Origin of the sequence: Staphylococcus sp. 11511212 (genome assembly GCF_011394755.1) — a bacterium.
In the GTDB taxonomy this organism is placed as follows: Bacteria; Bacillota; Bacilli; order Staphylococcales; family Staphylococcaceae; genus Staphylococcus; species Staphylococcus chromogenes.
Genome location: NZ_JAANBQ010000003.1, coordinates 1095332 through 1210674 on the forward strand (window position 1 = coordinate 1095332; position 115343 = coordinate 1210674).

The following is a 115343-nucleotide window of genomic DNA, read 5'->3' on the forward strand; positions in this document are numbered from 1 at the left end:
AGAGAGATTTTTGCTCGTAGGTTGATATTTTGCTCGAGTATCAACCCAATTATTCATTTCCCGTCAAGGCAGTTCGGCAACAGCTGAGCTGCCTTCTTTATATGAAAAAACAGCCCTCAAAGCTTTTAACTTTGGGGCTGTTAACACAACCGAAGTTGGCATCATCTCTATTTTTTACCAAGCAAACAAGCCTACAAAACCTGCTGTCAGTAACGATACCAAAATACCTGCCAATAACATCATTGGAACATATTTCGACACAAAATCCGAAGTCGATTCTTTAACAATCCCTTTTAATGTACCGATAATCATCCCTACTGTCGAGAAGTTAGCAAATGAAATTAAGAACGTCGAAATAATAGCACGTCGGTGTGGATCATAATTTTGCACCTCGCCCATAATTTCTCCCATGACGACAAATTCATTTGTCACAATTTTTTTAGCCATTTGTTGTGCCACAATCCATGCCTCATCAAATGGTAGACCGAGTAACAATGCGAAAGGATACATAAATACACCAAGAATTTGGTCTAAACCGATACTGCCTTTAATATGGAATAAAGAAGCAATACCACCAGAGATTAAATTAATGAGTCGATCAGCTAATTCTGCTAAGGCTACAAAACTAATGACGAATGCAATAATAATTAAAACCAGTTTTCCAGCATTTAAAACGGAATCTCCTAAAAATGAGAAGAAGGGTTGACGCTTTTCATTTGTACGTAATTCATAAATAACATCTTCATCCGCTTCGATATGTATTGGATTCAAAATAGAAGATACAATCATTGCATTAATAATATTTAATGGAATGGCCGTCAATACAAGTTCTCCTGGCAACATCGTCACGTATGCGCCTACAATAGCTCCTGACACAGAACTCATGGACATCATTGCAATTGTGAGCACCCGCGCATCATTAATGCGTTTTACTTGCTCACTAGAAACCGCGATGGCTTCAGTATTTCCTAAAAACATCATTTCAATCCCAAAAAAAGCTTCGAACTTGGGTTGACGTGTGATTTTCGCTAATACCCAACCAATACCACGCATAAAGAATGGAAGTATTCTTAAATACATAAGAACATCAAACAAAGGGACAACTAAAAGAATCGGAAATAACGCAGCGACAGCCATGTCCATTTGCTTTGTTGTCGTCCAACTTTTAAAGGCAAATCCCACTCCAGAGAATGCCGCATCAATGACCCAGGAAATACCTGCAGCAGCATATTCAACCACTTTCGTTCCTGCGGGGAAGTAAACAAAAAACCATGCGAGAAGTAAATTCAGTAAGACTAAGATGCCTATTGAACCCCATTGTATATTTTTTCGATCTCTCGAGAACAATGCGGCAACACCCATAAATACAATTAATCCAATTATGTTGATAATTAAATACATAGGTTGAAACCCTATCCTTTCTCTGTTTTTAACACTTCAAGTATACCACGTGCCCTTAACGGTGAGAATAACTTTTTACATCGCTTTCTCTCCCTACACACCAAGCCAAATATCACTATTTATCGAAAATATTAAACGTTTTCAGTCAAACGCATAAAAAACACTCTTGTCACTAAATTTCCACACTAAAACTATTGTTAAAAAGTGTCATCGCGTATATAATTTTATTGAAAATGATTATCATTAACATTTATGGAATAGGTGATTTTAATGACACATGTGGCTGACGCTCAAATCGGCATTAATTATAGAGTAACGACACTTGATATGAACAATTCAAATTTAAAGCATCGTTTACGTGCTTTAGGTTGTATTGAAGGGTGTCAATTGCAAGTTCATCAAAAAGGATTATTCAAAGGCCCTTGTACAATTAATATTAACGGCCAACATATCTCTATCCGTCATTGTGATGCATGTAAAATTTGTCTGGAGCACTGCTATGAATAACGCATACTGTATTTTAGGAAACCCAAATGTCGGTAAAACTTCCCTTTTTAATGCGTTAACAGGCTCGTACGATTATGTAGGCAACTGGAGCGGTGTTACTGTTGAAAAAAAAGTTGGACAACTGAAAGCGCACTCTGGGCGTTTGATTGATTTGCCTGGCATTTACGACCTCGTCCCCATTTCCCGTGATGAAACGGTGGTTACTGACTACCTTATTCACGAGACGTTTGATGGGATGATTAATATTATTGATGCTGCTCAAATCAAGCGAAACTTTAATTTAACTATTCAATTACTAGAGTTTGGCGCACCGTTGCTTATCGGTTTGAATATGGTGGATGTTGCGAGTCAGCGTGGCATTCAAATCGATTACCAAAAATTAATGCGCAAATTACACCTCCCTATCATTCCAGTGATTGCTAGAACTGGAAAAGGGAGTACAGAAATGCTCAACGCTTTAAAAGATCATCATTTGTCACCACAACGTCCCTTAATCATTCAGTATGGGGAACACATAGAATCACTTATTAAAGAAATCATCGCATGTATTCCAAAAGACTATCCGCTTGCAAGTAAGCATCATCGCTTTATCGCTATTCAATACATCTTAGACAATCCATCCGTTAAAGCCTCTTTTGACGCTGCAACACGAGAAGCATTTAATAACTGCATGACGGCTTTTCACCGTACACATAATATAGATATTGAGCGAGAAATTCTGGCTACTCGTCAAAATTACATCGAAGGGTTGTTGAGTGATGTCGTTACCTATCCTAAAACAACGAAACATCACCTTACTGAACGTATCGATGCTTTATTAACACATAAAGTGTTAGGAATTCTTATCTTTTTAGGATTTATGTGGCTCATTTTCCAAATTACATTTACATGGATTGGAACGCCACTCTCTGATCAACTCGACGCATTTTTCGGCGGACCGTTAACCGATTTTGCGACAAAAGTAATGACTTCATTAGGTATTTATGCGCCGATTCAAGCGCTTGTAACAGACGGCATTATTGCTGGTGTAGGGGGCGTACTCGTCTTTGTCCCGCAAATTTTAGTATTATTTTTCTTTATCTCTCTGTTAGAGGATTCTGGTTATATGGCGCGCATAGCCGTCATTATGGATCGAATTATGGAGAATTTTGGTTTAAACGGAAAATCTTTTATTCCCATGATTATCGGGTTCGGTTGTAATGTTCCCGGCATCATGGCTGCTCGGAGTATTGAAGAAGAAAAAGAGCGCCTGACCACCATCTTAATCACGCCTTTCATGTCATGTTCAGCGCGCCTTCCTGTTTATGGTTTGTTTGTGGCTGTATTTTTTGCCCAACATCAAGCGCTTATCGTCTTAAGCCTTTATGTTCTTGGCATTGTCGCTGCATTAGTCGTCAGTTATATTTTGTCTAAAACGATACTGAAAAAAGATACGTCGATTTTTGTTGTTGAGCTCCCACCTTATCGCATGCCATCTATCAAGACGTTATGGCGTAGTACGTGGGAAAAAGGAAAAGGGTTTGTTAAAAAAGCGGGTACTTTTATTTTTGCGGGTTCTGTCATTATTTGGATATTAAATTATGCAGGTCCAAATGGCTTAGACGTGCCTGTCAATGAAAGCTTTTTGCATGCTATCGGTACAACCCTTGCCCCACTCTTAACACCGTTAGGTTTTGACAGTTGGCAAGCCGCTGCAACATTAATTCCAGGTTTTCTTGCCAAAGAAGTCATTGTGAGTGCGATGGCCATTATTTATGCGGTCAATGATAACGCCTTAGTCTCTATGATTTCATCACATTTCACAGCATTATCTGCTTATAGTTTTATGGTGTTCATTTTACTTTACACACCTTGCTTAGCAACAGTCGCTGCTATTCGTAAAGAAACAACGTCATGGAAATGGACCCTACTTGCGGTAACCTATCCTGTCACGATTGCCTATGTGCTTTCATTTATTGTCTATCAAGTGGGTTCACTTATTTTTTAGGAGGTGATACGATGACACTCGTCATCAATATTTTATTTGTACTCGTCATCATCAGTTATTCTGCCTATGTCCTTACGCGTTATTTTAAGAAATCTAAAAAAGGACAATGTAGCGCATGTGATATGAACGAAGGTTGCCAAACAAATCACTTGCCAAAACATCTCCAAAATTAAAGAAAGGTGGCATTGCCTTGTTGCATCAAACAAGGGCAATGACCACCTTTTTAATGTGTGGTTAAGTTTTGTGTTTCTACAAAATGTTGATATTTTTCATGCGTTTGCATTAACTCTTCGTGTTTACCTACGCCTGTGACACGTCCTTGATCTAGGAAAATGATTTGACCTGCCTTTTTAATTGTAGATAAACGATGGGCAATCACGACTGTTGTCCGATTTTCCATTAAGATATCTAATGCTTCTTGGATTTTACGTTCACTCTCGCTATCTAAGTTGGCTGTGGCTTCATCCAATAATAAAATATCTGGATCTTTCACAAAACTTCTCGCAATATCAATACGTTGACGTTGGCCTCCTGATAATTTTAAGCCACGCTCTCCAACAATCGTATCATAACCTTGTTCGAAGCTTGAAATAAATTCATGACAATTGGCAAGTTTAGCATAATGTTCAAGTTCTTCTTGTGAGACTTCTCGCTCTATTCCGTAAAGCATATTTTCACGAATAGTGCCATTCATCATGGCATTCGATTGCATCACATAACCAATTTTACGGCGCCAGTCACTCAAACTAATATCATAAATTGATTGTTGGTTATATTTAATATCACCGGTTTCAATTTCATACATACGTTCGATTAAACTGAATAACGTACTCTTCCCAGAACCAGAGGGCCCAACGAATGCCGTTACAGCTCCTCGTTGAATATTAAACGATACGTCATTTAATACAGGCTTAACCTCATATTGGAATGACACATGTTCAAACGTCAAGTCACCGTGGGCAAGGTGATAGGCATTATTTTTCGGTTCAATGGCTTCCAGAGGTTCATGTAATATTTCATAAATTCGACTGCTCGCACCGACCGCTTTTTTATAGTCTGTAGCTAATGTCGATAAATTGATTAATGGAACTGATAAATTAAGCACATAAAAAATCATTGCCACGAGCGTCCCTGCTGATATTGCGCCAGATGAAATACGCAATCCTCCAAAACCAAGAATCATACCAATCGTAATCAGCATAATAATACCTGAGATGGGTTGAATAATTGCAGCTATTTTCGCCTGTTTAAGTCCTAATTTATAGATTTCATCTAAGTTGAAACGTGCTTTTTCTAATTCATAATGTTCCGTATTCGATACTTTTACAAGTCGCATTTCTGTTAAAACACGGCCTAATAGACCACTAAAATTAGCTATTTCATTTTGCGTATTCGTCGAAATTTTTTGCATAATCTTACCTAGTGGCGTAATGATCAGTGCAAAAATAGGAATAGTAATAAATGTGAGTAAGGTCATTTGCCAGTCTAAAATGAAAAGCATGACTAAGGAACCTATCACTGTAATGACAGATGGAAAAAAGCCTGGTAATTTTTGCGAAATAAAATCATTAATCACTTTTGTATCATCTGTTAGACGACTCATCAATTGTCCACTTTCATTTTTATCAAAAAATGGCATTTTCAAATGAATGATGTGTCGCCATAATACTGAGCGAATCGCATAAATCATTTTTTCGCCAATTTTATTTAATAAATAATATCCTAAACCGCTTAGTATCGCATTCATTAAAAAGACACCCACAAGAATTGCGATAAATGACGGATTAATTGTCGTTATCGTAAATTTATCTACTAATCGTCCAGTAAAAAGAGGGACGAGTAGACCTGTTAAACTCCCCAATGAGGCAATCATAACTGCAATAATAATCAAACCCACTGGCCATGAAATTTTTTTTAGTAAATAGATAAGTGGATTCTCTTTTTTCATAAATTCGTACCTCTTCAATCGTTTTTACTTGTGGTGACTTATCTGTGTCACGCAGTATTCTAACCCTCTTTTATAGCATCGCTCTAATCACGGTTTTTTTCTCACTCGGTGATAAGACATCCGATTAATATGTAGAAATGTCTCACTCCATTATTTTCAAACTACACCTTTAGATGCATACATCTCACAAAAAACTGTGGTAAAATAGAATTTCAGTTGTTCCAAACAAAAGTTTGAAGATGTTTGAAGGAGTGCGTATGAAAAAAGTAATTCTGAGTATTTTAGTTGTATTCTTCGCTACAACTATTATAACACCTTTTACTAAAGCGAATACAGTGACACCTGTAGATATCGCGAATCAATATGGGTATTCGGTCGGTTATGGCTTTCAACCTGAGGGACTCATTAACATTAGTGAAACAGGCCAAATCCTTTATCAATACCAAGATCAACAAAAATGGTACCCCGCTTCAATGACCAAGCTGATGACGATGTACCTCACGTTACAAGCAGTAAAATCGGGTGACTTAAGCCTTGATGACACTATCAAAATCACCGATGAACATTATAGAATGTCTACATTGCCAGAATTAAGCAATACAAAGCTCTATCCTGGAGAAACCTATACCATCGCAGAATTACTCCAAATTACCGTTTCAGCCTCCAGTAATGCCGCCTCGTTAATTCTTGCGAAAAAAGTATCTGGATCAACATCAAAATTTGTAGATGACATGAACCAAACTGCGAAAGATCTTGGCATGTCAAAAACGCATTTCGTTAATCCAACAGGTGCTGAAAACTATCGTTTACAAGAATTTGCGCCTAAGAAATATAAGAATGAGATGTCGTCAATGACCTCTCCTCACGATTATGCTATCTTGGCTTTACATACTGTCAAAGACACACCTAAGATATTAGATTTCACTAAGCAAATTGCACCGACTCAGCACGGGGTCACTTATTACACATTCAATGACCTACTTGAGGGTGGCAATATGAGTCTCCAAGGTACAGATGGTTTAAAAACTGGCTCAAGTGATCTTGCGGATTACAACAATTCTCTTACCACAAAACGTGGTAAATTCCGGATATTCCATATTATTATGGGCGCTGGAGATTATAAAAATCTCGGTGGTGAAAAGGAACGCAACATGATGAGTGCAAGTACCATTAATGCTGCTTTTGATCAATATGATTATAAAAAAGTCTTAGCCAAAGGTGAACACAAAATTAATGGAAAAGCTTATTATGTGACTGAAGACTTGTATGATGTTGTACCTAAAGGAATGACAAAACCCTACCGCTTTGTCATTGAAAAAGGTGAAGTTCATTTAGAATACGATCGACAGTTTATTTCTAAAGCGTATGGGCCACCTACAGTCACTGTAGAAAAACCAATAGTACATCAATCAAAATCATTTGTTGTGAGTTCTTGGAAAGATCATCCTATTCTCACCTCACTAGGATTGCTCTTTTTAATAGGGTTTTTATCAGTCATCATTTATTATCTACTCTTTTTAACTTTTAATCGCCGAAAATAACCGAATCTCAAAATATTAAAATAACGGATTGGGGGAGTCCCCCAATCCGTTATTTTGCGTCTTTGCCGTATAATTCTTTTTTAATTTGAGTAGTCGATATTCCTTCGGTACGTTTAAGGTAAATCACTTCACATTTGTCTTTGAGAAAGTCAAATTCGCCTTCCCAATCGTGACCCATCACAAAAGTATCAATTTCGTACTTTTCAACGTCGGTTTCTTTTTGACCCCAATCATTCTCTGGAATCACAAGGTCTACATAACGAATCGATTCTAACATCATTTTTCGTTGCTCATAATTATAATAAGACTTTTTATTTTTGATTCGATTAAACTCATCACTCGAAAGTGCAACTACGAGATAATCTCCCATTTCTCTTGCACGACGCAGTAATTCGATATGTCCATAGTGTAAAAGATCATACGTTCCATAAGTAATGACACGTTTCACGTTTACACCTCCTTAATATTTTTAATATGAGCTTAACATATGACCAAAGTATAGCACGCACGTCTAAGAGATACAATTCAAAATCTATATATTAGAGACTATACTCAAGTTTTAAAGGCTAATGGTCATCATGTTCGTTGAAATTAAATTTTTGTTAGTCGGTCTACATAAATAGCAATCTGATTTAACGTGGATTGTTTATTATACGTATGCCAATCTTCAAAAAGCGGTTGGAGGTCCTCAGATTCAAGACGACGATAGATGTCCTCTTCTCGATAGACCTTATAAGAGGTAGGGATATCATAAAAATAACGATTTAAGCCTCTCACTTTTTCATACGCTTGTTCGTCATAGACATAGAATAATGTCGGCGTTTGAATAAGGCTTGCTTCAATAGGTAAAGAACTATAATCAGAAATAATTACATCAGCAAGAACAATCAAATCAAAAATAGATAATCCATAATCCTCCGATAAGATATGTGTTGCTGGATGATAACGTGTTAACAGAAGATACTCCGGCATATTTTTTTCGAAGGCCTCTTTATTTAAGATTCGGTTGGTCATGCCTTCTTCTCGATAAGTCGGCAAATAGACGGCCACTTTTCGCTCTATCCCTAATTGCGCTCTAAGTTGGGTTTTTCGTGCGTCAGTATCTGTTTGAAAATACCTGGACATTCTCGGAACTCCAAAATTTACAAGCTGCTCATAATTTGCGTGAAAAGCGTTTTGAAAGCACGTAGCCATTTGGGCACAGCCTACAAGATATTTATCGGTTGTGGCATACACCTTTTGATATTGCTTGACACTTAAAACATTGTCCTGATTGACCGCATGGTCTTCGAAACCAAATTGTTTTAACGCCCCTGCGGCATGCCAAGTCTGTATGACGGTTTGTCCTTTTTTCTTTTTAAATCCTGCCATAAATGCATATAAATTATCTATAAAAATAACTTTAGCACCTGCCATTGCGTATAATTGATGGCATATATTCATTTGATGAAGTTCATGAATGAGGACCCCATCTATTTGTTTTAACACCTCAAGGTGTTGTCTTTTAGCAAATACAGTGACATGAAAGCCGCGCTCATTTAATTTTTGAATGACAGGTAATGTGTCTTCTTTAAAAGTCATTAAAACTACTATTTGTTTGGTATTGATATTCCTATTCTGAACAAAAAGCATTAAAAAACGAATCATTATGATGTACACTTCTTTGAACCAATAACGTAGCATTTTTAACACCGCCTTATAAGATTTGTTTATAGAAAAAAGCTGGACAACTCGTGCGCCAGCCTTTGAGAAATTATAATCCATCAATGACTGGGGGATATGCGCTTACATCGCTCATCTACCCCTAGTCATTGATGACATTAGAAGATGCTCTTACCTCTAAGTAAGATTCTTTGTCTCAATTACATAAAATCTGCAAAATGATCTCTGTAGCGCATATGCAACATCGACCCAACAACAAAGAATACTACTGCAACAAATACGTTATATAAAGCGAGTTCCCAGTGCTCAATAAAATACCATTCATGGAATAATATTGCGGCACGATAACTCTCTGCAATGAAATAAATTGGATTATACATCATAATCTTTTCTGGCAAAGACCCTGGTTTGGGTACCCAAAGAATTGGGGATGCATAGAAAAGAACCCTTAATAAAGCTTGCATTGCCATTTGCGTATCTCTCACAAGTACCCCTAACGTTGAAGTGAGCAACGCAATGGACATTGTTATAAAATAAGCAAAAGGAATATATAATAACAATTGGACAATATAAATTGAAGGGGGCACACCCGCAATCATACACAATATCACAATGGCAAATACGAGTACGAGATGTCCATACAATTTACTCGTCACGATGTACGTAGGAATGATCGACAAGGGAAAATTCATTTTTGCCACTTGACCATATTTCATCGTAATCGATTTTGTCCCTTCTAAAATACCTTGGTTGATAAAGAACCACATGCTAATCCCAACGAGTAACCAGTATATAAACGGCACACCATCAATAGGATGGTTGCTACGAATTCCAAATCCAAACACAAACCAATAAACCATGATTTGAATAATAGGGTTAATAATCTCCCATGCTAACCCTAAATAGTTATTATGATTTGTAATTTTTAGTTGGAACTGTGCTAAACGTTGAATGAGATAAAAACTCGTCACGTGCTCTTTTAGCACGGTTAAGACAGACTTCATAACTGACCACGCTTTCACATACGACAACATTTGATTGTCAAACTAAAAATAACCTCCCACTTTATTTAAAGTTTGACCCATCCGTATCTATCGCATATTCTTTAATTGAAATAACTCATAGCTTTCAGTAAAATTAATACATTGTATCCTTAAATAATTTACAATAGCTTTACAAATTTAACAACTACTTAGTAATATGATTATAATCTAAAATTATAGTAGGTTGAAGTCAAACTGACAAAGATTTATACAATGATTTGTTAAATTTCACTATTCAGACATGATAACCCTATGAAACCATACTTACCCCATTCATGTTAGAATAAGATGCATCACACTTCAAATTATCATCAAATACTCAGTCAAAGAGATATAAACTTTTAGTTAGGGATGTTGAATTATGAAACCAACGGTAAACATTGAACATGTGACAAAAGAATACCGTATCTATCGCAATAATAAAGAGCGCATCAAAGACGCTTTATGGCCAAAACATAAAAATAAAACTTTTTACGCTTTAAAAGATGTGTCTATTCAAGCCTATGCAGGCGATGTTATTGGACTCGTCGGCATTAACGGATCAGGAAAATCAACTTTAAGCAACATGATTGGTGGCTCTTTAACCCCCACACACGGTCATATTGATAAAGCCGGTGATGTCAGCGTCATTGCGATTAATGCGGGTCTTAACGGTAATCTCACTGGCCTTGAAAATATCGAATTTAAAATGTTGTGCATGGGCTTTAATAAACATCAAATCAAAGCGCTCACACCTCAAATTGTTGAATTTAGTGAACTCGGCGAATTCATTTATCAGCCCGTCAAAAAATATTCAAGCGGAATGCGCTCTAAACTCGGCTTTTCAATCAGTGTCACCATTGATCCAGAAATTCTTGTCATTGATGAAGCGCTCTCTGTAGGCGACCAAACGTTCACTCAAAAAAGTTTAAAAAAAATATACGAATTTAAAGAAGCAGACAAAACCATCTTTTTTGTGAGCCACAATCTTCGTCAAGTCCGTGATTTTTGTACTAAAATTGCATGGATTGAAGCAGGACAATTAAAAGATTTTGGTTCTGTTGATGAGATATTACCAAAGTATGAAGCATTCCTTAAAGCGTTTAAGAAAAAATCTGTTGCAGAACAAAAAGCATTTAGAAAACAGTTAGATGAACATCGCTTTGAAATAAAGTAAGACCTAGCAAGTATGTGGTATCTCCGCTTCTCTAGATTGAATCCACGCACCATGCTCGTCCTTATGTAATCAACTTTACCCTATTAAACAGTGAAACATACATCTTAACTCTTAAAAAAACGTATTTCCGAACGTTGTATTCGGAAATACGTTTTTATACTTTAAAATACTTTTGTTTAAGCACAGCAAATAAAAATTTAGGAATACGTTTAAAGCGATGAATACGTTTAATGTCTGTAATACCTCTGTACACCCATTCTAAATTGAGCGCTCGCCAAATGTACGGCGCACGTTTAACTTCACCACTAAATACGTCAATTGAGCCTCCAACCCCCATCATCATTGTGTGATCAAAGTGATGACGATTGTGTTGAATCCATTGTTCTTGTTTAGGATAACCCATGCCTACAAATATAAAATCCGGATTAAAATCACGAATTGTATCTACCACTTCAGCATCAACAATATCAATAAATCCATGATGCGTTTGAATCTCCAAATTTGGGTATTGACGCTTTATCCGACGCGCTGCTTTCTCAACAACAGGCGATGTTGCGCCAAGTAAAAATACTTTTCGGTGTTCAATATCCGCAATATCTAAACATTGCTCCATGACTTCAATACCTGGCACCCGCTCTTGTAATGGATGTCCTAAGATTTTAGCCGCCTTTACAATCCCTGTGCCATCTGGAATGATATAATCCGCTTTCGTAATAATGTTTTGGTACATCGGTTCTTCAGAAGCATAATGCACAATTTCTGGATTCGCCGTCACTACAAATAGATTATGTGGCGTAGGCGTATGCATGTAGCGTAAAATATTTTCGCGCATATCTAATAATGTGACGTTATCAAACTGAATATCTAGCACTTGAACTTGCGCTTTCACTTTTTCAAGTGGATATGACTGCTGCGTTGATTCCATTTCATGACTAGGAAAAGAGCGCTCACTTTGTATCTCTGGCAACACTTTTGCCATAGTCTCACCTTCATTCTCTTGATTTTTACATCAGATTTACATACCATTTATGTAACTTTAACACATTTTACACTTAAATCAAGTTATATCAACATTTTTAATACTAAAGTCTGAGCACCTATGACACCTTGCGGAACATTTTGTAAACATGTAAATATTATTGATGTCATCACTTTCGTATGCAGTGTATTAATCCACTGGAGTGATTAAAAGGTCAAATTTTAAAGGAGGTTATCATATGAAGGAATTCGACAAAATGATAGAGGGTCTTCCCTATCACGCAAACGATCCTGAGCTTGTAAAAGCACGTCAACAAACGGAAAGGTATTTACGACAGTTTCCCTAGACGAAGATGAAGCACGTCAAGTGTTTTTAAGGCCACTCCTTGGCTCAACAAAAACGCATTTTACATTCACGCCCCCTATTCATATGGATTATGGATTTAATATTCATATTGGTGAATCGTTTTTTGCCAATGCCCACACAACATGGTTGGACATCGCCCCTATCTATATTGGTAATCATGTTAAAATTGGTCCAAACGTACAAATCATTACCGTCAATCATCCATTGGATTCTATTGACCGACGTTCTGGCATTGAACAAGGGCAACCCATTTCTGTTAAAGATGATGTTTGGATTGGTGCGGGCGCTATTATTTTGCCTGGAGTTACAATTGGCAAAGGGCCACCATTGCCGCAGGTAGCGTGGTTACAAAAGATGTTGCCCCTAGAACCGTCGTTGGTGGAAACCCCGCAACAGTAATAAAACCCTATAGCCCCTTCCAACTACGACTGAAGTCTATAGGCGACAAAGGTCAAATTATTTTATAATACAGGTACTTACACAGAAAGGACTATCAATATGCAGGAACAATTCTGGCTTGTTTCTCCTGTTCCCATTTCACTCGTGTTATTGCTTTTTGTGACAACACTCTATTTAGTCAGTCACTATTATCAACGACAACCGCTCTTCTCCATGTTAGATATTTTCTTAAACTATATTCCGGTTTTAACGCATGAATTTGGTCATGTGCTCTTTAACCGTTTAAGTGGCGGTCGCGCTGTAGATTTTGTTGTCGTTGTTAAACGAAGCGAGCGTATGGCTACAGGGCAACAAGGCTATGCCATTACCAAATCACGAAGTCGCTTAGGTCAAATCTGGACCACTTTTGGAGGATATATTATGCCTCCCTTCATGTTGAGTGTGGGATTAATACTTCAAAGTAAGGGCTACGGCGCCTTATTTATACTGTTTTACATTCTTATCTTTTTATACTTTACCGTCGTCACATCACGAAAAATAACACCTATTTTGATTATATTTATCCTAGGGTTAGCGACTTACTTTGGAGTTCAATCTGAAAATCTAACGAATTACTCGATGATTTATATGATGATTTATCATTTTTTACTCGGGACACTTTTAGGGGAAGTGCTTCAATCGACTGTGACAATTGCGCAACTTACCTTTGCAAGACCTAAACCGTCTTGGGATGGGAGTGCTTTAAGCGCATTAACACATATCCCTACTCTATTTTATGCTTCTATTTGGATATTATTGAATTTAGCCAGTCTCTATTTTCTATTTCAGCAATTATTTGCATCATAAGGCGCTAAGCATAAAGACCTTTTTTCATAAGTTGACGTTATAAGTTCTGGCTAAATGACGTTTTTAATTTATATTAAAGGTTCTATAATAAATCGGACTGATGTATAAATAACTTCATTTATTTGATTGTTCCATAAAGCCTCGCTTTTCTAGGCGCCTCACCTCTGCATGAAGACGTTACGAATGAAATGAGTTACGTATTCAGTACACCTATGAACATGGGTGAATAGGTGATCCATAGTTTAAGATTGAGATTATCTCAATCTTAAAATGGATTTTCGGTTTCGGCTAGATGCCTTAGAAGTCTCGGCTTAGGAATCAATCAAATACGCTATATATATTCACAAGCGTTATAAAATCTATTTTACGACTCAGTTTTACTGATTTAAAGAGTATTAAAATAACAAACAAAGTTCAAGAAATCGTACTCTTACAACAAAAAAGGAGTTTACTCCTTGATTTAATGTGACCAGTACGATTTGACAGAGAACTATATTAAAATAGCCATCAACATGTACTCGAGGGTAAATGTTGATGGCTTTCTAACTTTGAGTGAGTTCCTTTTTTATGCTTGTTCAGCAAAAATGACATTAGCATTTTCGTAACTCAAGATCACCGTCTGTTCTCCATTTTTAATTTCAAGCATTTGATTGGTTGCATCTTTACTTACAACCTCAATCGTCTCGCCTATCTGAATATTTTTGCTTGAAAGATATATCAATAATTCTGATTTGTCACGGACACGTCTTAAAACAACTTTGTCTCCCGCTTCAAATTCGATGAGCGGCGTATTATATCGTTCCACATAATCCGTACCTCTTGGAATGATGCCTCCGTGCGGACAAGTTTCAGGATAATTTAACAATTCATCTAGCCTTTGTACAAATAAGTCTGAAACTCTGTGTTCTAACACTTCTGCTTCTGCATGGACTTCTTCCCAAGTATAATTCATAACCTCTATTAAAAATAATTCTATTAAACGGTGTCGTTTAATGATCTCTAATGTCGCCACAAGACCTTTTTCAGAGAGTTTGACGCCTTTATACGGTTTCGTTTCAACGTATCCTTCTTTTTCTAAACGTCCCACCATTTCACTGACAGAGGGTGGTTTAATATTAAGAAACTGAGAGAGCGTTTTATTCGAAACATAATATGTTTTACCGTCATGACTCAGTATCGCTTTCAGATAATCCTCTTTTTCCTCAGTTAACATGTTTTCACCTCTTAAAAAGATTCACTTTATTGTATCACGAAACAACTTGACTTTGACAGAATACATTTTATAATATAAATTTATTAGGGTAACCTAAATAAAACAAAAGGTTGTGTTAAAATGATTGAGATTAACCACTTAAACCTAACCCTTCAACATAAGCATGTTCTGAAAGACATCCATTTAACGCTTCCTTTAAATGGAGAAATTGTGGGGATCATGGGTCCAAACGGAAGTGGTAAATCCACTTTGGTCAAAGCATTGGTAGGCGAACTACGTTTTCAAGGCGAAATCAAGCTTAATGGCAAACCTATTAGTCAAGAGAGGCGACATATTGCCTATGTTCCTCAAAAAATGGCCTTAGATTTAGATTTTCCAATAGATGTTGAATCGTTAGTGCTCTCAGGGTGTTATGGTGAAATCGGTTGGTTTAAACGTGTTTCGCGTCAAAAGCGACAACAATGTCATCACTTATTGCAAGATTTAGAGTTATTCGATTTACGTAAACGCCCACTTCATACACTCAGTGGTGGACAATTACAACGTGTCATACTTGCACGTACATTAATGCGTACACATGAAATTTACATTTTAGATGAACCTTTTGTCGGCATTGATTTTAAAAGCGAAAAAATGATTATTCAAAAATTAAATGCGTTAAAACGTGAAGGCAAACTGATTATTATTGTTCATCATGATTTAACAACAGCAAAGGATTATTTTGATCGTGTGTTATTGCTTAACCAGAGTATCCAATATTTTGGTGCGACCGAGGAAGTATTAACTCCTTCTAATATTGAGCACACTTTCCTCTCTGCATTACATACCGACACGCTGACACAAAAATATCAATCGAAGGAGCAGACAAATAATGGCATTCCTACAACATCTCGTTGATTATCCATTTTTAACACGCGCGTTATTAACCGCTATTTTCGTTGGCGCAGTCTGTGGCATTGTTGGCTGTTTTATCCTGTTAAGGGGCCTATCTTTAATGGGAGATGCTATGAGTCATGCTGTCCTTCCAGGCGTTGCGATTTCATTCATTTTACATATTCCTATGTTTATTGGGGCTTTGGTTACAGGTGTCTTGAGTAGCTTATGTATAGGTTATATTTCCGACACGACGAAAACCAAAAAAGACGCTGCTATAGGTATTATTTTCACGACGTTTCTTGCTACCGGGATTATCTTGATTAGTACGATACAGTCAACAACAGACCTTTACCATATTTTATTTGGTAATATTCTCGCCATTACGGATGATGCCTTTCATACTACTTTTTGGATTAGTCTTTGCGTTATTATTTTAATTTTAATCCTTTATCGTCCCCTTAAAATTTCAACTTTTGATCCAATATTTAGTCGTATGAACGGACTACCAACGCGTGCGATTCACTATTTAGTCATGTTGTTGTTAGCCTTAGTCATCGTCACAAGCGTGCAAACAGTAGGTGTTATTTTAGTCGTGGCACTTTTAATTACACCCGCGTCCACAGCCTATTTGCTCGCAAACAAACTATCAACGATGCTCATGCTTTCATGTATATGCAGTGTCGTAAGTGCCACGATGGGCATTTACTTTAGTTTTCAACTCAACTTACCAAGTGGTGCCGTCATTGTACTCATTGCTGCCCTACTCTATGTTTTAAGTTTTATTTATCACAAAATCAAATCTAGATTTCATAAAGGAGCTGTCCATACATCATGATTAAACGTATTCTTACTCTCTTACTTGTTGCTGTGATGCTTACCGCTTGTGGTTTTGGTAAAAGTGAAAAACAAGATAAGTTAAAGGTTGTTACAACGAATTCTATACTTTACGATATGACAAAAAATGTTGCAGGTGACCATGCAGAAATACATAGTATCGTGCCTATTGGTCAAGATCCGCACGAATACGAAATTAAACCGAAAGACATTCAAGCCCTCGCCGATGCCGATGTTGTTATTTACAATGGATTCAACTTAGAAAGTGGGAATGGTTGGTTCGAAAAAGCACTTAAAGAAGCTAATAAATCTTTAAAAGACAAAAATGTTATCCAAGCAACAGAAAACGTCAAACCGATTTATTTAAATGGCAATGAGAAGTCAGCCACTCATATTGACCCACATGCATGGTTAAGTTTGGAAAACGGGATTAAATACGTTGAACGCATTCAAAAAGGGTTAGAAGAGGCTGATCAAAAACATCAAAAAGATTATCAAAAGCAGGGAGATAAATATTTATCTGAATTAAAAACTTTAAATGCTAAAAGTCATAACCAATTCAATGACATTCCTAAAGACAAACGTAATATGATTACGAGTGAAGGGGCCTTTAAATATTTTGCAAAACAGTACGATATTCAACCTGGTTTCATTTGGGAAATTAATACAGAAAATCAAGGCACACCGCAACAAATGAAACAAGCGATTGATTTTGTCAAATCTCATAATATGAAATACCTACTTCAAGAAACAAGTGTCAGTGATAAAGCTATGAAGCGTTTAAGTGAAGATACAGGAGCTAAAATTTACGGCACTGTCTACACAGATTCTATCGGTAAAAAAGGCAGTGATGGAGACTCTTATTACAATATGATGGCATCAAACATCAAAACCATTCACGATAGTATGAAATAACTTGAGTTACATTTGCTTAACTCAATAAAAGCGGAGAAACACGCTTTATCCTACATAAATAGCCCTCAAAATTTATCTGAGAATAAATTTTGAGGGCTATTTTGATACAAATTAGTTCATACAAATAGAATTGATAATACAAATTTTATAACTTTAGAGCGGTGAATAATTATAGCAAATTTGATTGATTCCTAAGCCGAGACTTCTGAGGCATCTAGCCGAAACCGAAAATCCATTTTAAGATTTTTCACTTACCGCAATAAAATTAGTGGCAGTAGCTGACTGGATTACGTATGCGCTTTTCAAGCTTTACGCAACTTAAAATAAGGACCACCTATTCACGCATGTTCATAGGTGTACTGAAGACGTAACTCATTACATTCCTAACGTCTTCATGCACCGGCAGGCATTACTACGAAATCAAATAGATTTCTGTAATGCTCCAAGAAAAGCGAGGCTTTTTGGAACAATCAAATACATGAAATCAATTATGTCCCAGCCTCTATTTTACTATCACTTAAACAAGCAACGTTTAAAAATCACTTTCCATTCGATTTTTTCATAAAGTATTAAAATCCGCTTCTTTAATCATCATCTAAACGAGAATATATTTTTTGACGCCGTTTTACTCTTTTTTCAACGCGTATTTTTCTTTGTTCTTCTGGATCTAAATCCGCTTTATTTAAATCAGAATCATCCTCCGTTGTCGGATGCTTTTGATACATATAAGCACCTGTCCGAAAAGCAGCCCGTGAAATCAAATGTCCTCCAACTGGAGACGTAATATTAATAAAGACGAGGGCGAGAATTGTTCTGACACTGACATATCCTTGGGCAAAAATAAAATAGATAAATACACCCACTAGCGTTAATAACACGGCTAACGTAGACGCTTTAGTTGCCGCATGGATACGTAAAAAGACATCTTGGAAACGCACCAATCCTATAGCACTAATCAGTGCAATGATACTTCCTGCAAAAACAAGAAAAGCGGCGAAGAGTTTAATGATTTCGTTTGTTGTTTCCATTAAACACGTTCCCCCCTTCCATGAAACGTGAAATTGTGACGGAACTCAAGAACGAAATAATCGCGATTAAAACAACCGAATCTAAGAATGAAAATGTTTTAAAGAGTAGACTCAAAACACCTACTGTGGACATTAAAATGGCACTCATCGCATCGAACGCGACGACACGATCGGCAGTTGTAGGCCCTTTAATGAGACGAAATAATACAATGACTAAAGAAATGGCGAAAATAATAAGCGCCCCTGATAATAAATATTCTGTAATGGTCGATATCATTTCGTCACCTCCACAATCAGTTCTTCATATTTTTTAATATTTTTTAGCAATTGTTTCTTCTCTTTTGCCGCAGTATCTATCGCATGGATTAAGAAAACGTTAGGGTCACGGTTGACTCTAATAATCGTGGAACCTGGCGTGATAATAATCAAAATTGTGAGGAAAGTAATTTCCCAATCTGTGTCTAATTGTGTTTCATACCAGACGAGTCCAGGGTCCATTTTATCTGTTTTGAAAAATACATAATTAATAATTGAGAAAGTTGAAGTAAAAAGTTGATATAAGTACGTCATTAAAAATTTAAAGGACACCCATATCTTTTTCGGATAAAACTCTTGGTCAAAAAATTTATGTACTAAATAAATAATAACTAATCCAATAATGTACCCGACAGTAAAAGTTGGAAATCTAAAGGAATCCTCATCTTGAAAGAGCACCCATAATATAGCAATCATAAAATTCAATGCAATTTGTCTCATGAATGGTCACCTCGCAATTCTGGATTAACCATTTCAATATATTGGTCGACATTCATATTCATCGCTGTCGCTTGCTCAGTCGCTTTCATAATGACAGGTGCCGCTAACCCTATTAACAGAACAACCCCCGTCATAATCATAATAATCCGCTTACGCACAGGGCGAATAGGATGGTACGTTAACTCAGCCCCTTTTTCTTCGTTACCAGCATACATATAGAAGAAAACTCTAAATAAGCTATACATGCCGATAAGACTCGTGACAATCATTAACGTCAAACCAATAAAATGTTGATGTTCTATTGCGCCAATAAAGATAAATAATTTCCCGGGAAATCCACTGAAAGGCGGAACTCCTCCGATGGCGAGTGTAACTACGATGAACGCCACTCCTAACCACGGCTCTTTTCGTGCTAATCCTTTCAAATGGCGATATTGACGATATCCTGTTGTATAGACAATGATACCAATAACAAAAAATAGTAATGCTTTCACGACAATATCATTCATTAAATAAAATATAGCTCCATTAATGCCATTAAAGGTATGTGTTCCTAATCCGAAAATAACAAAACCGATTGATAAAATAACTTGATAAGCGGCGATTTTCTTTATATCTTTATACGCCACTGTTCCTACCGCACCAATAATCATCGTCATACACGCTAAAACGACAAATAATGGTTCTGTGACAGCCCCACTTTGGTTGAAAATAAGCGTATAGAAACGAATGAGTGCATAGGCCCCTACTTTTGTCATTAACGAGGCAAATAATGCTGCGAGTTCCGTATTTAAAACGGCATAGGCTTTTGGCAACCACATAAATAGCACTAACGCCGCTTTAGAACCGAACGCTACGATAAATGACATAGAGACTAAATGAATCGCTGTCGGATCATCCAGTTCACGAATTCTCATCGCAATATGTGTGTAATTTAAAGTGCCTAACTGACGGTACAACAAACCAATTCCAATCAGAAGTATCCATGAACCAATCACATTCAGTACAACATAGATGATACTTGCCCGTAATTGTTCAACGGATTGCCCTAATGTTACGAGCACAAACGAAGCAAGTAGCATGATTTCAAACATGACATAGAGATTAAATAAATCAGCTGTTAAAAATGAACCTACAACGCCCACCGTTAAAAATAAAACAAAGGACGGTAAGTAATAGCGACTGGCACGTTTTTCCCCACGACCAAAACCAAACCCAATAATCATAAAAACGACAAAATGGGTCGTGGTCACTAGTAATAAACTTAATGCATCACCTACGTATTGAATCCCAAATGGTGCTCTCCATCCTGAAAAATCTAATTTGAGCGGCTCATTGTTCACAACGTAAATCAACATCACCAATGAAGAGACAAAAGACACAAATACGATTATTAAAGAAAGCATACGTGATAATCTGACTTGTTTATTTAAAATGACCAGTAACAACGCCCCAATCAGTGGCAACAAAAATGGAATTGCTAAAAAATTGTCATTCATCTTCTTCACCACCTGTTAAAACGTTAATCTCATCTTCTTTCGTCACTTTAAATGTACGGTAAACAAGCACAAGTAAAAATGCCGTAATCGCAAAACCAATCACGATGGCCGTCAAAACAATCGCTTGAAGTAGTGGATCAACAAAATTTTCATGTCCTGTGACGATTAAAGGTTCGGTTTTATCCGATGTATACTCTCCCATGCTCATAATAATGAGGTTTCCCGCATGGGTATAAATTGCGATGCCAATTACAATTCGTATTAAATTTTTAGAAAGAATCATATACGTTGCGATAAACACTAAAAATCCTATCGTTAGGAGTAAGATAATATTCATGATCTCCCTCCACTCAATGAAAGAATTGTCGTCACCACTACACCTACAACGCTTAATGTAATCCCTGCTTCGAATAATGTAATTGTAGATAAATGCACTTCTCCAAAATAAGGAAATTTAAAATATGCATCTGCTTGGTAAAGGATATTTTTGCCGAAAAACAAAGGCGCCAAGGCTGTGCCTAATGAGACAAACGCCCCTACTATCATTAACTTTCTAAAATCAATAGGTAACGCTTCAAGCACTTGTTTCACGTCAAATGCTAAAAACATTAAGATAAATGCCGAACTTAAAATTAATCCTGCAATAAATCCTCCACCTGGATTGTTGTGACCGGCAAAGAATAAATAGAACCCGAAAGTCAAAATGATAAATACAACAATGCGTGTGACTGTTTTAAGGACTAAATCATTCTCTTTCATCTTGACCCCTCCGATCTCTAAAGTTAAGTAATGTATAAATACCTAATCCTGCAATAATTAACACTAATCCTTCCGCCATCGTATCTAACGCTCGGAAATCACCGAGTATCGCATTAACGACATTTTTCCCGCCTGATTTTTCATATGCATCGTGATAAAACACAGAAATCGTCTCTAATGCACTCGCTTGTTGAATCATAAACACAAAACCAACAACGAGAAACGCTGTTAAGAGAGAAACAACAATTTTCACCGATTCTTTTTTCATGTTGAAGCTTCCACGTGGAATATTTGGCAAGCGTGAAAAACTTACAATGAAGAGGACGGTTGTAATTGTTTCTGTCACTAATTGTGTCAATGCTAAATCGGGTGCACGCATTAATATGAAAAATAACGCAACGGCGTAACCAATACCTCCAGTTAATATAACCATCGTTAAACGTTGACGAATAAAAATAAGTGCAAAACCGATGACGATGACAGTGACTAATAAAAGCACATGAAAAATATGATAATCTGTCACGTCAATTTTATACATCTCAGGTATCCCTACGCGTATTAGTCCATAGACATTAATAATAAAATAAATCATCAATGTCACAATCAAGTATGAATTTAAACGATTATTCATAAGAGAACGTAAACCTATTCCTGAGTATTCCTCCATAGATTTATACGATCCGTGGAAAAGATTAACACTTGACCAACTCTTTTCTTTCACTTGTGTAAAACGTGTCCAATCCACGAATAACACACCTATAATACCGAGAACAATAACGGTCACACTCATCATAAGCGGAAGCGTAATACCGTGCCATTGAGATAAATGAGGCGCATAGGAGGCTAATTCATTTGAGGCTACGATATTTTCAAAAGCCCCTTTTAATATGGTATCTCCAACCACTTTAGGCATGATAAAAATAAGAGGTAAACAAATCGCCATCACGGCTGCCGGTGCTATAAATAGCTTTGGCTCATGAAGTGATTTATTGATTTTAAATTCTCCAAAAAACGTTTGTTTTATCATGTAACCCGAATAAATAAATGTAAAAATACTTGCGACAAAACCTATAAAGCTCACAATGACAGTCATGAGAACATTGAAGCCCTGAAGTTTATGCGCATTCACTAATCCTTCAAAAAACATCTCTTTACTTATAAACCCATTCAATAGAGGCACGCCTGCCATTGCTAATGACGCTAATATCATCACTGTCATCGTGATAGGTAACGCCTTTTTCAAACCACCTAATTTGCGAATATCTCGTGTACCTGTTTCATGGTCAATCAGTCCGACCCCCATAAACAAGGCTCCTTTAAATAAGGCATGATTAAGTAAGTGAAAGATAGCCGCAAATAAAATATAAGCATTCGCTTCAATGACAGCTGAATTTGTTGCAGTGGCAATACCGCCTCCAAGTCCTACCATTGACATAATCATGCCAAGTTGACTAATTGTGGAATAGGCAAGAATTCCTTTTAAGTCGTATTGACGAATAGCTGTGATTGAACCGTAAATCATTGTAATTAAACCAATCATCGTCACCATATAAATATAAAATTGGCTCTGACCTAAAATTGGCGTAAAGCGAAGCAATAGAAAAATACCTGCTTTTACCATCGTCGCTGAGTGTAAATAAGCACTCACAGGCGTAGGAGCTGCCATCGCTCGAGGTAACCAAAAATGAAATGGCCACTGTGCAGATTTCGTAAATGCCCCGAGTAAAAACATCAAAACAATCGGAATAAACAGCGGATGTGCCGCAATTTCATGACTTTGTGCAATCTGTTTGGTGATTGTATTCGTTCCCGTGACAACATAAAGCATGATAAAGCCCACAAGCATTGCCAAACCACCAAAAACGGTCACAACAAATGAGGTCATTGCCCCGCGTTGACTGTCAGTTTTATCGTACCAATAACTGATTAATAGAAAAGAGGAAACACTCGTGAGCTCCCAAAAAATGTACAAAATAATCGTGTTATTCGCTAACACAATCCCTAACATACTGAACATAAATAATACGAGGTAAATGTAAAAGCGTGGCAAATCATCGTATTTATGGGATAAATATTGTGTGGCATAAAAGAAGACCGCTACACCAATAATTGAAATGAGAAGGCTAAAAAACAAACTCAAGCCATCAAGTCTAAAATCAAAGTTAATATCGTATGTTGGCAACCACTTTAACGTGTAACTTAAATAATGATGATTTAAGACTTTTGGAATGTGATACAAAAAAACTACTGCTGACGCTACTGGCGCCATTAATGCGAGAAATCCTGGCCATTGTTTCGTATTGCCTTTCATCATAACAGCCAGAACGAGCATGATGATAATTAAAAATGACATTAATCCTAAAATAACCATCCTCTATCCTCCTTATAAACAAATTTTATAAATTTAATGCGATTGTCGTATTAATTTCCTTTTTCGTAATTCCTATAAATTTCATCGTTTCATAGGATGTTTGATGTCCTAAATATTTTTGAATAATGGAGATAGACACCCCAGAACGATACGTATGATAGGCAAATGTTTTTCGTAATGTTGTTAAACCAATATGTTCTATCCCTACCTTCGTTGCTGCCGCGTTTATTATGCGATAAGCTTGTTGTCGACTCAAACCATTTTTTGTTCGCTTTGATTGAAATAACAAACTTGTGTCCGTCAGTCTTCCCTCACGAATGTACCCTATCAATTCACCTCTTAGTTTTTCAGGAATAATGACTCGGATATCTTGTGAAGTTGACGTTACCCATACATGGACGACTTCATGTTGTGGATTTAATACATCCTCAACCTTTAAATTTAGTAATTCATTTAATTTGACACCTGTATGAATCGCAAACTTAAATAGTAAGTAATCTCTCATGGATTGGCTTTGTAAATACACATACATTTTATGTATATCTGTTTTATCTCGAATTGGATCTACAAAGTTCACATCTGCCACCTCATTTAATGTTTCTTATACAATGATATACTTTATTTTAGTAACATGAAAGAGTTATGTTCACATTTTTCAAAAAAATTTTTGGCCTTTTTGCGTTTTAAAAACGATATATATAGTGAAAGGAGGTCAGAAATCATGAACAACTTAAATCTTACACTCATTCTGACACAAACGACTTTATCTCCGGAAGGCAAAGCAACGAAATCCACGCGTCGATTCAATCAAATTAAATCGACAGCAACTGACCAAGAGTTACTTTCTTTTGCTAAAGCGATTGAAGCACTATCTGGAGAGCATTACGACAGTATCGAATCAGTGAAAACTGAACAAATTGGTTAAAAGGAGACTACATTATGAATACAAAAACATTAGAAATTACATTTGAAAATGCATTACAAAAACCTGTAAAACTCACCATCCCTAAATTAGCATCAACAATTACACGCGAATTAGTAGAAGTGCAAGCCGATAAAATTGTAAAATTAAATATTTTAATGTACAATGGCGTGCCTGTGACAAAAGTAAAATCTGCGCAATTGATAGATCGCACGGTCACAGTATTATTCTAAAATTAATCGCTGTATAGATTCATTTTCATTCTGTTTAAAGTCCTCAAAATGACCATTCAATTTTGAGGGCTTTTCTTATATTTTAAAGACGCTTATCCCTTCATCAATTTAGCATAGAATAGCCTGAATTCCCCCTTGAATCCTTAATAAAAAGCGTCTACGAGATTGCACGACCTAACGTGAGAAAGCCATCAAAATTTACACATAGATAAATTTTGATGGCTATTTTAAATTTAAATAGATAATAATGCAAAAAGACAGATGATGTAATAATTACTAGTAAGTAATGAACGCATATTCAACTCATTCTTAGTTGAAACTTCTGAGCAAAAACTGTAACAGAAAGTCTTAATAATCTAACTGAACTTGGAGTGCGCTTTTTACGTATACACTGCTTTATCTCTGCCCCCAACAAAGACATAAAAGTGTTTATGCCCCCTTTTACCGCACGATTTATGAGTCACTGTGGTATGAGCGAACTTTTTCACCATAAAATACTTTTGATGTTTCCATTTTCATACATAAGACATACTTCTCATAAACTTCACACACTTGTGCCAAAATCGTATGTGGCGATTTGACACTCAACACTTCTACATATTCGTCTTGTTGAAAGGTACAACATTCATCAACATTCACTAAGAAAAGCCCTTCATTGATGAGCCTAACAACTTCATGATTACACAAATGGATTCACCACACTCTCACTATTTCAAGATTATCATACTAAATTTATAAGACACTATGTTTCGTTTAAATTAAACTTATTCGAAAATTTACATTGTCTTTACATGATTGTAAAATGACTGAAAATTGATATGCCCATGATCAAAAACAATGCGCTTACGTATAATCAAAGTATAGGAGGTCTTATGATATTACTATTACTTCTTTTAACGCTTTGTGCTGGTGCAGTTATTCCATTGCAAACTTCTATAAATGCACGGTTACACCATTTTACGCACAGTTCTTTTTATACATCTGCCATCTCTTTTTTAGTAGGAAGTCTCACGCTTGCCATCGTCATTCTTTGTTTTCAACCGCACTATTTTACACCACATACTTTAAGCACATTTCAGTTGGACTATCGATGGGTGATTGGAGGCTTAATGGGCGTCATTTTTCTAACGGGAAATCTACTTTTACTGCCGCGTATAGGGGCTTCCCTCACTGTAGTGACCACTTTGTCTGGTCAATTAATTATGAGCCTCCTCATTGATACGTTTGGCTGGTTTCATTTGCCGATGCGTCCGTTAACTATCGTTAAAATATTAGGCTTAATTTTACTGTTTACAGGCATCATTTTAATGAATTTAACTTCAAAGCAAGCCACAAACCAAATACACAATCGAATTTGGCTCATTGTCGGAGTTTTATTTGGAGCTGCTCCTCCCATTCAAACAGCAATCAATAGCAGTTTAGGACAACTTACACATTCGTCTCTATTTGCAGCGTTTGTTTCTTTTACGGTCGGGACAGCGACCTTATTTTTGCTTACCATAATATTCCATCGCAGATTTAAAATTTATAAACGCGACACAACTTCACGTCCTCTTCGTTGGTGGTATTTTACCGGAGGGATGTTGGGCGCTATATTTGTAACCACAAATATTATTGTCGCTCCTATCTTAGGGATTACTGTTTCTCTTATTATTGTCATGCTGGGACAAATAATCATGGGCTTATGTATCGATCACTTCGGATGGCTTAATGCACCCAAACAGGCAATACACCTTAAGCGTATTCTCGGCTTATTATGTGTTATTGTCGCGATATTCATCATTCAACTCAATTAATAATCCATGATTATCGCTTTACCGTTTTCATACCTGTTAGAATTAAAAGTCAGGACTCCTTAATTGACACCACAATCTTTAATCTATATTCTCCTATGGCAACACTATACCTCGCGTGAGGTTTGGTGTTGTCATAGCCATTTGAAATGCAAACATTCTCCTCATAAACATAACTCTTAAAATCAGTTTAGGCTCTCCCTCTTAATTAATAACATATTTACAGTTAAATCAAGATTTTTTTCATTTTTTAAACCCTCAAATTAAATAGTTTTTGTGAGTTTGTTTATATTCACTCTAAGTCGCTTGCACCAAAATATTATTACATTATAATTTTTATAAAAATTATATTGAGGTGCATACATGAAAAAATCATTGCTTATCACTATTTTAACGGGTATCCTTCTCTTTAGTATGACTACAGGAGTTGTGATTCATTTATTTATCCAACCAAATCAATCGGATATCAAAACAATCCGTGCCACTTTAACACCTCCCCCTTATTTAATAGGGATTGTGCAATCTGACTATAACTATTTATTAAAATTCAATCCCACTTTGGGCTATATTCAAGATATTCACGTCAAAAATGGCGAACGCGTCGACATAGATACCCCTTTAGTGACCTATCACAATCCCGCAAAAATCCCCGAAATCAATGCATTAAACACGTTACTCAAACTTCCTCTTGATGCTGATCAAAGTTTTGAAACAAATAAAGAAATAATGAAACTCAAAGCAAATTTGTATCACACGATTCAATCACCTACTCAGGGAATCGTGCGTTTGCATGAATCTGTTCCAGAGCAAAATAAAGAAAAAATTTTAGAAATAACTTCTGAAGAACAACATATTCTCGTTAAAGTTCCGGAGAATTTATATACAAAATTTAAACAAGGAAACACTGTTAACCTACGTTCCCGTTTTAATGGAAAAGAGGCGAAAGGTACAGTTGTATCAAGACATTGGACCCCCATCTCTTCTTCAAAATCAAAGCATCAATCTTACTATTTCACCAAAATTAAAACGCCTAAAAACTATCCTATTGGGACTCATTTTGATATTCAATACTCTAACGCATTAATCGTTTTACCTAGTGATATATTAATAGATGAAAATTCAGTATTGATTTATAAGAAGGACAAATTGATTAAACGAATAATAAGTTATGATAAAATAAATGAGCAACTTATAATTAAAAATGGAATATTTGTTGGAGAGAAAGTCGTACGATTTCCCCATGATCAAAAAATTAAAATAGAGAATATAGAGAGATAGATGGGTTTTCTTTTTCTATTAAAATTATTTTAATGTAAAAGAAGACTTTCCGTAGAAGTTGAAATGACACGGCATATTGTTATAAAACTGCTTTTTTCCAACTTTCTACAAAAATTTTGTATCATAATCGAGTGCGGTTAAGCCTTCTTAGTTTACAATCTAATTCGAATTGGTTATAATTACAATCTAATTGCACTTAAATCAATTCACAAGTAATATTATTAATTACTTTTTATAAGAAGGTACAGATATTTCGTTTGAAATTAATAAGCGTCACTTTCTTAAATATGTTTTCCAAGACATGTTTTGAAAAATTATACGAGGGCAATGAAAACGGGAGGTTATGGAAATGGCTGTTACAAGAGTCAAAGATTGTTTCGAATTATTATCAATGGTTACGTATGCGGATAGATTAAAAAGCGTAATCAAAAAAGAATTCCAAATTAGTTTTGAGGAATTTGCTGTATTAACACATTTAAGCTATCGCATTGAAGATGAATATTACCTTAAAGATATTATTAACAACTTAAACTACAAACAACCTCAAGTAGTTAAAGCGGTTAAAAACTTATCTCAAGAAGGTTACTTCAACAAGCGTCGTAACGAACAGGATGAGCGTACTGTTCTTATTTTAGTAAACGATGAGCAACGTAAAAAAATCGACGAATTGTTAAATCGTGTTAACGAAACAATCAAAAGCACTGACATTAAACCACAATAATGAAAAAACCACTTCGCTTGAAGTGGTTTTTTTATGTGGCTAGGGGTTGGTTTTAATGCCCACAACATTAATTCTCTCATTGATGTTGAGCCACTTGGAAAGTTCGCTTTATCAATCTTTTTTTACCCCTGTTTAATGTCTATCTTCCCCGTAATATAGGTAATATATTTAAAGGTTAGCTTAAATATTTTTAATAAACGTTTCAAAATCTACTAAAAACTTTTCTATCTCTTCGATATGCGGGGCATGCCCAGAGTGTTTATATTCTTTATAGTCAATGTGGCGCGCATTAACATCTGGTCTTTGCGCTGGATTATTTCTAAAAGGATCAAAAGCACCCTCAATCACCAAAGTGGGTACTGTGAACTTATTCACATATTCCTTTTTATATTCTTGATACGTGTGTAATGCCCGTGTGGCCACTGCCATATCATTTTCTGTTTCATAACTATATATCCGTTGTTGTTGATACCATTTCAATGCCGCTTTCTTATTATGATAAATATAAGGAAAGAGCACGAGTGTGGCTTCTAAACGTGTAAAACCTTTCGTCATTTCACGATGTTCATTCATAAGATGTGCCATCCCATTTACGATATTATTGTCGTATGCACCAATTAATGTCAGTGATTGAACATAATCTGAGGCTTCACACGCTAAAAGTGATGCGATAATCCCTCCCATACCATGTCCTAAAAAGTGTGCTTTTTTTATCTGAAGATGATCTAATAGTGATACCAAATCTTGTAAATGGTTGCTCATTTCATAATGGTTCGGTTTAGAGGACCTTCCATGCCCTCTCAAATCATAACAGATTAATGTGAAGTGTGGCTTTAATCTCTCGGCAAGCGCATCAAAACTCGCAATATTTCCATACAAATCATGTATCAGTACTAATGGTACACCTTGGCCCATTTTTTTCAAATGTATTCTACGTCGATCTTTGGTCGTGAAGTCTCCCAATATTCTCTCCCCTTCAAAAGTACAGGTAGTTCATCTATACCCTTATCATCATAAATATAACATTGCAAAATTATATTTCGTAAAATAATCTTATTAATTAAATATAAAAGAGAAGTGAAGATTAAATTTTCTTCACTTCTCTCAGTATATTTTTCAAATTATCCTTGCTTTTTAGAGGAGAGTTCAATCGTGTAAAAAATTATAAGTACTAAAATCATAATCCATATTGCAATCGAAATCAGTTGTGCCGCTTGTGGATCGCGAATTAAAATATCAATTGTTTTTTGCACTAATAATAGGCCAACACCCGTATATTCTAAGCGTTTGCGGTAAAGGCCCCAAAAAGTAAAAAAGAGACCGAACAAAGCAATTATCATGTGAGTGTAGGTCGTTACAATATGAATACCTAAGGTGATATCAAAAGTATTCATTGCTATCAAAATCAAGGCAATGACAGCGAGCAATACGCCAATATAACTTTCTAAACGATTTTGATATAGATAACTCTTTCTCATAATACGAGAATAAATTATCACTGAAATCGGTAATAGCACGATAATATGCAAAATCGATAAGCCCGTCGCCGCCCCGAACGGAACAAGTTGCTTATCATATAAATATGAAATCAAAATAAAGTTAATAATAAAAAAGACAACCGGATTAAACTGTAAAGTAAACAAATTCTTCTGAATCGTCAATATGATTTCAGCTGTTGATTTTTGTCGATACTCAATATAATCAACACCCTGTTTTTCAGATTTTTGGATGTCTCTTCTTAAATTTTCTTTGACATCATCAATTAACGTCGTCGTGATGCCTTTGTGCGTGAGATAATCTTCAACGTTATCAATCAATGTACGATCGTTTGGTCTCATAATGGCCTCCAAATTTTGTCAATGTGGCTATCTTATACTGAAATGTATCAAATGTAAACCATCATCTATGTATTATGGGTTTTAAAACATAAAAAAGGAGGGACAATAAAATCACAGTGATTTCTGTCCACCCCTTCATCTACCTTTATTGATTTAAAAAGGTCTATTTTTCTAAATCAATGCGATACAATTTAATGTTTTTATCTTTAGGTGATGGTGATGCAAATTGATATGAACGTTTGCCATCAATAATAAAGCCGCTATTTCCTGTCACTTTATTATAGTGCTCACGTGTTACGGCTTTAGCACTTACATTTTTCTTAACCTCTTTATAAGTGGGGCCGTCTGCTTTGTTATAGCTCATTGAAATTCGTGTCACTTTAGCATTCGGAGCTTTAGAATTCGCAGTGACAATCATCATTCCTTTATCAGTATGATACTCATAATATTGTTCTGTACCGAATCCAGCTTCAGTATGAATGCCTTCACCTTTGACACGAATCACGTCTGTCATATTTTGACCGATTTTAACGCCTTCAATAGTTTGATCTCCTTGTTGTAAGGCTTTAACAGATTGAAGTGTGTTCCCTTGCATTGCAGACGCAGATCCAGTTGCAACACCTGATAGAGTTAAACCAGTAATAAGTACAGCACTGACGAGTTTTTTCATAAAGCACACGCTCCTTTTTCGCTCTTTCGATTCTGTGCTCACTACTAGTATACCCTAAATTTCAATATAATGACAGTTATATTACGAAACGATTACACACTTGCTTTCGAAGACTTTTCTACAAAGGCTTTTACTGTTTTTAAGAAACGTTCCTTTTCTTCTACAAACGGGTATACTCCTGATTTTTTAAATAAACAAAATTCCGAAACAGGAATTAAATCCGCCACATCTTTTGCTTCCATTGGTGTCACACGCTCATTAGCATCTCCTGCAATAACTAACGTACGTTTATGAACTTCAGTTGTCAGTTCCTTGATGTCAACATTCTGAAAAGCTTGATCCACTGCGCGGTGCTCATATTCAGTCAGAAGTTCTGCAGAATTATCTACACTTTTTAAAAACTTACGTACTTTATTTTTTGAGTAATATAAGTGTTTTTCAAAGAATTTTTCTTGTTCAGAATTATCCCATGTCCGTACTTTTTCTGCATATTTTAAGAACAGACGCTCTTTCGGTAACATCTCATTACTTGCCGTTGGATTGATTAACACGAGTTCCGTTACTTTTTCAGGATAACGTACTGCAAAATCCATCGCCACTGCACTCCCTAATTCGTTTGCGATTAACAAGCTAGATTTCAAATATAAAAATTCCATCAGTTCTTTAATATCTTGTGCAAACTGTTTAAAATCAATGCGTAAAGGTTTATCAGAGAACCCGTGGCCTCTCAGATCAATAAGAATCACTTGATATTTACGTGATATACGTTTAGCAATATCTTCAAAGACAGTATGATTCATATGTATCGTATGAATCATAATTACAGGGTCTCCCTGCCCCATTGAACGGTAATAAAGCGCTGTCCCATCAGATGTACGAAATAATTTCATTATTTTTCCTCCCCTTTAGATATATCCAGTATTTCTAATAATTCCTCTAATGTTGAAATTTCAAAGTCCATTTCTGAAGCTAGCGGTTCTAATTCTACGTCCCCTTCTTTATGACGATACCAAATACTCACCATTCCCATCGCTCTTGCAGGGGCGACATCATTTAATGCATCATCGCCAACATAGATTACTTCTGAAGGTGCAACATTTAGTTTTTCAAGAATATCCTCATAGATACGTGGATGTGGCTTACGAAATCCTACCGTTTCAGAAGTTGATAAATGATTGACATAATCTTCAATGCCTAAAGCGTAAATACGATAGTGCTTGATGTTGGATTTGCCATTAGCAATGACACCTATTTTATACCCTGCTTCTGTCAATTTTTGTAAAGTATAATGCGTATCATAAAATGGAAATACGTACCGATAGAAATGCATCTCAAAGTCATGAAACAAATCTTTCCAACTTAGGCGATCAATATTAAATTGCTTAATGATTTCTTTATATAAGTCAGGTTTATCATGGTCTTCATCATCGTCAAGTTCTATAAACTTTTTTCTGTAATCGGAAGCTTGCACGCGTACAAGATAATCATGAAAACGTTCATATTGTTCTTCTATGAATTTGTCTCTTGATTTTTTTCGATCCAGGAGTGTACCTTCTAAATCAAAAATAATCGCTTTAATAGGGTTTAAATCCATTATATAACCTTCTTCAATTTAAAATTATAGGTCTCAAAAGTTTTTCACCTTTTAACCTTATCGGTGATACATTATAACGATGTCCTTTAGCACTTGTTAAACATGATGTATCTTTTTGTTTTCCATCCACATGAGATAAAACATGAATGGAATACCTAATATCGCAAGCACAATACTTGCAGGTAATTGTATCGGCGCAAACAACTGGCTTCCTAAACTATCCGCAAACACCATCACTGTACCACCAATCAACAAATTAAAAATGATTTTTGTTTCTAATCCTCCAAAAGTAATACGCTGAACCAATTGAGGAATCACGATGCCGATAAATCCAATCACGCCGACATATCCAATAATTGTTGCGGAGAGCGCCGTGGCAATGACTAATGTCACCATGGATAGCCGCTCTGTTTTTACACCCAAACCTTGACTTGATAACACATTGAGTTGCAATAATTTTAATTGAGGTAACAATCCCCCAACCAATACTAATGCTAAGATGAGGGCCGAACCGATGAGGAGGACCTCACGCATTTCCGCTGCTGCAAATCCCCCAAACATATAATTTAAAATATTTTGCAACTTACGGGGATTGAACTGAACTAATAAATATAAACATGCATTCATCATAGCACCAATCATAATTCCCGACAAAATTAACATTCTGGTCGGGTATCCTTTTGAAATGATTTGTGCGACAAAGATGACAATCATTAGTGAGACAAGTCCAAACAAAATCGCAATAGGCGCTATCCAAATAAACGAGAGCCCTAAAAAAACAGTCACTGCGGCACCTAACGTTGTCCCATTCGCTAACCCAAGGGTGAAGCTATCGGCTAGAGGATTGTTCAGTATTAATTGAAATAAACATCCTGCTAAAGTGAGTCCCATCCCAGAGAGCAAGGCCAGTAACACACGGGGAAGTCTCACCTCTAAAACAAGGGTCTGTGCATAAGGGAATGTCCAGTCCATAAACCCAAATAGACTATAAAGTACAACTAAGATTAAAAGAAATCCCCATAAACCAAACGTTATGAGGTCTCTTTTTTTATTTTTTTGCATCAATAGCATCACTCAACTTTTTCATTGCTTCATCAATGCGTGGGCCTGGTCTCGAAAGTAAATCGTCATTTAAAGCTTCAACACGTTGTTTTTTAACTGCATTGAGATCTTCAAACCCGCTTCGCTGTTGTACAAGCGATTGATATTCTTTTGTGGATATACCAGAAGTCGTTAACATGACATCAGGATTCTTTTTAATAATGTCTTCTTTACTCACTGTTGGCCACCCTTTATGATCATCAAATACATTTTTAGCTTTGAGTTTTGTGAGCATGTCATTCATAAATGTTTGTTTTCCGACGGTATAAATTTCAGGTTCTGAAGCAATTTCGATAAAGACTTTCGGTTGTGCTTTACGAGATTTGGCTTTGTTGACCACCTTTTCTACATTCGCCTTTGTTTCTTTGACGAGTGTTTGTGCTTCTTTTTCTTTATTTGTGGCTTGACCAATTTGTTCGAAACTTTGATACATTTCGTTGAGTGACTGAGCATCTTTCACATACACCACTTTTATGCCACTGTTTTCAAGACTTTTTAACACTTTTTCTTGGGATGCTTTTTGAGATTCATGGGTCAAAATAAGGTCGGGTTGTGCTTTAATGAGCGCTTCTTTATTAAGCTTCATCGCATCAAATTGTGTTTTATGACGTACCTCTTTCGGATAATCATCTACTGTTGAAACCCCTACTACATGATCTCCCAATCCAAGTTCATATAATATTTCAGTATTGCTTGGTATGAGTGAAATAATACGATTAGGGACTTTATTCGTTGTTTTGCCCGTTTCGTCAGAATGGTCATCATTAAAATTACATCCAGCTAACAGCAAAAGACTCATAATTATGACATAAAAAATAGACTTCCCTTTCATGAATTCCCTCCTCAAGTGATTATTCACAAATTATATCAAATCACGGGTCACTTACCACCCTTATTTTATGAAAAATATAAAAAAGACGAGTGCGCGTCGCCGTAGACATGTCTTGGGGCTTTCACACTCATCTTCAATAAAGTAAAGTTAAATCATCAATATTACATTTTTTCTGGTGCTGTAACGCCGACAAGTGTCAGTGCGTTACGTAGTGTGATGCGTGTTGCATCAATTAATGCAAGATGCGCTTTTGTTTTTGTCTCGTCGTCAGTAAGTACTTTTTCAGCGTTGTAAAATCTATGGAAATGTGCAGACAAATCTTGAATATAGTTTGTGACACGTTGTGTGGCACGCGCTTCTGCTGCGCCTTCAATCATTGATTCAAATTCTGCAATTTTCTTGAGTAATTCAATTGCTTTATCATTCGTGATAGTCGTATAATCCGCACCTTTTTGAACTTCAATGCCTTTATCCTTCGCTTGTCTTAAGATAGAGCAAATACGCGCATGGGCATATTGTGCATAATAAACAGGATTATCTTGAGATTGTTGCTTAGCAAGTTCCATATCAAAGTCAAAGTGCGTATCTGGACTACGCATGGATAAGAAGTAACGTGCCGCGTCAATCCCCACTTCGTCCATAATTTCTCTTAACGTAATTGCATTTCCCGTACGTTTACTCATTTTGACTTCTTCGCCATTTTGCATTAAACGCACCATTTGCATAATTTGAATTTCAAGACGCTCATGATCTACACCGAATGTTTCCATTGCAGCTTTTAAACGGTTAATATAACCGTGGTGGTCAGCGCCAAATAAATTAATCAACGTATCATTACCACGTTGAATCTTATCGAAATGATAAGCAATATCTGGTAAGAAATATGTGTACGTGCCGTCTTGTTTAATTAAAACGCGGTCTTTGTCATCATTAAAGTCCGTTGTACGTAGCCAAGTTGCGCCATCTTTTTCATAGATATAGCCCAGTTCTTTAATTTTATCTAATACAGCTTGTATGTCGCCTTTTTCATATAAAGATGTTTCACTAAACCAATTATCAAAATGAATGTTAAAATCCGCTAAATCTTTTTTCAGTTTAGCCATTTCATAGTCCACACCCAATTGTCTGAACGTTTTAATACGCGCTTCATCGTCTAAGTCTTTTAACTCGGGTTGCTTTTCAGCTAAATCTTTACCAATATTTTTAATATCTTCTCCATGATAGCCATCTTGTGGCATTTCTGCAGATTCACCTAAACTTTGGCGGAAACGTGCTTCAATGGATTTAGCCAAATTGGTAATTTGGTTCCCAGCATCGTTAATGTAATATTCACGTGTGACATCATAACCTGCCGCACTCAAAATGTTACACAACGTATCTCCAACAGCTGCATTACGTGCATGTCCAATATGCAAATCGCCTGTCGGATTGGCTGAAACATATTCTACTAAAATCTTTTCATTTTTAGGGGTATCTACGCGTCCAAAATGTGTATCTTTTTCAATGGCTTGATCAATCACTTCATACAAATAACCTGAATCAAGATAAAAGTTGATAAACCCTGGTCCTGCGATGTCGATAGATTTAACGTGTGCTGCTTCAGTATCAAGATTTTCAACAATTAATGATGCGATTTCTCGAGGGTTGCGTTTCGCAATTTTCGTTAAAACCATCGCAATGTTTGTCGCATAATCACCATTTTTTTCGTCTTTTGGAATTTCAATTTTAATCGCCGGTACTTCATCTGTGATGCCTGCTTTTTGGATACTTTTTTCAATTTCTTGTATCAATGTTTGTTTCACTTGATCAATTAAGTTCATCGTTTATCTCCTTATATTTAATTTCGTATTGGTACGTACCCATTTTTTCATCGTCCTGATACAATTCATAGTGTACTTTTAGTTTTCCACCTGTTTCACTCACAAAATGAATAATACTTAGCGTATTGACCACCAATAATATTTTCCCTTCTGGGAGATGATAAAATGTTTTCGTCGGTTGGCCTTCTTTGAAATGGAGTGTCATGTTGATATCGCCTTTGCGAATAATTTTGATTGCATCATTTGCGATTTTGACTGTTACATTTACATCGGCATTGTCAACGGCCTCATTATAGCGAATAAATGTCGCATTCTTCTCTGTGAGCGTGCCATCCACATGGTTCGTAAATTTCTCTTTGCTGTCCTCTTGTTTTACGATTTGATGTGTTTCAATTGCCACTTTTCGTTCCAATTCGCTTCACCTTATCTCTATAAATAATACACATCATTATAGCACAATGTTGAAGTGATAAAAAAGGGACTAAGACCTTCCTCTGTCTTACCCCCTTAAATATCTATCTATTAAGCTAACGCTGCTTTTAAGTCATCACTTGAATTATCCCACATTTCTTGATTGTGAGACACTAAAAACGATTTTAAAACTCGTTTGTTTTCTTCACCAATTTGATCAATAATCACTTTATGTTTCATCGATTTATCCATCATGTTTACGTGCTCTGGCATACTTTTGTATCCACGACGAATCGACTTGTTAACGAGCATATACGCTGCTGTTAATCCTGCATAGTAAGGTCCTTGTTCGCCGCGCTCTGTTGTCACCCAACATAACCAGTAGGCTTTCGCACCTTCAACATCCACTGTTTCTCTATCAGTAATCCATTTGACACCACGTTCTACATCTGCACGTGCATGCATCGCGCCAATATCTATAAAAGCTTCTTTTGCCTCAATATCAATAAATACAGGCGCTACATTATCAAGGCTAATGGAACCTATATTCGTTCCTTTATGACCATCTAAAGGGTCATTTTTAATAATATTAAATTTAAAACCTTTTTGTTCTGCCACAATAATTCCTCCTGTTTATGTTTTTATGAGTTAAGTTCATTTAACAAGTTAATAATGGCACCTTTCACTTCGGGGTTTTCGATTTTCATAATTAATTCTTTAGGATAATAAAGCTTGTAATCTTCACGTTTAATGCCAGTAATACTCGAAATAATTAACGACTGACTACTAATTTCCCGAATACCCCCTTTAGGTTGCAATAAATGGATGGGTTGTCGATTAGAACCTGGTCGGTCATAATCATAAGGTAAATCTGAAAATGAATCACTAACGAAATAATAGTCTGGATCAATATCTGCTTGTTCAAAGAGCTCACGCAATTCAGAGATAGTAATAATTGAACCATCAAACGGAAGATATTTAAATAAATCTCTATTAATAAATCGTTGTGCTAAATCACTTAAAATAGGGTCTGATTCACGCATCCAGCCTTTTAAATAATAAGTGACATCTGTTTCATCCAACTCCACATATTCCTCAACCGTTACACGTTCTTCGAAAAATGGGATAAATACCGTGGGTGCTGTGTCAAATTGATACCCTGTTTCGTACAAATATTTCGCCCGCTTAAAACAATTATTAAGTAATACTTCGCCCCCGCGACTTACCGCATGGAAATAAATTTGCCAGTACATTTGATAGCGACTCATAATAAAGTTTTCTACCGCATGCATCCCGCTTTCTTTAATCAGAACCTCATTTTCAGAAGGGCGCATTAATCTTAAAATACGTTCCATATCAAACATGCCATATGAAACACCTGTAAAGTAAGCATCCCGTTGCAAATAATCCATGCGATCTGCATCAATTTGTGATGAAATCATAGAGATAACAAGCTTATTCTCATGGGTCTTGTTAATCACTTCTGCTACAGCATTGGGAAAATCTGGACTGACACGCCGTAAAACTTCGTTAACCTCTGTCTCCCCTGTAATTATGGCTTGGGTAAACTTTTCATGATCAGTGTTAAATATCTTTTCGAAACAATGTGAAAAAGGCCCATGCCCTAAATCATGCAACAATGCTGCACACATGGCTAATGGACGATCATCGTCGGACCAAGCTTCACGCCCACTGAAAGATTCATCAATCATACGACGCACAATTTCATAAACACCTAGTGAGTGTCCAAAACGACTATGCTCTGCCGTGTGAAAGGCTAAATTGAGCGTACCGAGCTGTTTAATACGTCGTAACCTTTGGAATTCTTTTGTTTTAATCAAATCCCAAATCAACTGATCTTTCACGTGAATATAGCGGTGAATAGGGTCTTTGAACACTTTTTCTTCGGATAACTTACGGTTGACATACGGTATCTCTGTCAAGCGAGATCCCTCCTTAACTTCTTATGACGTTAATGGCTTTTTCATCAAAGCAAGGTGCATGATTTCTTTATGCATCTCTGAATCGTATGTACGAACAACGTTAAAGCCTTCTTTTTCATAGAATGCCACACCGCGTTCATTTTGCGTATCGACTTCTAAATAGACAGCGTCATATTGCCCCTCAAAATGCGCGATACCTTTTTCTAACAACAAACGACCGAACCCTTTGTGTTGAGAGTGGGGACGCACATAATGTGCAGACAAATATAACTCTGTACCACTAATGAAATTGGCAAATCCTACGACTTCCTCATCTTCTATCGCCACTAAAAAGAGTTGCTCTTTTAATCGTTTTAAAAGATGATTTTCATTATATGAAGCAGCTAATAACTCATTAACCGTTGAAGCTGCGTAAATATCTAAATACGTGTTGTACCACGCTTTTGTTGCAACATCTCGAATTCCGATGACGTCTTCAGGTGTAGCAATTCTAACTTCATACATACTCAAACCGCTCCTTAAATAAAAATCAATGCGCAGTGTATGGCATAAAAATACCCCGCATACAGTACGCATTAATCCAATTGAATACTTTATATTATAGCATAATCCCCTCGATTTGAGGCACGATTTAAACGCTATTTAAACTGTTTTAATCTTCTTTAACGCCCTTAAAATGAATACAGCTTATTCCATCGTTCTGCTTCTTTTATCGCATATTGATCGTGCAATATATCATCAGGTTTTTCCGCATAGCCAATCAGGTAATCTGCGAGATGCGCCCCTAAAAACTGTAAACTGTACTCGATTTGTTGCACGCACGGGAGTGCTTTGATTCTCGGGCTATCTCCGCCTACTAACACTAATCTAAACGTAATTTTTTGCATACGCTCTTTAAAATCTTGATATCGCGGATCTTGAAGTGTTTCAGACCAATGGTCAATAAAAGATTTTAACGTTCCGCTCACGCTATACCAATACACGGGCGACGCAAAAATGACTTCATCACTTTCGAGCACTTGATCAATCACACGTTGATAATCATCGTTGTATTCGAGAATTTGAATAGATTCATGACGTACATCTCTCACGGGATTAAACGCTAATTTCGTTAAATCAATCCATTGATAGCCATGACCCTTTAATATTTTTTTCGTCAATGTTGCAGTGTTTCCATTTTCTCGGCTTCCACCAAATAAAACTGTAATCATATGAACACCCTCAAATAGCAGTTTTTTATAGCACTAACCTTATTCCCTTTCTATTAACTTCTATTCATTGATAGCTCTTAAAATTAAGAATGAAATAGGCGCACCCAAGACTAACACTTTAATAGGGCGCTGTTCTAAGACTCATGTGCAAATATAAAAAACCCCTCACTAAAATGAATAGTGAAGGGTTAAAACATCTCATGAACGAATACCCCAATATATGAAACGATATGCTTTAACATAGACACGTTTGAAATCATATCTTCAATATCACGGCTTTCATGCTTAACATTTCTTTTATAAAAAGGAAAAAGCGCTAGAATTCTATTTTCAGTAATGTCTCACGAGACGTTCATGGCTAATATATTTCACACTGTTGATGACAATGTTATGATTCCGATTGTTGTTTGCGTTTGGCAAGTTTTTCTTTAAGTTTACGGTCTTGTTCTTCTTTACGTCGTTTACGTTCTTCATTTCGCTTACGTAAACGTTCTTCCTCTTCAGGATCTCGTGGTTTTTGAAGTTGTTTGACTACTTTTTCCATCAGTTCCTCTTCTGTGAGTGCAGCGAGAGGACGGTTATTGACAAAGGCGAAAGTTTTTCTACGACCTGGTCCACAATACGATTGGCAACCAATTTCGATTTCAGCATCAGGATCAATTTTTTTAAGTTTATTCGTGACACTTTTTAAATTAACCGCTTGGCAATCATCACAGACCATGAATTTATTTTTCAACTACGCCACACCTTTCCTTAAAATGATAACTCTACTTATTTTACTCTTTTTCATTATTTTTTCAAGGTATACGCAATATAAAAATAAGAATGATACTATCACTTGTGCCAAACGCCTTAGGTTAGTTTTTGATTGGTAAACTTTGTGTAATATCAATGCCTAAAATTGGAGGCACAAGGAAATAGACGACCAATATAATAACAACAATACTAATCATGTTCATGACGAAACCTTTTAATGCCATCTCTTTAATTTGAATTTTGCCTGTACCGAACACAATGGCATTTGGTGGTGTCCCGACAGGTAACATATACGCACAGTTAGCTGCCATCGCTGCTGGAATCATCAACAATAAGGGGTGCACATGAATCGCCACGGATAAGGTCGCAAGAATAGGTAAAATCATCGTCGCTGTTGCCGTGTTTGAAGTGATTTCTGTTAAAAATAGAATAAATACGGTAATGATAATGACGATGACAATCGGACTCACCCCATTTAATAGCGTGAGTTGTTCACCTAACCATTTAGCCAACCCGCTGTCTTGTATTCCTTTGGCAAGTGCAAGTCCGCCACCAAATAAAATTAATACGCCCCAAGGCAGGTCTTTAGCGATATCCCAATCAATAATACGGCGATGTTGATGTTTTGCCGGGATTAAAAATAAGAGGACAGAGACAAACATCGCAATTGTTCCATCGGCGACAAATTCTGTAGGCCCCCACTTGGCAAGTAAAAATTCACGAGAGACCCATAAAAAACTCGCGAGTAAAAATACTGTGAATACCACTTTTTCTTCATATTTTATTTTTCCTAAAGCCGTTAGTTTATCTTGAATGACTTTTTTTCCACCTGGTAACACTTTCATATCATGTTTAAAAGCGATAAATTTAAAATAAACCCACGCTAAAAACAACAACAAGATAACTGCTGGCACGCCGACCATCATCCAACGCGCAAAGCTTAATTCTTCACCAAAATGCGAGGCATATTGTCCTTTCAAAATGATGAGTGGCGGTGTACCAATGAGCGTTCCTAATCCCCCTATCGTTCCTGCATAACCAATGCCCAGTACGAGTGAACGTTCAAATTTTGAAATACTTTCATCATTTGCTTGATCTGTTTTTAACTCGTGCACCTCTTTTACAATCGCTAATCCAATTGGAATCATAATCATCACGGCGGCGGTGTTTGAAACAAACATTGACAAGCCGCCTGTTGCGACCATAAACCCGAGTAAAATACGGCCTGTACTTGTGCCAATGCCATTAATAATCGTCAAAGCAATTCGTGTATGTAAGTCCCAACGCTCCATCGCAATGGCTAAAATGAAACCACCCAAAAACAAATAGATAATATCATTACCATATTGTGCTGCGACGGTTGCGCTATCCATTACCTTACCTAAAGGCAATAAGATTAAAGGTAGTAAGCTGGTTGCTGGGATAGGAATGGCCTCGGTAATCCACCACACCGCAATCCATGCTGTAATGGCTAAAACATAAATGCCTTGAAAGCCTAAATCATTCGGTTTAAAAAACAGTAGCGTCAATAAAAAAAGTAATGGCCCTAATACTAAACCTATCCCCTGTGCCATTGAATAGGATGGTTTTCGATCGGGTTGCTTTTTTGAAAAATAAGTTAAAAATTGAGACTGTTGTTCCACAATACCCCTCCCCTTTATTACAATACAAATGATAGCGCTATCAAAACGCTATATTTTAATTAGAATAGCACATTTAACTGTAAAATAATATATGCCAATGACAATAAAACGTATAGCAATAGTTAGGTAAGACGTTTAAGTTGTGTTCACAAAAAAGCTGAACGGCGCTTATTTACCGTTCAGCTTTTATATTATGGTTCTCTGTCAAATCGGACTGGTCACATTAAATCAAGGAGTAAGGCAATAATAAATTGCTTTAAGAGTATAAATTCTCGAACGTTGTTGGTTATTTTAATACTAATTAAATCAGTAAAACTGAGTCGTAAAATAGGTTTTATAACGCTTGCGAATAAATATAACGCATTTGATTGGTTCCTAAGCCGAGACTTCTGAGGCATCTAGCCGAAACCGAAAATCCATTTTAAGATTTTTCACTTACTGCAATAAAATTAGTGGCAGTAGCTGACTGGATTACGTATGCGCTTTTCAAGCTTTCCTCAATGTAAAGGACCACCTATTCACGTATGTTCATAGGTGTACTGAAGACGTAACTCATTACATTCCTAACGTCTTCAAGCACCGGCAGGCATTACTACGAAATCAAATAGATTTCTGTAATGCTCCAAGAAAAGCGAGGCTTTAAGGAACAATCAAATTAATGAAGTTATTTATACATTAGTCTGATTTATTATAGAACCTATATTATTCAATACGTTTTCGTTTCGGTTTAATAATTTGGACGGGCTTTCGAATAAATGATTTGGCAATTTGATCCGAAAAAAGTAGACCGACAGCAATTGCACCTGCAATTAGCGTCGCACGTATAAAAATATCGCTTGCCTGCACAAAATCTAACGTTAATAATTTTTGTGCGGCTTTAAAGAAAATACTTCCTGGCACTAGTGGAATAATCCCTGGAATCATAAACAGGATAACAGGAGATTTCACTAGGCGCGCCATAATATGACTGAGTATCCCTAAAGTAAAACTACCGAGTAAGCTTGCATAAATGCTATCTACATTCAGTAAAACTGTCGCTATATAATAAACAATATAGCCACAGCCCCCACATAACCCAGCGGGAACAAACAATCGCTTAGGTGCATCGTAAACAAATGCAAAACAAAAGGCGGTTAAAAAACTAAATATAAACATCAATATTAATATCATTCGTTTACCCCCCTATGATGAGAAACGCAGTCGTGATGCCTGCGCCAATGCCAAACGAGGTGACAATGGCCTCTAAAAATTTTGCGGTAAACATCAACATATGTCGTTCAAATAAATCTTGGATGGCGGTTGTAATTAACACCCCTGGCACAATAGGCATGACCGCCGCTGTTATAATTGCACCTAAATGGGGACTTTGTAGCCATAGGTTGATGGATAGAGCGACGAGACCGATGACTAACGAACCCACCATATCTGGAATAAACAGTGTCAATTGCTTACTTTTCATAAATTCTGTCACGACAAATCCTAATGCCCCAGCTAGAGCTGCTGGGAACAATTCTAGCCATCCACCCCCGACAAGATAGAGGAAACTCATCGAAATCATACCGGCAAACAACATTTTATGCCATAATTTGTATCGCTTCACATGTTTATCAATGTATTTGAGTTCCTCGTACGCTTTTTCAAAAGAAATCTCATTTTTAGCGATTTGACGCGACACTTGATTGACTAAAAATATTTTGCGTAAATTGGTATCATTTTTGTTAATTTTAACCATGCGTGATTCATGGTCTGGGGACAACGAAAAATCAATAAAAATATTTAAGGCATAACCTTGTACTTCGTGAAAACCATAGCTTGCGGCAATACGTACCATTGTATCTTCAATACGTTTTGCTTCAGCACCAGACTCGAGCAAAATGCGTCCTGCCAACATAATGATATTGGCTACCTCTCTATCTGAGGGCAAAGTATTCGACACACGGTCACCTTCCTTCTCTTTTGAATTTGTATCCTAGTGTTTTCGAATCGTCATTTTGTAGAGGGGCACGCCTATAAGTAGACCCACAACTGCGATGCCTGCCCCTAAAAAATCAGAAACGAGTGTATTCACTACGATGAATAATCCACCACAAAGCGCAAGAATAGGTAAGACTGGATAAAAAGGAACCGAAAATGCACGCGGTTTCCCTTTATTTTTACGTCTCAATATGAATAATCCTATAAATGCAGCTATGTAAAACAAATAAATAATAAAAATTGTAATTTCAGATAAATAATCTGCATCAAAGATTGTTGGAAACAGCAGATTCAACGCTAAAATTAATAACGTTAATACTGTCATAACAGCATGTGCGCCAATAGGTGTGGCTAATCGACGGCTCACATATTGTACCCATTGAGATCCAGGCAATAAGCCATCTTGTGCCATTGCAAATGGAATACGTGGAAAGGTCATCACTTTTCCATTCAACGTTCCAATGATGGAAATGATAAGCCCGATATTCACAATTTTAGCACCGATTTGACCAAACAGAACGGTTGCCGCTTCTGCACTGACTTCATTCCCAAACTTTAACACTTCAGGCGCAGGCAAGATTTTAAATACGGCAACATTGATTAATACGTAGACGAATGTCACTGTTAAAATCCCAATTAACATCGCAAGCGGTAAATGCTTTTGAGGATTTTTCATTTCTCCTGACATGGTCGTCAACATAATCCAACCATCATAAGCAAATAAAGTTGCTAGTACCGCACGACCGAAATTAACTGTCCCATTCTCATTCATAATTAAACGCGTGACGTCTTGTCCAAAAACACCTGATTGCCCGAAGATTAAACCGAACACCACAATCGCAAAAATAGGGATTAACTTAGCTAACGTCGTTAAATTTTGAACTGCGTTCGCATAATATGTACCGAGGACATTCATTGTAAGTAAAAATACGAAAATCCCTACACCTATAGGCATCACCCAAAATTGGGAAAGACCAAAGAAATTCGTCGTTAGTATGCCTAAAAAGAGAATTAGCGAAACGATAATTGCCGGTCCGTAAAGTACCGTTAGCGTGTAGCCTGTTAAAAACCCCCAAAACGAGCCATAAATATCTTTAATATAGGCATAGAGTCCCCCTGTTCGTGTAATTTGTGCACCGACCTCAGCAATGGTAAGCCCAGATGCTAAAGTTAAAACACCGCCAATGACCCACGCCCATAAGGCCATGTTGCTCGTTCCAGCATATTCTAGAACTGAACTGGGTTTGACAAATACTCCAGAACCAATAATTGTTCCGACGATAATTGTCACTGCTGTAAATAAACCTATGGTCGGCTTTAATGTTTGTTTTTCCGATTGCATTTCAGTGCCTCCTTATACGAATCTTAACGATACAACTATAACATGAATCGTTCGTAGAGATAGGAAGATTTGAGCTTTTTATCGAAATCGCGACATCGATACAGGATATCTAATAGAAAAACCCTCCAAAGCGACCATGTTTTATGGCTACTTTGAAGGGGGATACCCATAGGCTTATGGAATAATCAAATCATTGAAAATGTTTGTTTCTAAAGCCTTTTTCAAGCGGCATTAAATTTTAAAGAAGGCTTGTAAATCGTTAAACGCTAGGCGATTTCCGATAAAGAAACTACCAAATTCACCATATCGCGCTGTAGTTTCGTCAAAACGCATTTCATAAACGATTTTTTTAAATTGAAGGACATCTTCTGCAAAAAGTGTGACGCCCCATTCGTAATCATCAAATCCTACTGAGCCTGTGATAAATTGTTTAATTTTGCCTGCATATTTACGACCAATCATGCCATGGTCATACATTAATTTTTTACGTTCTTCCATGGATAACATATACCAGTTGTACGTTTCATTACGACGTTTGTTCATTGGATAGAAACAAATGTACTCCGTTGTAGGCAATTCTGGATATAAACGTGCTTTAATATGCGGATTTTCATAAGGGTCTTCGTCTGATTTACCCGCAAGGTAATTGCTTAACTCTACCACTGAGACATAAGAATACGTTGGGATGAGGTGATCCGCAATCGCCAATTTATTTAATTCATTTTCAATATTTGTTAATTCTTTCATTTCAGGTCGTAAAAACCACAATAAAATATCTGCTTTTTGACCTGTCACATTATACATCACATGATCGCCTTGACCTTGATCTTTAACCGCTTTTAATTGTGATAATTTATTTTCAAATTCTGTCACCATCGCTTGACGGTCATGTTCTGGTACAAGACGCCATGAGGCCCAATCTACTGCATAAAACAAATGAAGACTGTACCAACCATCTAAAGTCTCTGCTGCATGACTCATTTAAGAACACTCCTTTGATTTAATCAGATTACTTAAATTTTATCATACCCTACTTTAAAGACCGAACTAAACGATTAAGAACATTCTATGAACGTGGCTAGCTTTAAAATTTCGTCATAGTTTTATCATAAAGTTTTTTCTTATTTTTGAAGGACAGAATATCAAAAACGCCCCCTTGGAAAAGTCGTGATAAGTATCGTATAATTACTATGGAATTTATGTTCAGAGGAAAGTGAAGGAGGACAATTATGTCTAGTTTATTAGATGTTTTAAAAGAAAAATTATCAGGTCAAAATGTTCGTATCGTATTACCAGAAGGTGAAGATGAACGCGTCTTATCTGCTGCTGTTGAATTACAACAATCAGACTATGTGACTCCAGTTGTTTTAGGCAATAAAGCGAACATCGAAACGCTTGCAAAAGACAAAGGACTTTCTATCGATGCACTTGAAATCATTCAACCAGATACAAGTGACTTAAAAGCTGATTTAGTCGCAAAATTCGTTGAACGTCGTAAAGGTAAAGCGACAGAAGAACAAGCGCAGGAATTATTAAATAACGTGAACTATTTTGGAACAATGTTAGTTTATGCAGGCAAAGCTGACGGCTTAGTGAGTGGTGCTGCCCATTCTACAGCGGACACTGTACGCCCTGCGTTACAAATCATTAAAACAAAACCAGGTGTTTCTAAAACTTCAGGTATCTTCTTCATGATTAAAGAAGATCAACAATACATTTTTGGTGATTGTGCCATCAACCCTGAATTAGGCGCACAAGACTTAGCTGAAATCGCTGTAGAAAGTGCGAAATCTGCCCAAAGTTTCGGCATGGATCCACGTGTAGCGATGTTAAGTTTCTCAACAAAAGGTTCAGCGAAATCAGATGACACTGAAAAAGTATCTGAAGCTGTGAAAATTGCGCAAGAGAAAATTGAATCTGAAGGTTTATCAAATGTTGTTGTCGATGGTGAATTCCAATTCGATGCGGCGATTGTTCCTGAAGTTGCGAAGAAAAAAGCACCGGGCGCTAAAATCCAAGGTGACGCAAATGTCTTCATTTTCCCTAGTTTAGAAGCGGGTAACATTGGTTACAAAATTGCACAACGTTTAGGCGGTTTTGATGCAGTAGGTCCTGTTTTACAAGGATTAAATTCGCCTGTTAATGACTTATCACGTGGCTGCTCTACTGAAGACGTATACAATTTATCTATTATTACAGCAGCACAAAGCTTACAATAATGGACTTAGTCTCAAAATATTTTAAGGATGTCGCATGGCGTTACGTTGATCATGCAACGGGACTTGAGCCCATGCAATCCTTTGCTTTTGATGATACGTTTTCTGAAAGCGTGGGCAAAGACGCCTCACCCAATGTTGTAAGAACATGGATACACCAACATACCGTGATTTTAGGCATTCATGATTCTCGGTTGCCCCATTTAGATGAAGGCATCCGATTTCTTACAGATACGAAAGGTTATAATGCCATTGTTCGTAACTCTGGGGGATTAGGGGTCGTGTTAGATCAAGGTATTTTGAACATTTCTCTCATGTTTAAAGGTAAAACGGAAACGAGCATTGATGAAGCATTTTCAGTAATGTACCTTCTCATTAGTAAAATGTTCGAAAACGAAAATGAAACAATAGAAACGTTCGAAATTACCCATTCCTATTGCCCGGGAAAATTTGATTTAAGCATCCGAAACAAAAAATTTGCGGGTATTTCGCAACGTCGCGTTCGTGGTGGCATTGCGGTTCAAATTTACTTATGCGTTGAAGGTTCAGGGAGTGAACGTGCACAACTCATGAAAGATTTTTATACGCATGCCTTACAAGGCAAAACGACAAAGTTTACTTATCCCGATATTTATCCGAGTCATATGGCATCACTACAAGAGTTATTTCAGTCAGACCTCACCGTACAAGAAGTCATGTTTAAACTCCTCTATGCCATTAAAGATTTAGGGGGCACATTAAATATGGACCCGATCACAAATGAGGAATGGTCACGCTACGAATACTATTACGAGCGCATGTTAGAACGTAATGCGAAAATGAATGCGCGTTTAAATTAAACAAAAAGGCCAGAGACGATAAATTCGCCTCTGGCCTTTTATACTCCCAATACTACTGCTCACATATTATTCATGTGACATGTAGTGTGATTTTCCTTTTAAGAAAAAGCTGAGAACAAATGCGAGAAAACTTAAAGCAGTCGCAATCCAAAAAGCACTGTTGACCCCATCGACTGAAGCAAGTTGGTTCACAAATTTCATAATTGCGCCCATCGCTTGTTCTTTGCCTCCCATTTGTTGCGCCATCATTTGAACTTGATCTTTAATAAATGGATTCGTTTGATCTAAGTCCTGTTGAAATGTTGCTAAATGCGATTCTGTTTGTTGTGTCATTACTGTGACTAATATTGCTGTCCCTATTGAACCGGCTAATTGACGCATCGTATTAATCAATGCATTCCCATGTGAAATAAGTCGTGAAGGGAGTGCATTCATTCCTGCTGTCATAATCGGCATCATGACAAAACTCATTCCAAATGAACGAATAATATAAATCATTAAAATTGAAGTATACGGCGTGTCCATAGTCAATCGTGTTAATTCCCATGTACCGTATGTCGTGACTGCAAGACCGAAAATGGCAAGAGGCTTAATACCAATTGTGTCGAGTAATTTCCCGGCAATAGGCCCCATGAGGCCCATAATAATCGCTCCTGGCAGTAACAACAACCCAGAATCTAACGCTGTAAAGCCGCGCAAGCTTTGAAGATATAATGGTAATAAAATCATACCGCCAAACAAACTCATTGTTACAATCATATTGATGATTGCCGTTAAGGTATAACCAGAATATTTAAGCACACCAAAGTCTAACATCGGTACTTTCATTGAAAGTTCGCGTATAACGAAAGCAATCGTAAAAATGCCTCCGATAATAAACATTGCAATGATTTCAGGCGATCCCCATCCTTTGTTACCGGCTTCACTGAAACCATATAACAAGGCGCCAAATCCAAGCGTACTGAAAATGATGCCTGGAACATCGGCACGTGGATGAGTCGTTTTTTGATAAATTCCAAACCATAAAAAGGCGATGATAAAGGAAATGAATCCTACACCAAACATGCCATAGAACATAATATGCCAATCAAAATTTTCAACGATATAACCTGACAATGTCGGTCCGATAGCAGGAGCTAAAATCATAGCTATCCCTAAAACCCCCATTGCCATTCCACGTTTTTGTGGAGGGAAAATCGTCATAAATACATTCGTTCCAAGTGGCATCAAGACACCTGCACCAATGGCTTGTAATACACGTCCTGTCATCATCACAGGGAAATTCCAAGCTATAGCGCAAACGAACGAGCCCATGGTAAAAATAATCATTGCGACTAAGAAAAGACTTCGATATGAAAACTTATTAAATAGATACGCACTGATTGGAATTAAAATCCCATTGACCAACATAAATCCAGTCATAAGCCACTGGCCTGTGGAGGCGGAAATATTAAAATCCGTGTTAATGACCGGTAAGGCTGTATTGAGGAGGGTTTGGTTTAAAATCGTAATAAACATCCCAAAGACCATTGCGACTAAAATTTTATTACGAGTAATCCCTTTTTTAAATACATAGTCTTGGGCAGCATCTCCCACTTCTTCATTGACCGGACGATGCTCAGGAGTATTATGTTGTTCCTCCTCTTCATCTAATCGAAATTGATGCGATGTTTCATCTTTAGATTCCGTTTCTGTTTTTTGATGCGTTCTTTCTAACGCATCCTTTTGCGTATTGCGTTTTTTTCGCTTCAATAAGAAGAGATTTAAAACGGCAATCACAATAAGGGCAACAATGACATATAACGTAACGAACATCTTTTGTCCTCCCTTATTTTAGTTTTTGTGAATGCTCACTTCCGCGTTCATACCAGGGACAATACCTTTTGAAGGTTGATTGTCTAATTTAATTTTAACTGGAACAACTTGTGTTACTTTTGTATAGTTACCATCACTATTAGATGAAGGCATTAATGAAAAACTTGAAGCTGTTGCATTACCGATACGATCCACACGACCTTTGATTTGTGAAGATTGACCATCAATAGAAACATCAACTTTTTCATTTTCACTTAAATCTTTGACATCTGTTTCATCGATATTCGCTGTAATGTATAAATCATTCATGTTGTAAGCGTAAGCCATAGGTTGACCGGCTTGAGCCATTCCATTTTCTTGGCCGTCCATTTTAGCAATTGTGCCATCTTTAGGCATTTTAATCTCCATTTTTTGAGGTTGACCATCTTGTCCTTTTCCTGTCACTTCCGCAACAGTATCACCCTCATTAAGTTTGTCCCCTTCTTTGGCATTTAATTTCGTAATTTGGCCAGGAATAGGACTTGATAACTTCATTTGTTCACTATCTACTTTAGCGTTATCCGTTTTAATATAATTTGCTGACTGATTGTAAAAATAAAACGCAACTGCGCCAATAATCAATATTAATAATATCGTTACAATATTAATTGTGATAATTTTCTTCATTCTCTTAACTCCTCCTTTAAAAATAACACGTTACATTATATAACCATTTGGATGAGAATTCATACAGACAATCTTTATAAATGTGTCGGATTTGAAATTATACTATAATAACAAAAGGTGATGATATGAATAAAAGCAATGCTAGAATAGCAATTCTAAAAGCGATGGTCGCGCTTTTAGAAAAAGAAAAATTTGATCAAATCACAATTAAACAAATTTGTGTAGAAAGTGGGGTCCATCGTTCAACATTTTATGCACATTTTGAAGATAAATATCAGTTAATGGAAACCATCAAATCATATCATATGAAACGTTATAGAAACTTAATGCAATATACGAAAAACATTATCGTTTCTTCTCCGATTCAAGAAGCGAAACAACGGATGATTCAAGTTTTTAGGGTGTTGTTCAAATATATTCTAAGATTTAAAACGTATTTTTCGGGATTAGTACTGACACAGAGTCAATATGATTTTATTCGGGACTATATTCAATTCACAAAAGAAGGCTATACTTCCATTCTAGAAGTTCTTCCTCCAATGAATTATTCCAATTATTTCATTGATTACACGCTTGGGGGACAATTGGCGATTATTTATTCGTGGATTACGCGGGGATGCGAAGAAGATAGCGACACAATGGCTATGATTCTATACAACAATATCATTAAGTTGAATCGTTAAGCGTCACGACGTAAAATGGATGACGCCTAAATTAAAAATCGTTATAAAATGTTAATAAGCCTGCTCATGAAAGACAGTCGCTACGCTATCTTAATGAGCAGGCCTTTATTGGAGAACTTTTTGAAAATGAAAAACACAAAATGATATGTATGACTGTGCATATCTTTTGCTTAAATCTAATGTAACATGTTTTCTAAATATTTGGGATACCAATGTTGAATATTTATTAATTTTTTATGAATATATTACGTAATTAACATAAAATGTTCACAATTTAAGTGGTTTAAAATCTCTTTTTAAAAGTTCATAATGATACATTGTGACATAGTCCCCTTGACGGTAGACTTCCTCTCGCGCTTCCCCTATGAAACGAAATCCTCCCTTTGCAGCGACACGTTGACTCGCTTTATTTTCTTTTTGCGCGCGAATTTCAAGGCGGTTCAGTAATAAATCATTAAATGCTAAGTCACATAACAGGCGCACGGCTTTAGTCATCACCCCTTGTCCTGTCACATGTTGACTCAGCCAGTAGCCGATTTCTCCTGTGTGATTCTGTGTATCTATGTTATGAATATCGACAGTACCAATCAATTGATTCTTCTCATATATAGCGTAAACTCGAACTTTATTCTCGATTTCTAATGTCATCATTTTTTTCAAAAACCGAAGTTCATCTTCAACAGAATTAATGTGCGGTACCCAATCTAAAAAAGCGTTCAAATGCGCGCGCTCCCGGTTGATGACGTCATAAACTTCACCCGCATGCATAAGTTCAAGTTTAACAAGGCTGTATGTTTCATCTATTGGCAATTTAAAATAATGCACCAGCAACATCCCTTTCACATAAAAATTATATTACATTAAATCATAAATAAACTGAAAAGTCAAAAAACTACCGATGCAATTAGAACCTGTAAACCGCACTTCCCCTCATGCTCCTAAAAAAGCATTATAAGAAAAGCCCACAAAGCCAAAACTTTGTGAGCCCTTCAATCCATTGAGTGGTCCTATTTTTACTCAAGAGATAATTATTTTTCAATCATTTTTTCGACGTCTTTATTATGCGCATCTAAAATGAGTCGTGATAAATCCTCTTTATCAATACGTCGTAATTTTGGAAAACGAATGATAAAAAAGATAAGTCCTAACACAGTCCAACCTAGAAGTGCGATGTACGACGGTCCAGATAGCGCGGCAGGTGACCATGGGAAAAGTAATAAAAATAAAAAGATAAATGAAATGACTGCGCCCACAATCGCAAATGTTTTATAAACAGGTCCGTATGAAGGACTCGTTTTGTCATAACTAAATAATTTTGCGGCTGCTAAACATGTGACAAAATAGGCGACAGACACACCTGTTGAAGACATATCGACAATCCATGTAAGGGCTGTACGTCCTAGCCAAGGTGCAATGAGTGTCAACGCCACTAAAAAGATAATTGAAACGTAAGGTGTTTTATATTTAGGATGCAACTTGCTAAACACCTTAGGCATAATACCTGAACGTCCCATTGAAAACAATAAGCGGCTCGCACTTAATAAAAAGCCATTTAAGCCGGTAAATATCCCCATAATAATCGCAATGGCGAGTACACCGAGGCCAATCGTGCCGAAAGCTTCTCGTGTCACAGAACCTGTGAGCCATAAATCCTCACTTGCGCCACTTAGCCAACCCGTATACAAAATCATCATTGTATACGTCATACCCGCAGCAATCAGACTGTACACGATTAATTTAAATGTTTTATTTGGAGAAAAATTGAATTCTTCTGCCGTTTGAGGAATATTATCAAATCCCACATAAGCCCATGGCGCAACAGCGACAATCATAATAATCGCTTGAAACCAACCATATTTTGGCCCGTTTAACGGTTTTAAGTTATCTAATGAGAAATTCGAACCAAAAAATGAGCTAATGAAAAGTAAAACAACGACCGTCACCATCGCAATACAAAAATAGTATTGTAATGATCCGGATACGCTTGCACCTTTAATCGCAATGAACATAAAAACAAGTAATAGGACAGTAGCAATAACGATTTCTGTGATGTAAACGTCCCAACCTGCAATCGTATATAATTTTCCTACTTCTAAAACATCGGGTAATAAAAATTTAATTAAGAGACTAAACGCGGTTGCATTCAAGGCAACGACACAAATATATCCAAATGTTAAAAACCATGATGAGAAAAAGCTCACATAGCGTCCAAATCCTAAATAACTGAACGCAAATCCTCCACCCGAAACTGGAAAGCGTTCAACTAATGCGCCATAACTCACGGCAATAATAATCATAAGTAATGCGCCAATTAAAATTCCAATTGATGCAGCAATTGGTCCTGATTGGGCAATCCAATCTCCTGGTAAAATAAATGACCCCCAACCAATACAAGAGCCATACGCAATGGCCCATACAAACTTCTCTGATAAATTTGCTTGTAAGTCGCCACGGTCAATTTGATCGTGCTTATTTTGCATATCTTACTCACCCCTTGTTACATTATACCGATGCCTAAAAATTTAACAATCATTTTCTTAAAGAAATCAAAAACACACATTTATTCAATGTTTGATAAATCAAAAGAATAAATGTGTGCTATATTTTTATATTTTAAAAGCAGCAATCGCAAGCATAAGCCAACTGACTACAAATAATACGCCGCCTATAGGGGTGATGGCACCAAGTACGCTCACACCTGTGAGTGACAGAATGTACAATGAGCCACTAAAGAACACAATACCTAAAAACATGAGCCAGCCTGCCCAACTCACGTTTAGGTCAAATGCACCACCAATAATCCCAATTAAAACTAAACCTAGCGCATGATACATTTGATAAGTGGTCGCTTTTTCCCAAACGGACATATAATGTTCTGAGAGCTTGCCATCTAACGCATGCGCCCCAAATGCGCCGGTACCCACAGCAAATAAAGCGTTTAACGCACCTAATATAATAAATACTTTCATCTATAATCCTCCTTCATTAAAAATCGAACAGCGATTCCCCATTGCCGATTTCATCATCTGTGACCATACGTGCATTTGACGTCGTGGTCTTACTTGGAGACACTTTTCCACCCATTAATCTAATTTCCTCATCTGTGACAGCCTGAGAGGAAGTGTCCTGTTTCGTTGAGGTATTCGTCTGTACAGCGGTATGGGTGATATCACGTGATGACGCGGACTTCTCTCGAGCATCCGTGTTCGTGTACAATGCAGTCAATGTGTGAATCGCGTAAATATGTTTATCAAAGGCGACATCATTTTGAGCTTGATCTGCCTTAACTAACTCTGCTTCAATCATTTCGATGAGTTTCTCTTTATTCACGGGTCTCTTCCTTTCTTTCACACCAATGTATTGGGGATTTTCCATGTTGGCTTAAATAAGCATTCGCCTTTGAATACGGTTTTGAACCAAAAAAACCACGATGTGCCGATAAAGGGCTTGGGTGCGGGGCTTTGATAATTTCATGCTTTGTCGTATCAATCAGACGCTCTTTTTGTTGTGCCGGTTTTCCCCATAGAATAAAGACAACCCCTTCACGATGATCAGAAACCGCCTGAATAATTTCATTCGTAAATGTTTCCCAACCTATATCTCGATGTGAATGGGCTTGACCTTGTCTAACGGTCAGTACCGTATTTAATAATAATACCCCTTCTCTTGCCCAGTCTTGAAGGTGCGGAGAAGTCCGATGACAACCAATATCGTCTTCCAATTCTTTATACATATTACGTAAGGAAGGTGGAAATTTGGCGTGTGGCTGTACTGAAAAAGCGAGGCCATGTGCTTGATTCGGTCCGTGATAGGGATCTTGACCTAAAATGACCACTTTAATCTCTTCAAAAGGCGTTAAATCAAAGGCTTGATAAATATCTTTACGTTCAGGATAAACGATTTCTGTCGCATATTCTTTCTCTAAAAAATCATGCATCGCTTTAAAATCATGTTTTGTTGTAATCTCATGAAAAATGGTCGACCATTCCATTATGTTCACCTCAGTCCACATTTTAACATAATTCACTGAAAAACTCGCCTCGGCAAAAACGAATATATTTTCACTTTGAGCCGTGCGTGATATGATATGAATAGTAACTGAAACTGAGGAGTGTATGGATTATGGCATTAAAAAAAGTATTAACAATTGCTGGCTCTGATACAAGTGCTGGGGCAGGGATGCAAGCAGACTTAAAAACATTTCAAGAGCATGATACGTATGGCATGGTGGCGCTTGCTGCCATCGTAACGATGGATAAAGCCACATGGTCACATGATGTAACACCGATTCCTTTTGATGTGTTCAACAAGCAACTTGAAACAGTCATCAGTATTGGACCTGATGCGGTCAAGACAGGGATGCTCGGTACTGAAGAAGTCATTAAACGCGCAGGAGAAGCATTTACAGAATCTGGTGCCAAACATTTTGTTGTCGACCCAGTGATGGTATGTAAAGGGGAAGATGAAGTATTAAACCCAGGTAATACGGATGCAATGATTCAATATTTATTACCAAAAGCAACCGTGGTAACACCTAACCTTTTCGAAGCGGGTCAACTTTCAGGATTAGGAACATTAAAATCTATGGATGACATGAAAAAAGCAGCAGAAATTATCCATCAACAAGGGGCACAACACGTCGTTATCAAAGGTGGCAAAGCGTTAGACCAAGATAAATCATACGACTTGTATTACGATGGTCAAACGTTCTATCAACTAACAACAGATATGTTCCAACAAAGTTACAACCACGGCGCAGGTTGTACATTTGCAGCTGCAACAACAGCCAACTTAGCTAATGGTTTAACACCAAAAGACGCAGTGATTAACGCCAAAGCGTTCGTAGCTTCAGCGATTAAAAATGGTTGGAAAATGAACGATTTTGTAGGTCCAGTCGATCATGGTGCTGCGAATCGTATTGAAAAAATTGACGTAGATGTCAAAGAAATATAATCGTTAGAAAATAACGTCCATCTATCATTCGAAAGCCATCAAAATTTATTTAAGCATAAATTTTGATGGCTATTTTAATGCTAGCAAGGGACAAAAAGTTAGATGTTGCATCGTTACTTATGAATAAACATCGCCCCTAAGCTGAGATTTCTCAATGATCAGTTCGAAAACAAACATCCATTTTATAGACAGAAACTGACAAGCTGACGTCTGCGCTTTTCAGGGTTTATAACACTTACTTTAAAACAACTAAACCAATCTATGTCTCAGTCCGCTTCAATATAATTTCTAACTTCGTGTCTCCTGCCACACTTTTAAGTACCATGTGTTGATCCTTTTGTTCAATTGTATATTGCGTGTCTACATACACGGGCTTTTTATACTTCACTTGATAATGAGAAGGCACCCTCTTTAATGTACTCCATAGACGTTCCACAACCAGTTGGCCAGGAACAATTTCAGGATGAAGTGGGTTTTCATCTCTTACTAGTGCGACATATTGTCGAACTTCTTCCCTTTTAAATTCCATTACATCACCTTTTGTATAAATGTTTGCCGTATTTTATTTTGGCCGGGTAACGAAAGTTCAAAGCGAAAACGTTTAAATCTTTTAAGGTCTTGCGCTACACTCCATGTTAATGTAGCTTGAAGCGAATCTGTGAATGGAATAGGTTCCCTTTTCACGACCTCTGTTTCAACTAACAGGATGGGGGCTTTTACAAATGGCGCAAATATATCAAACTCTCGCCAGTATCGCGACAAAAATAATAACGGAATTTCTTCAGTTTCTGAACAACCACACAACCGCTGATATTGACGCACGGCTTCTATATCAATTTTTAGCATTTTTGTTTCAGACTGACCAACGTTCGAAGAGTGCTGCATTCCCCATGCCACCTCCAATCCCCATCGTCGCAAGTGTACGATGCGCTTCTGTCATGTGAAAAAGTCGCGTCACGAGAATAGCACCACTTGCACTGTACGGATGCCCCATCGCAAGAGCGCCTCCATAACGATTCAGTTGGCGCTTTGTTATCCCGAGTTCGCGTTGTGAAGCCAAAACTTGTGAACTAAATGCTTCATTTAATTCTACCGCATCAATCTCAGAGAGCGTCAGTTGCTGTTGATGTAATAAACGCTTCACAGCAGGAATAGGTCCTATCCCTAGTATTTCAGGTGGAACGCCTTCGATTGTATAGCCTTTAAACACAAGGCCTTCTGTTAAGCCTAACTTTCGTGCTTTCGTTTCAGACATGACAACCACAAGTGCTGCACCATCGTGTTTTAAACAGCAATTGCCGACGGTCACGGTACCATTCGGAAGCAATGGTTTTAAGCGATGGAGACGTCTTAACTCAATCGTCGGACGAATCCCCTCATCTTGCGTCATCCATTCCCCTTGAACTTTTAAAGGAACGATTTCTTTGTCAAACTGCTGTTGTGCCTGCACTCCACTTGCCTTCATATGGCTCTCGTATGCAAATACGTCTTGATCTTCTCGAGAGATATGAAATTGTTCCGCAACATTCTCTGTCGCCTCAATCATTGAAGGGTCTTGCCCCTCTGGCGCGAATGCAGCACGTTCAAAAAATTGTGGCGGTTCTGAAGGATAGAGAGACGTCGGGCGTTTCATTTTCCATGGGGCTCGACTCGTGCTTTCAACGCCGCCTGCGATATAAAATTCACCTGCTCCACTTTCTACGAGACGACAGGCAAGCTGTATCGCTTCTAATCCTGAACCACACTGTCTATCTACGGTTAACCCCGAAACACTATGATGAATCCCCGCTTCAAGTAAACTTTTACGAGCGAGATTCCCACCGTTACCGACCACATTTCCTAAAATCACATCATCCAATTCCTCTAGAGGACAAGATAACGTCGTCTTAAAATGTCGAAACAACGGTTTCAACAAATCTTCAGGTTCCCATTTGTGGAGTTTGCCTCCATATAAACCAATAGGTGTCCGTTTCGCGGCTACAATGACAGCTTTATTCATTAAAATCCCCTCCTTCGTATAAATGTTGCGCTATGCGGCGTGAAACTTTACCGCTTGAGGTATAAGGTAACTTTTCAACCCGTATCCACTTAGAAGGGATTTCATAACGTGACACGACTTTTTCAAGTTGTGTTCTCATATGGCGGTACGATATGATTTGAATTCCTGTATATAAAGCCACCGCCACCTCCCCAAATTTTGTATGTGGTTGACGCACGATAATCACATCTTGAACTCCTTCGAGCTGCTTCAATTGTTGCTCAACCACGGAAGGATACACATTTTTACCCCCGATAATCAATCTATCTTGAAGTCGCCCATGTAAATAAAGATAGTCCTCTTTTAAATGGGCATAGTCGCCTGTTTTAATCCATTGAGAAGCAACATCTCCTAAATATCCCGAAAATGTCATTGGACTTTTTACAAAAAGTTGACCAATTCCTTTTTCATCTTGATGCCGAATATCTATTTGGACATTCGAAAATACTTTTCCGACCGAATTGAGGGGAGCTGTTTGATTCATATTCACACTGATAAAACTTGCTTCTGACGTTCCAAAAAACTCATAAATGGCGGCTGACGGAAGGGTTCTCTTTAACAAACGATGTCGTTGTTCAGTCAGTTTATCTCCTGAAATAAACACTTCGCTCACGTGATTATTTTGAGAGGCGTGTTGTAGCCAATCATAAACCATTGTCGGCACTAAAAAGAGACTACAATTGTCCGTGTAATCCGCAATACGAGAAGCACAACGTTCAATGTGATAGTCATTTTGTCCTAGAAAAGTGCGTCCGTAAAACAAGGCATAAATGACGACATATAGCGTTAAAGAATGAGCATAAGGTCCTAAGGCGACGAGCGTATGGTTTTTTCCTCGGCCTCTCGTCATGAGCTTTTCATTTTGTTCAAAAGAGGCGATCCACGAAGCTTCATCTCTCAATAAGGCTTTAGGTAAACCCGTCGTCCCTGAAGTAAAGCCCACATGTAACACCCCACTCGCGAGAGACTTCCGAAATTGCTTTTGTCTTTGATAAAATGTTTCATCCTCCCATAGATAAGGGATGTCATACGTTTCATATAATGCTTTTTTGCGAGCGGCCGACCAATTGGTATCCATGACCCAAGGTGTCCCTCCTTTAGAAAGCACCGCCAAATACGCCACCACAAAGTCTTGTATGCGAGAAAAAGACAAGGCGACATTAAGAGGTAGGTCGTATTCCGGGAGACGCGAAGCCGCATCTTTAACACGCTCATGCAAAGCGGCATAATTTAATTGTTCATCATCGATGTATAACGCCACACGTTATGCTTCTGTTTTGGCATAGTGTTCAATTCGTTTCAACAATTCCATTGAGATGCTCACTTCTTTTCTACATTTTGTTCATTTTATCATAGGAGCCTTTGTCTCAGCATCTCTCTCAAAACGAAAAAACTTCTATCCTATAGCCTTAATTCAAGACTATAGAGATAGAAGCTTTTACAATTTTATTCTAAATTCGCGTGGTTTTGTTGCATCTTTTCTTCTGATATCTTTAATTGTTCTTGTAAATTGAGGACCAGACTATCAAGTAAAATCAATGCACTTTGTTCAAACAAACTCCCTAAAGGTTGATCTGAACCTTCCGCATCATGTTTTGTTCCAGCTGGAAGTTCGATCGCAAGGTCTGCCAATGAACCTATCGGAGAATCGGGTTTTGTAGTGATGAGCAGTACTTCTGCCCCCACTTCTTTGGCTTTTTCAGCTAGTAACTTTAAGTGCGCAGTTGAACCAGAACCCGAAATAATGATAAAGACATCCCCTTGCTGAATCGATGGCGTTGTCGATTCACCGACAACATAAGCACGTTGCCCTAACTGATTCAAACGCATCGCAAAACTGTTTGCGACAAATCCAGAGCGTCCTTTTCCTGAAACAAAAACGGCATTAGCCTCTAAAACCTTTTGTTCAAACGTATGGGCATCCTCTGCATTAACAGCACTTAGTGTTTGTTCTAGTTCATTTAAAATCAAGGTATAATTCAGTTTTGCCATCTTATTTACCTTCCATGATGTCACGGCATTGTTTTGCTGCTTCTGCTGGGTCATCTGCATTTGCAATACCGCCACCAACAATAATTAAGTCTGGATTTTCCTCAACGACTTCTTTAATTGTATCTGGTTTAATACCACCCGCTACTGCCACTTTAGATTGACTAATCACTGATTTGACTTTGCGTAAACTTTCAAGTGGTGATTGGCCTTGTGCTTGTAAGTCATAACCTGTATGCACCGCAATATAATCTGCACCCATAGCGTCAATTTCTTTTGCACGTTTTTCTAAATCTTGAACTGCAATTAAGTCAACAAGTAATTGTTTGCCATGTTTATGTGCTTCAGCGACAGCATTTTTAATAGATTCATCTTCAGCCACACCTAAAATCGTTACGACATCCGCACCGAATTTAATCGCTTGGCTCACTTCATAGTCTGCAGCATCCATAATTTTTAAGTCCGCTAATACTTTAACGTCTTCATCTTTCACATTATCTTTTAAATGTTGTACTGCAGGGAGACCTTCATTAATCACAATCGGCGTACCGATTTCAACGATATCTACATAATCTGTCACTTTTTTAGCTAATTCTGCTGCTTCTTCTTTATTTAATAAATCAATCGCTAATTGTAATTCCATGATAAAATCATTCCTCCATTAGTATATCTTTTTCACTACAGTTTCAGGATATACCCTAAAATATGTGGGTTCAAACGTTCTGCCTATGCATCAGGCATGGCAGCATCATCTACAAACACTTCTACATTAGGATGTTGATGTAAGATGGAAGCGGGTAAATCCTCTGTGACACGTCCAGATGTTAGTTTTGTCATTGCTTCTTTTTTTGAACTCCCCAGTGCAATTAAAATAATACGTTTCGCTTTCATAATCGACTGTAAACCCATGGAAATCGCTTGTCGCGGAACGTCTTCTTTATTCTCAAAATATCGGCTATTTGCTTCAATTGTACTTTCAGTTAAATCCACACAATGGGTAATACTCTCAAAGTCTGTGCCAGGTTCATTAAATCCAATGTGCCCATTTTGACCAATACCTAGAATTTGAATATCAATTGGACCTTCTTCATCAAGTAAAGCTTCATAATGTTTTGCCTCTTGGGTAATATCTGTAGCGACACCATCTGGAATATGCAGAAAAGATGCCGTAAATTTCGGATAGCGATGAAATAAAATATCATGCATATAATAGTCATAACTCTCTGGATGTGATTTAGGCAATCCGACGTATTCATCAAGATTAAATGTATGCACTTTCGAAACATCCAGTTGATTTTTATTCAGTAATTCCACCAAATAAGCATACATATCAACCATCGTTCCTCCTGTCGCCAAGCCTAAACGACTGTTTGGATGACGTAACATTTGTTGATAGAGTTCAGTAGCAACATAAAATGAAACACGGTCTCGTGTCCCCAAATTTGTAATCTTCAAACAACTCACTCCCTATTTGATACGCACAAGCGCCTATCTTGTACCTCAATGATTTGTTTCTCTCTTTAGTATTACCATACAACGTGAACTCCTTTTACGCCAAACAAATACAGTTAAAATCTCACCGGAGAAATCTCTTTTTGGATTTTACAACATAAAGTGAGCATACATATACAAATTTGTCACATTTTTTAGTAAAATAGACAGATAATCATATCGGGGAGGCAGTGAACGTTTTGCAACTTATCACAGAAGACAAACTCCAATCTTTATTGGATCAATATGCAAACCAACCTGTCTATTTACACGTTGAAACGACTAATGGTGCGTATGCGAGCCATTTCGATCAACGTGTTTTCAATGCAGGTACTTTTTTACGTAATATTCAAGTTAATTATCAGCATGCACAATTAAAAGGTGGCGGCAAAGAACCCTACCGTATCGGTCTAAAATTAGATAATCTCGGTTGGGTCTATGTGCAAGGATTAACCCATTATGAGGTCGATGAGAACGATGCTTTGCTCATCGCAGGGTTTAATTTTGAAGGACAACTTGCGGCTGCACTTGAAATTAGTCGACAAGCTTTTGAAATATAGGAGGCATTTTTATGGCAATGGAACAACATGTATTAGTTATTTTTCCCCATCCAGATGATGAAACTTTTTCGTCAGCGGGTACATTAGCACGATTTGCAAGTGAAGGTGTTCCTGTCACGTACGCCTGCCTGACACTTGGGCAAATGGGACGTAATCTTGGGAATCCTCCTGTTGCAACACGTGAATCTTTGCCTCATATTCGTGAACGCGAATTAGAAAAAGCAGCTGAAGTTATTGGTATTACGCATTTACGTAAAATGGGTTTACGTGACAAAACGGTTGAATTTGAGCCTCACGATGAAATGGATGCCATGGTCCAACAACTCATTGACGAAACACAGCCAACAACGATTATTTCATTTTATCCTGGCTATGCTGTACATCCTGATCACGAAGCGACAGCAGAGGCTGTTGTACGTACGGTTCAACGTCTCCCTGAAGCCAAACGACCAAAATTACAACTTGTCGCATTTAGTAACGATGCCGTTGACGAGCTAGGGGAACCTGATATCGTGAACGACATTTCTGAATATAAAGAACGTAAATTAAAAGCATTTGAAGCCCATCAATCTCAAACGGGCCCATTTTTGGCACAACTTGCGAATCCACAAGGCCAAGCTTCAGGTGCGCCCGCGGATGCAGCGGCATTTTTAACACGAGAGACCTTTTGGACGTATCATTTCAACGACACGCCAAAATAAAAGAGATGAGTCAGTAAGAGAAAGTAAAACACTCCTCTCTCTTACTAGAAAGAGCAAATAAAGTGGAGGAAGAAATATGACTGAATTTGATTTATCAACACGAGAAGGTCGTTGGAAACATTTCGGTTCTGTAGACCCTATACCAGGAACAAAACCAACGACGAAAGCTGAAATGACAGACCTTCAAAGTACACATAAAAACTTTTTATTTGAAATAGAAGAAGTCGGAATTAAAAATTTAGTATACCCTGTGTGGATTGATGCCTTTCAAACGGCTGGCAACTTTAGCTTTTCAACAAGTTTGAACAAAGATGAAAAAGGCATTAATATGAGTCGTATATTAGAAGCGGTCGAAGCTGAATACGATAACGGTATTCGCTTAGATTTTGAAACATTGACTCAATTGCTTAACCGTTTAAAATCACACATGAAACAACATAGTGCTGGCGTCGATGTTTCAGGAAAATGGTTTTTCGAACGCCGAAGCCCGGTCACTGATATTAAAGCCGTCGGCCATGCGGATGTCACTTATGGATTAGCAGTTAAAGGGGATACAACGACGCGCAAAGAATTGACTATCGAAGCCGCAGTGACAACGCTATGTCCTTGTTCTAAAGAAATTAGTGAGTACTCTGCGCACAACCAACGTGGTATCATTACGGTGAAAGCGTACATCGATAAAGCAGCGTCACTTACGCAAGACTATAAAGAAATCATTCTAGATGCAATGGAAGCCAATGCAAGCTCTATGCTTTATCCCATCTTAAAACGCCCTGATGAAAAGCGTGTAACTGAACGTGCTTATGAAAACCCACGTTTTGTCGAAGATTTAATTCGTTTAATTGCCGCTGACCTTGTAGAATTAGACTGGTTAGATGGTTTTGATATTGAATGTCGTAATGAAGAATCGATTCACCAACATGATGCATTCGCAAAATTAAAATACCGTAAATAAAAAAACAGCCTGAGTTGAAGGTGCCCTTTTTGGCATCCCTTCACTCAGGCTTTTTCTCTATTTTAAGTGTTCATAAGGACTGTTATTCGCAAATGATAAAATTTGGTCGATAAACAGTTTAGCACGAAGTTGTAACTCATCGTTACTTAAATATAAAGTGCCATCTTCTAATTTGTCGTAATCTGAACTGTGCGTCGCAATTTGTGTTGGAACGGCAATGCCTAATAAAGAACGGACAATAATTCTGAGATGAGAAAGCGGTTCGGCACTCACAATGCCGCCACTGTTGTTCACAAGACCTACGGGTTTCATTTTAAAGTCATCCATTGTGAGATAGTCTAATGCGTTTTTGAGACTGCCTGAGAATGACCCATGATAGTTCGGTGTTCCTAAAATAATGAAGTCTGCTTCTCTCGCAAGCGTTTTCAATTGTTCGGCATTATTTTGATAAGCCTCTGGTACAGGATTTTGACCTGAGAAATCCAACATATGCAATGGACGTTCAGCTAAATCAAAAATTTCAACTTCATGATGTTGTTCCTCAATTTGTCCTTTTAAATATTGCGCCAGCGCACGTGTATGTGAATTGGGAGTTGCGCTCCCAACGAGAATTAAACCTTTCATAATCTTTTTCACTCCTAGTTTTTTGTTTTTTCAATGACATGATAAATGGCTTTCGCAACGCCACTTTGTTCATTCGTATCTGTGACATACGATGCAATGTCTTTTAATTCAGGTAATGCATTTTCCATGGCGATAGGATAGCCCACCACTTCTAACATTGATTTATCGTTTAAATTGTCTCCGACAGCCATGACATCTTTCATATCAATACCTAATTGGTCCGCTATTGTTCTAACGGCCAGGCCTTTTTGTGCATCGATATGTGTGATTTCAATATTGCCACGTGCAGATGAGGAGACCGCCAAGTTTCCACTTTTTTCTAAACGGGCTTTCGCACGATTTACTTTTTCAAGATCGACATCATGTGCGAGTACTTTCATAATTAACTCTCCAGGAATATCTTCTACTTGGTCATAATTATCGACCACTTTCAAAGACCCCACATCAATACGGTGTTGAATATGTTCACGAATTTTTTCAACATTCGGGGTTTGACCTGCCTGTTTCGCAATATCTAAATAAATCGCTAAATCTCGTTCAGGATCTTCTGTATAAATCCCTAAATTTGTATAGACTTGATAAAAAATATTTTCTTCAGCTAACACATCACGAATGCGTTGATAGAGCTCATGATTTAAATTGGAGGTATGCACAATATCGAAACATTCATCACGTACTTCTGCCCCATTCAAACAAATATAAGGCACTTTTAAGCCTGTGGGTTGGATGGGGTCATTCGCTTCATAAAAAGCGCGTCCTGTCGCAATAACAACAGTAATGCCTTGTTCTTGTGCATATTGAATCGCTTTTACATTTTCCTCTGAAACTTCGTGAGCAGCGTTTAATAATGTCCCATCCATGTCAGTTGCTATTAATTTTACCATCTCATTTACCTCACTCTATTTATGTCCTTGACTACGTTTTAAGTTGGCGCCGTTTTGCTTTGTTCTTATACATTTAACAGAGAATAGATTGCCTAAACGTGTCCTTATTGGAACTTTAATATCCTCTCGCACGAATCAATACGGCGCATAATATGCTTTATATTTTATCAAAATTGCGTTGAATTGTACTCCGATTTGTTTGTCCGCTTCTTTTCTTCCCTCAAGCGCTTAAAAAAGTTTTTCAACAATTGCCCACAAGAATAAGCCAGCACACCTGTGACGAGTGTGACACGATGATTCATTCGAGGATCTTGTATGAGATTCATCAAACTCCCACTACATCCCCCCTTAGGATCTTTTGCGCCATAAACGACAGTGTCAATACGACTCATAACAATGGTGCCAGAACACATGACACATGGCTCAAGTGTCACATACAACGTGCAACCTTCTAATCGCCAAGTCCCCAACTTTTGAGCCGCACGTTCAATCGCGATATGTTCTGCATGCGCCATCGGTAATTGTGCAGTTTCACGTAAATTATAAGCCGTGGCAATGATTTCATCGTCTTTCACTATCACTGCTCCAATCGGAACTTCACCTAATTTTTCGGCTTCACGTGCCGCCTCAATCGCAATCGACATATAAAATTCATGACTTCTCATACAGAAACATCCTAACTTGTGATAAAATTTGTAATACTGATGAAAATAAAAATTGGAGATAGAAACTATGGACAAACCCTTTATAGCTATAGAAGGCCCAATTGGTGTGGGCAAATCTTCGTTAGCGCATAAGTTGAGTCAATCTTATCATTTTTACGAAGCAAAAGAAATTGTAGGCGAGAACCCCTTTTTGTCCGATTTCTATGAAGATATCTCAAAATGGAGTTTTCAAACCGAAATGTTCTTCTTATGTCATCGCTACAAAGATTATCAAGACCTTGAAGTAATGGATCAAGGTATCGTAAGCGACTATCATATTTATAAAAATAAAATTTTCGCACGAAATACGTTGTCAACTTTAGAATTCGATAAATTTTCAAGAATTTTTGATATTTTAACGGAAGATTTAAAGATGCCCGATTATATTGTCTTTTTAGATGCTGACCTTTTTCGTTTGAAAGAGCGCATCAAAACAAGAAATCGAGATTTTGAAGTTCACATTGAAGATGACTATTTGCTCAAATTAAAGGCCGATTATCTTGCATATTATAAATCACTAAAAGCAAACGGACATCACGTCTTACGCATCGATACAACAAATTTAGATTTCGTCAATCATCCAAAAGATTATGACACAATTTTAAAACAAATTAACGAATTAATTGGAGGACAAACTTTTGAATAACTATGGTATCCCCTCAAATGCGGTCATCACGATTGCAGGCACTGTCGGTGTCGGTAAATCGTCGTTGACACAAGCACTTGCGGACAAATTAAACTTTAAAACATCTTTTGAAAATGTAGATCACAATCCCTATTTAGATAAATTTTACGACGATTTCACACGTTGGAGTTTCCACCTTCAAATCTACTTCTTAGCAGAGCGTTTTAAAGAACAAAAACGCATGTTTGAATATGGCGGTGGCTTCATACAGGACCGTTCAATTTACGAAGATGTCGATATCTTTGCCAAGATGCATGAAGAACAAGGCACTATGACACCGGAAGATTTTGAAACGTATTCTAATCTTTTCAACGCAATGGTTATGACACCGTATTTCCCTAAACCTGACGTTTTAATTTATTTAGAATCGGACTATAAAAGTGTGTTAAATCGCATTCATTCACGTGGGCGCGAAATGGAAATGAATACGGATCCTGAATATTGGAAAAAATTGTTTGCGCGCTATGATGCATGGATTAATCAGTTTAACGCGTGTCCCGTCGTACGCGTCAACATCAATGAGTATGATTTATACGAAGACCCAGATTCTATCGATGCCGTTCTTGAAAAAGTCGGTCACATTATTCAAACGCATCGCCAAGTCGATCAACGAAAATAATCAGCAAACCCATTGAACGTTCATGTTCAATGGGTTTTATTTTAATATAGTTGGAAGTTCTGTGACATCATTGATAATCACGTTTGCCTCTTGAAAAGTTGCTTGAGACCCTAATCCTGTTTTGACCCCTATCGTTTGTTTGGCATTGACATTTTTCCCCGTCAACATATCATTATCTGTGTCGCCAACAAAAATGAGAGACTTTCCTTGAACGCCTCTCTCCCATAACGGCTGTAAAATACGGGGATCCGGCTTTTCAAAATTATCCCCGTTGGTTGAAATCACGATATCAAACAACGGCTCAAAATGTGTTTTATCAAAAAAATGTTGCATCCCCTTACGATTATCACTCGTTAAAATACCTAAACGATAGCCTTCTGATTTTAAGGTGTGAAGCATCGATTCAACCCCTTCAATAACATTGACTTCAGGTTCTCGTGTATCAATCAATGCTTGGCTCTTTTGCGCTGTATAATGCAAAGTATCCTCATCAGTAAATTCATTAAAAACTTCGACCATATCCTCTAACGTCCCTGAAGCCATGATACTTCCCGGTTGAAAGGCCTCACCCTCGATGCCTAGCCGTTTTTTAACCTCTGCGCTCGCTTCAATTTGAAAATGATCACAGACCGCTTCGACTAATTGAATCCCTATTTTCACCCAACTTTCATCAAAATGAATTAATGTTCCGTCTTTATCAAATATAATCCAAATGTCTTCTGACATATTAGCACCTCCTATTTGATGATAAAAAATACAAAAGACAATATTCACACATGTTTCTCTTTAAATTTTAGTCTCCTTATCACTAATGTTCTATATTCGTATCAAAAAGTTAAAAATTAAGACTTCAATAGGAGAAATATTAGTATTGATTATTGTCATTTTAGATAGGGAAACCACTAAAAACGTTTCAAGTAAATATGAAGATATCAGAATAACCAGATATTGAAGTAATAATTATTACATCGAAAAATAAACTAAGAGACAATGAAAGTATTTATGGACTATTTAAAGAGAAGCACACGTCTCTTCAGAGCTATATTTCTTAGTCGTCACGAAATCAAGCATATATAGTTTAGTTACGGTAAAACAAATATGTTTAATCAATGATTAACTATATTTTGAGGTGATTGCAACAGAATCACTAATAATCCTATAAGAATATAATTTATCTATTACCTCTTTTTCATTTAATGACAGTTGTTTGATTACGTGACTACTTATATCTTTTGCCATTCTTTCAATAGGGAGGGAAACACTGGAAAGTTGAGGAGTTAAAATTTTGCATATATCATGATTGTCAGTTCCAATTAAAAACACTTCATTTCCTAGAACCCTAAAAATCCCTGCTGAAACGTAATCATTGCCAGTATATATTCCTTGTATTTCTTTATGACTTTCTCGGATTTTCATACCAATCTTTATACCATCATCAATAGTAAACGCTGATGAAAAAATGTATTCTTCTTTAAAATTTATTTTATTTTCTAAAAGAGCTTCTTTATATCCTTCTAACCGCAATTTTTGAGCGCCATTAAAAGGATTGTCAATGCATATTGCAATATTATTCATCCCCTTTTTTATTAAGTATTCAGTAGCATCTTTTCCTATATTAAACTCATCAAAATGAAAATTAGATATACTCTTAGTTTGATTAGTATCATTACTAGATATAATCAATCCATATTTAGAGTATTCTTCAATAATATCAACTTGATTTTCTACTGAACACAAAATGACTGCGTCAATTTCATTTTTCTTTAATGATATCAATACTTCTTCTTCTTTATTTGGTGAACAAAATGTCTGATGAATAAATGATTTATAACCATCTTCATAAAAATTTTTGGTTAATTCATATGAAACTTTAGAAAAAAAGGGGTGATCAATATAAGGTATTGAAATACCGATTGACTTAGTAGTTCTATTTCTAAAATATGTAGCAATGTTATTAGGAACATAATTATTTTCTTCAATGTATTGTAGGACTCTTTTTCTTTTCTCCTCATTAACATATGGATGATTATTTAATATCCTAGACACAGTAGATTTTGAAACATTGCACGCTTTAGCGACATCAAAAATATCCATTTATTCCCCTCCAGAAAAAAACTCTATTGACATGGGAATGTTCCCATAATTTAAGATAAGTTTATCATAATCAAGGCGGTGTAGCTATGACATTAAAATCTAGTAGTATTTTTAATTTTCGCAATAATATTCAAGAGTTAAAAAAACACTCTGAAATCCATGCAAACAAATTTCTTTGTAGTGAAATCAACAACACAAAACAAACCTTGTCAGTGAATAGGGATGTTCAAAACGTAGAGTTCATGCCAGTAAATCGTTTGATAAGAGAAGATGAGACAGAGAAAATCATGAATGTATTAAAAAATTTTTTACCTACTGGAAAATATACAAGTGGCAAATATATTGATGAATTTGAACAGTACCTTTCTGAGTATCTATCCATTAATCATGTAATTGCATTATCTAGTGGAACTGCAGCTTTAACAATTGGATTACTCTCTCTAGGAGTAACGGCGGGTGATGAAGTTATTCTACCTTCAAATAGTTTTGCAGCAACAGAAAATGCTGTTGTATCTATAGGAGCCACGCCTGTTTATGCTGATGTCAAAGACGACTTTACTATTTGTCCTACATCAATTAAAAACCTGATCACCTCAAAGACAAAAGCTATTTTACCTGTTCATTTATATGGTCGTTTTTGCAATATGTTAAAAATTAAAGAGATAGCTTTAGAATATGACATTAAAGTAATTGAGGATGCCTGTCAGGGAATTGGCTTAGAAGAGGTAGGAATGCATTCTGATTTAGCTGCATTGAGTTTTAATCCGTATAAAAATTTAGGTGTTTGCGGTAAAGCGGGAGCTATAATAACTAATAATGCCGAATTAGATTATAAATGTAGATTAATTAGTTATCACGGATTTGACTTAAAAGAAAAAAACAAGAAAATCATCGATTTTGGTTTTAATTCAAAAATTGATAACACACAAGCACTAATAGGAATTGTTAGAATGGAATATTTAACCTTTAATCAGTACAGAAGACTAAAAATTGCAGAAAAATATAATCAAAAATTAAGCGATATGGAAAATATTATTCTTCCTACATTTGATGATAAATCTGTGTGGCATCTATACCCTATCAGAATCAAAAATAACAAGAGAGACTTTGTAAAATCAGAACTTGAAAAAGTTGGCATTCAATCCGAGATATATTATCCATACTTAAGCCACGAACAAATAACTTACAAGAAAATAATTTCGCTTCCAAACACCGAAAAAATACACAAAGAATTATTATGTTTACCTTTATATCCTGATTTGACGAATGAAGAACAATAATATGTTATTAGCAATTTAAGAACGATACTGGAGGGATTAAGGTGACAAGAAATTTAATATTATTTGACTTTGATGAAACGTATTACAAACATAATACTAATCAAACTGATATATATTATTTAAAAGAAATGGAAGAATTATTACAGAAAATTTCTGCTAATAATAATGCTATTACGGCGATTTTAACAGGAAGTACTATAGAGAATGTACTTGAAAAAATGCTAAAAGCTGGTATGTCATATAAACCAAAACATATTTTTTCCGACTTAAGTTCTAAAATGTACACATGGAATAACTACGAATATATAGAATCGGATGAATATAAAAAAGAAGTATTAACTGAAACATTTCTATTAGAAGATATATTAGATATATTAAATTATATTTCTTTTAAACATAAAGTGGAGTTTATACAACAAAGAGATTTTCGCGAAAAAGAAACACTGTACAATTTTTATTTTTATTCTTCAGGAGATACTAATTTAGATAAAGCAATCTTAAAAGATCTTATCCATTATTCTGAAACAAGAAATTATACTGCGAGGTTTAATCGTTGTAATCCTTTAGCGGGAGACCCAGAAAACGCTTACGATATTGATTTTACTCCTAAAAATGCTGGAAAGTTATATGCAACAAAATTTTTGATGCGTAAGTATAGTATTCCTCGAAAATCAATTGTTGGTTTTGGGGATAGTGGGAACGATGAAGAGTTCTTACAATACTTAGACCATGCATTTATTATGTCTAACAGTAAAGATGAGGAAATGAAAAGCAAATTTAAAAACACAAAATATCCTTACTACAAAGGTATATTTACACATGTCAGAGAATTCATAGGTGATAAAAATGATTAATTATGGAATTATTGGTACAGGCGGTATTGCTAAAATACACGCTGAAATTATAAAAGACCTCCCTAATGCATACCTTTTTGGTGCCCATGATATAGTTGAAGATAATTTAGAAAATTTTTGCTTAAAATTTAATACGACTCCATTTGAAGATATTCATTCTATGTTAGAAAAAGTGGACATTGCTGTCATATGCTCGCCAAACTTTTGTCATGTAGATCATATTGTTAAATCTTTAAATCATAATTGTGATGTATTATGTGAAAAGCCGTTAACCAATAATCTTACTGAAACAAATATAATAAGACACTATAATAATATTCAAAACATAAAAAGTATAAACCTAAATTATAGAAACTTGACTGTTGTTAAAAAGATTATGGATCTAATAAAGGATGATAAAATAGGTGAAATTATATCTATTCATATGGCATTTCTAAAAAATAGTGCTTATAGAAGAAAAACTTTTACTTGGAGAGACGATGGAAGTTCAAAATTAAGTAGTGGTGCCTTAGGAGATTTGGGGGTTCATCTTCTCGATTTAGCGACTTATATTACTGACAGTAATGTAAAGGTAGAAACAATTAAAACTAAAATGATGACTAAAGTAAAGCAAAAAAGTGATAATAGAGTACAAGTTGATGATCATTCAGAAACATTTTTTATGACTAGTAACGGTCAATATATTCATATAGAGACTTCTAAAGCTTGTGATGAAGATTTATGTGGTTTCTACATTTCTATTTCAGGTCGTAATGGTGAAATCAAATTTTCCTCAAAAAATGGTGGAGTAGTTACTGTGAATAACGATGGTATTCAAGAGATAGTCCAATTAGATGAGAGAACATACATTGATCCAGAAAATGAATTCTACGGGTGGAAAGATAGCTTTTATCATACACATATAAAATTTTTAGAGGCTATCAAAAATAGAAAAGAAACATCAATCTCAACTTTTGAGGATGGTTTGAGAGCCCAAGAAGTTTTAGAGCACTGTATTAATAGCCACCAACAAAAACAGTATATCGAATTCAAATGAGTAAATCCCATGTTCTTTATTTTTCTTTAATGTATTTTCTCATTGGTATGATACACACTTTTGTCGGTTCATTTAACCAATTCTTAAAAATAGAGCTAAATATGAATCAATCAGATGTATCAAATTTAATCAGTATTCAATTCATAACATTTATGGCTGGAGTGTTTCACTCAATTTTCTTAGTTAATAAAGATATTAAGAAATTTTTTAAAATAACACACCTATCCATTCTATTAATCGCTTCTGTTTTCCTTATTTCTGAGTATTACTTAATTGTATATCTGGTTGTAGCTATATTAGGTTTTTGCGCTGGATTTATCGAATCTTCTATTGCATCATATATTTTTAATACTAAATTTGAATCTGCCAAAACTTTTGGTTATATAGAATCATTTTTTGCAATAGGCTCATTTCTGCTCCCTATGATTGTGAAGATATTTGAATATCATTCAGATACAAAATACGCTATTATCTTTATACTCATAATGAATATCATTTCATTTTTTATTCTCTATTCAATAGAGTTTGAATTAAGTAGTAGCGATAGATATAAGATACCAAGGCCTTCTTTTAATAAAAAGTCAATGCTAGTTATAATTATTCTTACATGGTGTTTCTTTTATATTAGTATAGAAACGAATTTTTCAAATTTACTGCCATATATCAACTTAGTTTCTGATAAATTTAGCTATATTACTGTAAGTATATTTTGGATTGGAATAATTATAGGACGGTTTTTATATACGTTAATATTGCCAATAATTAGATTCAGGCTTGAAACATTGCTATTGGCTTATACAGTAATCTCCCTTTTTCTATATATTATGTTGATATATTTGAATACCCAAGATGAAATCAGGTTAATAATTCTATTTTTACTCACTCTATTTTTAGCACCCATGTTCCCTTTAGGTGCTAGTATCATTAATCAACATAGTAACAATAAGAGTTTATTTACTAGTATTTTTATCGCTGTAGCAGGATGTGGTGGTGCAATTGGAGCAGTGATTATAAAAACAGCTTTATCCATTCATATCCCTGTATATCTATCTATTTTATTAATATTAATTACTTGCTTATTTTTAAATACTATAATTTTAAAAACAAGCAAGTGAAATCCTATTTATTAATAGAGAAATCACATCGAAGTAACCGCTTTTACTGAAGTGATTTACAAAAGTGTAACCTAATAATACACAAAATAGTAATTGAATGTTCATTTCGCTTTATCTTTTAGTGTATGAGAAGTTTTTACTTTTTGAATAAAAGAGCGGATAAAAAATAGTTATTTCGGCTCTTTGTAAACATCGATTGGTAAAGATATAATGTACTAAGTTGCAAATTTTTGTTGCTTAGTATGGTTTTAATATTCACTCATGTATAATCTTGAAATGATTGATTACATCACAAAAGAACTAGGAAGCCTATCATATTATAGCTTCCTAGCTTTTCTTTTATTACAAATTAATATTTCGGTACAACGACTCTCCAACCATATGGATCTTCGAGTTTACCGCTTTGGATACCTGTATAGTTGTCATACAACTCTTGCGTAATAGGTCCTGTTTGGTTGTCATTAATGATAATTTTTTCATCTTTGAATTGTAGTTCGCCCACTGGAGAAATTACAGCTGCTGTTCCTGTGCCAAAGACTTCTTGAAGGCGTCCTTCTTTATGGTATTGATACAGTTCATCAATAGCTACGCGGCGTTCTTCAACTTCATAACCTAAAGATTGCGCAAGTTCTAGAACAGTTTTACGTGTGATGCCTGGTAAAATACTGCCGTTTAATTCAGGCGTCACAACTTTACCGTCAATGACGAAGAAAATGTTCATACTGCCCACTTCTTCGACATATTTTTGTTCTACCCCATCTAACCATAAAACTTGGTCAAAGCCTTCTGCATTGGCATTAGATTGTGCTAATAAACTCGCGGCATAGTTTCCAGCGACTTTCGCATAACCCACACCACCACGGACTGCGCGTACGTATTCATCTTCTACGTATATCTTTGTTGGACTTAAGGAATCTCCTCCATAATAAGAACCTGATGGCGATAAAATAATGAGTAAGCGATATTCATGTGAAGGATGCACACCTAAACCTTCTTGTGTCGCATATACGAATGGACGTATGTATAACGATTGTCCTTCACCTTCTGGTACCCAGTCACGTTCGACATCAATGAGTTGCTTAAGTCCTTCTAGTAGTAAGGATTCGTCTAATTGTGGCATTTTTAAGCGATCTAACGATAAATTAATACGCTTAAAGTTTTCCTCAGGTCTAAATAATACAACTTCATCGCCGTGCTTGTATGCTTTTAACCCCTCAAATACTGATTGGCCATAGTGGATACATTGGGCTGCCGGTGCAAGTTCGATTGGACCATAAGGAATAATCTTTAAGTCGTGCCATCCTTTATCTTGGGAATACTCAAAGCTAAGCATATAATCCGTAAAAACTTTACCAAATGTAAGTGAGGACTGATCTGGCTTTTCTTTAAGTTGGTCTCGTTGTTGAAATTGAATCTTTTCTGACATGATTATTCCTCCTATTTGACTGTAATACATGCATTATATCAATGCATTTACGACAATTCAATAAGTTTTCCGAAAATTAGCATTAATCTGATTTTTAGAAAACGCTTTCATATTTTTTTGATGATGTAAATCTAACTCCACTCCCAATGATTCATTATACAAAGTTTAAAGGGGTTATGAAAATAATTCGAATATATGAAAAAGAGACATGCCCGTCACATGTCTCTTCACGCATCCTATGATATTATGAGATTTTGCTCATTCTCTTGATTAAGCTTTATGTGTTTCTTTTTCTTGAATCGCCTCTAACATACGTGCTGTCATCGCTTTAAGGTCATATTTCGGGTTGAAGCCCCATTCACCACGTGCACAGCTTGTATCGATGCTATCTGGCCAACTTTCAGCGATACCTTGGCGCACTGGATCCACATCATAATCTAATGTAAAGTTAGGCATATGTTCTTGAATTGCTTCTTTCACCATTTCAGGTTCAATGCTCATCGCACTTAAGTTATACGCATTGCGGTGAATTAATTTTCCGCTATCGGCTTCCATTAATTGGATAATGGCATCAATCGCATCATCCATAAACATCATATCCATATATGTGTCTTTGGCAATATAGCTTGTATAATGCCCTTCACGTACAGCTTTGAAGTAAATATCAACTGCATAGTCTGTTGTACCGCCACCTGGTTCTTTCACATAAGAAATCAATCCTGGAAAACGAACGCTACGTGTATCCACACCAAATTTCGTGAAATAGTAGTCACATAACAATTCGCCTGACACTTTGTTCACCCCATACATTGTGTTTGGACGTTGAATTGTCACTTGTGGCGTATTCTTTTTCGGTGTATTTGGGCCAAATGCGCCGATAGAACTTGGAGTAAAGAATTGTAAATGATGTTTACGCGCAACTTCGAGTGCATTCACTAATCCACCCATATTTAAATGCCATGCGAGTAATGGCTTTTGTTCTGCTGTTGCTGATAACAGAGCCGCCATATGCATCATTGTGTCCGGTTGGAATTGTGCTACCAATTGTTCCATTTTATCCGCATCAGTAACATCTAAAATTTCAAAAGGCCCTTCAGCCACAATAGAACCTTCTTCTGGCTCACGAATATCTGTTGCTAATACATTTTCATTCCCATAAATTTCACGACACTTCGCGACAAGCTCTGTTCCAATTTGTCCTAATGCACCTGTTATAAAAATCTTTTTCATAAATACTCATTCTCCTCATTGTCTTTTCGAGACGGACATACGTCTTTTCTAAATAGTCATTTTCTTGTTTTACAGGGTAATTATATCATTTAAGCGCTTTCTTGTACATCGTGAAAAAACAAAAAAGACGTGGTTAAGCGCAATATTTCTCATAGAGAGTAAACAAAACCCTCTAAATTTTTCTTAGGATGGTTGCTGAATAAATATTGAGAAACGTTGTTTGAGAAATAATCTACAAAAAAACTGCCTACAAAATGCATAGTTTTGTAGACAGTTTGAAGCATTGTGTTTTAACATAGCTTCAGTTTATTATTGAATTACGCCGAGTTCTTTACCTACGCGCTCATAAACTTCTAATGCTTGATCTAACATTTCTTTCGTATGCGCTGCTGTAGGCATATTTCTCACGCGCCCTGTACCACGTGGCACTGTTGGGAAGACGATTGATTTTACATAAACGCCTTCATCCATTAAACGCTTACTAAATTCTTGTGTTTTCTTTTCATCACCAATAATCACAGGTGTGATTGGTGTTTCTGAGTCACCAATATCAAATCCTAATTTTGATAAACCTTCTTTAAGGTATTTCGCGTTATCCCAAAGTTTATCGTGTAACTCTGTTGAAGCCATTAATTTATTCACAGCTTCTGTGATAGCTTTTGTATCCCCAGGAGCTAATGATGTTGAGAATAAAAATGGACGAGATTGCACTTTTAGCCAATCGATTAATTGTTGTGTTCCGGCAACGTAACCACCTACGACACCAATTGCTTTAGATAATGTTCCGATTTGGAAATCGATTTTATCTTGTAAACCAAAATGTTTTACAGTTCCTGCACCTTTACCCATTACACCTGAGCCGTGGGCATCGTCGACGTAAATCATAATACCTAAAGGTTCACAAATTTCTACAATTTCAGGTAACTTAGCAACATCGCCATCCATACTGAAGACACCATCAGTAATGTACATCACTTTATTGTATTCCCCAGATTCTACAGCTTCTTTAGCTTTTTGACGTAAATCATCCATATCTGAATGTTTTACACGAATAATTTTAGCTTTAGATAAACGGCAACCGTCAATAATAGACGCATGGTTTAATTCATCAGATAAAATTGCATCATTTTTATTCATCACTGCAGAGATAGCAGCCATGTTACAGTTAAATCCTGATTGATAGGCAATTGCTGCTTCTGTACCTTTAAATTTAGCTAATGTTTGCTCAAGTTCATCATGCAAATCTAAAGTTCCGTTAATTGTACGAACTGCGCCTGCGCCCACCCCATGAGAGTCAATTGCACTTTTCGCTGCTTTTTTAAGATCGTCGTTTGTTGCTAATCCTAAGTAGTTGTTTGATGATAAGTTGATATATTTTTTGCCTTTGATTTGAATTTCAGGACCATTGGCACCTTCGATTGAATCAATTTCATTGTATAGGCCGTTGTCTTTTAAATAGTTAATGTTTTCTTCCAAAAACGCATTTAACTTTTGAACCATGTTCATTCCCCTTTCAAATATAAATCATCTTTATCATACCCTATTTTGAACAAACTTCAAAGCATGTGTATAATATAAAGACAACTATTTAATTAAGGAGAGATCGCTTTGACGGATTGGTTCCAACTTGCGCGTGAAAAAGAAACTCAAATGATAGAAACACGTCGCTATTTACATCAATACCCTGAAGTTTCATTTTTTGAGAAGCACACGCATGCTTACATTTTACAACGTCTTGAACAACTCGATTTTGATATAAAGGCACCCGTAGGTCAAAACGGGATTATTGCGAAAATTTCTGGCGCTACGAGTGGACCGACCATTGCGTTACGTGCTGATTTTGATGCACTTCCTATTGAAGATTTAAAAGAGGTCCCTTATCGCTCTAAAGTTCCAGGTGTCATGCACGCCTGTGGTCATGATGGCCACACAGCCATTTTATTGACGGTAGCAGAACTCTTGCATGAGTATCAGTCAAAACTCAAAGGGACGGTCGTACTCATATTTCAATATGGAGAAGAAGTCACTCCCGGCGGTGCGCAAGAGATGATTGCAGATAATGCGTTAATGGGGGTCGACAAAATATATGGCAATCATTTATGGAGTGGTTATCCAACTGGCACGATCCATACGCGGTCAGGTCCGATGATGGCGCAACCTGATGAATTTAATATTCAAATTCACGGTAAAGGTGGACATGGCGCAAAGCCACATGAAACGATAGATCCTGTCGTCATATTAGCTGAATTTATTTTAAGCACGCAAAAAATTGTTTCAAGAACGATAGATCCTGTAAAACAAGCCGTCATTTCTTTTGGTAAAATCCAAGCAGGCGAAGCTGATAATGTGATTCCGGATACGGCTATATGTCGTGGTACTGTTCGTACGTTTGAACCAGAAGTTCAAAATCATATTTATCATAAGATGGATAAGTTATTGCAAGGGTTGGCACTTGCCAATGATATTACGTATGAATTTGACTATACTAAAGGCTATCTTCCTGTATATAATCATGCAGCTTCAGCTGAGGTGGTGAAACAAGCCGCTAACCAATTGAATTTTAGGTATCAAGATTCAGACTTAATGATGGTCGGTGAAGACTTTTCATTCTATCTTAAAGCACGTCCTGGTGCCTTTTTCTTCACAGGCTGTGGCAATCCAGAAAAAAATAGTGAGTGGCCACATCATAGTCCTCATTTTGATATTGATGAATCAGCGATGAAATATGCAGTGAGTACGTTTATGAAAATTTTAGAGCTTGAACATGTTATATAAATAGGGCTCTTTATAAAATAGGACTAATCACATTAAGGAGTTAGGCAATTACGGATTGCAAAACTCCTTTTTTCGTTGTAGGAACTTAAAGACTTAGCCATTGATGGCTATTTTAATAACACTTAACTCCGTTAAACAGTTTTTATAACTTAGGCATGCGATTAATATAACTCATTTGATTGGTCCCTATGCCGAGACTTTTGAGGCATCTAGCCGAAACCGAAAATCCTTTTTTTAGATTTTTCACTTACTGCAATAAAATTAGTGGCAGTAGCTGACTGGATTACGTATGCGCTTTTCAAACTTTTCTCAATGTAAAGGACCACCTGTTCACGTATGTTCATAGGTGTACTGAAGACGTAACGCATTTCATTCGTAACGACTTCATGCACCGGCAGGCATTACTACGAAATCAGATAAATTTCTGTAATGCTCCCAGAAAAGCCTCAAATCGTCACGCAAACAACGATTTGAGGCTTTAAAATGTAAAAAAAAGAGTTGGCACAAAGCCAACTCTTTTTATCTATCTCAAAGATAAATGATATTATTTTTCGATAGCTGTTACAACGCCTGATCCTACAGTACGTCCACCTTCACGGATTGAGAAACGAGTACCGTCTTCGATAGCGATTGGAGAAATTAACTCAACGTCCATTTCTACGTTATCGCCAGGCATAACCATTTCAGTACCTTCTGGTAAGTTAACAACGCCAGTTACGTCAGTAGTACGGAAATAGAATTGTGGGCGGTAGTTAGAGAAGAATGGAGTGTGACGTCCACCTTCGTCTTTTGATAAAACGTATACTTCAGCTTTAAATTTTGTGTGTGGTGTGATTGAACCAGGAGCAGCTAATACTTGACCACGTTGTACGTCTTCACGAGCAACACCACGTAATAAAGCACCAATGTTGTCACCAGCTTCAGCGTAGTCTAATAACTTACGGAACATTTCTACACCAGTAACAGTTGTTTTAGAAGATTCTTCAGATAAACCGATGATTTCAACTTCTTCACCAACTTTGATTTGACCACGTTCAACACGGCCAGTAGCAACTGTACCACGACCTGTGATTGAGAATACGTCCTCAACAGGCATCATGAATGGTTTGTCAGAATCACGTTCTGGAGTTGGAATGTAGTTATCTACAGCTTCCATTAATTCTAAGATTTTAGCTTCGTATTCAGCGTCGCCTTCTAAAGCTTTTAATGCTGAACCAGCGATTACAGGGATGTCATCGCCTGGGAAGTCGTATTCAGATAATAAGTCACGAACTTCCATTTCAACTAATTCTAATAATTCTTCGTCGTCAACCATGTCAACTTTGTTTAAGAATACAACTAATGCTGGTACACCAACGTTACGTGATAAAAGGATATGCTCACGAGTTTGTGGCATTGGACCATCAGCAGCAGATACTACTAAGATACCGCCGTCCATTTGCGCAGCACCAGTGATCATGTTTTTAACATAGTCAGCGTGTCCTGGGCAGTCAACGTGTGCATAGTGACGTTTTCCAGTTTGGTACTCGATGTGAGAAGTGTTGATTGTGATACCACGTTCTTTTTCTTCTGGAGCGTTGTCAATCATGTCGTATGATTGTGCAACTGAGTCACCGTTTTTCGCTAATACTGTAGCAATTGCAGCTGTTAAAGTAGTTTTACCATGGTCAACGTGACCGATAGTACCAATATTGGCATGTTCTTTTGAGCGATCGAATTTTTCTTTTGCCATTATGAAATCTCTCCTCTTCAAATTAAGAATTAATATTTAATATCTCTCATGAAAGTTACTCACCTTCATGAGATAGATAATCTTTATTACCTTTATAAATCATTTTACTAAAAAAATCAATTTTAAAAGAGCATAAAGTGTTGATGACATCTCACAAGATGAACATCACATAGACGGGTTGGGTAATCTATTATTCACCTTTGTTCTTTTTGATGATTTCTTCAGAAATTGATTTAGGTACTTCTGCATAGTGATCAAAGTACATTGTGTAAGTACCGCGACCTTGTGTGTTAGAACGTAATGAAGTTGCGTAACCAAACATTTCTGAAAGTGGTACAAATGCGTTAACAACTTGAGCGTTACCACGTGGTTCCATACCGTCAACACGGCCACGACGTGCAGTAACGTCACCCATGATGTCACCCATGTACTCTTCAGGCATTTCGATTGTAACTTTCATCATTGGTTCTAAGATAACTGGATCACATTTTTTAGCAGCTTCTTTAAGTGCCAAAGATGCAGCAATTTTGAAGGCCATTTCAGATGAATCGACATCGTGGTATGAACCATCAAATAATTTAGCTTTAACATCGATTAATGGATATCCAGCTAACACACCATTTTCCATAGCGTCTTTAAGACCTTGTTCAACTGATGGGATGTATTCACGAGGAACAACACCACCAACGATAGCGTTTTCGAATTCGAAACCAGCACCTGTTTCGTTAGGTGTGAATTCGATATGAACGTCACCGTATTGACCACGACCACCAGATTGACGAGAGAATTTACCTTGAACAGCAGCCGCTGATTTGAACGTTTCACGGTAAGATACCATTGGCGCACCAACGTTTGCTTCTACGTTAAATTCTTTTTTCATACGGTCAACAATGATGTCAAGGTGAAGTTCACCCATACCACCAATGATAACTTGACCTGTTTCTTCGTCTGTGTGCGCTTTGAATGTTGGGTCTTCTTCTTGAAGTTTCACAAGCGCTTGTGTCATTTTATCTTGGTCAGCTTTTGATTTAGGTTCTACTGATAAGTGGATAACTGGCTCTGGGAATTCCATTGACTCAAGGATGATGTCATTTTTCTCTCCACAAAGCGTGTCACCTGTACCTGTATCTTTAAGACCTACAGCTGCTGCGATATCACCTGAGTATACGCTGCTGATTTCTTGACGAGAGTTTGCGTGCATTTGTAGGATACGACCTACACGTTCACGTTTACCTTTCGTAGAGTTTTTAACATATGAACCAGAAGTTAATGTACCTGAGTACACACGGAAGAATGTTAATTTACCAACATAAGGGTCAGTCATAACTTTGAACGCTAATGCTGCGAATTCAGCATCGTCGTCCGCTTTCGCAATAACTTCTTCGTCAGGATTTTCTGCACGATGACCTACGATTGGCTTAACATCAAGTGGTGATGGTAAGTAATCGATAACGGCATCTAACATTAGTTGAACACCTTTGTTCTTAAATGCAGTACCACATAATACTGGGTAGAATTCTACGTCTGTTGTAGCCTGACGGATAGCGTCTTTAAGCTCGTCAACAGAGATTTCTTCTCCACCTAAGTATTTTTCCATTAAGTCATCGTTTGTCTCAGCTACAGCTTCGATTAATGCTTCACGTGCTTCTTCAGCACGATCTTGCATATCTTCAGGAATATCTGTTTCCTCGATATCTGTACCTAAGTCATTATTGTATTTGAAGCATTTCATTGTCACTAAGTCAATGATTGCATGGAAATCATCTTCAGCACCAATTGGTAATTGGATTGGAGCTGCGTTCGCTTGTAAACGGTCATGTAAAGTGCTTACTGCGTAGTCGAAGTTTGCACCCATTTTGTCCATTTTGTTTACAAATACGATACGTGGTACGCCGTAAGTTGTTGCTTGACGCCAAACTGTTTCAGTTTGAGGTTCTACACCTGATTGTGCATCAAGTACAGTAACAGCACCATCAAGTACACGTAATGAACGTTCAACTTCTACTGTGAAGTCTACGTGTCCTGGTGTATCGATGATGTTAACACGGTGATCATTCCAAGCAGCTGTTGTTGCAGCTGATGTAATTGTAATACCACGGTCTTGCTCTTGCTCCATCCAGTCCATTTGTGAAGCACCTTCATGTGTTTCACCAATTTTGTGGATACGTCCAGTGTAATAAAGAATACGTTCAGTAGTAGTCGTTTTACCCGCATCGATGTGAGCCATGATACCGATATTACGCGTGTTCTTCAAAGAAAAGTCTCTTCCCATGGGTATTCTTTCTCCTTCCAGAATATAGGATAATATAATCAGATATAGCTTTACCCTAAGCAAACGCATGACAAACGTTCAATATGCAAGAAGCATGTTGATGGCTGTCGAAGTCATTAATGCTCAGGGAATGGGCTTCTATCTTACCAACGGTAGTGAGCGAATGCTTTGTTCGCTTCAGCCATTTTGTGCGTGTCTTCACGTTTCTTAACGGCACCACCAGTGTTGTTAGCAGCGTCTAAGATTTCGTTAGCTAAACGCTCTTCCATAGTTTTTTCACCACGAAGACGCGCATAGTTTACTAACCAACGTAAACCTAAAGTAGTACGACGCTCTGGACGAACTTCTACAGGTACTTGGTAGTTAGAACCACCTACACGGCGAGCTTTAACTTCAAGTACTGGCATAATATTGTTGATAGCTTCATCGAAAACTTCCATTGCATCACGACCTGAACGTTCTTGAACTAAGTCGAATGCAGAATAAAGAATACGTTGAGCTGTCCCACGTTTACCATCTAACATGATCTTATTGATTAATTTTGTCACTAACTTAGAGTTGTGAATTGGATCTGGTAACACATCTCTTTTAGGTACTGATCCTTTACGAGGCATAATACAAGTCCTCCCTTCCTATTATAGTATATTTATAATCTATCAGTCATATTAACCGACGAAAATTTACATGAATTTAACCTTATTTTTTAGGTTTTTTAGTTCCGTATAATGAACGTCCTTGTTTACGTCCATCAACACCAGAAGTATCTAACGCACCACGTACGATATGGTAACGCACACCAGGTAAGTCTTTTACACGTCCACCACGTACAAGTACAACACTGTGTTCTTGTAAGTTGTGTCCAATACCAGGGATGTATGCGTTGATTTCAATGTTGTTTGATAAACGCACACGTGCATATTTACGTAACGCTGAGTTAGGTTTTTTAGGAGTCATAGTACCAACACGAGTACAAACACCACGTTTTTGTGGAGAATTTAACTTCGTGAATTGTTTCTTTTGACTGTTGAAACCTCTGTTTAAAGCTGGTGAGTCAGATTTCTTAGTTTTGCTTTGTCTTGGTTTACGTACTAATTGGTTAATAGTAGGCATTTATGTTTCCTCCTCTCTCATTTTTTAATCCCACACATCCAGGTGGTTCATTTTTGGGTTAAATAAAATTTAGTAAGTCCAAATCGTCCTTACTAATCTCATTTGAGCAAAGCAACCACAGTTGCCTTTACATTAATACCAACTCGTTCTCCTAGAGCCGCTTGACTCTCGCAAAAAGTGATTGGTATGTTATTTTGATTGGCAAAGCTTAACACGCGAGCTAAGAGATGCACATTAACATCTTCGCCGATAATCAATTGGGATACGTTATGATTTTTCAACGCTTTAAGCGTTTGTTTCAAACCAACAACGTAGGTCTGTTTGTTTAAGCGTGTGACTTTTTCATTAGACATTTACATATCCTCCAAAGTACTGCTTGCATCAACCTTTTCTATATTATCATCTCATGTTGTTCAAGTCAACATATTTTCAGACAATATTACAAAAAGTAAAGGCACAGCATTTGAGTGCTCACTGCGCCTTTCATTTATTAAGATTCCGTCACAATATGTTCAGGAGTTTCAATCGTTGCATTTTCTTTTTCGATATCTACTTGGCTATAACGTTTCATACCAGTACCTGCTGGGATCAGCTTACCGATAATAACGTTTTCTTTGAGTCCAAGTAAGTCATCACGTTTACCTTTAATCGCAGCGTCTGTAAGTACACGTGTTGTTTCTTGGAAGGATGCTGCAGATAAGAAACTTTCTGTTTCAAGTGATGCTTTTGTGATACCTAAAAGTACTGGTTTAGCCGTCGCTGGGCGTTTACGGTCTTTAAATGCTTCACGGTTCGCATCAGTAAAGTGGTGAATGTCCACTAATGAACCTGGTAATAATTTCGTGTCACCCGCTTCGATAATACGAACTTTACGTAACATTTGACGTACCATAACCTCAACGTGTTTGTCGTCGATTTCTACCCCTTGCATACGGTAAACTTTTTGAACTTCTTTAAGCAAGTAAGCTTCAGTAGCTGTTAAACCTGCTACTGCTAAGAAGTTTTTAGGCTCAATTGAACCTTCAGTTAAGACTTCACCACGTTCAACCGTTTGACCGATTTCAACTTTCAAGCGTGACGTACCTGCCGCAAGGTATGAACGCGTTTCGTTCGCACCTTTTACGACGATTTCCTGTTGTCTATCTTTACCGATTGTAATGTTATCAATTGTACCTTCGATTTCTGTAATGACCGCTTGACCTTTCGGATTACGTGCTTCAAAAATCTCTTGGATACGTGGTAAACCTTGTGTGATATCGCTACCGGCTACCCCACCTGTATGGAAAGTACGCATTGTTAACTGTGTACCTGGCTCACCGATAGATTGTGCTGCGATTGTACCAACCGCCTCACCAACTTCAACTTTTTCACCTGTTGCTAAGTTTTTACCGTAACATTTTTCACATACACCATGACGTGTGTTACATGTAAATGCAGAACGGATGTACATTTCCTCAATGCCAGCATCTGTAATTTCTTTTGCGATATCAGGTGTGATTAATTCGTCTGGGCGAATGATGACATTGCCTGTTTCAGGGTGACGAATCGTTTCTTTTGCGTAACGACCTTCGATACGTTCGATGAATGGTTCGATCATTTCAGTACCTTCTTTAATGTCTGAAACGAGTAAACCACGGTCTGTACCACAATCCTCTTCACGCACGATAACGTCTTGCGCCACGTCAACCAGACGACGTGTAAGGTAACCTGAGTCCGCTGTTTTAAGGGCTGTATCGGCAAGACCTTTACGCGCACCGTGAGTAGAGATAAAGTACTCTAATACCGTTAAACCTTCACGGAATGAAGACGTGATTGGAAGTTCGATAATCTTGCCAGATGGTGCGGCCATTAATCCACGCATACCTGCAAGTTGCGTAAAGTTTGAGGCGTTACCACGGGCACCAGAGTCACTCATCATAAAGATTGGGTTTGTTTTTTCAAGTGATTCCATCAATTCTGCTTGAATTTGGTCTTTCGCATTGGTCCAAATTTCGATAACCGCGTTATAACGTTCTTCTTCAGTTAATAAACCACGGTTAAATTGTTTTTGTACACGTTCAACAAGTTTTTCTGATTCATCAAGAATATCTTTCTTGTCTGGTAATACCACAATGTCAGCGACACCTACTGTAATACCGGCTTTTGAAGAATATTTGAATCCTAAGTCTTTCATTAAGTCAAGCATCATAGAAGTATCCGTAATGCTGAAGCGATTGAATACTTCTGCGATGATATTTCCTAAGAATTTTTTGTTGAATGGTGGGACAAGTTCTGTTTTTTCAAAGTACTCAGCTAAACCGCCTTCACCTAGTTCTGAAGCTGAGACAAAGTACTTATCTGGTGTGTTCTTTTCAAGGTTAGTCGCTGTCGGTTCATTGATGTATGCAAATGAATCTGGAATGATTTCATTGAAAATTACTTTACCTACTGAAGTCGTTAAGATCTTACGGTTTTGTTCTTCAGTAAATGTTGGGTTATTAAATGATGCTGCTTGTACCCCAATACGTGTATGAAGGTGAACGTAACCGTTCGCATAGGCTTTAATCACTTCGTTGGCATCGTTAAACAATAAACCTGTATTGACTGCATCTTTACGTTCTAAAGTTAAATAGTAGTTACCTAATACCATGTCCTGAGACGGTGTAACAACTGGTTTACCATCTTTAGGGTTCAAGATGTTTTGTGCTGCAAGCATTAACATACGTGCTTCTGCTTGGGCTTCTTTTGATAATGGAACGTGAACGGCCATTTGGTCACCGTCAAAGTCCGCATTATAGGCCGTCGTTACAAGTGGATGTAAACGAATCGCACGACCTTCAACTAATGTTGGTTCGAAGGCTTGGATACCAAGTCTGTGAAGCGTTGGCGCACGGTTAAGAAGTACTGGGTGTTCTGTAATAACATCTTCTAAAACGTCCCAAACTTCATCTTCTGTACGTTCGATTTTACTTTTCGCATTTTTAATGTTTGTTGCGATTTCACGTTGAACTAATTCTTTCATCACGAAAGGTTTGAATAATTCTAACGCCATTTCTTTTGGTAAACCACATTGGTACATTTTCAAGTTAGGACCTACGGCGATAACTGAACGGCCTGAATAGTCCACACGTTTACCGAGTAAGTTTTGACGGAAACGACCTTGTTTACCTTTTAACATGTGTGACAATGATTTTAATGGACGGTTACCTGGACCTGTCACTGGACGGCCACGACGACCGTTGTCGATTAATGCATCAACAGCTTCTTGTAACATACGTTTTTCGTTTTGAACAATAATGCCAGGAGCACCAAGATCTAATAAACGTTTTAAACGATTGTTACGGTTGATGACACGACGATATAAATCGTTCAAGTCACTAGTTGCAAAACGTCCCCCATCTAATTGCACCATTGGACGGATTTCTGGTGGAATGATTGGAAGCACGTCTAAAATCATCCAAGCTGGATTGTTTCCAGAGTTACGGAATGATTCTACAACTTCTAAACGTTTGATCGCACGTGTTAAACGTTGACCTGTTGCAGATTCAAGTTCGTCACGTAACATTTTTAATTCTTCGTCTAAATTGATTTCTTCGAGTAAATCTTTGATTCCTTCCGCACCCATTTTGGCTACGAATTGTCCAGGGAATTTATCATAATACTCACGGAATTCAGCTTCAGAGAGTAATGTTTTCTTTTCTAGACCCGTTGGACCTGGGTCTACCACGACGTAAGAAGCAAAGTAAATGACTTCTTCTAAGGCACGTGGAGACATGTCTAATAATAAGCCCATACGGCTTGGGATACCTTTGAAATACCAAATGTGTGATACAGGTGCCGCAAGTTCGATGTGACCCATACGTTCACGACGTACTTTTGATTTTGTAACTTCAACGCCACAACGGTCACAAATCATCCCTTTATAACGTACACGTTTGTACTTACCACAACTACATTCCCAGTCTTTTGTTGGTCCAAAAATACGTTCACAGAATAGACCGTCTTTTTCTGGTTTTAAAGTACGATAGTTAATTGTTTCTGGCTTTTTAACCTCACCGTATGACCAAGAACGGATTTTTTCAGGTGAAGCGAGTCCTATTTTCATGTAATGGAATTTATTTACATCAATCAAGGAGCCTACCTCCTTTATTTTAATTAGCTGTGCTAGTTGATTGATTCCTTAAAACAATGGCATACATGTTGTTGTGAATGGGGGATCCCCTCTTAAAAGGCCCCATTCACAATACATATTATTTATTCAGAAGATGCAAGATTTATTCTGTTAAATCTTTTTGTGATTCTGGAACGGAAGATTGTTGTAAGTTGACTTTGCGATCAGGAATATCGTCATCGTCTAAGTCACGCATTTCAATCTCGTTATCTTGTTCGTCCATCACTTTAACATCTAAACCTAAACTTTGAAGTTCTTTCATCAATACGCGGAATGATTCTGGAACACTTGGTCTAGAAATATTTTCACCTTTAACGATAGATTCGTATGTTTTCACACGACCGACTGTGTCGTCAGATTTGTATGTGAGGATTTCTTGTAATGTGTATGCTGCACCATAAGCTTCAAGTGCCCATACCTCCATCTCACCAAATCTTTGTCCACCGAATTGTGCTTTACCACCAAGTGGTTGTTGCGTAACGAGTGAGTATGGACCAGTTGAACGTGCATGGAGTTTGTCGTCTACCATGTGTGCAAGTTTCAACATGTACATAACCCCTACAGAAATACGATTATCGAATGGTTCGCCTGTACGGCCATCGTAAAGGACAGTTTTACCGTCACGTGCCATACCTGCTTCTTCAATTGTTGACCATACGTCATCATCGTTGGCACCGTCAAATACCGGAGATGCAACGTGAATACCTAAGTTTTTCGCAGCCATACCTAAGTGAAGCTCTAAAACTTGTCCGATATTCATACGTGATGGTACACCTAGTGGGTTTAACATGATATCGATTGGACGTCCATCTGGTAAGTAAGGCATGTCTTCTTCAGGAACAATCTTAGAGATGACACCTTTGTTACCATGACGACCACACATCTTATCCCCAACGTGAATTTTACGTTTTTGAACGATGTAAACACGTACGAGTTGGTTAACACCTGGAGATAACGAATCGTCGCCATCTTCACGGTTGAAGACTTTAACATCTAATACGATACCGCCTGCACCGTGTGGTACACGTAATGACGTATCACGTACTTCACGTGCTTTTTCACCAAAGATGGCATGTAAAAGACGTTCTTCAGCAGTAAGTTCAGTAACCCCTTTAGGTGTAACTTTACCGACTAAGATGTCACCATCTTTAACTTCCGCACCTACATAAACAATACCACGATCATCTAAGTTTTTAAGGGCATTTTCAGAAACGTTCGGAATATCACGTGTAATTTCTTCAGGTCCAAGTTTCGTGTCACGCGCTTCAGATTCGTATTCTTCAATGTGGATTGAAGTATAAACGTCATCTTTTACAAGGCGTTCACTCATGATTACGGCATCCTCGTAGTTATAACCGTCCCAAGTCATGAAGCCAACAACAACGTTACGACCTAACGCCATTTCACCTAATTCCATAGATGGACCATCGGCAAGAATTTCGTTTTTCTCAACAACGTCTCCTGCAGCGATGATTGGACGTTGGTTATAACATGTACCAGAGTTTGAACGTTTGAATTTAGCTAAAGGATAGCGATCTAATTCACCTTCAACCTCTTTGCCATTTTCTTCAATTAAGCGACGTACAAGAATTTCACTAGATTGAACGTGCTCTACGCGACCACGGTATTTTGCAAGTACTGCCGCACCAGAGTCACGTGCAGCTACGTGTTCCATACCTGTACCTACATATGGTGACTCAGGGTTTAACAAAGGCACCGCTTGACGTTGCATGTTCGCACCCATTAACGCACGGTTAGAGTCATCGTTTTCTAAGAACGGAATACATGCAGTTGCCGCAGAAACAACTTGCTTCGGTGATACGTCCATGTAATCCATTTTTTCTTTAGCCATTGTTGTATTGTTCCCACGGAAACGACAAACGATTTCGTCGTCGATAAAGCGTCCATTTTCATCTAAACGTGAGTTCGCTTGGGCAACAACATAACTGTCTTCTTCGTCCGCAGTTAAATAATCAATTTGATCAGTAATTGCGTTCGTTTCAAGGTCTACTTTACGATACGGCGTTTCAATAAAACCAAATTCATTAACACGCGCATAACTTGAAAGTGAGTTGATTAATCCAATATTTGGACCCTCTGGTGTTTCGATTGGACACATACGACCGTAGTGAGAATAGTGAACGTCACGCACTTCCATTTGAGCACGTTCACGTGTTAAACCACCTGGTCCTAAAGCAGATAAACGACGTTTGTGAGTTAACTCTGCTAATGGGTTCGCTTGGTCCATGAATTGTGATAATTGTGAACTACCAAAGAACTCTTTCACAGATGCAATCACTGGTCGGATGTTGATTAATTGTTGTGGTGTGATAGATTCTGTGTCTTGAATAGACATTCTTTCACGTACGACACGTTCCATACGAGATAAACCAATACGGAATTGGTTTTGTAATAATTCACCCACAGAACGTAAACGACGGTTACCTAAATGGTCGATATCGTCTGTGTAACCAATGCCATGTAATAAGTTGAAGAAATAAGACATAGAAGCAACGATATCCGCTGGTGTAATACATTTCACTTCTGAATCAGGGAAAGCATTACCGATAACAGTTGTTGTACGCTCTTCATCATCGTTAGGAACATAAACTTTGATAGATTGAACTTCTACAGGTTCATCTACAATGCTATTTGGAAGCTCATAAACTTGTGCGTTCGCATTCGATTCTAAGACATCCATAATTTCGTCCAATTTACGACGATCTAACACTGTGCCTTCTTCAACAACGATTTCGCCTGTTTCAGTGTTGACGATTGGTTCAGCTAATTTTTGATTAAATAAACGATGTTTTAAATGTAATTTTTTGTTTGCTTTATAACGTCCTACGCTAGCTAAATCGTAACGTTTTGGATCAAAGAAACGAGAGTATAATAGACTCTTCGCATTTTCTACAGTTGGTGGTTCACCTGGGCGTAAACGTTCATAAATTTCAAGTAAAGCTTGTTCTGTATTTTCAGTGTTGTCTTTTTCTAAAGTATTGCGTAAGTATTCGTTATCTCCAATTAAATCAATAATTTCTTGATCTGTAGAGTAACCTAACGCACGTAATAATACAGTTAATGGTAATTTACGTGTTCTATCGATACGGACATATACCACATCTTTAGCGTCTGTTTCATATTCCAACCAAGCACCACGGTTAGGAATCACAGTCGCATCATAGTTCACACGACCATTTTTATCTAGTTTTTCGTTGAAATAAACGGATGGTGAACGTACTAATTGTGAAACGATAACACGTTCTGCACCGTTGATGACGAAAGTCCCTGTTTCAGTCATTAATGGGAAATCACCCATGAACACTTCTTGGTCTTTCACTTCGCCCGTTTCTTTAATGATTAAACGGACTTTAACACGCAAAGGTGCCGCGTATGTTGCATCACGGTTTTTTGATTCTTCTAAGTCGTACTTAGGTTCACCTAATCTATAATCAACAAATTCTAAAGAAAGGTTACCTGTGAAGTCCTCAATTGGAGAAATGTCTCGAAGCATTTCTAAGAGCCCTTCTTTTAAAAACCAATCATATGATTTTGTTTGAATCTCAATTAAATTAGGTAATTCTAATACTTCTGAGATTCTTGCGTAGTTTCTACGTTTACGATGTCTTCCATATTGGACAAATTGACCTGCCAAACAGATTCACCCCTCAAAAATTGTGTGTCTCTCTAATAAAAGTGTTATGCAACAAGACAAAAAGAAAACGGTTGTTCACGATACAATGACACCATTTTCTATTCTAATTGCTTATTTATGAAATGTTACAATGAAACTTTAGCGGTAAAAGTACACACTTATTGAACATAATTTTTTCATCTTAATACTTTACCATACAAAAAGGATTTAATCAACCCTTTACACTTTTCAAAATATGATAACCCTTGCTATTTTTAACAGATTCTACATTGCCAAAAACAGCTTCCATTTTCTTCTTAGCAGAAGGCATGCCTTGCTTTTTCTGAATCACAACGTATAAAGCACCTTTGTCTTTTAGTCTTGAATAGGCGTCTTCTAATATTTGATGGACTACTTTTTTACCGGCACGAATAGGAGGATTCGTTAATATAAAATCCGCTTGCGCTTCTCCTATTTTAGATAAGCCATCGCTTTCTAAGACTTGAACATTATGAATATCATTGTGTTTAGCATTTTTTTCAACAAGTGAGAGCGCGCGATGATTGACATCAAGCATAGTGATGCGATCATGTGGTGCAACCTTCGCTAACATCAGACCAATGGGACCATACCCACAGCCGACATCTATAATTTGTTTGACTTCACCTGGCGGATGCGCGTTCAAAAATGTTTGAATAAGTAAATCAGAACCAAAATCGACGCGATCTTTTGAAAATACGCCTGTATCTGTTGTGAGGATCAGTTGATGATGATGGACTTGATATGTGATTGTTTGTTCATTCGTTTCACTGTCTGGATGTGAATCATAATAATGACTCATCGCATTCACACCTTTTTAAGTATAATATTGATAAAACCCGCTATTTACAGGAAATAGCGGGTTTTTCACTTATCAAAAGAATTATTTTAATTCTACTGAAGCGCCAACTTCTTCTAATTGTTCTTTAAGTTTTTCAGCTTCTTCTTTTGGTAATCCTTCTTTGATTACGCTTGGAGCGCCGTCAACTAATTCTTTAGCGTCTTTTAAGCCTAAGCCAGTTGCTTCTTTAACAGCTTTAACAACTTTGATTTTTGAAGATCCAGCTGAAGTTAACTCAACGTCAAATTCAGATTTTTCTTCTGCTGCTTCTCCACCTGCTGCACCTGCTGCTGCAACTGGTGCTGCTGCAGTTACACCAAATTCTTCTTCGATTGCTTTAACTAAATCGTTTAATTCTAAAACTGACATTTCTTTAATTGCTTCAATGATTTGCTCTTGATTAGCCATGTTTATATTCCTCCATTATTTTAAAGTTTAATTTTTTACGGCATGCAATAATAATTACTCTGCACTTTCTTCTTTGCTCTCACCAACAGCTTTAACTGCATAAGCGAAGTTGCGCATTGGTGCTTGTAATACTGATAAAAGCATAGAAACAAGACCTTCGTGTGATGGTAAAGAACCCACTGTCTTAACTTGATCAGCAGAGATAACGCTACCTTCCATAACACCTGTTTTGATTTCTAAAGCTTCGTGTTCTTTTGCAAATCCAGCGATTACTTTTGCTGGTGCAACTACATCTTCAGTAGTGAATGCTACGGCAGTAGGACCTGCTAAGTATTCATCTAAACCTTCGATGCCCGCTTTTTCAGCTGCACGACGTAACATAGTGTTTTTATATACTTTGTATTGAACACCTGCTTCACGTAATTGTTTACGTAAGTCTGTTACTTCTGCTACTGTTAAACCACGGTAGTCAACGAAAACAGTTGAAACTGAACTTTTAAGTTGCTCAGCGATTTCATCAACGTGTTGTTTTTTCGCTTCAATAATTCCAGACATTTAGACACCTCCATCAAATTTTTTGGTGCTTTGTAAATTTGTTTAACAACAAATAAAAAAGCACTTTTTACCCACAGCAAAAAGTGCTTGAATGTTTATCACGTTCAAGTCAATTTTAGCCTCGGTAGGATCATGTATTAAGTTCTCAATGAACTCCTACTGTCTTAGGTAAAATATACAACATATATAAATATAACGGCTTTCGTGTAATTAGTCAACCGTTATTTTAAATCATAACCTAAAAATTCAGGGAGTGCGATACCACTGTATCTGTACTCCCTTTTATCTATAGTTACTGATGATTAGTTTAATTTAAAGTTAGAAGTATCTACTTTAATACCAGGGCCCATAGTTGTTGTTACAGCTACAGATTTGAAGTACGTACCTTTAGCTGAAGATGGTTTCGCTTTCGCTAAAACATCTTGTAAAGTTTTGAAGTTATCAACCAATTTGTCAGTATCGAATGATACTTTACCAATTGAAGCGTGGATGATACCTGCTTTTTCAGCACGGTATTCAACTTTACCTGCTTTGATTTCTTCAACAGCTTTTTTAACGTCCATTGTTACTGTACCTGTTTTAGGGTTAGGCATTAAACCTTTAGGTCCTAATACACGACCTAATTTACCAACTTCGCCCATCATATCTGGTGTTGCTACGACTACATCGAAGTCGAACCAACCTTGTTGGATTTTGTTAACATATTCAGCATCACCAACATAGTCAGCACCTGCTGCTTCTGCTTCTGCAATTTTGTCACCTTTAGCGAACACTAATACACGTTGAGATTTACCAGTACCGTGTGGTAATACAACTGCACCACGGATTTGTTGGTCGTTTTTACGTGTATCAATACCTAAACGGAATGCTACTTCAACAGAAGCATCGAAGTTAGCAACGCTTGTTTCTTTAGCTAAGCTGATTGCTTCTTCTACTGAGTAGAAAGCTTGACGGTCAACTTTGCTTAAAGCTTCTTGATACTTTTTACCTTTTTTAGCCATTGATTTTTCCTCCTTTAGTGGTTTTAGCGGAATGTCCTCCCACGTTGGGAGCGGGACAGAAATCTCATAGTTGAGATAATTTCCGTAGCCCGCCCCTCGAGCATAGATAACGCGTTCATTTAATTATGTTATCTATGAGTGTCTATCAATTACATGTAGCGATAGACGTTTTTCATGTTTGCTTTATTGTCATTAATTACGAGAATTACTCAACATTGATACCCATGCTACGTGCAGTACCTTCAACGATACGCATAGCTGCTTCTTCGTCAGCAGCGTTTAAGTCAGGCATTTTAGTGTTAGCAATTTCACGTACTTGATCTTTAGTTACTGTAGCAACTTTAGTTTTGTTTGGTTCACCAGAACCTTTTTCAATACCCGCTGCTTTTTTAAGTAATACTGCTGCAGGTGGTGTTTTAGTGATGAATGTAAATGAACGATCTTCATATACATAAATCTCAACCGGAATAATTAAACCTGCTTGTTCTTGCGTACGTGCATTAAATTCCTTTGTGAAAGCCATAATGTTCACACCGGCTTGACCTAATGCAGGACCAACTGGTGGTGCTGGGTTTGCTTTACCTGCTGGAATTTGTAACTTAACTACTTTTTCTACTTTTTTAGCCACGATGTGCACCTCCTTGATATCGTGATGTGGTCACAGGGCTCAGTTTTGCCCTCCCACTCGTTTAACATTTCGTGACGAAATGTAGCGCTTTTTACGCGCGACTTCGTTATTATAACATTACTCATTACACTTGACAATAAAAAATTTAAGTTTTATCTCTCTAACAGAGCAAGTCCTTTTAATGATGAGTAAATCGTAATAACTCCTTAAAATTAATATTTTAATCTTTAGCGTACGCTTTAGAATATTATGTAGACACATAATCTCTCCATTATTATTCGTTGGGTCGCTCATCATCCATAGAAAGGATTGAGCTTTTTTCATTCATAAAGAAAATCGGACTAGTGGGATGAATTTTCATTCCACCAATCCGATTGATTATAGCACCTTTGAATACAACCTTTATTAGTAAAAAGAGCTATTAAAACATGGCAACGTACAATTATGAAGATACATCGCAATTTTGATTATCTCTTAAGTCGCGCCTTTATAGAACAATCAAATTAACAAAAGCACCGATGTCTTCCTCTCTCATGCCATCTTATAACTTTTCAATTTGATCAAATTCAACTTCGACAGGTGTTTCACGTCCAAACATGTCCACAAGAACTGTAAGTTTGAATTTACTCGTTTCGATTTCATCGATTTCGCCCACTTGATTTGCAAAGGGCCCAGAAGTAATTCTCACTTGTTCTCCGAGCTCTACTTCGACATCGATTGTTTTTTCTTTCATTCCCATTTGTTTTAAAATGAATCGCGCTTCTTCTGGTAATAATGGGTTGGGTTTTGAACCTGCCCCTGCTGAACCCACAAAGCCTGTGACACCTGGAGTGTTACGTACAACGTACCATGATTCATCCGTCATAATTAATTCAACTAAAACGTAGCCAGGGAACGTTTTCTTTGTTTGTGTTTTCGCTTTGCCATCTTTAACTTGTGTTTCCTCTTCTTCAGGAATCACAACTCTAAAAATTTGCTCAGTCATGTTCATTGATTCAACACGTTTTTCTAAATTCTTTTTAACTTTGTTTTCGTAACCTGAGTAGGTATGAACGGCATACCAACGTTTAGCCCCTAACTCTTCAGACATGCTGACAACTCCTCATTTCTATTTTATCATTTCAATAATTTGGCCTATGCCAATGTCTAGACTCCAGAAAAATACTAAGAAAAAGATTACTGTAAACACGACAATTGTCGTATATTTCACAAGCTCTTGCCCAGTTGGCCAGCTTGTTTTTTCCATTTCTGATTTGACGCCTTGGAAGAAGTTTTCTTTTTTAGCCATTTGGATTCCCTCCAATTCATTTATACTTAGGAGTGGGGCATGAATGAACCCCTATTCTCCATGCGAATTTGCATATGCGCACTGAACTATTTGGACTCTTTATGCAATGTGTGCGTTTGACAGGTCGCACAAAATTTTCTCAGTTCAAGTCGTGTCGTATGTTGACTTGATTTCGGTACATGATAGTTTCGATTGCCACACTTTTCACAGCTAAGTGGTACTTTTCTCACATTAACTCACCTTACTCCTATAATACCAGTTTACTATACATAAGATTGCGCCCAATTGTCAAACAACTTTTCACAATCATTACGGCTTAAATCGTTCCAATAACAAAGCACCTTTTAACTTTCTTCTCAATCTATAAATGCCGTTGTACACACGTTTAACGGAAACATTGAGTTGATGCGCTATCTCTATGGGTGTCCATTCTTCAATCAGATAATACAGAAGTTTTAACTCAAAAGTGCTCAAAATTTGTGCTTGATTTTGTACCTCTGAAAAATTTTCTTCAATGAATAAATCCCCCTGTGCTTTATGGATTTGATACGCATATTCCGCTTCATAAGTTTCAATAAATTGCGAAAGGAAGTGATGTTGATGGGCTCGCTTTCTGCGATGGTCCATTTTCTTATAGTACAATGTTTTATTAATGTAATGATGGAGGGGAATGTGCAAGTGAAATTCAGGTTGGCATATTTTTTGATAAATCCCCCAAACCGTTTCTTGTACAATATCTTCAAAGTCTTGAGGGGAAATACGCGTATCATTTAATACGATAGCAGCACGCTGTTGGACGATGGCAATCAGTTCACATAAGGCTTCATGCTGGTTGGCTCTGAGGTCTACCACAAATTGCTTAAAATCTTCTTGATGATTGGGCTTCAACGTCATTGAAATGTTCCTCGCCTTCACTCGATTTGCATCATCATATCGAGTGTGCCGCTTTCAATCAAGTTTCGATTGCGCTATTTCTTATGCTCCCCACGTCTAATTTTTTCAAATTCTGATAAGACATCTTCCGACAAAGGAATGCGTGTGCGTGGCTTACGTGATTCAAATGTAGAGATGGATTTTGTGACATCGGTTTGCGTCTCTTTTAACGCTCTCCACATTTCTCGAGAGGACATACGGTAAGCGCCCGTCCCAAAAATAGCATGTTGTTCACTCATATCGCTCGTGACAACTGTAATGTGTGTGGTGTATTTGTTGTAAATATTATGGACGTAACGCTCTATAAAACTATCGGCTGTTTCATTTTCTTTCGTAAAGACCACATGAATCCCATGGTAAACCGTTTCAGTTTGAGGTGTATCGGTCTCATAGGCATCAAATACGCAAATAATTTTACCTTTGACATGGGCATTATAGTTAGAAATCGCTATCAGTAGTTGTTCTCGTGCCTCTTCTAAACTTTCTTTGGCATATCGACTCAACTCCGGAGATTGCCCAATCATATTATAGCCATCAATAATCACATAGTAATCAATCATTGTGCAGTATCACCACCGACAGGCATCCGTTTCCGTAACACTTCATACATTAATAAACTTGCTGCTACAGAGGCATTCAAACTATTCACATGCCCCACCATAGGAATCTTAATATAAAAGTCACACTTATCTTTTACACGTTTGCTCATCCCTTGGCCTTCGCTACCGATAACAATCGCAAGAGGCATATCTACTTGCATTTGACGATAATCTGTAGCGTTATTGGCTTCTGCACCAGCAATCCAATACCCTTGATCTTTAAGCGTGTCCATCGTTTGTGATAAGTTTGTCACTCTTATCACAGGCACGTGTTGGATGGCACCTGTAGAAGCTTTTGCTACCGTTTGTGTTAATGCGACTGAGCGTCGTTTTGGAATGATAATACCGTCCACTCCTGTAGCATCTGCTGTTCTCAATATCGAACCAAGATTGTGAGGATCTTCGAGACCATCTAATATAATCACTGTCGATAACGTCTCTTTGTTCGCTTGTTTAACTAAAAAGTCATCTAACGACGCATATTCATAAGGGGCAATGTAGGCAGCTACCCCTTGATGAGGCGCATTCGCAATTTGATCTAATTTAGATTTTGGGACCGTTTGTACGACAAGTTTTTGTGATTTTGAAGATTTTAATATGTCATCAATTTGTTGCTTTTTTACTCCTTCTTGGATGAGCACTTTATTGATGGCATGCCCTGATTGAATCGCTTCTCTTACCGCATGACGTCCAACGATGATTTCCGTTTCCAAATTGGCTCAACTCCTTTCTTCTACTAATTTTACGATTTGATCTAACAATGTATGAAGACGTTCTGTTTGGCCCTCTAAATATAAAAATCCAATCACCGCTTCTAATGCCGAACTTTTACGATACGTTTGAACGTCAGTGTTCTTTGCTTTCGTATAACTTTTAGCATTGCGACCGCGTTTTAAAATATCCGTCTCCTCTTCTGTAAACCACTTTGTCTCGATTAAAGCTTCTAACGTGATGGCCTGGCTTTTCGCAGAGACAAATCGTTTTGCTTCTTGATGCAAGCGATTAGGTTTACTTTGGAGTTTTAGAATAATATACGTTCTGACGTGTTGATCTAAAACCGCATCTCCGACGTATGCCAGAGAAAGCGGATTTAAAAGTTTCGCATTTATCGATTTATCCACGTTTATATCTCACACCTTGTGGCGTATCTTCTAAAATGATATTTTGTGCTTTTAATTGGTCGCGAATTTCATCAGCACGCGCAAAGTTTTTCACTTTTCTCGCTTCATTACGTTCTTCGATTAATTTTTCAATTTCGTCATCTAGAAGTCCAGATGTTTGTTGAGAGGCTAGCGGCACTCCTAATACATCACTAAAGATTTCAAATACTTCTTTAAAGCGTGCAATAACTTTTGTAGAAGTTTGGTTTTCTAACAAATATTTATTGGCTAATTTGACAAGGTCATACCAAGCCGTAATCGCATTGGCTGTATTAAAGTCATCGTCCATCACTTTTTCAAACTGAGTTAATGTTGCCTCGATTTGTTCTAAATAGCTTTCGTCTTCTTTTAAATCAGTGGCGATGGCTTCACGTTCTGTGAGCGCTTGATAACTATTGCGTATGCGTTCTAAACCACTACGTGCCGCTTCAACCAACTCAATATTATAATTGATAGGACTACGATAATGTACGCTAATCATAAAGAAACGTAAGACGTCTGGATCCACTTCTTTAATGATGTCGTGCACTAAAATGAAGTTTCCTAAAGATTTACTCATTTTTTCATTATCAATATTAATAAAACCGTTATGCATCCAATAATTTGCAAATGGCGCATGATTGTGCGCTTCGGATTGTGCAATCTCATTTTCATGATGTGGAAATTGTAAATCGCTTCCGCCCGCATGAATATCAATGGTTGGGCCAAGCTTTTCGAAAGCCATGACTGAGCATTCGATATGCCATCCAGGACGCCCTTCTCCAAATGGGCTTTCCCAACTGATTTCACCAGGCTTTGCTTTTTTCCATAACGTAAAATCAAGTGCATCCTCTTTTTGTTCCCCTTGTTCAATACGTGCACCGACTTTTAAATCATTTAAAGATTGGTGGCTCAATTTACCGTAATCTTCAAACTTGCGTGTACGAAAATATACATCTCCACCACTTTCGTAAGCATAACCTTCGTCCACTAACTTTTTAATAAATTTAATTATGTCGTCCATATGGTCCATGACGCGTGGGTTGGACGTTGCTTTTTTAATGTTAAGCGCTTCTGTATCTTCGTAAAAGGCTTGAATATAGCGGTCTGCAATCTCTGGCACGGATTCTCCTAGTTCTTGAGAACGTTTAATGAGTTTATCATCAACATCTGTGAAGTTTGAGACATAATCCACTTCGTATCCTTTGTATTCGAAATAACGGCGTACGACATCATAATTAATCGCTGGTCTTGCATTACCGATATGAATATAGTTGTAAACGGTAGGCCCGCACACATACATTTTTACTTTTCCTGGTTCTAACGGTTTAAATGGCTCTTTTTGACGCGTTAACGTATTATATAATGTAATCATCTTTAATCTCTCCATTTCTCGTTTGTTCAAGTTGTCGTTCGAGTTGTTTTAGTTGTTCATAAATTGGGTCTGGTAAATTAAGGTGATCAAATGTTTTACCAATACGTTGGCCATCTTGACGGACAATGCGCCCAGGTATGCCGACCACAGTGGTATAACTTGGCACATTACGAAGAACGACAGAATTGGCGCCAATGTTCACGTTAGAATCCACTTTGATATTCCCTAAGACCTTTGAACCTGCTGCAATAAGAACATTGTCTCCAATATCCGGATGACGTTTTCCTTTTTCTTTACCTGTTCCACCTAAAGTTACACCTTGATAGATTGTGACATTGTCACCAATGGTACATGTTTCACCGATGACTACGCCCATCCCATGGTCAATAAATAAGCGGCGCCCAATTTTAGCACCTGGATGTATTTCAATACCTGTAAAAAAGCGGGAAATTTGAGAAATTGTTCGTGCTAACGTATAACGTTTTTTATTGTATAAACGATGGGCAATTAAATGAGACCACACGGCATGTAAACCTGCATATGTGGTAATTACTTCAAATGAAGAACGCGCAGCGGGGTCTTGTTCAAATACCATTTTCACATCATCTCTAATTCTGCTTATCGCAGCAAACACTTTTCTTATCACAGCAAATCCTCCTTTAATTAAAAAAGCACCTCTAACATCATGTCAGAGGTGCTTTGGCACGGTTCCACTCTTATTAGTATACAAAGTGCATACTCACTTATTTGTTCGTATTCTCTTTATCTCATAAAGGTGCATTCGACAAAATTCGTGGTGTACTCGCAGCTTACGTACACTCTCTGAGACACGTCATTTGTTTACTCTTCCTCTATGTTTAAAATCACTTATATCGTATGCTATTTGGACCGTGAATGCAAGCTTAAAAACTCAGTTTCTTAAGAAGTTATACTTGATGATTAATTGCTTCTATAGCAAGGGTTGGATACGTTTTAAAACTTTATCTTTGCCTAAAACTTCCATCGTATTAGGAAGCTCTGGACCATGCATTTGACCTGTAACTGCTACACGGATAGGCATAAACAATTGTTTACCTTTAATGCCTGTTTCTTTTTGTACGGTCTTAATTGTTTTTTTAATTTCTGCTGCTTCAAACGGTTCAAGGGCTTCTAATTTTCCATAAAGCGCGTTCATCAATTCTGGTACTTGTTCTCCGTTTAAAACTTCTTGAGATGCTTCGTCTAATTCTTTTTCATCTCTAAAGAATAATTCAGAAAGTGGCACGATTTCTCCAGCGTAACTCATTTGTTCTTGATATAACGCAACAAGTTTACGTCCCCATTCTAATTCTGCTTCAGATGGAGATTCAGGTAATAACCCTGCTTTAATCATGTGTGGTAACGTCATTTCAAATACCGTGTCTAAGTCTTTTTCTTTCATGTATTGGTTGTTAATCCACTCTAACTTTTGCTTATCAAAAAAGGCAGGCGACTTAGACAAACGTTTTTCAGTAAAGATATCAATAAATTCTTGTTTACTGAAGATTTCTTCTTCACCTTCTGGAGACCAACCTAATAAAGCAATGAAATTAAATAACGCTTCTGGTAGATAACCTAAATCGCGATATTGTTCGATAAATTGAAGGATTTGGCCGTCACGCTTACTTAACTTTTTACGTTGTTCATTAACGATTAATGTCATGTGACCAAAACGTGGAGGTTCCCAACCGAATGCTTCGTAAATCATTAATTGTTTTGGCGTATTTGAAATATGGTCATCACCACGAATGACATCAGAAATTTCCATGTAATGATCATCTACTGCAACCGCAAAGTTATAAGTAGGGATGCCATCTTTTTTCACAATGACCCAGTCTCCAAAATTATCAGATTCGAATGAGACTTCGCCTTTAACCATATCTTCAAATTTATACGTTTTATTTTGTGGCACACGGAAACGAATCGCTGGTTTACGGCCTTCTGCTTCAAATTGTTGACGCTCTTCTTCAGTAAGATGCGCATGTTGACCCCCGTAACGAGGCATTTCACCACGTGCAATTTGTGCTTCGCGCTCTGCTTCTAATTCTTCTTCTGTCATATAACATTTGTAAGCTTTATCTTCAGCCAACAATTGGTCAATGAGAGGTTGGTAAATGTGGCCACGTTCTGACTGGCGATAAGGGCCGTAGCCTTTATCTTGATCAACGGATTCATCCCAATCAAGACCTAACCATTTTAAGTTGTCGAATTGTGAAGATTCTCCATCTTCTAAGTTACGTTTTGTATCTGTATCTTCAATACGGATAACAAAATCGCCACCATAATGTTTGGCGAATAAATAGTTAAATAATGCTGTACGTGCATTACCAATATGCAAATAGCCTGTTGGACTCGGTGCATATCTCACTCTCACTCGGTTACTCATTTCGTTCACTCCTGTTTATATTTTCAATATGATTATTATAGCACGGGATATCACACATGCCTATCCGGTTCCATCCTTATTCACCTTGGACAAGAGAAACAATCGCCTCTGCAGCAATGCCCTCTTCTCTTCCAGTAAAACCAAGTTTTTCACTTGTTGTCGCTTTCACATTGATGCGCTGAAGTTCCACGTTAAATAGTTCTGCAATCACTTGGCGCATTGTGTCAATATGCGGTCTGAATTTTGGTTTTTCAGCAATAATTGTCGCATCCACATTATTTATCACATAGCCTTCTTTTTTGACAGCTTCATACGCTTCAGTCAGTAATTTTTTAGAATCTGCATCTTTAAAAGCAGGGTCTGTATCTGGAAATAATTTGCCGATATCGCCTAATGCACATGCACCGAGCATCGCATCTGTAATCGCATGTAAAAGAACATCTGCATCACTATGTCCTTTTAACCCTTGTGTATGAGGGACTTCAATACCTCCAATGATTAAAGGTCTTGATGCATCAAATGCATGAACGTCATAACCTAATCCCACTCTAAACATGATTGTCATTACTCCTTTTATTTAAAAATGCTTGACCCATCCATAAATCATCTTCCGTTGTTATCTTTATGTTTTCATAGTCGCCTTCCACGACGTGTACCGTTTCTCCTGCATGTTCAAGCAAGGAGGCATCATCTGTTCCCTCGAACTGTGTTTGCTCAGCTTGTTGATACGCATTAAGTAACGTTTTATAAGTCGCCCCCTGAGGCGTCTGAATTTGCCAAAGAACTGACCGATCTAGTGTTTTTGTAACCGTATGGTGTTGTACTTCTTTGATAGTATCTTTCGCTTTGACGCCCACAATGGCAGCCCCTTGTTGCTGAACCGCTTCACACAACCTATGTATAGTCTCATGAGAGACAAAAGGACGTGCGCCATCATGCACGAGGATAAGGTCATTGTCTTCAAGTGAAACAGCTTGAAGTACACGATGGATACTGTCTTGTCGGGTCGCTCCCCCTTCAATGAGCGTGCGTACTTTATTGAATTTTTGACATAGCCCTCTCATCTCCGTGTGATCTCTCGGATGCACTGCTAAATGGATGCCTTGACACTGTACATCATTTTGAAATACAGCTAAAGTGTGTGCCAGTATTGGACGGCCCGCGAGTTCGATAAACAGTTTATTATAATCTCGTTTCATGCGTGTTCCCTTACCCGCTGCCGGGATAATGACATGATAATTTTGCATTATGCTTCCTCCACCTTTTTCGCAAAAATGATACGTCCTGATGCGGTTTGAAGTAAGCTAATGACTTCAAGATGCAACGTTTCATTTATGTGTTGTTTGGCATCGTCAACCACGACCATTGTACCATCATCAAAATAACCGACACCTTGTCCAGGCTCTTTCCCCACTTTTGTAATCATTAAGTCAAAGCGATCTCCTTGATGCACTTCAGGAATGATAGCCTCAGACAAATCATTGACGTTTAACACTTTAATATCTTGAATGGCACACACGCGGTTGAGGTTGTAATCCGTCGTAATCACATGCGCACGGTAATGTTGTGCAAGTTTGACAATTAGCGCATCGATATCTTGATGGCTTTTTTGAGGATAAATAATACGTGTAGGATGTTTTGAATCATGAATCGCATTTAATATTTCTAAACCTCGTCGTCCTTTATCTCTTTTTATACTATCATTCGCATCAGCGACGACTTGCAACTCATTGATAACGCCTTGAGGAATTAGAATTTCACCATCGATAAAACCGGCTTCCATAATTTTATAAATACGCCCATCTATAATGGCACTCGTATCAATAATTTTAGGGACTGCATTGCGAGCATTAATGGCCATTGAACGCGCCATATTCTCAGGTAAAAACAACAACATTTCGTCGCGCTTTTTCAAACCAAACTGAAAACCGAGATACCCTAATAACAACGTGACAATAATCGGCACGATGCGGTTGATAAAATCCGTCCCGATAAATTCTAAAATAAATGAAATCATGACTGAAATCATCAAACCAGTAAACAAACCAATCGTCGCAAAAATGATTTCTATAGCGCTATAACTTAAGATAAACTGTTCCACATTTTTTAATGTATAGGCAATGCGAGGAATAAACCAACCAAAAATAAGAAAGAAAACAAGCATCCCTATAATTGCTGTGACATAACTATTTTCCATAATAGGAGGATGACTGACATGAAAATCAATCAGTATGCCAGGAATTAAAAATAACCCTAGTACACTTCCAATAATCATGAAAGAGATGACCACTAAAAATTTAACAAAATCCATGCTTTTCCTCCTTTCTTTATTTAGATTTCAAAGCATATTTTAATGCTTCGTTTGTTGAGGTCACACCGATAACTTCAATGTTTTCTGGGAAGGTCCATCCCCCAATATTCGTTTTCGGTATAATCACACGTTTAAACCCTAATTTTGCTGCTTCTTGAACTCTTTGCTCAATTCGAGAGACACGGCGTACCTCACCTGTCAAACCAACTTCACCAATAAAACAGTCTAACCCATCAACGGCTTGGTCTTTAAAGCTTGAGGCTGTCGCAATAATGATGCTTAAATCCACAGCAGGTTCACTTAATTTGACGCCACCTGCCACTTTGATGTAGGCATCTTGTTGTTGTAACAGATACCCCTCTTTCTTCTCTAATACGGCCATCAATAGACTTAAACGGTTGTGATCAATCCCCGTCGCCATTCGTCTAGGATTATTAAATGTGGTCGGTGTGACGAGGGCTTGGACTTCTATTAATAGCGGACGTGTCCCTTCCATAGTGGCGACAATCGTCGACCCCGGAACATTCGTTGATCGCTCTTCTAAAAACATTTCAGAAGGATTCGGGACACTTTTAAGACCTGCTTGTTTCATTTCAAAAATGCCCATTTCATTCGTTGAACCAAAGCGGTTTTTCACCGCACGTAAAATACGATAAGCATGATGCTCATCACCTTCAAAATAAAGCACGGTATCCACCATATGTTCTAATAATCTAGGACCCGCAATTTGTCCTTCTTTTGTCACGTGCCCCACGATAAACGTGGCAATATTCATCTGTTTGGCAATATGCATTAAACTTTGTGTACTTTCACGTACCTGAGACACAGAACCAGGTGCAGAACTAATTTCTGGGTGATAAATCGTTTGAATAGAGTCTACAACGATGAGCGCGGGTTGTACTTTTTTCACTGCTTCATGAATCACCTCTAAATCCGTTTCTGCAAATACATTTAAAGCACTCGCATCTTCATCTAAACGATCGGCACGTAATTTAGTTTGGTTTAATGATTCTTCCCCAGTAATATATAGCACTTTCTTTTCTTTTGATAACGCAGCGCACATTTGAAGTAACAATGTTGACTTTCCTATCCCTGGGTCTCCTCCGATTAAAACAAGAGAACCTTGGACAATACCGCCACCTAAAACACGGTTAAACTCTTGGCTATTCGTTAAAATACGTGGTGTTTTTTCATTCTTTACTTCATTGAGCGTTTGAATTTTTGATTGTGTCGTCTTTTGTGTACGTACCCCGTGTTTTGGGTGTGCTGTTTTTTGTTCTAACGATTCTTCCATGGAATTCCATGCGCCACAGTTAGGACATTTCCCCATCCACTTCGGAGATTGATAACCACATGCAGTACATTCAAATATGACTTTTTTCTTGGCCACATTGCCACCTCCTTTTTCGACTATAACAAATCTATTTTATACTTGTGTCTTCAATCTGACAAATGAAGAATTTAAAAAGCCTTTAATGCGCCACTTACGCATTAAAGGCTGAGGTGTTCAGATTATTTATGATTTCGCTTCGTCTTTATCTTGATCTTCTTCAGAAGTTATTACTTCTGTTTCAGATGCACGTTCTTGAATATCATACTTGAATGACTCACCATCATAATCCACAGTGACATCTTTGCCATCTAATTCTTTACCTTCTAAAATAAGTTCACTTAAGTTATCTTCTACTGTTTTTTGGATGGCACGAATCAATGGACGTGCACCATACTCAGGGTCATAACCCTCAGAAGCAATTTGTTCTTTTGCTGCATCTGTCACGTGAATATTAATGTTTTGTTCTGACAAACGAGAAGTCAATTTGTTCACCATCATCGTAACAATTTCTTTAAGTTCATCTTTGCTTAATTTATGGAAAACAATAATATCATCGACACGGTTTAAAAATTCAGGACGGAATGCATTTTTCAGTTCTTTCATCATTGTTTTGCGGATAGACTCGTAATCTTGTCCTTCACCTTGACCACCAAATCCTGCAAATCGTTGGTCTTGAAGTTCTTGTGCCCCTACGTTAGAAGTCATAATGATGACTGTATTTCTGAAATCGACACGACGTCCTTTGGTATCAGTAAGATGTCCGTCATCTAAAACTTGTAATAAAATATTAAATACATCTGGATGCGCTTTTTCAATTTCGTCGAATAAGATGACAGAATAAGGTTTACGACGCACTTTTTCAGTGAGTTGTCCGCCATCATCGTGACCCACATAGCCTGGAGGGGCACCAACTAAACGACTTACCGCATGTTTTTCCATAAACTCACTCATGTCAACACGAATCATCGCGTCTTCTTCGCCAAACATAGATTCTGCTAAGGCACGCGCAAGTTCCGTTTTACCGACACCTGTTGGGCCTAAGAAGATGAAACTACCAATAGGACGTTTCGGATCTTTAAGTCCAGCACGCGCACGACGTACCGCTTTAGAAATTGCTGTAACCGCATCTTTTTGACCGATGACACGTTCATGGAGGGTATCTTCAAGGTGAAGTAATCGGTCAGATTCTGTTTCATTTAGACGTGTTAACGGAATGCCTGTCCAACCTGCAATCACTTCTGCAATATCTTCAGCAGCTAATGTTGTGTGTTGGCCACCTTGATTATTTTTCCATTCATTTTTAGCTTCTTCGTATTGTGTTTCAAGTTTCGTTTGTTTATCACGAAGATTTGCGGCATTTTCAAACTCTTGCGCATGAACTGCAGCATCTTTTTCTTTTTTAACTTGTTCGATTTGTTGCTCGATTTCTTTTAAATTTGTTGGTGTTGTATGATGTCTTAAACGTACTTTTGAACTTGCTTCATCGATTAAATCGATGGCTTTGTCAGGTAAAAAGCGATCCTGAACGTAACGGTCACTTAATTTTGCTGCCGCTTCAATGGCCTCATCAGAAATATTAATACGATGATGCGCTTCATAACGGTCACGTAATCCTTTTAAGATTTTAACTGTATCTTCAACACTTGGTTCATCGACTTGTACCGGTTGGAAACGACGTTCTAATGCCGCATCTTTTTCAATGTGTTTACGATACTCATCTAATGTTGTGGCACCGATACATTGTAACTCACCGCGTGCTAAAGCCGGTTTTAAAATGTTAGAGGCATCAATCGCACCTTCAGCGCCTCCAGCACCAATCAATGTGTGCAATTCATCAATAAATAGAATCACGTTGCCAGCTTGGTGAATTTCTTCCATCACTTTTTTCAAACGTTCTTCAAATTCACCACGATATTTTGTACCCGCGACAACTGTGCCCATATCTAAAGACATCACACGTTTATCTTTTAATGTTTCAGGTACTTCATTGTTTACAATGGCTTGTGCTAAACCTTCTGCAATTGCTGTTTTACCTACCCCAGGTTCACCGATAAGTACAGGATTGTTTTTCGTACGTCGACTTAATACTTCAATAACACGTGTAATTTCTTTGTTACGACCTACTACTGGATCTAACGTACCGTCTTTAGCGATGACTGTTAAATCTCTCGCAAGTCCATCAAGGGTAGGGGTATTGTTTGATTTTGACGTTTGTGCATTTTTATTAGACATTTCAGGATTGCCTAGGGCTTTAACGACTTGTGCACGTGCTTTCGTAATATTCAAATCTAGATTTGCAAATACGCGTGCAGCCACCCCTTCGTTTTCACGAATTAAGCCAAGTAATATATGCTCTGTACCCACAAAGTTGTGTTGTAATTTGCGTGCTTCGTCCATAGACAGTTCAATGACTTTTTTCGCACGTGGCGTATAATGTAAAGCGCCCATATTGTCTTGACCGCGACCGATGAGCTTTTCAACTTCTGCAACGACTTTTTCTTCAGTAATATCAAAACTTTCTAGCACTTTTGCAGCTATGCCTTCAGGTTCTTTCATTAAACCTAATAATAAGTGTTCTGTTCCAATGTTAGAGTGATTCAGGCGAATCGCTTCTTCTTGCGCATGTGCTAATACACGTTGCGCACGTTCAGTTAGTCTTCCAAATAACATAATCGAACCTCCTTAAATGTGTGTTCGTAAAATTTCAGCTCTTTTAGCTTCTATTGATTGTTCTTCATCTTCATCTATTAAAAATGGAGATTGTATTGCTATCATTAATTCATTAAATTGAAAATCTTCAATATCTAAAATACCTAAGTCTACCCCAAGTTTAATATCGCTCAAACGATAAGAGGCTTCTTCGACTGAAATGAGTCGACTGTATTTCAATATACCGAGAGAACGATAAATACGGTCGAGCGTTTCAGTATGCTTGTGTGTATTTAAACGCGTTCTAAATTCAAGTTCTTCAGTAATAATTTGTTGAACCAACTCAGTTAATGCTTCGATAATTTCTTGTTCACTTTTTCCTAAAGTTAATTGGTTGGACACTTGATAAACATGACCATAAACTTGAGAGCCTTCCCCATAAATACCCCGTATTGTAAATCCAAAACGGTTAATCGACTGTGCAATACGTGACATCCGTTTCATAATGGACAATGCGGGTAAATGGAGCATCACACTTGCTCTCATCCCTGTCCCAACATTCGTTGGACAAGTCGTTAAATATCCTAAATCTTCATCGTAGCTAATGGTTGTTGCAGCATCGAGTTGGTCATCGATTTCGGATGCTTTGTCATACAGTGTATTTAAAGATAAATCTGTTCCCATTACTTGAATGCGCACATGATCTTCTTCATTCACCATCACACTTACAGACTCATCTTCATTTAATAACACTGCAGAGGCAGGTTGCTTAGTCAATTCAGGACTGATGAGATGTTTGGCCACCAGTTTGTATTTACTCTGTTGGTCAAGAGCATCTAGTCGCGTCACCTTTAAATCAGTAAGTGCATCTTGGACTTCATTAATAACGCGGTGTCCTTCTTCTTCAGAGGGAAACATCAGCGGATGCACATAGTTTTCAAGATTACGTGCTAATCGTATTCTTGAGGACATGACTACTGGTGACGAGTTCGATTCTTGAAGCCAACCACTCATTGAATGTTTAAGATTGTTCGTCATCGTGAGACACCTCGCTTTGTTTAGCTTCAAGTGCTTTGATTTCATCACGTACAATGGCTGCTTCTTCAAAGGCTTGTGTTTCAATGAGTTCTTGTAATTGTTGACGTTTGCCTTCAATTTGTTGCTTTAATGCCCGTTTTTGATGCGTGGATTTCGGATATTTGCCCGAATGACGCGTATGGCCACCTTGTACGCGACGCACAATATCATAAACATCATCTTTAAAAGTGGCATAGCAGTCGTGGCAACCAAATTTCCCTACATGGGCAATATCTTTTAGAGACATTTGACACGTCGGACATCGTTTTTCTTCACGATAAACGAGCTGATCAACGTTAATGCCATATTTGGCTGCAAGATGTTGTAAAATTTGTTGAACGACAAACGTCCCTTCAACATCTTCGCCCCCGTGCCAATGTTCATCAGATGACCCTTGATTGTGTGCCTGATACAAAGTTTCTTTATTTTGTTTTTGTTGTGTTAACTGCACGAATTCCTGTTCCTCGCGTGTCAATAGCATCACCTTCTCGTAGTCTAGTAATAGTTAATGACTGGAAGTAATCGTTTTAAAATGTTCGCTCGAATAATGTCTCGAGATTGGACATCCATCGCAAGCGTTTCTCTATCTACGACTGCTGCAATCAATTTAGCTTCGCGTTCTGTAATTAATTGATTATCCAATAATCCATCTATAATGTAATAAGCTTGTTGTTGTGAAATAGAGGGGCCAATTAACTCCATCAAACGTTTAATGTAGGAGGCATGATCTTTCGTTTCAATTTTAGTGATGCGAATATATCCTCCGCCACCACGTTTACTTTCGATTTCGTACCCATGTTCATTGGTAAAACGTGTTTTTATAACGTAATTCAGCTGAGATGGTACACAATCAAAACGTTGTGCGATATTGGCGCGCTGAATTTCAACAACATCATCATTTGCTTCTTCAAATAATTGTTTAATGTATTGTTCTATGATGTCAGACATATTGTGCATGGTATCACCTCTTTTGACCATCTTTGACTATATTATAGAAGGTGGTTTGACCTTTTTCAACCAATTTGTTTGTAAGGTTCGAAAAATAGTTATGTTACTGCTTACATTTTTAGTGTATGATAGTCTTAGTTAAAATTTATAAATTGAACAGAGGTGTTTATTTAATGCACATTTTAATTGGGATTGTCGGCATACTTGTGTTTTTGGGATTGGCTTGGCTCGCAAGTTCTGACAAGAAAAATGTTCGTTGGCATTACATTGGCTTATTGTTATTAATTCAATTGATATTTGCGTTTATTTTATTAAAAACGAACTTCGGTGTCATTGTTGTAGGCGGAATTGCCAATGGCTTTGCCTATTTATTGAAACAAGCGGCTGAAGGGGTCAACTTTGTCTTCGGTGGTTTAGCAAATAAAGGTGAAATGCCATTCTTCTTAAATGTTTTATTACCAATCGTATTTATTTCAGCATTAATTGGGATTTTGCAATACTTAAAGATTTTACCTATCATTATTAATGTTTTAGGATTTTTAATTTCTAAAGTCAACGGTATGGGACGTTTAGAGTCTTACAACGCAGTTGCCTCAGCAATTTTAGGTCAATCTGAAGTGTTTATCTCACTAAAAAAACAATTGCCTTACATTCCAAAACATCGCTTGTATACCTTAACAGCATCCGCGATGTCTACTGTTTCAGCATCTATTATTGGTGCATACTTTACAATGGTCAAACCTGAATACGTCGTAACTGCAGTTGTTTTAAACTTATTTGGAGGATTCATTGTTGCCTCAATTGTCAATCCTTATAAAGTAAATGAAAAAGACGATAAATTACTTATTGAAGAAGAGAAAAAACAACAATCTTTCTTTGAAATGTTGGGAGAATATATTTTAGACGGTTTCAAAGTCGCAGTCATTGTTGGTGCCATGTTAATTGGTTATATCGCTTTAATCACTTTCTTAAATGGCATTGTCGGCGGTATTATCCATTTCGTATCTGGCGGTTCCCTTGATTGGAACTTCCAAACATTAATCGGTTTTGTTTTTGCGCCACTCGCTTTCTTAACAGGTATTCCTTGGCATGACGCTGTAGAAGCTGGTTCCATCATGGCAACAAAACTGTTATCCAATGAGTTTGTAGCGATGACTGAGTTAGGTAAAGCAAATGGACTTTCTGAGCGCGCACTAGGTGTTGTTTCCGTGTTCCTTGTGTCATTTGCGAACTTTAGCTCTATCGGTATCATTTCAGGGGCCATCAAATCTTTAAATGACGAAAAAGGTGACGTCGTTGCACGTTTCGGTCTTAAATTATTATTTGGTGCGACGCTCGTATCATTCATTTCAGCAACTATCGCAGGATTCTTCTTATAAAATTAATCTAAATACCTCTCTTTTACTTATTTAGGTTCTATAAAAATAGCCATCAAAATTTACGCTTAGATAAATTTTGATGGCTTTCTTATTATAAATGGGCACTTTGACATAGCCCTACTTTTTCATATAAAAAACGTGAGAATAATCATCCATTGATGGCTTATCCTCACGTCTATTTAATATTTATCCTTTTGACACAACTTCGTTAATAAAATAGTTGATGATACTATAATCTTCCGTCAATTCAGGATGGAATGAGACGCCTAAATACTTTCCTTGGCGAACCGCTATCATTTTATCATCGATGACCCCTAACACATTCACTTGATCTCCAACGGATTGAATATGTGGGGCTCGAATAAACACCCCTTCTACTGGGTGATCGATACCTTTAATCGTTAAATCCGCTTCGAAACTATCTACTTGTCTTCCAAATGAATTACGTTCAACGGTAATATCTAATTTTTTAAGGTAACCTTCTTCTCCAACGATATCTTGTGCAAGGACAATAAGACCCGCACATGTCCCAAACATCGGTACCTCTGATTGTTGAAGCGCCTCTTTAAAACCGTATAAATTCATCAAGCGACGTAACGTTGTCGATTCTCCGCCTGGAATAATCAAGCCGTCAATCTCTTCAAGTTGTTCTACTTTTTTAATATAAATCCCTTCATGACCACTCGCTTCAATATGGCGAATGTGTTCACGAACGGCCCCTTGTAAGGCGAGTACTCCAATTTTCATTTTACCAACCACGCTCTTGCATACGTTCTTCTAATGAAAGCGAATTGATATCTAAACCTTTCATCGCTGTACCAAGGTCTTTTGCTAATTTACCAATGAGTTCATAATCTTGGTAATGTGTTGTCGCTTGAACAATTGCTTTTGCAAATGTTTCAGGATCTTCTGATTTGAAAATACCAGAGCCAACAAAGACCCCATCTGCACCTAGTTCCATCATTAATGCCGCATCTTGAGGTGTCGCTACACCACCAGCCGCAAAGTTAACTACGGGTAAACGTCCAGTAGATTTAATCGTTTTCAATACATCATAAGGTGCCCCTAGATTTTTCGCTTCTGTCATTAATTCATCGTCACTCATTACTGTAATACGATTCACTTCTTGGTTGACTTG

119 protein-coding genes, 1 pseudogene and 1 other annotated feature (1 of these 121 cut by a window edge) are annotated in these 115343 nt (G+C 37.3%); of the genes and pseudogenes, 31 read left to right on the top strand and 89 right to left on the bottom strand.

The features are described from left to right. Positions 1-174: 174 nt before the first annotated feature. Entirely contained in the window at positions 175-1401 is a 1227-nt protein-coding gene (locus tag G8Y84_RS06765; protein ID WP_105962924.1) for a NupC/NupG family nucleoside CNT transporter, read from the bottom strand. Positions 1402-1671: 270 nt separating this feature from the next. On the opposite strand from G8Y84_RS06765, the gene G8Y84_RS06770 reads away from it, so the two are divergent. Genes G8Y84_RS06770 through G8Y84_RS06780 form a run of 3 tightly spaced genes read left to right on the top strand, consistent with a single transcriptional unit; the run spans position 1672 to position 4068 of the window. Further along, positions 1672-1908: a FeoA family protein gene (locus tag G8Y84_RS06770; RefSeq protein WP_103159324.1), complete on the top strand. Its 237-nt coding sequence runs from the start codon at positions 1672-1674 to the stop codon at positions 1906-1908. Beyond that, positions 1901-3895 (top strand): ferrous iron transport protein B, encoded by a 1995-nt coding sequence (gene feoB, locus G8Y84_RS06775; protein WP_105962923.1) that lies wholly within the window; start codon positions 1901-1903, stop codon positions 3893-3895. The genes G8Y84_RS06770 and feoB overlap by 8 nt, the downstream gene beginning before the upstream one ends. Positions 3896-3906: 11 nt before the next feature. Further along, positions 3907-4068, top strand: coding sequence for a FeoB-associated Cys-rich membrane protein (locus tag G8Y84_RS06780; protein ID WP_037572717.1), 162 nt, complete (start codon positions 3907-3909; stop codon positions 4066-4068). 50 nt (positions 4069-4118) lie between these two features. Here the strand turns inward: G8Y84_RS06780 and G8Y84_RS06785 are convergent, their stop codons facing one another. Further along, complete coding sequence (locus tag G8Y84_RS06785; RefSeq protein ID WP_105996667.1) at positions 4119-5843, bottom strand: ABC transporter ATP-binding protein; 1725 nt, start codon at positions 5841-5843, stop codon at positions 4119-4121. Between the two features lie 257 nt (positions 5844-6100). Between G8Y84_RS06785 and pbp4 the strand changes: the two genes are divergently transcribed. Next, entirely contained in the window at positions 6101-7384 is a 1284-nt protein-coding gene (gene pbp4 / locus G8Y84_RS06790) for a penicillin-binding protein PBP4 (protein WP_103159322.1), read from the top strand. Positions 7385-7433: 49 nt separating this feature from the next. Here the strand turns inward: pbp4 and tagD are convergent, their stop codons facing one another. The 3 genes from tagD to G8Y84_RS06805 form a co-directional block, all read right to left on the bottom strand. Further along, positions 7434-7832, bottom strand: a complete 399-nt coding sequence (tagD, locus tag G8Y84_RS06795; protein WP_037572723.1) for a glycerol-3-phosphate cytidylyltransferase — start codon at positions 7830-7832, stop codon at positions 7434-7436. Between the two features lie 143 nt (positions 7833-7975). Then, positions 7976-9067 carry a teichoic acid glycerol-phosphate primase TarB gene (tarB, locus tag G8Y84_RS06800; protein WP_105962922.1) on the bottom strand — a complete coding sequence of 364 codons (1092 nt, stop codon included), beginning with the start codon at positions 9065-9067 and terminating at the stop codon, positions 7976-7978. Between the two features lie 179 nt (positions 9068-9246). Further along, complete coding sequence (locus tag G8Y84_RS06805; protein ID WP_105962996.1) at positions 9247-10050, bottom strand: ABC transporter permease; 804 nt, start codon at positions 10048-10050, stop codon at positions 9247-9249. A 400-nt stretch (positions 10051-10450) separates the two neighbouring features. Between G8Y84_RS06805 and tagH the strand changes: the two genes are divergently transcribed. Beyond that, positions 10451-11245, top strand: a complete 795-nt coding sequence (tagH, locus tag G8Y84_RS06810; RefSeq protein ID WP_105962921.1) for a teichoic acids export ABC transporter ATP-binding subunit TagH — start codon at positions 10451-10453, stop codon at positions 11243-11245. Positions 11246-11399: 154 nt separating this feature from the next. Here the strand turns inward: tagH and tarA are convergent, their stop codons facing one another. After that, complete coding sequence (gene tarA, locus G8Y84_RS06815) at positions 11400-12170, bottom strand: N-acetylglucosaminyldiphosphoundecaprenol N-acetyl-beta-D-mannosaminyltransferase TarA (RefSeq protein ID WP_233654993.1); 771 nt, start codon at positions 12168-12170, stop codon at positions 11400-11402. A 292-nt stretch (positions 12171-12462) separates the two neighbouring features. On the opposite strand from tarA, the gene G8Y84_RS11585 reads away from it, so the two are divergent. From G8Y84_RS11585 to G8Y84_RS06830, 3 genes and pseudogenes are all read left to right on the top strand, one after another. Beyond that, entirely contained in the window at positions 12463-12570 is a 108-nt protein-coding gene (locus tag G8Y84_RS11585) for a maltose acetyltransferase domain-containing protein (RefSeq protein ID WP_105962920.1), read from the top strand. Positions 12571-12845: 275 nt separating this feature from the next. After that, positions 12846-13057 (top strand): annotated as a pseudogene (locus G8Y84_RS11590) (DapH/DapD/GlmU-related protein); the annotation flags it as partial. A 31-nt stretch (positions 13058-13088) separates the two neighbouring features. Beyond that, entirely contained in the window at positions 13089-13835 is a 747-nt protein-coding gene (locus G8Y84_RS06830; protein WP_037572729.1) for a M50 family metallopeptidase, read from the top strand. 565 nt (positions 13836-14400) lie between these two features. Here G8Y84_RS06830 and G8Y84_RS06835 read toward each other — a convergent pair. Continuing rightward, entirely contained in the window at positions 14401-15048 is a 648-nt protein-coding gene (locus G8Y84_RS06835) for a metal-dependent transcriptional regulator (RefSeq protein WP_107371774.1), read from the bottom strand. A 120-nt stretch (positions 15049-15168) separates the two neighbouring features. Here G8Y84_RS06835 and G8Y84_RS06840 point away from each other — a divergent pair, with 120 nt between their 5' ends. Genes G8Y84_RS06840 through mntC form a run of 3 tightly spaced genes read left to right on the top strand, consistent with a single transcriptional unit; the run spans position 15169 to position 17673 of the window. Next, positions 15169-15945 carry a metal ABC transporter ATP-binding protein gene (locus G8Y84_RS06840; protein WP_037572733.1) on the top strand — a complete coding sequence of 259 codons (777 nt, stop codon included), beginning with the start codon at positions 15169-15171 and terminating at the stop codon, positions 15943-15945. Next, positions 15920-16759, top strand: coding sequence for a metal ABC transporter permease (locus G8Y84_RS06845; protein ID WP_037572735.1), 840 nt, complete (start codon positions 15920-15922; stop codon positions 16757-16759). Before G8Y84_RS06840 ends, G8Y84_RS06845 begins: the two co-directional genes overlap by 26 nt. Next, entirely contained in the window at positions 16759-17673 is a 915-nt protein-coding gene (gene mntC / locus G8Y84_RS06850) for a manganese ABC transporter substrate-binding lipoprotein MntC (protein WP_349236831.1), read from the top strand. The genes G8Y84_RS06845 and mntC overlap by 1 nt, the downstream gene beginning before the upstream one ends. Before the next feature lie 584 nt (positions 17674-18257). On the opposite strand, the gene G8Y84_RS06855 is transcribed toward mntC, so the two are convergent. The 8 genes from G8Y84_RS06855 to G8Y84_RS06890 are packed head-to-tail and all read right to left on the bottom strand — an operon-like array spanning position 18258 to position 24663. Beyond that, positions 18258-18701 (bottom strand): Na+/H+ antiporter subunit G, encoded by a 444-nt coding sequence (locus tag G8Y84_RS06855; RefSeq protein WP_103159317.1) that lies wholly within the window; start codon positions 18699-18701, stop codon positions 18258-18260. Next, a complete protein-coding gene (gene mnhF2 / locus G8Y84_RS06860; protein WP_037572739.1) occupies positions 18676-18978 on the bottom strand; it encodes a Na+/H+ antiporter Mnh2 subunit F in 303 nt (100 codons plus the stop codon). Before mnhF2 ends, G8Y84_RS06855 begins: the two co-directional genes overlap by 26 nt. Beyond that, positions 18975-19457: a Na+/H+ antiporter subunit E gene (locus G8Y84_RS06865; protein ID WP_165806213.1), complete on the bottom strand. Its 483-nt coding sequence runs from the start codon at positions 19455-19457 to the stop codon at positions 18975-18977. Before G8Y84_RS06865 ends, mnhF2 begins: the two co-directional genes overlap by 4 nt. Next, positions 19454-20956 (bottom strand): Na+/H+ antiporter subunit D, encoded by a 1503-nt coding sequence (locus G8Y84_RS06870; protein WP_037572743.1) that lies wholly within the window; start codon positions 20954-20956, stop codon positions 19454-19456. Before G8Y84_RS06870 ends, G8Y84_RS06865 begins: the two co-directional genes overlap by 4 nt. Beyond that, on the bottom strand, positions 20949-21293 hold the full coding sequence (gene mnhC2, locus G8Y84_RS06875; protein ID WP_037572746.1) for a Na+/H+ antiporter Mnh2 subunit C: 345 nt from the start codon (positions 21291-21293) through the stop codon (positions 20949-20951). Before mnhC2 ends, G8Y84_RS06870 begins: the two co-directional genes overlap by 8 nt. Then, positions 21290-21715: a Na+/H+ antiporter Mnh2 subunit B gene (gene mnhB2, locus G8Y84_RS06880; RefSeq protein ID WP_037572748.1), complete on the bottom strand. Its 426-nt coding sequence runs from the start codon at positions 21713-21715 to the stop codon at positions 21290-21292. The genes mnhC2 and mnhB2 overlap by 4 nt, the downstream gene beginning before the upstream one ends. Then, the gene (locus G8Y84_RS06885) at positions 21702-24086 is read right to left on the bottom strand and encodes a DUF4040 family protein (RefSeq protein ID WP_037572750.1); all 2385 of its coding nucleotides are present in this window, start codon (positions 24084-24086) and stop codon (positions 21702-21704) included. The genes mnhB2 and G8Y84_RS06885 overlap by 14 nt, the downstream gene beginning before the upstream one ends. 25 nt (positions 24087-24111) lie before the next feature. Further along, positions 24112-24663 carry a tyrosine-type recombinase/integrase gene (locus G8Y84_RS06890; protein ID WP_037572752.1) on the bottom strand — a complete coding sequence of 184 codons (552 nt, stop codon included), beginning with the start codon at positions 24661-24663 and terminating at the stop codon, positions 24112-24114. Positions 24664-24807: 144 nt separating this feature from the next. On the opposite strand from G8Y84_RS06890, the gene sroA reads away from it, so the two are divergent. After that, positions 24808-25011 (top strand): sigS mRNA-stabilizing protein SroA, encoded by a 204-nt coding sequence (sroA, locus tag G8Y84_RS06895; protein ID WP_037572754.1) that lies wholly within the window; start codon positions 24808-24810, stop codon positions 25009-25011. A gap of 14 nt (positions 25012-25025) precedes the next feature. Next, the gene (locus G8Y84_RS06900; RefSeq protein WP_037572755.1) at positions 25026-25241 is read left to right on the top strand and encodes a DUF2922 domain-containing protein; all 216 of its coding nucleotides are present in this window, start codon (positions 25026-25028) and stop codon (positions 25239-25241) included. Positions 25242-25694: 453 nt separating this feature from the next. Here G8Y84_RS06900 and G8Y84_RS06905 read toward each other — a convergent pair whose 3' ends face one another. Then, positions 25695-25880 (bottom strand): hypothetical protein, encoded by a 186-nt coding sequence (locus G8Y84_RS06905; protein WP_051604942.1) that lies wholly within the window; start codon positions 25878-25880, stop codon positions 25695-25697. 233 nt (positions 25881-26113) lie between these two features. On the opposite strand from G8Y84_RS06905, the gene G8Y84_RS06910 reads away from it, so the two are divergent. The 3 genes from G8Y84_RS06910 to sarA all read left to right on the top strand — a co-directional run bounded on the left by G8Y84_RS06910 (position 26114) and on the right by sarA (position 29033). Then, positions 26114-27037, top strand: coding sequence for a DMT family transporter (locus G8Y84_RS06910; RefSeq protein ID WP_037572757.1), 924 nt, complete (start codon positions 26114-26116; stop codon positions 27035-27037). 360 nt (positions 27038-27397) lie between these two features. Next, complete coding sequence (locus G8Y84_RS06915; RefSeq protein WP_037572758.1) at positions 27398-28312, top strand: hypothetical protein; 915 nt, start codon at positions 27398-27400, stop codon at positions 28310-28312. A 349-nt stretch (positions 28313-28661) separates the two neighbouring features. Further along, positions 28662-29033, top strand: coding sequence for a global transcriptional regulator SarA (sarA, locus tag G8Y84_RS06920; protein WP_037566374.1), 372 nt, complete (start codon positions 28662-28664; stop codon positions 29031-29033). 180 nt (positions 29034-29213) lie between these two features. Here the strand turns inward: sarA and G8Y84_RS06925 are convergent, their stop codons facing one another. From G8Y84_RS06925 to hemQ, 19 genes are all read right to left on the bottom strand, one after another. Beyond that, a complete protein-coding gene (locus tag G8Y84_RS06925; protein ID WP_105996664.1) occupies positions 29214-29996 on the bottom strand; it encodes an alpha/beta fold hydrolase in 783 nt (260 codons plus the stop codon). A gap of 158 nt (positions 29997-30154) precedes the next feature. After that, complete coding sequence (locus G8Y84_RS06930; RefSeq protein WP_165806214.1) at positions 30155-30871, bottom strand: hypothetical protein; 717 nt, start codon at positions 30869-30871, stop codon at positions 30155-30157. 163 nt (positions 30872-31034) lie between these two features. Then, positions 31035-31541, bottom strand: coding sequence for an SA0570 family protein (locus G8Y84_RS06935; RefSeq protein ID WP_105962918.1), 507 nt, complete (start codon positions 31539-31541; stop codon positions 31035-31037). A 92-nt stretch (positions 31542-31633) separates the two neighbouring features. Next, positions 31634-32431 (bottom strand): alpha/beta fold hydrolase, encoded by a 798-nt coding sequence (locus tag G8Y84_RS06940; RefSeq protein ID WP_037572768.1) that lies wholly within the window; start codon positions 32429-32431, stop codon positions 31634-31636. Next, on the bottom strand, positions 32431-33135 hold the full coding sequence (locus G8Y84_RS06945; protein ID WP_037572770.1) for an HAD family hydrolase: 705 nt from the start codon (positions 33133-33135) through the stop codon (positions 32431-32433). The genes G8Y84_RS06940 and G8Y84_RS06945 overlap by 1 nt, the downstream gene beginning before the upstream one ends. A 96-nt stretch (positions 33136-33231) precedes the next feature. Next, positions 33232-34197 (bottom strand): FecCD family ABC transporter permease, encoded by a 966-nt coding sequence (locus G8Y84_RS06950; RefSeq protein ID WP_037572773.1) that lies wholly within the window; start codon positions 34195-34197, stop codon positions 33232-33234. Further along, complete coding sequence (locus G8Y84_RS06955; protein ID WP_037572775.1) at positions 34184-35068, bottom strand: ABC transporter substrate-binding protein; 885 nt, start codon at positions 35066-35068, stop codon at positions 34184-34186. Before G8Y84_RS06955 ends, G8Y84_RS06950 begins: the two co-directional genes overlap by 14 nt. 161 nt (positions 35069-35229) lie before the next feature. Then, complete coding sequence (argS, locus tag G8Y84_RS06960) at positions 35230-36888, bottom strand: arginine--tRNA ligase (RefSeq protein WP_037572777.1); 1659 nt, start codon at positions 36886-36888, stop codon at positions 35230-35232. Continuing rightward, positions 36875-37300 (bottom strand): YwiB family protein, encoded by a 426-nt coding sequence (locus tag G8Y84_RS06965; protein WP_037572779.1) that lies wholly within the window; start codon positions 37298-37300, stop codon positions 36875-36877. Before G8Y84_RS06965 ends, argS begins: the two co-directional genes overlap by 14 nt. A 110-nt stretch (positions 37301-37410) precedes the next feature. Further along, the gene (locus tag G8Y84_RS06970; protein WP_037572782.1) at positions 37411-37917 is read right to left on the bottom strand and encodes a YwhD family protein; all 507 of its coding nucleotides are present in this window, start codon (positions 37915-37917) and stop codon (positions 37411-37413) included. Positions 37918-37940: 23 nt separating this feature from the next. Further along, the gene (locus tag G8Y84_RS06975) at positions 37941-39242 is read right to left on the bottom strand and encodes an HD domain-containing protein (RefSeq protein WP_037572785.1); all 1302 of its coding nucleotides are present in this window, start codon (positions 39240-39242) and stop codon (positions 37941-37943) included. A gap of 21 nt (positions 39243-39263) precedes the next feature. Then, positions 39264-39746 (bottom strand): GNAT family N-acetyltransferase, encoded by a 483-nt coding sequence (locus G8Y84_RS06980; RefSeq protein ID WP_037572788.1) that lies wholly within the window; start codon positions 39744-39746, stop codon positions 39264-39266. A gap of 167 nt (positions 39747-39913) precedes the next feature. Continuing rightward, positions 39914-40453 carry a flavodoxin family protein gene (locus tag G8Y84_RS06985; RefSeq protein WP_037572791.1) on the bottom strand — a complete coding sequence of 180 codons (540 nt, stop codon included), beginning with the start codon at positions 40451-40453 and terminating at the stop codon, positions 39914-39916. Positions 40454-40841: 388 nt separating this feature from the next. Further along, a complete protein-coding gene (locus tag G8Y84_RS06990; RefSeq protein WP_037572793.1) occupies positions 40842-41189 on the bottom strand; it encodes a YuzB family protein in 348 nt (115 codons plus the stop codon). A 121-nt stretch (positions 41190-41310) separates the two neighbouring features. Further along, the gene (locus tag G8Y84_RS06995; RefSeq protein ID WP_373368836.1) at positions 41311-42852 is read right to left on the bottom strand and encodes an SLC13 family permease; all 1542 of its coding nucleotides are present in this window, start codon (positions 42850-42852) and stop codon (positions 41311-41313) included. A gap of 702 nt (positions 42853-43554) precedes the next feature. Next, a complete protein-coding gene (locus G8Y84_RS07000; RefSeq protein ID WP_037572799.1) occupies positions 43555-44022 on the bottom strand; it encodes a threonine/serine exporter family protein in 468 nt (155 codons plus the stop codon). 4 nt (positions 44023-44026) lie between these two features. Beyond that, the gene (locus tag G8Y84_RS07005; protein WP_051604949.1) at positions 44027-44743 is read right to left on the bottom strand and encodes a threonine/serine exporter family protein; all 717 of its coding nucleotides are present in this window, start codon (positions 44741-44743) and stop codon (positions 44027-44029) included. 78 nt (positions 44744-44821) lie between these two features. Next, a complete protein-coding gene (locus tag G8Y84_RS07010) occupies positions 44822-46168 on the bottom strand; it encodes an APC family permease (protein ID WP_037572803.1) in 1347 nt (448 codons plus the stop codon). 231 nt (positions 46169-46399) lie between these two features. Next, positions 46400-47149, bottom strand: coding sequence for a hydrogen peroxide-dependent heme synthase (gene hemQ / locus G8Y84_RS07015; protein ID WP_037572806.1), 750 nt, complete (start codon positions 47147-47149; stop codon positions 46400-46402). 248 nt (positions 47150-47397) lie between these two features. On the opposite strand from hemQ, the gene pta reads away from it, so the two are divergent. Both pta and G8Y84_RS07025 read left to right on the top strand, forming a co-directional pair. Continuing rightward, a complete protein-coding gene (pta, locus tag G8Y84_RS07020) occupies positions 47398-48387 on the top strand; it encodes a phosphate acetyltransferase (RefSeq protein WP_103159310.1) in 990 nt (329 codons plus the stop codon). Then, positions 48387-49223: a lipoate--protein ligase family protein gene (locus G8Y84_RS07025; RefSeq protein WP_037572811.1), complete on the top strand. Its 837-nt coding sequence runs from the start codon at positions 48387-48389 to the stop codon at positions 49221-49223. The genes pta and G8Y84_RS07025 overlap by 1 nt, the downstream gene beginning before the upstream one ends. Positions 49224-49289: 66 nt before the next feature. On the opposite strand, the gene G8Y84_RS07030 is transcribed toward G8Y84_RS07025, so the two are convergent. Both G8Y84_RS07030 and G8Y84_RS07035 read right to left on the bottom strand, forming a co-directional pair. Next, complete coding sequence (locus tag G8Y84_RS07030) at positions 49290-51038, bottom strand: DHA2 family efflux MFS transporter permease subunit (protein WP_103159309.1); 1749 nt, start codon at positions 51036-51038, stop codon at positions 49290-49292. Between the two features lie 18 nt (positions 51039-51056). After that, the gene (locus G8Y84_RS07035; RefSeq protein ID WP_037572817.1) at positions 51057-51704 is read right to left on the bottom strand and encodes an HlyD family efflux transporter periplasmic adaptor subunit; all 648 of its coding nucleotides are present in this window, start codon (positions 51702-51704) and stop codon (positions 51057-51059) included. A 125-nt stretch (positions 51705-51829) separates the two neighbouring features. On the opposite strand from G8Y84_RS07035, the gene G8Y84_RS07040 reads away from it, so the two are divergent. Continuing rightward, positions 51830-52387, top strand: a complete 558-nt coding sequence (locus tag G8Y84_RS07040) for a TetR/AcrR family transcriptional regulator (protein WP_037572819.1) — start codon at positions 51830-51832, stop codon at positions 52385-52387. 267 nt (positions 52388-52654) lie between these two features. Here the strand turns inward: G8Y84_RS07040 and G8Y84_RS07045 are convergent, their stop codons facing one another. From G8Y84_RS07045 to G8Y84_RS07065, 5 genes are all read right to left on the bottom strand, one after another. Next, positions 52655-53212: a GNAT family N-acetyltransferase gene (locus G8Y84_RS07045; RefSeq protein WP_037572822.1), complete on the bottom strand. Its 558-nt coding sequence runs from the start codon at positions 53210-53212 to the stop codon at positions 52655-52657. 203 nt (positions 53213-53415) lie between these two features. Beyond that, positions 53416-54867, bottom strand: a complete 1452-nt coding sequence (locus tag G8Y84_RS07050; RefSeq protein WP_037572825.1) for an APC family permease — start codon at positions 54865-54867, stop codon at positions 53416-53418. A gap of 126 nt (positions 54868-54993) precedes the next feature. Then, complete coding sequence (locus tag G8Y84_RS07055; protein ID WP_037572828.1) at positions 54994-55356, bottom strand: DUF423 domain-containing protein; 363 nt, start codon at positions 55354-55356, stop codon at positions 54994-54996. Positions 55357-55372: 16 nt separating this feature from the next. Continuing rightward, positions 55373-55717, bottom strand: coding sequence for a DUF5327 family protein (locus G8Y84_RS07060; protein ID WP_103159306.1), 345 nt, complete (start codon positions 55715-55717; stop codon positions 55373-55375). Next, positions 55710-56378 carry a uracil-DNA glycosylase gene (locus tag G8Y84_RS07065; protein WP_037572834.1) on the bottom strand — a complete coding sequence of 223 codons (669 nt, stop codon included), beginning with the start codon at positions 56376-56378 and terminating at the stop codon, positions 55710-55712. Before G8Y84_RS07065 ends, G8Y84_RS07060 begins: the two co-directional genes overlap by 8 nt. A 131-nt stretch (positions 56379-56509) precedes the next feature. Here G8Y84_RS07065 and thiD point away from each other — a divergent pair, with 131 nt between their 5' ends. After that, positions 56510-57340, top strand: a complete 831-nt coding sequence (gene thiD, locus G8Y84_RS07070) for a bifunctional hydroxymethylpyrimidine kinase/phosphomethylpyrimidine kinase (protein ID WP_105962912.1) — start codon at positions 56510-56512, stop codon at positions 57338-57340. 259 nt (positions 57341-57599) lie between these two features. Here the strand turns inward: thiD and G8Y84_RS07075 are convergent, their stop codons facing one another. The 7 genes from G8Y84_RS07075 to nagB all read right to left on the bottom strand — a co-directional run bounded on the left by G8Y84_RS07075 (position 57600) and on the right by nagB (position 62822). After that, complete coding sequence (locus tag G8Y84_RS07075; RefSeq protein ID WP_105965099.1) at positions 57600-57869, bottom strand: hypothetical protein; 270 nt, start codon at positions 57867-57869, stop codon at positions 57600-57602. Then, on the bottom strand, positions 57869-58225 hold the full coding sequence (locus G8Y84_RS07080) for a hypothetical protein (RefSeq protein WP_105965098.1): 357 nt from the start codon (positions 58223-58225) through the stop codon (positions 57869-57871). The genes G8Y84_RS07075 and G8Y84_RS07080 overlap by 1 nt, the downstream gene beginning before the upstream one ends. After that, positions 58194-59339, bottom strand: coding sequence for a thiolase family protein (locus G8Y84_RS07085; protein ID WP_165806215.1), 1146 nt, complete (start codon positions 59337-59339; stop codon positions 58194-58196). Before G8Y84_RS07085 ends, G8Y84_RS07080 begins: the two co-directional genes overlap by 32 nt. Beyond that, positions 59332-60639, bottom strand: a complete 1308-nt coding sequence (locus G8Y84_RS07090; RefSeq protein WP_165806216.1) for an AMP-binding protein — start codon at positions 60637-60639, stop codon at positions 59332-59334. The genes G8Y84_RS07085 and G8Y84_RS07090 overlap by 8 nt, the downstream gene beginning before the upstream one ends. Before the next feature lie 185 nt (positions 60640-60824). Further along, complete coding sequence (hxlB, locus tag G8Y84_RS07095) at positions 60825-61370, bottom strand: 6-phospho-3-hexuloisomerase (RefSeq protein WP_037572853.1); 546 nt, start codon at positions 61368-61370, stop codon at positions 60825-60827. A gap of 1 nt (position 61371) precedes the next feature. After that, positions 61372-62010, bottom strand: a complete 639-nt coding sequence (gene hxlA, locus G8Y84_RS07100; RefSeq protein WP_037572855.1) for a 3-hexulose-6-phosphate synthase — start codon at positions 62008-62010, stop codon at positions 61372-61374. 83 nt (positions 62011-62093) lie between these two features. Continuing rightward, positions 62094-62822: a glucosamine-6-phosphate deaminase gene (gene nagB / locus G8Y84_RS07105; RefSeq protein WP_037572858.1), complete on the bottom strand. Its 729-nt coding sequence runs from the start codon at positions 62820-62822 to the stop codon at positions 62094-62096. 236 nt (positions 62823-63058) lie between these two features. Between nagB and G8Y84_RS07110 the strand changes: the two genes are divergently transcribed. The 3 genes from G8Y84_RS07110 to folE2 all read left to right on the top strand — a co-directional run bounded on the left by G8Y84_RS07110 (position 63059) and on the right by folE2 (position 65074). Continuing rightward, positions 63059-63418, top strand: a complete 360-nt coding sequence (locus G8Y84_RS07110; RefSeq protein ID WP_037572861.1) for a YojF family protein — start codon at positions 63059-63061, stop codon at positions 63416-63418. 11 nt (positions 63419-63429) lie between these two features. Next, positions 63430-64119 carry a bacillithiol biosynthesis deacetylase BshB2 gene (gene bshB2 / locus G8Y84_RS07115; RefSeq protein ID WP_037572863.1) on the top strand — a complete coding sequence of 230 codons (690 nt, stop codon included), beginning with the start codon at positions 63430-63432 and terminating at the stop codon, positions 64117-64119. A gap of 76 nt (positions 64120-64195) precedes the next feature. After that, the gene (gene folE2 / locus G8Y84_RS07120; RefSeq protein WP_037572866.1) at positions 64196-65074 is read left to right on the top strand and encodes a GTP cyclohydrolase FolE2; all 879 of its coding nucleotides are present in this window, start codon (positions 64196-64198) and stop codon (positions 65072-65074) included. Positions 65075-65131: 57 nt separating this feature from the next. Here the strand turns inward: folE2 and G8Y84_RS07125 are convergent, their stop codons facing one another. The 3 genes from G8Y84_RS07125 to tadA all read right to left on the bottom strand — a co-directional run bounded on the left by G8Y84_RS07125 (position 65132) and on the right by tadA (position 67247). Then, entirely contained in the window at positions 65132-65698 is a 567-nt protein-coding gene (locus G8Y84_RS07125; RefSeq protein ID WP_037572869.1) for an NADPH-dependent FMN reductase, read from the bottom strand. A gap of 14 nt (positions 65699-65712) precedes the next feature. Further along, complete coding sequence (locus G8Y84_RS07130; RefSeq protein WP_107388036.1) at positions 65713-66582, bottom strand: Cof-type HAD-IIB family hydrolase; 870 nt, start codon at positions 66580-66582, stop codon at positions 65713-65715. Between the two features lie 167 nt (positions 66583-66749). Continuing rightward, entirely contained in the window at positions 66750-67247 is a 498-nt protein-coding gene (tadA, locus tag G8Y84_RS07135) for a tRNA adenosine(34) deaminase TadA (RefSeq protein WP_037572877.1), read from the bottom strand. A 67-nt stretch (positions 67248-67314) separates the two neighbouring features. Here tadA and G8Y84_RS07140 point away from each other — a divergent pair, with 67 nt between their 5' ends. Then, entirely contained in the window at positions 67315-67932 is a 618-nt protein-coding gene (locus G8Y84_RS07140; RefSeq protein ID WP_103159298.1) for a deoxynucleoside kinase, read from the top strand. Then, on the top strand, positions 67925-68590 hold the full coding sequence (locus G8Y84_RS07145) for a deoxynucleoside kinase (RefSeq protein WP_103159297.1): 666 nt from the start codon (positions 67925-67927) through the stop codon (positions 68588-68590). Before G8Y84_RS07140 ends, G8Y84_RS07145 begins: the two co-directional genes overlap by 8 nt. Positions 68591-68626: 36 nt before the next feature. Here G8Y84_RS07145 and G8Y84_RS07150 read toward each other — a convergent pair whose 3' ends face one another. Together G8Y84_RS07150 and G8Y84_RS07155 are read right to left on the bottom strand one after the other, a co-directional pair. Continuing rightward, positions 68627-69316: an HAD family hydrolase gene (locus G8Y84_RS07150; protein ID WP_105996652.1), complete on the bottom strand. Its 690-nt coding sequence runs from the start codon at positions 69314-69316 to the stop codon at positions 68627-68629. A 387-nt stretch (positions 69317-69703) separates the two neighbouring features. Then, complete coding sequence (locus G8Y84_RS07155; RefSeq protein WP_105962906.1) at positions 69704-70684, bottom strand: LacI family DNA-binding transcriptional regulator; 981 nt, start codon at positions 70682-70684, stop codon at positions 69704-69706. A gap of 86 nt (positions 70685-70770) precedes the next feature. Here G8Y84_RS07155 and G8Y84_RS07160 point away from each other — a divergent pair, with 86 nt between their 5' ends. Genes G8Y84_RS07160 through G8Y84_RS07175 form a run of 4 tightly spaced genes read left to right on the top strand, consistent with a single transcriptional unit; the run spans position 70771 to position 74969 of the window. Next, positions 70771-71964, top strand: a complete 1194-nt coding sequence (locus G8Y84_RS07160; protein ID WP_165806217.1) for a DegT/DnrJ/EryC1/StrS family aminotransferase — start codon at positions 70771-70773, stop codon at positions 71962-71964. 41 nt (positions 71965-72005) lie between these two features. Further along, positions 72006-72818, top strand: a complete 813-nt coding sequence (locus tag G8Y84_RS07165) for an HAD-IIB family hydrolase (protein WP_165806218.1) — start codon at positions 72006-72008, stop codon at positions 72816-72818. Next, a complete protein-coding gene (locus G8Y84_RS07170) occupies positions 72811-73854 on the top strand; it encodes a Gfo/Idh/MocA family protein (RefSeq protein WP_037572899.1) in 1044 nt (347 codons plus the stop codon). Before G8Y84_RS07165 ends, G8Y84_RS07170 begins: the two co-directional genes overlap by 8 nt. Positions 73855-73883: 29 nt before the next feature. Beyond that, positions 73884-74969: an MFS transporter gene (locus G8Y84_RS07175; protein ID WP_259336263.1), complete on the top strand. Its 1086-nt coding sequence runs from the start codon at positions 73884-73886 to the stop codon at positions 74967-74969. Positions 74970-75318: 349 nt separating this feature from the next. Here the strand turns inward: G8Y84_RS07175 and G8Y84_RS07180 are convergent, their stop codons facing one another. The 3 genes from G8Y84_RS07180 to G8Y84_RS07190 all read right to left on the bottom strand — a co-directional run bounded on the left by G8Y84_RS07180 (position 75319) and on the right by G8Y84_RS07190 (position 79125). Then, entirely contained in the window at positions 75319-76395 is a 1077-nt protein-coding gene (locus tag G8Y84_RS07180; RefSeq protein ID WP_037572903.1) for a branched-chain amino acid aminotransferase, read from the bottom strand. A 270-nt stretch (positions 76396-76665) separates the two neighbouring features. Then, the gene (locus G8Y84_RS07185; RefSeq protein ID WP_037572906.1) at positions 76666-77625 is read right to left on the bottom strand and encodes an L-threonine 3-dehydrogenase; all 960 of its coding nucleotides are present in this window, start codon (positions 77623-77625) and stop codon (positions 76666-76668) included. 309 nt (positions 77626-77934) lie between these two features. Next, on the bottom strand, positions 77935-79125 hold the full coding sequence (locus G8Y84_RS07190; RefSeq protein WP_037572909.1) for a glycine C-acetyltransferase: 1191 nt from the start codon (positions 79123-79125) through the stop codon (positions 77935-77937). 108 nt (positions 79126-79233) lie between these two features. On the opposite strand from G8Y84_RS07190, the gene G8Y84_RS07195 reads away from it, so the two are divergent. Further along, the gene (locus G8Y84_RS07195; protein ID WP_037572912.1) at positions 79234-80400 is read left to right on the top strand and encodes a M20 family metallopeptidase; all 1167 of its coding nucleotides are present in this window, start codon (positions 79234-79236) and stop codon (positions 80398-80400) included. 544 nt (positions 80401-80944) lie between these two features. On the opposite strand, the gene tuf is transcribed toward G8Y84_RS07195, so the two are convergent. The 30 genes from tuf to G8Y84_RS07345 all read right to left on the bottom strand — a co-directional run bounded on the left by tuf (position 80945) and on the right by G8Y84_RS07345 (position 112835). Continuing rightward, positions 80945-82132 carry an elongation factor Tu gene (gene tuf / locus G8Y84_RS07200; protein ID WP_037572915.1) on the bottom strand — a complete coding sequence of 396 codons (1188 nt, stop codon included), beginning with the start codon at positions 82130-82132 and terminating at the stop codon, positions 80945-80947. Between the two features lie 190 nt (positions 82133-82322). Then, positions 82323-84404 (bottom strand): elongation factor G, encoded by a 2082-nt coding sequence (fusA, locus tag G8Y84_RS07205; protein WP_037572918.1) that lies wholly within the window; start codon positions 84402-84404, stop codon positions 82323-82325. A gap of 143 nt (positions 84405-84547) precedes the next feature. Continuing rightward, positions 84548-85018 carry a 30S ribosomal protein S7 gene (gene rpsG, locus G8Y84_RS07210; protein ID WP_014614746.1) on the bottom strand — a complete coding sequence of 157 codons (471 nt, stop codon included), beginning with the start codon at positions 85016-85018 and terminating at the stop codon, positions 84548-84550. Positions 85019-85100: 82 nt separating this feature from the next. Further along, entirely contained in the window at positions 85101-85514 is a 414-nt protein-coding gene (gene rpsL / locus G8Y84_RS07215; RefSeq protein ID WP_037572921.1) for a 30S ribosomal protein S12, read from the bottom strand. 98 nt (positions 85515-85612) lie between these two features. Beyond that, positions 85613-85867 carry a ribosomal L7Ae/L30e/S12e/Gadd45 family protein gene (locus tag G8Y84_RS07220; RefSeq protein ID WP_037572924.1) on the bottom strand — a complete coding sequence of 85 codons (255 nt, stop codon included), beginning with the start codon at positions 85865-85867 and terminating at the stop codon, positions 85613-85615. Positions 85868-86004: 137 nt separating this feature from the next. After that, positions 86005-89625, bottom strand: a complete 3621-nt coding sequence (gene rpoC, locus G8Y84_RS07225; protein ID WP_105996651.1) for a DNA-directed RNA polymerase subunit beta' — start codon at positions 89623-89625, stop codon at positions 86005-86007. A gap of 142 nt (positions 89626-89767) precedes the next feature. Further along, positions 89768-93319 carry a DNA-directed RNA polymerase subunit beta gene (gene rpoB, locus G8Y84_RS07230; RefSeq protein ID WP_037572930.1) on the bottom strand — a complete coding sequence of 1184 codons (3552 nt, stop codon included), beginning with the start codon at positions 93317-93319 and terminating at the stop codon, positions 89768-89770. A 211-nt stretch (positions 93320-93530) separates the two neighbouring features. Beyond that, positions 93531-94139, bottom strand: a complete 609-nt coding sequence (locus G8Y84_RS07235; RefSeq protein ID WP_105965086.1) for a class I SAM-dependent methyltransferase — start codon at positions 94137-94139, stop codon at positions 93531-93533. An 81-nt stretch (positions 94140-94220) separates the two neighbouring features. Beyond that, a complete protein-coding gene (rplL, locus tag G8Y84_RS07240) occupies positions 94221-94586 on the bottom strand; it encodes a 50S ribosomal protein L7/L12 (protein WP_037572937.1) in 366 nt (121 codons plus the stop codon). 54 nt (positions 94587-94640) lie between these two features. Continuing rightward, positions 94641-95141: a 50S ribosomal protein L10 gene (gene rplJ, locus G8Y84_RS07245; protein WP_037572940.1), complete on the bottom strand. Its 501-nt coding sequence runs from the start codon at positions 95139-95141 to the stop codon at positions 94641-94643. Between the two features lie 45 nt (positions 95142-95186). Continuing rightward, positions 95187-95328: a sequence feature (ribosomal protein L10 leader region), on the bottom strand. A 115-nt stretch (positions 95329-95443) separates the two neighbouring features. Then, positions 95444-96142, bottom strand: coding sequence for a 50S ribosomal protein L1 (rplA, locus tag G8Y84_RS07250; RefSeq protein WP_037572943.1), 699 nt, complete (start codon positions 96140-96142; stop codon positions 95444-95446). Between the two features lie 205 nt (positions 96143-96347). Beyond that, positions 96348-96770, bottom strand: coding sequence for a 50S ribosomal protein L11 (gene rplK, locus G8Y84_RS07255; RefSeq protein WP_037572949.1), 423 nt, complete (start codon positions 96768-96770; stop codon positions 96348-96350). 541 nt (positions 96771-97311) lie between these two features. Further along, positions 97312-97860: a transcription termination/antitermination protein NusG gene (gene nusG, locus G8Y84_RS07260; RefSeq protein WP_037572959.1), complete on the bottom strand. Its 549-nt coding sequence runs from the start codon at positions 97858-97860 to the stop codon at positions 97312-97314. An 18-nt stretch (positions 97861-97878) separates the two neighbouring features. After that, on the bottom strand, positions 97879-98058 hold the full coding sequence (secE, locus tag G8Y84_RS07265; protein ID WP_037572962.1) for a preprotein translocase subunit SecE: 180 nt from the start codon (positions 98056-98058) through the stop codon (positions 97879-97881). Between the two features lie 86 nt (positions 98059-98144). Then, a complete protein-coding gene (gene rpmG / locus G8Y84_RS07270; protein WP_105996650.1) occupies positions 98145-98288 on the bottom strand; it encodes a 50S ribosomal protein L33 in 144 nt (47 codons plus the stop codon). Positions 98289-98367: 79 nt separating this feature from the next. Continuing rightward, on the bottom strand, positions 98368-98952 hold the full coding sequence (locus G8Y84_RS07275) for a sigma-70 family RNA polymerase sigma factor (protein WP_165806219.1): 585 nt from the start codon (positions 98950-98952) through the stop codon (positions 98368-98370). Positions 98953-99026: 74 nt separating this feature from the next. Beyond that, positions 99027-99551 carry an NYN domain-containing protein gene (locus tag G8Y84_RS07280; RefSeq protein WP_105962897.1) on the bottom strand — a complete coding sequence of 175 codons (525 nt, stop codon included), beginning with the start codon at positions 99549-99551 and terminating at the stop codon, positions 99027-99029. Next, entirely contained in the window at positions 99548-100303 is a 756-nt protein-coding gene (gene rlmB, locus G8Y84_RS07285; RefSeq protein ID WP_107371997.1) for a 23S rRNA (guanosine(2251)-2'-O)-methyltransferase RlmB, read from the bottom strand. The genes G8Y84_RS07280 and rlmB overlap by 4 nt, the downstream gene beginning before the upstream one ends. 6 nt (positions 100304-100309) lie before the next feature. Then, on the bottom strand, positions 100310-100711 hold the full coding sequence (locus tag G8Y84_RS07290; RefSeq protein WP_037572975.1) for a Mini-ribonuclease 3: 402 nt from the start codon (positions 100709-100711) through the stop codon (positions 100310-100312). Then, positions 100704-102104 (bottom strand): cysteine--tRNA ligase, encoded by a 1401-nt coding sequence (gene cysS, locus G8Y84_RS07295; protein ID WP_105996649.1) that lies wholly within the window; start codon positions 102102-102104, stop codon positions 100704-100706. The genes G8Y84_RS07290 and cysS overlap by 8 nt, the downstream gene beginning before the upstream one ends. Next, on the bottom strand, positions 102088-102726 hold the full coding sequence (gene cysE / locus G8Y84_RS07300) for a serine O-acetyltransferase (protein WP_258026740.1): 639 nt from the start codon (positions 102724-102726) through the stop codon (positions 102088-102090). Before cysE ends, cysS begins: the two co-directional genes overlap by 17 nt. Positions 102727-103053: 327 nt before the next feature. After that, positions 103054-104508, bottom strand: coding sequence for a glutamate--tRNA ligase (gene gltX / locus G8Y84_RS07305; protein ID WP_105965081.1), 1455 nt, complete (start codon positions 104506-104508; stop codon positions 103054-103056). Between the two features lie 76 nt (positions 104509-104584). Next, positions 104585-105064 (bottom strand): 2-C-methyl-D-erythritol 2,4-cyclodiphosphate synthase, encoded by a 480-nt coding sequence (gene ispF, locus G8Y84_RS07310; protein WP_037572986.1) that lies wholly within the window; start codon positions 105062-105064, stop codon positions 104585-104587. Continuing rightward, positions 105057-105755 (bottom strand): 2-C-methyl-D-erythritol 4-phosphate cytidylyltransferase, encoded by a 699-nt coding sequence (gene ispD, locus G8Y84_RS07315; RefSeq protein ID WP_105962896.1) that lies wholly within the window; start codon positions 105753-105755, stop codon positions 105057-105059. Before ispD ends, ispF begins: the two co-directional genes overlap by 8 nt. Beyond that, positions 105755-106819 carry a PIN/TRAM domain-containing protein gene (locus G8Y84_RS07320; protein ID WP_103158777.1) on the bottom strand — a complete coding sequence of 355 codons (1065 nt, stop codon included), beginning with the start codon at positions 106817-106819 and terminating at the stop codon, positions 105755-105757. Before G8Y84_RS07320 ends, ispD begins: the two co-directional genes overlap by 1 nt. A 16-nt stretch (positions 106820-106835) precedes the next feature. Further along, on the bottom strand, positions 106836-108209 hold the full coding sequence (radA, locus tag G8Y84_RS07325) for a DNA repair protein RadA (protein ID WP_105965080.1): 1374 nt from the start codon (positions 108207-108209) through the stop codon (positions 106836-106838). A gap of 126 nt (positions 108210-108335) precedes the next feature. Continuing rightward, positions 108336-110822 carry an ATP-dependent Clp protease ATP-binding subunit gene (locus G8Y84_RS07330; RefSeq protein WP_103158779.1) on the bottom strand — a complete coding sequence of 829 codons (2487 nt, stop codon included), beginning with the start codon at positions 110820-110822 and terminating at the stop codon, positions 108336-108338. 12 nt (positions 110823-110834) lie between these two features. Next, positions 110835-111839, bottom strand: coding sequence for a protein arginine kinase (locus G8Y84_RS07335; protein ID WP_105965079.1), 1005 nt, complete (start codon positions 111837-111839; stop codon positions 110835-110837). Next, the gene (locus G8Y84_RS07340) at positions 111823-112329 is read right to left on the bottom strand and encodes a UvrB/UvrC motif-containing protein (protein WP_371874999.1); all 507 of its coding nucleotides are present in this window, start codon (positions 112327-112329) and stop codon (positions 111823-111825) included. The genes G8Y84_RS07335 and G8Y84_RS07340 overlap by 17 nt, the downstream gene beginning before the upstream one ends. 44 nt (positions 112330-112373) lie before the next feature. Continuing rightward, a complete protein-coding gene (locus G8Y84_RS07345; protein ID WP_165806220.1) occupies positions 112374-112835 on the bottom strand; it encodes a CtsR family transcriptional regulator in 462 nt (153 codons plus the stop codon). Positions 112836-112999: 164 nt separating this feature from the next. Here G8Y84_RS07345 and G8Y84_RS07350 point away from each other — a divergent pair, with 164 nt between their 5' ends. Continuing rightward, positions 113000-114205 (top strand): NupC/NupG family nucleoside CNT transporter, encoded by a 1206-nt coding sequence (locus G8Y84_RS07350; protein ID WP_037573005.1) that lies wholly within the window; start codon positions 113000-113002, stop codon positions 114203-114205. Between the two features lie 186 nt (positions 114206-114391). Here the strand turns inward: G8Y84_RS07350 and pdxT are convergent, their stop codons facing one another. Together pdxT and pdxS are read right to left on the bottom strand one after the other, a co-directional pair. Continuing rightward, complete coding sequence (gene pdxT / locus G8Y84_RS07355) at positions 114392-114952, bottom strand: pyridoxal 5'-phosphate synthase glutaminase subunit PdxT (protein WP_105962893.1); 561 nt, start codon at positions 114950-114952, stop codon at positions 114392-114394. 1 nt (position 114953) lies between these two features. Continuing rightward, positions 114954-115343, bottom strand: the 3' end of a protein-coding gene (gene pdxS, locus G8Y84_RS07360; protein WP_103158782.1) for a pyridoxal 5'-phosphate synthase lyase subunit PdxS. The gene runs 498 nt beyond the window's last position; 390 of the gene's 888 nt are visible here — the last part of the coding sequence; its start codon lies off the right edge, out of view — the gene reads right to left on this strand; its stop codon occupies positions 114954-114956.

What these genes read in the sequence shown, in the direction of transcription:
- G8Y84_RS06765 (WP_105962924.1), bottom strand. Translation starts at nt 1,401, where the DNA reads ATGTATTTAATTATCAACATAATTGGATTAATTGTATTTATGGGTGTT.
- G8Y84_RS06770 (WP_103159324.1), top strand. Translation starts at nt 1,672, where the DNA reads ATGACACATGTGGCTGACGCTCAAATCGGCATTAATTATAGAGTAACG.
- feoB (WP_105962923.1), top strand. Translation starts at nt 1,901, where the DNA reads ATGAATAACGCATACTGTATTTTAGGAAACCCAAATGTCGGTAAAACT.
- G8Y84_RS06780 (WP_037572717.1), top strand. Translation starts at nt 3,907, where the DNA reads ATGACACTCGTCATCAATATTTTATTTGTACTCGTCATCATCAGTTAT.
- G8Y84_RS06785 (WP_105996667.1), bottom strand. Translation starts at nt 5,843, where the DNA reads ATGAAAAAAGAGAATCCACTTATCTATTTACTAAAAAAAATTTCATGG.
- pbp4 (WP_103159322.1), top strand. Translation starts at nt 6,101, where the DNA reads ATGAAAAAAGTAATTCTGAGTATTTTAGTTGTATTCTTCGCTACAACT.
- tarB (WP_105962922.1), bottom strand. Translation starts at nt 9,067, where the DNA reads ATGCTACGTTATTGGTTCAAAGAAGTGTACATCATAATGATTCGTTTT.
- G8Y84_RS06805 (WP_105962996.1), bottom strand. Translation starts at nt 10,050, where the DNA reads ATGAAGTCTGTCTTAACCGTGCTAAAAGAGCACGTGACGAGTTTTTAT.
- tagH (WP_105962921.1), top strand. Translation starts at nt 10,451, where the DNA reads ATGAAACCAACGGTAAACATTGAACATGTGACAAAAGAATACCGTATC.
- tarA (WP_233654993.1), bottom strand. Translation starts at nt 12,170, where the DNA reads ATGGAATCAACGCAGCAGTCATATCCACTTGAAAAAGTGAAAGCGCAA.
- G8Y84_RS11585 (WP_105962920.1), top strand. Translation starts at nt 12,463, where the DNA reads ATGAAGGAATTCGACAAAATGATAGAGGGTCTTCCCTATCACGCAAAC.
- G8Y84_RS06830 (WP_037572729.1), top strand. Translation starts at nt 13,089, where the DNA reads ATGCAGGAACAATTCTGGCTTGTTTCTCCTGTTCCCATTTCACTCGTG.
- G8Y84_RS06835 (WP_107371774.1), bottom strand. Translation starts at nt 15,048, where the DNA reads ATGTTAACTGAGGAAAAAGAGGATTATCTGAAAGCGATACTGAGTCAT.
- G8Y84_RS06840 (WP_037572733.1), top strand. Translation starts at nt 15,169, where the DNA reads ATGATTGAGATTAACCACTTAAACCTAACCCTTCAACATAAGCATGTT.
- G8Y84_RS06845 (WP_037572735.1), top strand. Translation starts at nt 15,920, where the DNA reads ATGGCATTCCTACAACATCTCGTTGATTATCCATTTTTAACACGCGCG.
- G8Y84_RS06855 (WP_103159317.1), bottom strand. Translation starts at nt 18,701, where the DNA reads ATGGAAACAACAAACGAAATCATTAAACTCTTCGCCGCTTTTCTTGTT.
- mnhF2 (WP_037572739.1), bottom strand. Translation starts at nt 18,978, where the DNA reads ATGATATCGACCATTACAGAATATTTATTATCAGGGGCGCTTATTATT.
- G8Y84_RS06865 (WP_165806213.1), bottom strand. Translation starts at nt 19,457, where the DNA reads ATGAGACAAATTGCATTGAATTTTATGATTGCTATATTATGGGTGCTC.
- G8Y84_RS06870 (WP_037572743.1), bottom strand. Translation starts at nt 20,956, where the DNA reads ATGAATGACAATTTTTTAGCAATTCCATTTTTGTTGCCACTGATTGGG.
- mnhC2 (WP_037572746.1), bottom strand. Translation starts at nt 21,293, where the DNA reads ATGAATATTATCTTACTCCTAACGATAGGATTTTTAGTGTTTATCGCA.
- mnhB2 (WP_037572748.1), bottom strand. Translation starts at nt 21,715, where the DNA reads ATGAAAGAGAATGATTTAGTCCTTAAAACAGTCACACGCATTGTTGTA.
- G8Y84_RS06885 (WP_037572750.1), bottom strand. Translation starts at nt 24,086, where the DNA reads ATGGTTATTTTAGGATTAATGTCATTTTTAATTATCATCATGCTCGTT.
- sroA (WP_037572754.1), top strand. Translation starts at nt 24,808, where the DNA reads ATGAACAACTTAAATCTTACACTCATTCTGACACAAACGACTTTATCT.
- G8Y84_RS06900 (WP_037572755.1), top strand. Translation starts at nt 25,026, where the DNA reads ATGAATACAAAAACATTAGAAATTACATTTGAAAATGCATTACAAAAA.
- G8Y84_RS06910 (WP_037572757.1), top strand. Translation starts at nt 26,114, where the DNA reads ATGATATTACTATTACTTCTTTTAACGCTTTGTGCTGGTGCAGTTATT.
- G8Y84_RS06915 (WP_037572758.1), top strand. Translation starts at nt 27,398, where the DNA reads ATGAAAAAATCATTGCTTATCACTATTTTAACGGGTATCCTTCTCTTT.
- sarA (WP_037566374.1), top strand. Translation starts at nt 28,662, where the DNA reads ATGGCTGTTACAAGAGTCAAAGATTGTTTCGAATTATTATCAATGGTT.
- G8Y84_RS06930 (WP_165806214.1), bottom strand. Translation starts at nt 30,871, where the DNA reads ATGAGACCAAACGATCGTACATTGATTGATAACGTTGAAGATTATCTC.
- G8Y84_RS06935 (WP_105962918.1), bottom strand. Translation starts at nt 31,541, where the DNA reads ATGAAAAAACTCGTCAGTGCTGTACTTATTACTGGTTTAACTCTATCA.
- G8Y84_RS06940 (WP_037572768.1), bottom strand. Translation starts at nt 32,431, where the DNA reads ATGAAATTATTTCGTACATCTGATGGGACAGCGCTTTATTACCGTTCA.
- G8Y84_RS06945 (WP_037572770.1), bottom strand. Translation starts at nt 33,135, where the DNA reads ATGGATTTAAACCCTATTAAAGCGATTATTTTTGATTTAGAAGGTACA.
- G8Y84_RS06950 (WP_037572773.1), bottom strand. Translation starts at nt 34,197, where the DNA reads ATGCAAAAAAATAAAAAAAGAGACCTCATAACGTTTGGTTTATGGGGA.
- G8Y84_RS06955 (WP_037572775.1), bottom strand. Translation starts at nt 35,068, where the DNA reads ATGAAAGGGAAGTCTATTTTTTATGTCATAATTATGAGTCTTTTGCTG.
- argS (WP_037572777.1), bottom strand. Translation starts at nt 36,888, where the DNA reads ATGAACTTAATTGATCAAGTGAAACAAACATTGATACAAGAAATTGAA.
- G8Y84_RS06980 (WP_037572788.1), bottom strand. Translation starts at nt 39,746, where the DNA reads ATGTATGAAGTTAGAATTGCTACACCTGAAGACGTCATCGGAATTCGA.
- G8Y84_RS06985 (WP_037572791.1), bottom strand. Translation starts at nt 40,453, where the DNA reads ATGATTACAGTTTTATTTGGTGGAAGCCGAGAAAATGGAAACACTGCA.
- G8Y84_RS07000 (WP_037572799.1), bottom strand. Translation starts at nt 44,022, where the DNA reads ATGATATTAATATTGATGTTTATATTTAGTTTTTTAACCGCCTTTTGT.
- G8Y84_RS07005 (WP_051604949.1), bottom strand. Translation starts at nt 44,743, where the DNA reads ATGTTGGCAGGACGCATTTTGCTCGAGTCTGGTGCTGAAGCAAAACGT.
- G8Y84_RS07010 (WP_037572803.1), bottom strand. Translation starts at nt 46,168, where the DNA reads ATGCAATCGGAAAAACAAACATTAAAGCCGACCATAGGTTTATTTACA.
- hemQ (WP_037572806.1), bottom strand. Translation starts at nt 47,149, where the DNA reads ATGAGTCATGCAGCAGAGACTTTAGATGGTTGGTACAGTCTTCATTTG.
- pta (WP_103159310.1), top strand. Translation starts at nt 47,398, where the DNA reads ATGTCTAGTTTATTAGATGTTTTAAAAGAAAAATTATCAGGTCAAAAT.
- G8Y84_RS07025 (WP_037572811.1), top strand. Translation starts at nt 48,387, where the DNA reads ATGGACTTAGTCTCAAAATATTTTAAGGATGTCGCATGGCGTTACGTT.
- G8Y84_RS07030 (WP_103159309.1), bottom strand. Translation starts at nt 51,038, where the DNA reads ATGTTCGTTACGTTATATGTCATTGTTGCCCTTATTGTGATTGCCGTT.
- G8Y84_RS07035 (WP_037572817.1), bottom strand. Translation starts at nt 51,704, where the DNA reads ATGAAGAAAATTATCACAATTAATATTGTAACGATATTATTAATATTG.
- G8Y84_RS07040 (WP_037572819.1), top strand. Translation starts at nt 51,830, where the DNA reads ATGAATAAAAGCAATGCTAGAATAGCAATTCTAAAAGCGATGGTCGCG.
- G8Y84_RS07050 (WP_037572825.1), bottom strand. Translation starts at nt 54,867, where the DNA reads ATGCAAAATAAGCACGATCAAATTGACCGTGGCGACTTACAAGCAAAT.
- G8Y84_RS07055 (WP_037572828.1), bottom strand. Translation starts at nt 55,356, where the DNA reads ATGAAAGTATTTATTATATTAGGTGCGTTAAACGCTTTATTTGCTGTG.
- G8Y84_RS07065 (WP_037572834.1), bottom strand. Translation starts at nt 56,378, where the DNA reads ATGGAATGGTCGACCATTTTTCATGAGATTACAACAAAACATGATTTT.
- thiD (WP_105962912.1), top strand. Translation starts at nt 56,510, where the DNA reads ATGGCATTAAAAAAAGTATTAACAATTGCTGGCTCTGATACAAGTGCT.
- G8Y84_RS07075 (WP_105965099.1), bottom strand. Translation starts at nt 57,869, where the DNA reads ATGGAATTTAAAAGGGAAGAAGTTCGACAATATGTCGCACTAGTAAGA.
- G8Y84_RS07080 (WP_105965098.1), bottom strand. Translation starts at nt 58,225, where the DNA reads ATGCAGCACTCTTCGAACGTTGGTCAGTCTGAAACAAAAATGCTAAAA.
- G8Y84_RS07085 (WP_165806215.1), bottom strand. Translation starts at nt 59,339, where the DNA reads ATGAATAAAGCTGTCATTGTAGCCGCGAAACGGACACCTATTGGTTTA.
- hxlB (WP_037572853.1), bottom strand. Translation starts at nt 61,370, where the DNA reads ATGGCAAAACTGAATTATACCTTGATTTTAAATGAACTAGAACAAACA.
- hxlA (WP_037572855.1), bottom strand. Translation starts at nt 62,010, where the DNA reads ATGGAATTACAATTAGCGATTGATTTATTAAATAAAGAAGAAGCAGCA.
- bshB2 (WP_037572863.1), top strand. Translation starts at nt 63,430, where the DNA reads ATGGCAATGGAACAACATGTATTAGTTATTTTTCCCCATCCAGATGAT.
- folE2 (WP_037572866.1), top strand. Translation starts at nt 64,196, where the DNA reads ATGACTGAATTTGATTTATCAACACGAGAAGGTCGTTGGAAACATTTC.
- G8Y84_RS07125 (WP_037572869.1), bottom strand. Translation starts at nt 65,698, where the DNA reads ATGAAAGGTTTAATTCTCGTTGGGAGCGCAACTCCCAATTCACATACA.
- G8Y84_RS07130 (WP_107388036.1), bottom strand. Translation starts at nt 66,582, where the DNA reads ATGGTAAAATTAATAGCAACTGACATGGATGGGACATTATTAAACGCT.
- tadA (WP_037572877.1), bottom strand. Translation starts at nt 67,247, where the DNA reads ATGAGAAGTCATGAATTTTATATGTCGATTGCGATTGAGGCGGCACGT.
- G8Y84_RS07140 (WP_103159298.1), top strand. Translation starts at nt 67,315, where the DNA reads ATGGACAAACCCTTTATAGCTATAGAAGGCCCAATTGGTGTGGGCAAA.
- G8Y84_RS07150 (WP_105996652.1), bottom strand. Translation starts at nt 69,316, where the DNA reads ATGTCAGAAGACATTTGGATTATATTTGATAAAGACGGAACATTAATT.
- G8Y84_RS07155 (WP_105962906.1), bottom strand. Translation starts at nt 70,684, where the DNA reads ATGGATATTTTTGATGTCGCTAAAGCGTGCAATGTTTCAAAATCTACT.
- G8Y84_RS07160 (WP_165806217.1), top strand. Translation starts at nt 70,771, where the DNA reads ATGACATTAAAATCTAGTAGTATTTTTAATTTTCGCAATAATATTCAA.
- G8Y84_RS07170 (WP_037572899.1), top strand. Translation starts at nt 72,811, where the DNA reads ATGATTAATTATGGAATTATTGGTACAGGCGGTATTGCTAAAATACAC.
- G8Y84_RS07175 (WP_259336263.1), top strand. Translation starts at nt 73,884, where the DNA reads ATGTATTTTCTCATTGGTATGATACACACTTTTGTCGGTTCATTTAAC.
- G8Y84_RS07180 (WP_037572903.1), bottom strand. Translation starts at nt 76,395, where the DNA reads ATGTCAGAAAAGATTCAATTTCAACAACGAGACCAACTTAAAGAAAAG.
- G8Y84_RS07185 (WP_037572906.1), bottom strand. Translation starts at nt 77,625, where the DNA reads ATGAAAAAGATTTTTATAACAGGTGCATTAGGACAAATTGGAACAGAG.
- G8Y84_RS07190 (WP_037572909.1), bottom strand. Translation starts at nt 79,125, where the DNA reads ATGGTTCAAAAGTTAAATGCGTTTTTGGAAGAAAACATTAACTATTTA.
- tuf (WP_037572915.1), bottom strand. Translation starts at nt 82,132, where the DNA reads ATGGCAAAAGAAAAATTCGATCGCTCAAAAGAACATGCCAATATTGGT.
- fusA (WP_037572918.1), bottom strand. Translation starts at nt 84,404, where the DNA reads ATGGGAAGAGACTTTTCTTTGAAGAACACGCGTAATATCGGTATCATG.
- rpsG (WP_014614746.1), bottom strand. Translation starts at nt 85,018, where the DNA reads ATGCCTCGTAAAGGATCAGTACCTAAAAGAGATGTGTTACCAGATCCA.
- rpsL (WP_037572921.1), bottom strand. Translation starts at nt 85,514, where the DNA reads ATGCCTACTATTAACCAATTAGTACGTAAACCAAGACAAAGCAAAACT.
- G8Y84_RS07220 (WP_037572924.1), bottom strand. Translation starts at nt 85,867, where the DNA reads ATGTCTAATGAAAAAGTCACACGCTTAAACAAACAGACCTACGTTGTT.
- G8Y84_RS07235 (WP_105965086.1), bottom strand. Translation starts at nt 94,139, where the DNA reads ATGAGTCATTATTATGATTCACATCCAGACAGTGAAACGAATGAACAA.
- rplL (WP_037572937.1), bottom strand. Translation starts at nt 94,586, where the DNA reads ATGGCTAATCAAGAGCAAATCATTGAAGCAATTAAAGAAATGTCAGTT.
- rplJ (WP_037572940.1), bottom strand. Translation starts at nt 95,141, where the DNA reads ATGTCTGGAATTATTGAAGCGAAAAAACAACACGTTGATGAAATCGCT.
- rplA (WP_037572943.1), bottom strand. Translation starts at nt 96,142, where the DNA reads ATGGCTAAAAAAGGTAAAAAGTATCAAGAAGCTTTAAGCAAAGTTGAC.
- nusG (WP_037572959.1), bottom strand. Translation starts at nt 97,860, where the DNA reads ATGTCTGAAGAGTTAGGGGCTAAACGTTGGTATGCCGTTCATACCTAC.
- secE (WP_037572962.1), bottom strand. Translation starts at nt 98,058, where the DNA reads ATGGCTAAAAAAGAAAACTTCTTCCAAGGCGTCAAATCAGAAATGGAA.
- G8Y84_RS07275 (WP_165806219.1), bottom strand. Translation starts at nt 98,952, where the DNA reads ATGACGTTGAAGCCCAATCATCAAGAAGATTTTAAGCAATTTGTGGTA.
- G8Y84_RS07280 (WP_105962897.1), bottom strand. Translation starts at nt 99,551, where the DNA reads ATGATTGATTACTATGTGATTATTGATGGCTATAATATGATTGGGCAA.
- cysS (WP_105996649.1), bottom strand. Translation starts at nt 102,104, where the DNA reads ATGATTACATTATATAATACGTTAACGCGTCAAAAAGAGCCATTTAAA.
- gltX (WP_105965081.1), bottom strand. Translation starts at nt 104,508, where the DNA reads ATGAGTAACCGAGTGAGAGTGAGATATGCACCGAGTCCAACAGGCTAT.
- ispF (WP_037572986.1), bottom strand. Translation starts at nt 105,064, where the DNA reads ATGTTTAGAGTGGGATTAGGTTATGACGTTCATGCATTTGATGCATCA.
- ispD (WP_105962896.1), bottom strand. Translation starts at nt 105,755, where the DNA reads ATGCAAAATTATCATGTCATTATCCCGGCAGCGGGTAAGGGAACACGC.
- G8Y84_RS07320 (WP_103158777.1), bottom strand. Translation starts at nt 106,819, where the DNA reads ATGGATTTTGTTAAATTTTTAGTGGTCATCTCTTTCATGATTATTGGA.
- G8Y84_RS07330 (WP_103158779.1), bottom strand. Translation starts at nt 110,822, where the DNA reads ATGTTATTTGGAAGACTAACTGAACGTGCGCAACGTGTATTAGCACAT.
- G8Y84_RS07335 (WP_105965079.1), bottom strand. Translation starts at nt 111,839, where the DNA reads ATGACGAACAATCTTAAACATTCAATGAGTGGTTGGCTTCAAGAATCG.
- G8Y84_RS07345 (WP_165806220.1), bottom strand. Translation starts at nt 112,835, where the DNA reads ATGCACAATATGTCTGACATCATAGAACAATACATTAAACAATTATTT.
- G8Y84_RS07350 (WP_037573005.1), top strand. Translation starts at nt 113,000, where the DNA reads ATGCACATTTTAATTGGGATTGTCGGCATACTTGTGTTTTTGGGATTG.
- pdxT (WP_105962893.1), bottom strand. Translation starts at nt 114,952, where the DNA reads ATGAAAATTGGAGTACTCGCCTTACAAGGGGCCGTTCGTGAACACATT.